This window comes from Streptomyces sp. NPDC050145, assembly GCF_044460245.1.
GTDB lineage: Bacteria > Actinomycetota > Actinomycetes > Streptomycetales > Streptomycetaceae > Streptomyces.
Genome location: NZ_JBITJS010000013.1, coordinates 167132 through 276037, shown reverse-complemented (window position 1 = coordinate 276037; position 108906 = coordinate 167132). Strand labels below are relative to the sequence as shown.

Annotated in this window: 127 protein-coding genes and 2 pseudogenes (2 of these 129 only partly in view); 95 read left to right on the top strand and 34 right to left on the bottom strand. The window is 71.3% G+C overall.

Features of this window, described 5'->3' with window-relative positions; genetic code table 11:
- The 6 genes from ACIBTU_RS26625 to ACIBTU_RS26600 form a co-directional block, all read left to right on the top strand.
- Window positions 1-485 carry the 3' end of an acetoin utilization protein AcuC gene (locus tag ACIBTU_RS26625; protein WP_399128971.1) on the top strand. It extends 691 nt beyond the left edge of the window, so the window shows 485 of its 1176 coding nt (coding positions 692-1176); the start codon falls outside the window, past its left edge; its stop codon occupies window positions 483-485.
- A gap of 108 nt (window positions 486-593) precedes the next feature.
- Entirely contained in the window at window positions 594-1409 is an 816-nt protein-coding gene (locus ACIBTU_RS26620; RefSeq protein WP_399128969.1) for a phosphatase, read from the top strand.
- A gap of 130 nt (window positions 1410-1539) precedes the next feature.
- Window positions 1540-1752, top strand: coding sequence for a helix-turn-helix domain-containing protein (locus tag ACIBTU_RS26615; protein WP_188338324.1), 213 nt, complete (start codon window positions 1540-1542; stop codon window positions 1750-1752).
- Between the two features lie 182 nt (window positions 1753-1934).
- Window positions 1935-2033, top strand: coding sequence for a 30S ribosomal protein bS22 (locus ACIBTU_RS26610; protein WP_003948845.1), 99 nt, complete (start codon window positions 1935-1937; stop codon window positions 2031-2033).
- A 212-nt stretch (window positions 2034-2245) separates the two neighbouring features.
- Window positions 2246-3313: an NAD-dependent epimerase/dehydratase family protein gene (locus tag ACIBTU_RS26605; protein ID WP_399128968.1), complete on the top strand. Its 1068-nt coding sequence runs from the start codon at window positions 2246-2248 to the stop codon at window positions 3311-3313.
- A gap of 14 nt (window positions 3314-3327) precedes the next feature.
- The gene (locus ACIBTU_RS26600; RefSeq protein ID WP_399128967.1) at window positions 3328-4362 is read left to right on the top strand and encodes a lysophospholipid acyltransferase family protein; all 1035 of its coding nucleotides are present in this window, start codon (window positions 3328-3330) and stop codon (window positions 4360-4362) included.
- Between the two features lie 291 nt (window positions 4363-4653).
- Here the strand turns inward: ACIBTU_RS26600 and ACIBTU_RS26595 are convergent, their stop codons facing one another.
- From ACIBTU_RS26595 to ACIBTU_RS26585, 3 genes are all read right to left on the bottom strand, one after another.
- Entirely contained in the window at window positions 4654-5874 is a 1221-nt protein-coding gene (locus ACIBTU_RS26595) for a DUF5667 domain-containing protein (protein WP_399128966.1), read from the bottom strand.
- Between the two features lie 280 nt (window positions 5875-6154).
- Window positions 6155-6958, bottom strand: a complete 804-nt coding sequence (locus tag ACIBTU_RS26590) for an ECF subfamily RNA polymerase sigma factor, BldN family (protein ID WP_188338328.1) — start codon at window positions 6956-6958, stop codon at window positions 6155-6157.
- 308 nt (window positions 6959-7266) lie between these two features.
- Window positions 7267-8202, bottom strand: coding sequence for an HAD family hydrolase (locus ACIBTU_RS26585; RefSeq protein WP_399128965.1), 936 nt, complete (start codon window positions 8200-8202; stop codon window positions 7267-7269).
- A gap of 116 nt (window positions 8203-8318) precedes the next feature.
- Here ACIBTU_RS26585 and ACIBTU_RS26580 point away from each other — a divergent pair, with 116 nt between their 5' ends.
- From ACIBTU_RS26580 to ACIBTU_RS26550, 7 genes are all read left to right on the top strand, one after another.
- Window positions 8319-8597 (top strand): glutaredoxin family protein, encoded by a 279-nt coding sequence (locus tag ACIBTU_RS26580; protein ID WP_188338330.1) that lies wholly within the window; start codon window positions 8319-8321, stop codon window positions 8595-8597.
- Between the two features lie 343 nt (window positions 8598-8940).
- Window positions 8941-9759, top strand: a complete 819-nt coding sequence (locus ACIBTU_RS26575) for a redox-sensing transcriptional repressor Rex (RefSeq protein ID WP_399128964.1) — start codon at window positions 8941-8943, stop codon at window positions 9757-9759.
- Entirely contained in the window at window positions 9756-11426 is a 1671-nt protein-coding gene (locus ACIBTU_RS26570; RefSeq protein WP_399128963.1) for a glutamyl-tRNA reductase, read from the top strand. Before ACIBTU_RS26575 ends, ACIBTU_RS26570 begins: the two co-directional genes overlap by 4 nt.
- Window positions 11423-12385, top strand: coding sequence for a hydroxymethylbilane synthase (hemC, locus tag ACIBTU_RS26565; RefSeq protein ID WP_399128961.1), 963 nt, complete (start codon window positions 11423-11425; stop codon window positions 12383-12385). Before ACIBTU_RS26570 ends, hemC begins: the two co-directional genes overlap by 4 nt.
- Window positions 12382-14061: a uroporphyrinogen-III synthase gene (locus tag ACIBTU_RS26560; protein ID WP_399128960.1), complete on the top strand. Its 1680-nt coding sequence runs from the start codon at window positions 12382-12384 to the stop codon at window positions 14059-14061. The genes hemC and ACIBTU_RS26560 overlap by 4 nt, the downstream gene beginning before the upstream one ends.
- Window positions 14062-14155: 94 nt before the next feature.
- Window positions 14156-15148, top strand: coding sequence for a porphobilinogen synthase (gene hemB / locus ACIBTU_RS26555; RefSeq protein ID WP_399128959.1), 993 nt, complete (start codon window positions 14156-14158; stop codon window positions 15146-15148).
- A gap of 41 nt (window positions 15149-15189) precedes the next feature.
- Window positions 15190-16371 carry a winged helix DNA-binding domain-containing protein gene (locus ACIBTU_RS26550; protein ID WP_399128958.1) on the top strand — a complete coding sequence of 394 codons (1182 nt, stop codon included), beginning with the start codon at window positions 15190-15192 and terminating at the stop codon, window positions 16369-16371.
- 5 nt (window positions 16372-16376) lie between these two features.
- Here the strand turns inward: ACIBTU_RS26550 and ACIBTU_RS26545 are convergent, their stop codons facing one another.
- The 5 genes from ACIBTU_RS26545 to ACIBTU_RS26525 form a co-directional block, all read right to left on the bottom strand.
- The gene (locus ACIBTU_RS26545) at window positions 16377-17060 is read right to left on the bottom strand and encodes a DUF4232 domain-containing protein (protein WP_399128957.1); all 684 of its coding nucleotides are present in this window, start codon (window positions 17058-17060) and stop codon (window positions 16377-16379) included.
- 160 nt (window positions 17061-17220) lie between these two features.
- Window positions 17221-17874 (bottom strand): hypothetical protein, encoded by a 654-nt coding sequence (locus tag ACIBTU_RS26540; RefSeq protein ID WP_399128956.1) that lies wholly within the window; start codon window positions 17872-17874, stop codon window positions 17221-17223.
- Between the two features lie 58 nt (window positions 17875-17932).
- Entirely contained in the window at window positions 17933-18391 is a 459-nt protein-coding gene (locus tag ACIBTU_RS26535) for a pyridoxamine 5'-phosphate oxidase family protein (RefSeq protein WP_399128955.1), read from the bottom strand.
- Window positions 18392-18411: 20 nt separating this feature from the next.
- Window positions 18412-18627 carry a DUF397 domain-containing protein gene (locus tag ACIBTU_RS26530; protein WP_399128954.1) on the bottom strand — a complete coding sequence of 72 codons (216 nt, stop codon included), beginning with the start codon at window positions 18625-18627 and terminating at the stop codon, window positions 18412-18414.
- The gene (locus ACIBTU_RS26525) at window positions 18608-19462 is read right to left on the bottom strand and encodes a Scr1 family TA system antitoxin-like transcriptional regulator (protein ID WP_399128953.1); all 855 of its coding nucleotides are present in this window, start codon (window positions 19460-19462) and stop codon (window positions 18608-18610) included. Before ACIBTU_RS26525 ends, ACIBTU_RS26530 begins: the two co-directional genes overlap by 20 nt.
- 136 nt (window positions 19463-19598) lie before the next feature.
- Between ACIBTU_RS26525 and ACIBTU_RS26520 the strand changes: the two genes are divergently transcribed.
- Window positions 19599-20165 (top strand): ATP-binding protein, encoded by a 567-nt coding sequence (locus ACIBTU_RS26520; protein WP_399128952.1) that lies wholly within the window; start codon window positions 19599-19601, stop codon window positions 20163-20165.
- 61 nt (window positions 20166-20226) lie between these two features.
- On the opposite strand, the gene ACIBTU_RS26515 is transcribed toward ACIBTU_RS26520, so the two are convergent.
- The 3 genes from ACIBTU_RS26515 to ACIBTU_RS26505 form a co-directional block, all read right to left on the bottom strand.
- On the bottom strand, window positions 20227-20412 hold the full coding sequence (locus ACIBTU_RS26515; RefSeq protein ID WP_399128951.1) for a hypothetical protein: 186 nt from the start codon (window positions 20410-20412) through the stop codon (window positions 20227-20229).
- Window positions 20413-20561: 149 nt separating this feature from the next.
- Entirely contained in the window at window positions 20562-20741 is a 180-nt protein-coding gene (locus ACIBTU_RS26510) for a hypothetical protein (protein ID WP_399128950.1), read from the bottom strand.
- Between the two features lie 199 nt (window positions 20742-20940).
- The gene (locus ACIBTU_RS26505; RefSeq protein ID WP_399128949.1) at window positions 20941-23976 is read right to left on the bottom strand and encodes a BTAD domain-containing putative transcriptional regulator; all 3036 of its coding nucleotides are present in this window, start codon (window positions 23974-23976) and stop codon (window positions 20941-20943) included.
- 217 nt (window positions 23977-24193) lie between these two features.
- Here ACIBTU_RS26505 and ACIBTU_RS26500 point away from each other — a divergent pair, with 217 nt between their 5' ends.
- Window positions 24194-25453, top strand: coding sequence for an amidohydrolase family protein (locus ACIBTU_RS26500; protein WP_399128948.1), 1260 nt, complete (start codon window positions 24194-24196; stop codon window positions 25451-25453).
- A gap of 22 nt (window positions 25454-25475) precedes the next feature.
- Here the strand turns inward: ACIBTU_RS26500 and ACIBTU_RS26495 are convergent, their stop codons facing one another.
- Window positions 25476-27617, bottom strand: coding sequence for a PQQ-binding-like beta-propeller repeat protein (locus tag ACIBTU_RS26495; RefSeq protein ID WP_399128947.1), 2142 nt, complete (start codon window positions 27615-27617; stop codon window positions 25476-25478).
- Between the two features lie 213 nt (window positions 27618-27830).
- Between ACIBTU_RS26495 and ACIBTU_RS26490 the strand changes: the two genes are divergently transcribed.
- From ACIBTU_RS26490 to ACIBTU_RS26465, 6 genes are all read left to right on the top strand, one after another.
- The gene (locus ACIBTU_RS26490) at window positions 27831-28757 is read left to right on the top strand and encodes a TIGR03619 family F420-dependent LLM class oxidoreductase (protein WP_399128946.1); all 927 of its coding nucleotides are present in this window, start codon (window positions 27831-27833) and stop codon (window positions 28755-28757) included.
- A 32-nt stretch (window positions 28758-28789) separates the two neighbouring features.
- Window positions 28790-29575, top strand: coding sequence for an SDR family NAD(P)-dependent oxidoreductase (locus ACIBTU_RS26485; RefSeq protein WP_399128945.1), 786 nt, complete (start codon window positions 28790-28792; stop codon window positions 29573-29575).
- Between the two features lie 125 nt (window positions 29576-29700).
- On the top strand, window positions 29701-30825 hold the full coding sequence (locus ACIBTU_RS26480; protein ID WP_399128944.1) for an LLM class flavin-dependent oxidoreductase: 1125 nt from the start codon (window positions 29701-29703) through the stop codon (window positions 30823-30825).
- A 151-nt stretch (window positions 30826-30976) separates the two neighbouring features.
- A complete protein-coding gene (locus ACIBTU_RS26475; protein ID WP_399128943.1) occupies window positions 30977-32716 on the top strand; it encodes an amidohydrolase family protein in 1740 nt (579 codons plus the stop codon).
- On the top strand, window positions 32713-34185 hold the full coding sequence (locus ACIBTU_RS26470) for an aldehyde dehydrogenase family protein (RefSeq protein ID WP_399128942.1): 1473 nt from the start codon (window positions 32713-32715) through the stop codon (window positions 34183-34185). Before ACIBTU_RS26475 ends, ACIBTU_RS26470 begins: the two co-directional genes overlap by 4 nt.
- A gap of 269 nt (window positions 34186-34454) precedes the next feature.
- On the top strand, window positions 34455-36020 hold the full coding sequence (locus tag ACIBTU_RS26465; protein WP_399128941.1) for an APC family permease: 1566 nt from the start codon (window positions 34455-34457) through the stop codon (window positions 36018-36020).
- 322 nt (window positions 36021-36342) lie between these two features.
- Here ACIBTU_RS26465 and ACIBTU_RS26460 read toward each other — a convergent pair.
- Window positions 36343-37853: pseudogene (locus tag ACIBTU_RS26460) on the bottom strand (CehA/McbA family metallohydrolase).
- Between the two features lie 175 nt (window positions 37854-38028).
- Here ACIBTU_RS26460 and ACIBTU_RS26455 point away from each other — a divergent pair.
- Window positions 38029-38880, top strand: a complete 852-nt coding sequence (locus tag ACIBTU_RS26455; RefSeq protein WP_399128940.1) for an LLM class F420-dependent oxidoreductase — start codon at window positions 38029-38031, stop codon at window positions 38878-38880.
- 108 nt (window positions 38881-38988) lie between these two features.
- Window positions 38989-41577, top strand: coding sequence for a bifunctional FO biosynthesis protein CofGH (locus ACIBTU_RS26450; protein ID WP_399128939.1), 2589 nt, complete (start codon window positions 38989-38991; stop codon window positions 41575-41577).
- A gap of 42 nt (window positions 41578-41619) precedes the next feature.
- On the opposite strand, the gene ACIBTU_RS26445 is transcribed toward ACIBTU_RS26450, so the two are convergent.
- The 3 genes from ACIBTU_RS26445 to ACIBTU_RS26435 form a co-directional block, all read right to left on the bottom strand.
- A complete protein-coding gene (locus tag ACIBTU_RS26445) occupies window positions 41620-42735 on the bottom strand; it encodes an ADP-ribosylglycohydrolase family protein (RefSeq protein WP_399128938.1) in 1116 nt (371 codons plus the stop codon).
- A gap of 190 nt (window positions 42736-42925) precedes the next feature.
- Window positions 42926-44503, bottom strand: coding sequence for a sodium:solute symporter family protein (locus tag ACIBTU_RS26440; protein WP_399128937.1), 1578 nt, complete (start codon window positions 44501-44503; stop codon window positions 42926-42928).
- Between the two features lie 349 nt (window positions 44504-44852).
- Entirely contained in the window at window positions 44853-45662 is an 810-nt protein-coding gene (locus ACIBTU_RS26435; RefSeq protein ID WP_399128935.1) for an SDR family oxidoreductase, read from the bottom strand.
- Window positions 45663-45756: 94 nt separating this feature from the next.
- On the opposite strand from ACIBTU_RS26435, the gene ACIBTU_RS26430 reads away from it, so the two are divergent.
- Window positions 45757-46605, top strand: a complete 849-nt coding sequence (locus tag ACIBTU_RS26430; protein WP_399128934.1) for a hypothetical protein — start codon at window positions 45757-45759, stop codon at window positions 46603-46605.
- 120 nt (window positions 46606-46725) lie between these two features.
- On the opposite strand, the gene ACIBTU_RS26425 is transcribed toward ACIBTU_RS26430, so the two are convergent.
- The 3 genes from ACIBTU_RS26425 to ACIBTU_RS26415 form a co-directional block, all read right to left on the bottom strand.
- Window positions 46726-46926, bottom strand: coding sequence for a DUF397 domain-containing protein (locus ACIBTU_RS26425; protein WP_188338362.1), 201 nt, complete (start codon window positions 46924-46926; stop codon window positions 46726-46728).
- Window positions 46927-47162: 236 nt separating this feature from the next.
- On the bottom strand, window positions 47163-48020 hold the full coding sequence (locus tag ACIBTU_RS26420) for a helix-turn-helix domain-containing protein (protein ID WP_399128933.1): 858 nt from the start codon (window positions 48018-48020) through the stop codon (window positions 47163-47165).
- 330 nt (window positions 48021-48350) lie between these two features.
- Entirely contained in the window at window positions 48351-49088 is a 738-nt protein-coding gene (locus tag ACIBTU_RS26415; RefSeq protein ID WP_399128932.1) for a GPP34 family phosphoprotein, read from the bottom strand.
- A 204-nt stretch (window positions 49089-49292) separates the two neighbouring features.
- On the opposite strand from ACIBTU_RS26415, the gene ACIBTU_RS26410 reads away from it, so the two are divergent.
- The 3 genes from ACIBTU_RS26410 to ACIBTU_RS26400 all read left to right on the top strand — a co-directional run bounded on the left by ACIBTU_RS26410 (window position 49293) and on the right by ACIBTU_RS26400 (window position 54353).
- The gene (locus tag ACIBTU_RS26410) at window positions 49293-51881 is read left to right on the top strand and encodes a D-alanyl-D-alanine carboxypeptidase (RefSeq protein ID WP_399128931.1); all 2589 of its coding nucleotides are present in this window, start codon (window positions 49293-49295) and stop codon (window positions 51879-51881) included.
- Between the two features lie 166 nt (window positions 51882-52047).
- A complete protein-coding gene (locus tag ACIBTU_RS26405) occupies window positions 52048-53871 on the top strand; it encodes an MFS transporter (RefSeq protein WP_399128930.1) in 1824 nt (607 codons plus the stop codon).
- A 134-nt stretch (window positions 53872-54005) separates the two neighbouring features.
- Window positions 54006-54353: a DoxX family protein gene (locus tag ACIBTU_RS26400; RefSeq protein ID WP_399128929.1), complete on the top strand. Its 348-nt coding sequence runs from the start codon at window positions 54006-54008 to the stop codon at window positions 54351-54353.
- 25 nt (window positions 54354-54378) lie between these two features.
- On the opposite strand, the gene ACIBTU_RS26395 is transcribed toward ACIBTU_RS26400, so the two are convergent.
- Entirely contained in the window at window positions 54379-54966 is a 588-nt protein-coding gene (locus ACIBTU_RS26395; protein ID WP_399128928.1) for a GNAT family N-acetyltransferase, read from the bottom strand.
- Window positions 54967-55128: 162 nt separating this feature from the next.
- Here ACIBTU_RS26395 and ACIBTU_RS26390 point away from each other — a divergent pair, with 162 nt between their 5' ends.
- Genes ACIBTU_RS26390 through ACIBTU_RS26375 form a run of 4 tightly spaced genes read left to right on the top strand, consistent with a single transcriptional unit; the run spans window position 55129 to window position 57908 of the window.
- The gene (locus ACIBTU_RS26390; protein ID WP_399128927.1) at window positions 55129-56076 is read left to right on the top strand and encodes a sugar kinase; all 948 of its coding nucleotides are present in this window, start codon (window positions 55129-55131) and stop codon (window positions 56074-56076) included.
- Window positions 56077-56080: 4 nt separating this feature from the next.
- Window positions 56081-56830 (top strand): IclR family transcriptional regulator, encoded by a 750-nt coding sequence (locus tag ACIBTU_RS26385; RefSeq protein ID WP_399128926.1) that lies wholly within the window; start codon window positions 56081-56083, stop codon window positions 56828-56830.
- The gene (locus tag ACIBTU_RS26380; RefSeq protein ID WP_399128925.1) at window positions 56818-57441 is read left to right on the top strand and encodes a bifunctional 4-hydroxy-2-oxoglutarate aldolase/2-dehydro-3-deoxy-phosphogluconate aldolase; all 624 of its coding nucleotides are present in this window, start codon (window positions 56818-56820) and stop codon (window positions 57439-57441) included. The genes ACIBTU_RS26385 and ACIBTU_RS26380 overlap by 13 nt, the downstream gene beginning before the upstream one ends.
- 47 nt (window positions 57442-57488) lie before the next feature.
- Window positions 57489-57908: a hypothetical protein gene (locus tag ACIBTU_RS26375; protein WP_399128924.1), complete on the top strand. Its 420-nt coding sequence runs from the start codon at window positions 57489-57491 to the stop codon at window positions 57906-57908.
- Between the two features lie 80 nt (window positions 57909-57988).
- Here the strand turns inward: ACIBTU_RS26375 and ggt are convergent, their stop codons facing one another.
- Together ggt and ACIBTU_RS26365 are read right to left on the bottom strand one after the other, a co-directional pair.
- Window positions 57989-59824, bottom strand: a complete 1836-nt coding sequence (ggt, locus tag ACIBTU_RS26370) for a gamma-glutamyltransferase (RefSeq protein WP_399128981.1) — start codon at window positions 59822-59824, stop codon at window positions 57989-57991.
- A gap of 295 nt (window positions 59825-60119) precedes the next feature.
- Complete coding sequence (locus ACIBTU_RS26365) at window positions 60120-60563, bottom strand: cytidine deaminase (RefSeq protein WP_399128923.1); 444 nt, start codon at window positions 60561-60563, stop codon at window positions 60120-60122.
- Between the two features lie 56 nt (window positions 60564-60619).
- On the opposite strand from ACIBTU_RS26365, the gene ACIBTU_RS26360 reads away from it, so the two are divergent.
- Both ACIBTU_RS26360 and ACIBTU_RS26355 read left to right on the top strand, forming a co-directional pair.
- Complete coding sequence (locus ACIBTU_RS26360; RefSeq protein ID WP_399128922.1) at window positions 60620-61093, top strand: proline dehydrogenase; 474 nt, start codon at window positions 60620-60622, stop codon at window positions 61091-61093.
- An 87-nt stretch (window positions 61094-61180) separates the two neighbouring features.
- A complete protein-coding gene (locus ACIBTU_RS26355) occupies window positions 61181-61822 on the top strand; it encodes a hypothetical protein (RefSeq protein ID WP_399128921.1) in 642 nt (213 codons plus the stop codon).
- Here ACIBTU_RS26355 and ACIBTU_RS26350 read toward each other — a convergent pair.
- Window positions 61819-62706, bottom strand: a complete 888-nt coding sequence (locus ACIBTU_RS26350) for an NAD(P)-dependent oxidoreductase (protein ID WP_399128920.1) — start codon at window positions 62704-62706, stop codon at window positions 61819-61821. The genes ACIBTU_RS26355 and ACIBTU_RS26350 overlap by 4 nt on opposite strands.
- A 96-nt stretch (window positions 62707-62802) precedes the next feature.
- Between ACIBTU_RS26350 and ACIBTU_RS26345 the strand changes: the two genes are divergently transcribed.
- Window positions 62803-63153: a winged helix-turn-helix transcriptional regulator gene (locus ACIBTU_RS26345; protein ID WP_399128919.1), complete on the top strand. Its 351-nt coding sequence runs from the start codon at window positions 62803-62805 to the stop codon at window positions 63151-63153.
- Between the two features lie 241 nt (window positions 63154-63394).
- Window positions 63395-63931 carry a DUF4232 domain-containing protein gene (locus tag ACIBTU_RS26340; protein WP_399128918.1) on the top strand — a complete coding sequence of 179 codons (537 nt, stop codon included), beginning with the start codon at window positions 63395-63397 and terminating at the stop codon, window positions 63929-63931.
- A 75-nt stretch (window positions 63932-64006) separates the two neighbouring features.
- On the opposite strand, the gene ACIBTU_RS26335 is transcribed toward ACIBTU_RS26340, so the two are convergent.
- From ACIBTU_RS26335 to ACIBTU_RS26310, 6 genes and pseudogenes are all read right to left on the bottom strand, one after another.
- Complete coding sequence (locus tag ACIBTU_RS26335) at window positions 64007-64393, bottom strand: hypothetical protein (protein WP_399128916.1); 387 nt, start codon at window positions 64391-64393, stop codon at window positions 64007-64009.
- Between the two features lie 170 nt (window positions 64394-64563).
- A pseudogene (locus ACIBTU_RS26330) lies at window positions 64564-65233 on the bottom strand (nucleotidyl transferase AbiEii/AbiGii toxin family protein).
- On the bottom strand, window positions 65230-65577 hold the full coding sequence (locus ACIBTU_RS26325) for a transcriptional regulator (RefSeq protein WP_399128915.1): 348 nt from the start codon (window positions 65575-65577) through the stop codon (window positions 65230-65232). The pseudogene ACIBTU_RS26330 and the gene ACIBTU_RS26325 overlap by 4 nt, the downstream one beginning before the upstream one ends.
- A 266-nt stretch (window positions 65578-65843) precedes the next feature.
- A complete protein-coding gene (locus ACIBTU_RS26320) occupies window positions 65844-66104 on the bottom strand; it encodes a cold-shock protein (RefSeq protein WP_399128914.1) in 261 nt (86 codons plus the stop codon).
- 299 nt (window positions 66105-66403) lie between these two features.
- The gene (locus tag ACIBTU_RS26315) at window positions 66404-67675 is read right to left on the bottom strand and encodes a tyrosine-type recombinase/integrase (protein WP_399128913.1); all 1272 of its coding nucleotides are present in this window, start codon (window positions 67673-67675) and stop codon (window positions 66404-66406) included.
- A 493-nt stretch (window positions 67676-68168) separates the two neighbouring features.
- On the bottom strand, window positions 68169-68525 hold the full coding sequence (locus ACIBTU_RS26310) for a helix-turn-helix domain-containing protein (protein WP_399128912.1): 357 nt from the start codon (window positions 68523-68525) through the stop codon (window positions 68169-68171).
- A gap of 282 nt (window positions 68526-68807) precedes the next feature.
- On the opposite strand from ACIBTU_RS26310, the gene ACIBTU_RS26305 reads away from it, so the two are divergent.
- The 27 genes from ACIBTU_RS26305 (at window position 68808) to ACIBTU_RS26175 (ending at window position 82010) form a co-directional block, all read left to right on the top strand.
- Window positions 68808-69122 carry an XRE family transcriptional regulator gene (locus ACIBTU_RS26305; RefSeq protein WP_399128911.1) on the top strand — a complete coding sequence of 105 codons (315 nt, stop codon included), beginning with the start codon at window positions 68808-68810 and terminating at the stop codon, window positions 69120-69122.
- Complete coding sequence (locus ACIBTU_RS26300; protein WP_399128910.1) at window positions 69106-69330, top strand: hypothetical protein; 225 nt, start codon at window positions 69106-69108, stop codon at window positions 69328-69330. Before ACIBTU_RS26305 ends, ACIBTU_RS26300 begins: the two co-directional genes overlap by 17 nt.
- An 87-nt stretch (window positions 69331-69417) precedes the next feature.
- Window positions 69418-69771, top strand: coding sequence for a hypothetical protein (locus ACIBTU_RS26295; protein WP_399128909.1), 354 nt, complete (start codon window positions 69418-69420; stop codon window positions 69769-69771).
- Entirely contained in the window at window positions 69764-70123 is a 360-nt protein-coding gene (locus ACIBTU_RS26290; protein WP_399128908.1) for a hypothetical protein, read from the top strand. Before ACIBTU_RS26295 ends, ACIBTU_RS26290 begins: the two co-directional genes overlap by 8 nt.
- A gap of 121 nt (window positions 70124-70244) precedes the next feature.
- Window positions 70245-70853: a hypothetical protein gene (locus ACIBTU_RS26285; protein ID WP_399128907.1), complete on the top strand. Its 609-nt coding sequence runs from the start codon at window positions 70245-70247 to the stop codon at window positions 70851-70853.
- Window positions 70850-71122, top strand: a complete 273-nt coding sequence (locus tag ACIBTU_RS26280) for a hypothetical protein (RefSeq protein ID WP_399128906.1) — start codon at window positions 70850-70852, stop codon at window positions 71120-71122. The genes ACIBTU_RS26285 and ACIBTU_RS26280 overlap by 4 nt, the downstream gene beginning before the upstream one ends.
- Entirely contained in the window at window positions 71119-71964 is an 846-nt protein-coding gene (locus tag ACIBTU_RS26275; RefSeq protein WP_399128904.1) for a hypothetical protein, read from the top strand. The genes ACIBTU_RS26280 and ACIBTU_RS26275 overlap by 4 nt, the downstream gene beginning before the upstream one ends.
- A gap of 18 nt (window positions 71965-71982) precedes the next feature.
- Complete coding sequence (locus ACIBTU_RS26270; RefSeq protein ID WP_399128902.1) at window positions 71983-73032, top strand: hypothetical protein; 1050 nt, start codon at window positions 71983-71985, stop codon at window positions 73030-73032.
- Window positions 73029-73844 (top strand): exonuclease domain-containing protein, encoded by an 816-nt coding sequence (locus ACIBTU_RS26265; protein ID WP_399128901.1) that lies wholly within the window; start codon window positions 73029-73031, stop codon window positions 73842-73844. The genes ACIBTU_RS26270 and ACIBTU_RS26265 overlap by 4 nt, the downstream gene beginning before the upstream one ends.
- A complete protein-coding gene (locus ACIBTU_RS26260; RefSeq protein ID WP_399128899.1) occupies window positions 73841-74293 on the top strand; it encodes a phiSA1p31-related protein in 453 nt (150 codons plus the stop codon). Before ACIBTU_RS26265 ends, ACIBTU_RS26260 begins: the two co-directional genes overlap by 4 nt.
- Window positions 74290-74907 carry a crossover junction endodeoxyribonuclease RuvC gene (locus ACIBTU_RS26255; RefSeq protein WP_399128898.1) on the top strand — a complete coding sequence of 206 codons (618 nt, stop codon included), beginning with the start codon at window positions 74290-74292 and terminating at the stop codon, window positions 74905-74907. Before ACIBTU_RS26260 ends, ACIBTU_RS26255 begins: the two co-directional genes overlap by 4 nt.
- Window positions 74904-75179 carry a hypothetical protein gene (locus ACIBTU_RS26250; protein ID WP_399128897.1) on the top strand — a complete coding sequence of 92 codons (276 nt, stop codon included), beginning with the start codon at window positions 74904-74906 and terminating at the stop codon, window positions 75177-75179. The genes ACIBTU_RS26255 and ACIBTU_RS26250 overlap by 4 nt, the downstream gene beginning before the upstream one ends.
- Before the next feature lie 3 nt (window positions 75180-75182).
- Entirely contained in the window at window positions 75183-75620 is a 438-nt protein-coding gene (locus ACIBTU_RS26245) for a hypothetical protein (RefSeq protein ID WP_399128895.1), read from the top strand.
- Window positions 75617-75967 carry a hypothetical protein gene (locus tag ACIBTU_RS26240; RefSeq protein ID WP_399128894.1) on the top strand — a complete coding sequence of 117 codons (351 nt, stop codon included), beginning with the start codon at window positions 75617-75619 and terminating at the stop codon, window positions 75965-75967. Before ACIBTU_RS26245 ends, ACIBTU_RS26240 begins: the two co-directional genes overlap by 4 nt.
- Before the next feature lie 12 nt (window positions 75968-75979).
- Window positions 75980-76741, top strand: coding sequence for a hypothetical protein (locus ACIBTU_RS26235; protein ID WP_399128892.1), 762 nt, complete (start codon window positions 75980-75982; stop codon window positions 76739-76741).
- Window positions 76742-76743: 2 nt separating this feature from the next.
- Window positions 76744-77370, top strand: coding sequence for a hypothetical protein (locus tag ACIBTU_RS26230; RefSeq protein ID WP_399128891.1), 627 nt, complete (start codon window positions 76744-76746; stop codon window positions 77368-77370).
- On the top strand, window positions 77367-77576 hold the full coding sequence (locus tag ACIBTU_RS26225) for a hypothetical protein (RefSeq protein ID WP_399128890.1): 210 nt from the start codon (window positions 77367-77369) through the stop codon (window positions 77574-77576). The genes ACIBTU_RS26230 and ACIBTU_RS26225 overlap by 4 nt, the downstream gene beginning before the upstream one ends.
- Window positions 77573-78523: a hypothetical protein gene (locus ACIBTU_RS26220; protein WP_399128889.1), complete on the top strand. Its 951-nt coding sequence runs from the start codon at window positions 77573-77575 to the stop codon at window positions 78521-78523. Before ACIBTU_RS26225 ends, ACIBTU_RS26220 begins: the two co-directional genes overlap by 4 nt.
- Window positions 78520-78705, top strand: a complete 186-nt coding sequence (locus ACIBTU_RS26215; protein WP_399128888.1) for a hypothetical protein — start codon at window positions 78520-78522, stop codon at window positions 78703-78705. The genes ACIBTU_RS26220 and ACIBTU_RS26215 overlap by 4 nt, the downstream gene beginning before the upstream one ends.
- A complete protein-coding gene (locus ACIBTU_RS26210; RefSeq protein WP_399128887.1) occupies window positions 78702-78899 on the top strand; it encodes a hypothetical protein in 198 nt (65 codons plus the stop codon). The genes ACIBTU_RS26215 and ACIBTU_RS26210 overlap by 4 nt, the downstream gene beginning before the upstream one ends.
- Window positions 78900-78909: 10 nt before the next feature.
- Complete coding sequence (locus ACIBTU_RS26205; protein WP_399128886.1) at window positions 78910-79287, top strand: hypothetical protein; 378 nt, start codon at window positions 78910-78912, stop codon at window positions 79285-79287.
- Window positions 79284-80165 carry a hypothetical protein gene (locus tag ACIBTU_RS26200; RefSeq protein WP_399128885.1) on the top strand — a complete coding sequence of 294 codons (882 nt, stop codon included), beginning with the start codon at window positions 79284-79286 and terminating at the stop codon, window positions 80163-80165. Before ACIBTU_RS26205 ends, ACIBTU_RS26200 begins: the two co-directional genes overlap by 4 nt.
- On the top strand, window positions 80162-80497 hold the full coding sequence (locus ACIBTU_RS26195; RefSeq protein ID WP_399128884.1) for a hypothetical protein: 336 nt from the start codon (window positions 80162-80164) through the stop codon (window positions 80495-80497). Before ACIBTU_RS26200 ends, ACIBTU_RS26195 begins: the two co-directional genes overlap by 4 nt.
- Window positions 80494-80781, top strand: coding sequence for a hypothetical protein (locus ACIBTU_RS26190; protein WP_399128883.1), 288 nt, complete (start codon window positions 80494-80496; stop codon window positions 80779-80781). Before ACIBTU_RS26195 ends, ACIBTU_RS26190 begins: the two co-directional genes overlap by 4 nt.
- Window positions 80781-80903, top strand: coding sequence for a hypothetical protein (locus tag ACIBTU_RS26185; RefSeq protein WP_399128882.1), 123 nt, complete (start codon window positions 80781-80783; stop codon window positions 80901-80903). The genes ACIBTU_RS26190 and ACIBTU_RS26185 overlap by 1 nt, the downstream gene beginning before the upstream one ends.
- Window positions 80904-80913: 10 nt before the next feature.
- Window positions 80914-81060, top strand: a complete 147-nt coding sequence (locus tag ACIBTU_RS26180) for a hypothetical protein (protein WP_399128880.1) — start codon at window positions 80914-80916, stop codon at window positions 81058-81060.
- A 104-nt stretch (window positions 81061-81164) separates the two neighbouring features.
- On the top strand, window positions 81165-82010 hold the full coding sequence (locus tag ACIBTU_RS26175; protein WP_399128879.1) for a hypothetical protein: 846 nt from the start codon (window positions 81165-81167) through the stop codon (window positions 82008-82010).
- 66 nt (window positions 82011-82076) lie between these two features.
- Here ACIBTU_RS26175 and ACIBTU_RS26170 read toward each other — a convergent pair whose 3' ends face one another.
- Window positions 82077-82568 carry a GIY-YIG nuclease family protein gene (locus ACIBTU_RS26170; protein WP_399128878.1) on the bottom strand — a complete coding sequence of 164 codons (492 nt, stop codon included), beginning with the start codon at window positions 82566-82568 and terminating at the stop codon, window positions 82077-82079.
- Window positions 82568-82783 (bottom strand): hypothetical protein, encoded by a 216-nt coding sequence (locus tag ACIBTU_RS26165; protein ID WP_399128877.1) that lies wholly within the window; start codon window positions 82781-82783, stop codon window positions 82568-82570. Before ACIBTU_RS26165 ends, ACIBTU_RS26170 begins: the two co-directional genes overlap by 1 nt.
- A gap of 138 nt (window positions 82784-82921) precedes the next feature.
- Here ACIBTU_RS26165 and ACIBTU_RS26160 point away from each other — a divergent pair, with 138 nt between their 5' ends.
- The 9 genes from ACIBTU_RS26160 (at window position 82922) to ACIBTU_RS26120 (ending at window position 87732) form a co-directional block, all read left to right on the top strand.
- Window positions 82922-83656, top strand: coding sequence for a hypothetical protein (locus ACIBTU_RS26160; RefSeq protein ID WP_399128876.1), 735 nt, complete (start codon window positions 82922-82924; stop codon window positions 83654-83656).
- 89 nt (window positions 83657-83745) lie between these two features.
- Entirely contained in the window at window positions 83746-85026 is a 1281-nt protein-coding gene (locus tag ACIBTU_RS26155; protein ID WP_399128874.1) for a DUF2637 domain-containing protein, read from the top strand.
- Between the two features lie 16 nt (window positions 85027-85042).
- Window positions 85043-85213 carry a hypothetical protein gene (locus tag ACIBTU_RS26150; RefSeq protein ID WP_399128873.1) on the top strand — a complete coding sequence of 57 codons (171 nt, stop codon included), beginning with the start codon at window positions 85043-85045 and terminating at the stop codon, window positions 85211-85213.
- 7 nt (window positions 85214-85220) lie between these two features.
- Window positions 85221-85793, top strand: a complete 573-nt coding sequence (locus tag ACIBTU_RS26145; protein ID WP_399128872.1) for a hypothetical protein — start codon at window positions 85221-85223, stop codon at window positions 85791-85793.
- A complete protein-coding gene (locus ACIBTU_RS26140; protein ID WP_399128871.1) occupies window positions 85790-86296 on the top strand; it encodes a hypothetical protein in 507 nt (168 codons plus the stop codon). Before ACIBTU_RS26145 ends, ACIBTU_RS26140 begins: the two co-directional genes overlap by 4 nt.
- Entirely contained in the window at window positions 86293-86997 is a 705-nt protein-coding gene (locus ACIBTU_RS26135) for a hypothetical protein (protein ID WP_399128870.1), read from the top strand. Before ACIBTU_RS26140 ends, ACIBTU_RS26135 begins: the two co-directional genes overlap by 4 nt.
- A 35-nt stretch (window positions 86998-87032) precedes the next feature.
- Complete coding sequence (locus ACIBTU_RS26130; RefSeq protein WP_399128869.1) at window positions 87033-87221, top strand: hypothetical protein; 189 nt, start codon at window positions 87033-87035, stop codon at window positions 87219-87221.
- 23 nt (window positions 87222-87244) lie between these two features.
- Entirely contained in the window at window positions 87245-87490 is a 246-nt protein-coding gene (locus ACIBTU_RS26125) for a hypothetical protein (protein ID WP_399128868.1), read from the top strand.
- Window positions 87491-87582: 92 nt separating this feature from the next.
- Complete coding sequence (locus tag ACIBTU_RS26120; protein WP_399128867.1) at window positions 87583-87732, top strand: hypothetical protein; 150 nt, start codon at window positions 87583-87585, stop codon at window positions 87730-87732.
- Window positions 87733-88071: 339 nt separating this feature from the next.
- On the opposite strand, the gene ACIBTU_RS26115 is transcribed toward ACIBTU_RS26120, so the two are convergent.
- From ACIBTU_RS26115 to ACIBTU_RS26105, 3 genes are read right to left on the bottom strand one after another with little or no spacing between them, the layout of a single operon-like run.
- On the bottom strand, window positions 88072-88290 hold the full coding sequence (locus ACIBTU_RS26115; protein WP_399128866.1) for a hypothetical protein: 219 nt from the start codon (window positions 88288-88290) through the stop codon (window positions 88072-88074).
- A complete protein-coding gene (locus ACIBTU_RS26110; RefSeq protein ID WP_399128865.1) occupies window positions 88283-88528 on the bottom strand; it encodes a hypothetical protein in 246 nt (81 codons plus the stop codon). The genes ACIBTU_RS26115 and ACIBTU_RS26110 overlap by 8 nt, the downstream gene beginning before the upstream one ends.
- A complete protein-coding gene (locus tag ACIBTU_RS26105) occupies window positions 88525-88761 on the bottom strand; it encodes an ArsR family transcriptional regulator (protein ID WP_399128864.1) in 237 nt (78 codons plus the stop codon). Before ACIBTU_RS26105 ends, ACIBTU_RS26110 begins: the two co-directional genes overlap by 4 nt.
- Before the next feature lie 757 nt (window positions 88762-89518).
- On the opposite strand from ACIBTU_RS26105, the gene ACIBTU_RS26100 reads away from it, so the two are divergent.
- From ACIBTU_RS26100 to ACIBTU_RS25985, 24 genes are all read left to right on the top strand, one after another.
- The gene (locus ACIBTU_RS26100) at window positions 89519-89779 is read left to right on the top strand and encodes a hypothetical protein (protein WP_399128863.1); all 261 of its coding nucleotides are present in this window, start codon (window positions 89519-89521) and stop codon (window positions 89777-89779) included.
- On the top strand, window positions 89776-89961 hold the full coding sequence (locus ACIBTU_RS26095) for a hypothetical protein (protein ID WP_399128861.1): 186 nt from the start codon (window positions 89776-89778) through the stop codon (window positions 89959-89961). Before ACIBTU_RS26100 ends, ACIBTU_RS26095 begins: the two co-directional genes overlap by 4 nt.
- Before the next feature lie 755 nt (window positions 89962-90716).
- Window positions 90717-91307, top strand: a complete 591-nt coding sequence (locus ACIBTU_RS26090; protein WP_399128860.1) for a DNA primase — start codon at window positions 90717-90719, stop codon at window positions 91305-91307.
- 94 nt (window positions 91308-91401) lie between these two features.
- On the top strand, window positions 91402-91794 hold the full coding sequence (locus ACIBTU_RS26085; RefSeq protein WP_399128859.1) for a helix-turn-helix domain-containing protein: 393 nt from the start codon (window positions 91402-91404) through the stop codon (window positions 91792-91794).
- A complete protein-coding gene (locus tag ACIBTU_RS26080; protein WP_399128857.1) occupies window positions 91794-92282 on the top strand; it encodes a hypothetical protein in 489 nt (162 codons plus the stop codon). Before ACIBTU_RS26085 ends, ACIBTU_RS26080 begins: the two co-directional genes overlap by 1 nt.
- Window positions 92283-92291: 9 nt before the next feature.
- The gene (locus ACIBTU_RS26075) at window positions 92292-93968 is read left to right on the top strand and encodes a terminase (RefSeq protein ID WP_399128856.1); all 1677 of its coding nucleotides are present in this window, start codon (window positions 92292-92294) and stop codon (window positions 93966-93968) included.
- 23 nt (window positions 93969-93991) lie between these two features.
- The gene (locus tag ACIBTU_RS26070; protein ID WP_399128855.1) at window positions 93992-95419 is read left to right on the top strand and encodes a phage portal protein; all 1428 of its coding nucleotides are present in this window, start codon (window positions 93992-93994) and stop codon (window positions 95417-95419) included.
- The gene (locus ACIBTU_RS26065; RefSeq protein ID WP_399128854.1) at window positions 95412-96215 is read left to right on the top strand and encodes a hypothetical protein; all 804 of its coding nucleotides are present in this window, start codon (window positions 95412-95414) and stop codon (window positions 96213-96215) included. The genes ACIBTU_RS26070 and ACIBTU_RS26065 overlap by 8 nt, the downstream gene beginning before the upstream one ends.
- Before the next feature lie 60 nt (window positions 96216-96275).
- Window positions 96276-97022 carry a hypothetical protein gene (locus ACIBTU_RS26060; protein WP_399128853.1) on the top strand — a complete coding sequence of 249 codons (747 nt, stop codon included), beginning with the start codon at window positions 96276-96278 and terminating at the stop codon, window positions 97020-97022.
- Between the two features lie 20 nt (window positions 97023-97042).
- On the top strand, window positions 97043-97432 hold the full coding sequence (locus ACIBTU_RS26055) for a head decoration protein (RefSeq protein ID WP_399128852.1): 390 nt from the start codon (window positions 97043-97045) through the stop codon (window positions 97430-97432).
- A 14-nt stretch (window positions 97433-97446) separates the two neighbouring features.
- On the top strand, window positions 97447-98526 hold the full coding sequence (locus tag ACIBTU_RS26050) for a major capsid protein (protein ID WP_399128851.1): 1080 nt from the start codon (window positions 97447-97449) through the stop codon (window positions 98524-98526).
- Window positions 98523-98864, top strand: a complete 342-nt coding sequence (locus tag ACIBTU_RS26045; RefSeq protein WP_399128850.1) for a hypothetical protein — start codon at window positions 98523-98525, stop codon at window positions 98862-98864. The genes ACIBTU_RS26050 and ACIBTU_RS26045 overlap by 4 nt, the downstream gene beginning before the upstream one ends.
- Before the next feature lie 5 nt (window positions 98865-98869).
- Window positions 98870-99301 (top strand): hypothetical protein, encoded by a 432-nt coding sequence (locus ACIBTU_RS26040; protein ID WP_399128849.1) that lies wholly within the window; start codon window positions 98870-98872, stop codon window positions 99299-99301.
- A complete protein-coding gene (locus ACIBTU_RS26035) occupies window positions 99298-99651 on the top strand; it encodes a hypothetical protein (RefSeq protein WP_399128848.1) in 354 nt (117 codons plus the stop codon). Before ACIBTU_RS26040 ends, ACIBTU_RS26035 begins: the two co-directional genes overlap by 4 nt.
- A gap of 2 nt (window positions 99652-99653) precedes the next feature.
- Window positions 99654-99899, top strand: a complete 246-nt coding sequence (locus ACIBTU_RS26030) for a hypothetical protein (protein WP_399128847.1) — start codon at window positions 99654-99656, stop codon at window positions 99897-99899.
- A complete protein-coding gene (locus tag ACIBTU_RS26025; protein ID WP_399128846.1) occupies window positions 99892-100296 on the top strand; it encodes a hypothetical protein in 405 nt (134 codons plus the stop codon). The genes ACIBTU_RS26030 and ACIBTU_RS26025 overlap by 8 nt, the downstream gene beginning before the upstream one ends.
- Window positions 100296-100874, top strand: coding sequence for a hypothetical protein (locus tag ACIBTU_RS26020; protein WP_399128845.1), 579 nt, complete (start codon window positions 100296-100298; stop codon window positions 100872-100874). The genes ACIBTU_RS26025 and ACIBTU_RS26020 overlap by 1 nt, the downstream gene beginning before the upstream one ends.
- A 102-nt stretch (window positions 100875-100976) precedes the next feature.
- The gene (locus tag ACIBTU_RS26015; protein ID WP_399128844.1) at window positions 100977-101237 is read left to right on the top strand and encodes a hypothetical protein; all 261 of its coding nucleotides are present in this window, start codon (window positions 100977-100979) and stop codon (window positions 101235-101237) included.
- An 8-nt stretch (window positions 101238-101245) separates the two neighbouring features.
- Window positions 101246-101614, top strand: a complete 369-nt coding sequence (locus ACIBTU_RS26010) for a hypothetical protein (protein WP_399128843.1) — start codon at window positions 101246-101248, stop codon at window positions 101612-101614.
- Window positions 101615-101618: 4 nt separating this feature from the next.
- Entirely contained in the window at window positions 101619-104885 is a 3267-nt protein-coding gene (locus ACIBTU_RS26005) for a phage tail tape measure protein (RefSeq protein WP_399128842.1), read from the top strand.
- Window positions 104885-105088 (top strand): hypothetical protein, encoded by a 204-nt coding sequence (locus ACIBTU_RS26000; protein ID WP_399128841.1) that lies wholly within the window; start codon window positions 104885-104887, stop codon window positions 105086-105088. The genes ACIBTU_RS26005 and ACIBTU_RS26000 overlap by 1 nt, the downstream gene beginning before the upstream one ends.
- Window positions 105089-105090: 2 nt before the next feature.
- Window positions 105091-107370, top strand: a complete 2280-nt coding sequence (locus tag ACIBTU_RS25995) for a hypothetical protein (protein ID WP_399128839.1) — start codon at window positions 105091-105093, stop codon at window positions 107368-107370.
- A gap of 4 nt (window positions 107371-107374) precedes the next feature.
- On the top strand, window positions 107375-108490 hold the full coding sequence (locus tag ACIBTU_RS25990) for a DUF5047 domain-containing protein (RefSeq protein WP_399128838.1): 1116 nt from the start codon (window positions 107375-107377) through the stop codon (window positions 108488-108490).
- Window positions 108487-108906 carry the 5' portion of a hypothetical protein gene (locus tag ACIBTU_RS25985; protein ID WP_399128837.1) on the top strand. The gene runs 87 nt beyond the window's last position, so 420 of the gene's 507 nt are visible here — the first part of the coding sequence; its start codon is at window positions 108487-108489; its stop codon lies off the right edge, out of view. The genes ACIBTU_RS25990 and ACIBTU_RS25985 overlap by 4 nt, the downstream gene beginning before the upstream one ends.

Sequence of the window (108906 nt, the reverse complement as noted above, 5' to 3'; positions counted from 1 at the left end):
GGGTGCGGGCCTTCCATGCCGTGGTGCCGGAGCTGCTCGCCCAGTTCCGGCCGCAGGTGCTGGTGACGCAGCACGGGGCGGACACGCACTTCGAGGATCCGCTGGCGCATCTGGCGGTGTCGCTGGACGCGCAGCGGGCCGTGCAGGTGGCCTGTCACGAGCTGGCGCACGAGCACGCGGACGGGCGGTGGGTCGCGCTGGGCGGCGGCGGATACGCGGTGGTGGACGTGGTGCCGCGGTCGTGGACGCATCTGGTGGGGATCGCGGCGGGGCGGGAGATCGCGCCGGAGACGGTGATCCCGGACGGGTGGCGGCAGGACGCGTACGCGCGGACCCGGCAACTGGCGCCGCAGCGGATGACGGACGGGCGGTGGCCGGTCTCGTACCGGGAGTGGGAGGCCGGGTACGACCCGGCGGACCGGCTCGACCAGGCGATCCTGGCGACGCGGAAGGCGGCCTTCCCGCTGCGGGGTCTGCTGCCGTAGTGCGCGCCCCGGCGTGCGCCGGGCCGATTACTCCGACTGTTACTCCGACTGTGCGGTGTTCGGGCGTTCCCGGGGCGGCCGGGGGCCCGATGGACCAGCATTTCTGGGGTGTTGAGCACCGGCGCCCTGCGTGCGCATCTGTTGGCGGCGCGGCTCGCCGGGCCCGTGGCGACCTCGCGCGAGGTGAGTCTGCGCAGCTATCGGCTGTTCGCGGCGCGGGATCCGCGCGTGCTGCTCGGGCTGGATCCCGAGTGGGCGTGGGGGCCGCAGGAGCTGCTGGCGCTGATGGCGGACCGGTGCGGGGTGTCGGCGGACCCGGGGCAGGTGTCGGGGTGCGACGTCATCGACCCGGAGCGGACACTGCTGGCGCTCGACGCGTTCGCGGACCGGCTGGGGCGGGCGGCCGAGGCGCGCGTTCCGGTGTTGTTCGGTACGGGGCATCCGCACCGTTTGCTCGGTTTCTACGCCGCGCTTGCGGACGCCCTGTCGGCGGCCGGATGTCCTGTTCTCACCCCGGCGCAGGGGCGCAGTGTCGACATAACGACCCGGTTCGGTCTACGCACGTACAACCTGGACTACGTACGGGGCGTCGCGCTGGTGCGCGAACCCGGCGCGCGGCCGCCGGGTGGTGAGACCGGCGCGCACACGCATTCGCCGCTCCCGGTTCGGACGGTGCTCGGGGCGCTCGCCGAGGCCGGGGCGCCGCTGCCCGGGCTGGTGGTCGGGGATCACGGATGGGTCTGCGGCGCAGGTCAGTTGGGGTTCGACGCGATCGGGCTCGCGGACACGGACGATCCGGCGCTGTTCGTGGGGGAGGCGGAGGGGCAGGTCTCCGTCGTCGTTCCGCTTGATGACGGCGTGCGGTCCGTCTACTACCGCCCACTCACGCGCTATGTACTCAATCGAGCGTGTCTGTCACAGTAGGCCGCCTGATCGCTGCTCCTCTTCCCCACTCGCATCACCCGCCCCTACATTGGGGAGTGAGCACGCAACGACGTTGAGTCACCGGAAGGGGAAGCCGGTGGCCGTCGAGTGCGGAAGGTTCAGGTGTGTCATGGCTGCTGGTGAGAGTAGGCCTCTGAACGAGGTGCAGTTTTTGACCGTGGCGGAAGTGGCCGCGGTCATGCGAGTGTCCAAGATGACCGTGTACCGGCTGGTGCACAGTGGTCATCTGCCCGCGATCCGCGTGGGGCGGAGCTTCCGCGTCCCGGAGCAAGCGGTTCACGAGTACCTCCGCGAGTCCTATGTGGGGGTGGAAACGGCCTGACGGGTGCGCTCCGGGAGGGCCGCGGGCGATCCCCCGGTGGACCCGGAGACCCCTCGATTTCAAGCTCGGCGCTCGGGCGGGGTAGGCTAGCCCCTCGTAGGTCGTGTGGGCCCCAATTAGCCCCGCACCGAGTGATTGTCCCTGCAGTGCAGGGGTTGTCCGAGAAGTGAGCGAGGGTAATCGTGGGCTCTGTTATCAAGAAGCGGCGCAAGCGGATGGCGAAGAAGAAGCACCGCAAGCTGCTGAAGCGCACCCGCGTGCAGCGTCGTAACAAGAAGTAAGCGACTGCTGCGACAAGCGCGCTCTGTGGCCCTTTCACCGATCGGTGGAAGGGCCACAGCGCGTTTCGGGGGGGCTTCCGTCGTCCGCCGGACTGTGGATGTGGTCACTTCCTGCATCGCCAGGTCATCACAGCGCAACATCGAAGCGCTAACGTGACCTGCGGGCCATGGCCGTGGGGCGCGGCGGGCCGGACGGAAGGTAGGCGCTGATCTTGGGCAAGGTCGTGCTCGTGACCGGGGTGGCCCGGCAGCTGGGTGGCCGCTTCGTACGGCGGATCCAGCGGGACCCCGAGGTGGACCGGGTGATCGGGGTGGACGCCGTGCCGCCCGCGCATCATCTGGGCGGGGCCGACTTCCTGCAGGCCGACATCCGCCAGCCCGCGATCGCCCGGGTGCTCGCCGAGCACTCCGTGGACACGGTCGTGCATCTGGACGTGACGGGGACGGCGCTGGTCGCCGGCGGCCGCGGCGCGGTCAAGGAGACCAACGTCATCGGGACGATGCAGCTCCTCGGCGCCTGCCAGAAGGCGCCCAGCGTGCGGCGGCTCGTGGTGAAGTCCAGTACGAACGTGTACGGGTCCGCGCCGCGCGACCCGGCCGTGTTCACCGAGACGACGCCGCCCAAGTCGCTGCCCAGCGGCGGCTTCGCGAAGGACGCGGTGGAGGTCGAGGGGTATGTGCGCGGGTTCGCCCGGCGCCGGCCCGACGTCGCCGTGTGCGTGCTGCGCTTCGCCAACATCCTGGGGCCGACGGCCGATTCGCCGCTCGCCGAGTATCTGTCGCTGCCCGTCATGCCCACCGTGTTCGGCTACGACCCGCGGCTGCAGTTCGTGCACGAGGACGACGTGATCGAGGTGCTGCGGATCGCCTCGCACGAGCCGGCCCGCGGCACGCTCAACAGCGGGACGTTCAATGTCGCCGGGGACGGGGTGCTGCTCCTCTCCCAGTGCTCGCGGCGACTGGGGCGGCCGACCGTGCCGGTGCTGCTGCCGGCGGTGAACTGGGTGGGCGGTGCGCTGCGCACGCTCGGGGTCACGGACTTCTCGCCGGAGCAGATCCGGCTCCTGACACACGGTCGGGTCGTGTCCACGGCGCAGATGCGCGAGACACTGGGCTACAGGCCGAAGTACACGACCGCGGAGACGTTCGAGGACTTCGTCCGCAGCCGGGGTCCCGGGCTGCTGCCGCCGCGGGCCCTGGCCGGGGCCGTGGACAGGATCGCGGCGCTGCCCCTGCTCGGCGGCACGCCAGGTCACCCCCCGACGCAGAGCGCCAACTGAGGAGCGCAGGAACGATGGCGGACGCCAAGGTCATTCCGTTCGACGACGACCGGTCGCGAGGGTCGGCAGCGCGCCGCAGGGGGCCGGGCGGCGGCCGGCGCCGGGGCGAGCCCGCGGCGGTGGCCGAGGTGCAGCCGCTGCCGGTGCCCGAGCCGGCGCGGCCCGAGCCGGAGCCGGACGACGGGCCCGAGCCCGCGCGCACGCCCCGCAGCGGTCTGGAGCGGCGGATCGCGGGCGGCCTGTCCTTCCTGCGCCGCCGGATCACCGGGGACTACGAGGTCGACGAGTTCGGCTACGACCAGGAGCTCACCGACCAGGTCCTGATGTCGCTGCTGCGCCCGGTCGCGGAGAAGTACTTCCGCGTCGAGGTGAAGGGCGTGGAGAACATCCCGAAGGAGGGCGGCGCGCTGATCGTCGCGAACCATTCGGGGACGCTGCCGCTGGACGGCCTGATGATGCAGGTCGCCGTGCACGACCACCATCCGGCCCACCGTCATCTGCGGCTGCTCGCGGCGGACCTGGTGTTCATGCTGCCGGTGGTCAACGAGCTGGCCCGCAAGGCCGGGCACACGCTGGCCTGCGCCGAGGACGCGCAGCGGCTCCTGGAGTCCGGCGAGCTGGTCGGCGTCATGCCCGAGGGCTTCAAGGGGATCGGCAAGCCGTTCAGCGAGCGGTACAAGCTGCAGCGCTTCGGCCGGGGCGGCTTCGTCTCGACGGCCCTGCGCGCGGGCACCCCGATCGTGCCGTGCTCGATCGTCGGGGCGGAGGAGATCTACCCGATGATCGGCAACGCGAAGACACTCGCGCGGGTCCTTGGTTTCCCCTACTTCCCGATCACGCCGACGTTCCCGTGGCTCGGTCCGCTGGGGGCGGTGCCGCTGCCGACGAAGTGGACGATCCAGTTCGGCGAGCCGATCCCGACGGACGGCTATCCGCCGGAGGCGGCCGAGGACCCGATGCTGATGTTCAACCTGACCGACCAGGTCCGCGAACAGATCCAGCACACGCTCTACAAGCTGCTGGTGCAGCGGCGGTCGGTGTTTTTCTGAGCGGTGCGGGTGGCCGGTGGCAGGAGGTTGGCCTGAGGCCGGGTCGGCGGACGGAGTCCGACGCAGGCGACCGAAGCCCGCGGAGCGGTGCGAGGGCGGCAATGTAGAGGGGACGCTGGCCCGGGTCCTTGGTTTCCCCTACTTCCCCATCACGCCGACGTTCCCGTGGCTCGGTCCGCTGGGGGCACACCCTCTACAAGTTGCTGGTGCAGCGGCGGTCGGTGTTTTTCTGAGTGCGGGCATGAGGAAGGGCCCGGGGCACTACCCCGGGCCCTTTCTCTCTCACGGGTGCTAGTTCGCGTCCTCGCCCTCGATGCCCAGGCCGGGCAGGATGCCGGGCAGGAGCGGGGGGAGGGTGACGTCCGGCTGGGCCGGGGTCGTGCTGCCGGAGCCGGAGTGGCCGTCGGTCGGGGACGTGGACGGCTTGTCCTGCGGCGGGTCGAGAAGACCGCCCGCGGCGCCGCCGAGCAGACCGTCGTCCTCCTTGCCCGTGCCCGAACTGGACGGCTTCGGCCGCGTCGACGAACCGGCGCTGTGCTCCGGGCTCGACGAACCGGACGGCGTCGACCGCTCCGTGCCCGAGGCGCCCGGCGCCGTGGCACCGTCCCGCGCCGGGTCCGAGGAGCCGCCCCGGTCCGGGGTCCGCGGCAGCAGCGACCGCAGCGGACCGACCTCTTCGTCTATGGCGGCGAAGACCGAGCTCACCTCGTCCCGCACGTCGCCCAGCTGGACCGGGAGCTTGTCGCTCAGGGCGGTCCAGGTCTTGCGGTGCGACTCGGTGAACGCGGACAGGGCCTGGATCGGGCCGAGCGACCCGTCCCGCTTGTACGCGTCGCTGAGCAGCCGGTGGCCCTCGGAGGCGTCGTAGCGCATGCCGGACAGGGCGCGGCGGACCTCGCCGACCGACTCGTGGTCGAGCTGTCCGGTGCGGCCGCCGCGGTCCATCAGGCGGCGCGCCTCGCTGAGCCGGACCGACGCCTGGTCCAGGTAGATCTGCCCGCGGTCGGAGTCGCTGTCGGCCATGCCGAGCTTGACGTCCTCCATGCCGCGCTTCAGCCCGTAGAGCGAGTCACCGGGCAGCGCGTCGGAGCTGGCCGCGGCCACCCCGCTGAACGCGCCCGCCGCCACGCCGACCGTGAGGCCGCCCGCGGCGATGCCCTTCGACAGGCGGGAGCGGGGACGGAGCTTGCCGAGCGGGGTCGCCCGGTGGGCGCCCTTGTTCCTGCGCTGCTCGGGTACGGCCGGATTCGCGCCCTCCTTGAACATGGCCTCCATGGCTGCCACGAGCTGGGCCCGCTGCACCACCTTGACCTCGGGGTCGAGCTCCGGCCTGGGCAGGTCGCCCAGACCTTCGGCCAGGGACAGCAGCCTGTCCTGTCCGGTCTCGGCCTGGTCGCTGTGCTGAGCCGCCGGCTCCTCCGGCTGCCGCGCCGCCGGGTCCTGGTCGGACTGCTCCTCCAGGGCCTGGGCGAAGGCGTTCGCCCGCCGGTGTGCCGATACGTTCGCGATCACTGGCGGCACCTCCTCTCGTCATGACGGTCGACTCCCATGTCGACTCCCCAGGGGGTCCTGAGGGTTGCACGGCCGCGCCGACGTGCACCCGATCGAGTGAGTGCGGCCGGTCCGGACGTGACCACAGGGAGCCTGCATCCCGCACAACGAGCGGCGCGGCACTTGGGTTACGCGCGAAAGATGATCCGACCGCGATCCCATCCGGCTTTCACGGAAGGTGAGTTGAGGGTCGCCTTCCGTGACGGCCGGTGGGGTGGTCCGGAGTGATCCGGCGGGTGAATCAGCGCGCGTCGTCGGGGAGGAGGCGGGCCAGCGTGCGGACGGCCCGGTACTGGAGGGTCTTGATCGCGCCCTCGTTCTTGCCCATCACGCGCGCCGTCTCGGCGACGGACAGGCCCTGCAGGAAGCGCAGCGTGACGCACTCCTGCTGCTGCGGGTTGAGCCGGCGCACGGCGTCGAGCAGGGCCGCGTTGGAGAGTGACTCCAGGACGGAGTCCTCGGGGCTGCGCTCCACCTCGTTGGCGTCGAGCATCTCGCCGGTGGTGACCTCGAGGCGGAAGCGGCTGGACTTGAAGTGGTCGGCGACCAGGTTCCGCGCGATCGTCACGAGCCAGGCGCCGAAGTCACGGCCCTGCCAGGTGAAGGTGCCGATGCGGCGCAGGGCGCGCAGGAAGGTCTCGCTGGTCAGGTCCTCGGCCGTCGCCTTTCCGCCGACGCGGTAGTAGATGTAGCGGTAGACGGTGTCGCTGTACTGGTCGTACAGCCGGCCGAAGGCATCGGCCTCACCGGCCTGTGCGCGCTCGACCAGATCCATCATGCGGGCGCTGTCGCTGTCCGCGGCGGGCCGGCGGGCGGTGGACGTACCCGAGGCGCCGGCGGCTCCGGAGCGCGCTCGTCTGCCGGCCGTGGCCGCTCCGGTGTTGGCCAGGGCGAAGCACGGACCGGTGGGACCGGTCGCTGCGGGGGCGGCGACGGCAAGGGCGGGGACGGCGTACGCGGTGGGGACGAAGCCGCGCAAGCGGTCCACGACCGTTGCGCGCAGCGTAGCCAGGCCCGAGGCGTCAACCCCGACGTGTGGGTACACGGGACTCCCAGAGGCAGAGCTTCCATCACGTGCAGTGCCGGTCTGTTCACCCGTCGTGCTGACGTGTGGGTACCGGATTGCGTCTGAGGAGAATAACGCTTCGTGCAGGGAGCGCTACACCCAGTTGCTCAAATCACCGGTTCCGTCACTTCTGAAGCTGTTCGGAGGTGGTTCAAGTACCGGAGAGTGATCGGTTGTTGATCGAATGAGGTCAGATTCCGGCTGTGCCGGTGACGCGTTGTGCTCGAGTGGTATCAACGGGACTGCCGCGCCGCCGGGGCGGGTAAGCCCACCCGAATCGGCGGGAGTCAGCGGCGGCGGCGGTGCAGGGCGATCGCCGCGGCGGTGCCGCCCGCGAGGGCGCCGACGCCGGCCGCGGCCGGGATGCCGACCTTGGCCGCCTTGCGGCCCGTGCGGTAGTCGCGCAGCCGCCACTCCCGCTCCCGGGCGTACTTGCGCAGTTTGGCGTCGGGGTTGATCGCGTACGGGTGCCCGACGAGCGAGAGCATCGGGATGTCGTTGTGCGAGTCGCTGTACGCGGCGCAGCGGCCGAGGTCCAGGGCCTCGGCGGAGGCGAGCGCGCGGACGGCCTCGGCCTTCGCGGGGCCGTGCAGCGGTTCGCCGACGAGCTTGCCCGTGTAGACGCCGCCGATGGACTCGGCGACGGTGCCGAGGGCGCCGGTCAGGCCGAGGCGGCGGGCGATCACCGTGGCGATCTCCACCGGGGCGGCGGTGACCAGCCAGACCTTCTGGCCCGCGTCGAGGTGGGCCTGGGCGAGGGCGCGGGTGCCGGGCCAGATCCGCTCGGCCATGTACTCGTCGTAGATCTCCTCGCCGATGGACATCAGCTCGGAGACGCGGTGGCCCTTCACGATGGACAGGGCGCTGTCGCGGGCGTCCTGCATGTGCTCGGGGTCCTCGACCCCGGCGAGCCGGAACCAGGCCTGCTGCCAGGCGAACCGGGTCAGCTCGCGGCGCTGGAAGAACTTCCGCTTGTACAGGCCGCGGCCGAAGTGGAAGATCGCGGCGCCCTGCATCACCGTGTTGTCCAGGTCGAAGAAGGCGGCGGCCTTGTCGTCGCCGACGACCGGGAACTCCGGTTCCTGCGCGGGCTGTTCCAGCGCCTGCTGTTCCTCCAGCTCCTGGGAGGACTTGCGGGCGGCCTCGGCAGAGGCCTCGCCGGCCAGCACGCTCCGCGCGGTGGCGGAGCGCCTACGGGGTGTGAGCCATCCAAGAGCGGCCATGCGGCGAGCATAGCCAGTTCGTTCGGTGGTTCCGGAGTCGAGGGGATTTCGGGAAGCTGTCGTTCTGTGAAATCCGTGCGTCCTGCGTGACGTGCGCCGGGGTGACAATGGCCGGTATGAGTCCCGTCTTTCGCAGAAGAGAGAAGAAGGACCCGAGCGAGCGGGTCGTCACGCTGATCGGGAAGCCCGGCTGTCATCTGTGTGATGACGCACAGGTGGTCATCGAGAAGGTGTGCGCCGAGGTCGGAGCATCCTGGGAGAAGAAGGACATCACCGAGGACGAGGAGTTGTACCGCAAGTACTGGGAGCAGATCCCGGTCGTGCTCGTCGACGGGGCGCAGCACGACTTCTGGCGCGTGCAGGAGGAACGGCTGCGGCGTGCGCTCACCTCGTAGCACACCGCGTACGGAGTGAGGGCGTGGCCCCCGCCCGGTCGTGCAGATCACTGACCGACCAGTCCAACTCGCCCCGAAAGTCGCTTAGGATCGGGGGCGGTTTTGGTCTCGGGGGCGTGGATCGTAAGGAAGGTGTGCGGTTTTGCCCCCGACAGGTGTGCAACGAAGCAGCTCGCGCGCCGGTTCCCGTTACGGGTGCGAAGGGTGCGTGACCCCGGTCACGTTGGCCGGGCAAATCGGACACCATCTTTGTGCACGCGTTCACAAAGACATAGCCTGCATTCGACGGGGCGGTCACGGAAGTTTCAGCCGCCCGCAGCCCCGCTCTACCCGCAGGAGCACCGTGGCAACTGGCCGAACTCACCGACCGGCGACCCGCAGCCGAGGGATTCCCGAGGCCACCGTCGCCCGGCTTCCGCTGTACCTCCGCGCCCTCACCGCTCTGTCGGAGCGTTCGGTGCCCACGGTCTCCTCCGAGGAGCTCGCGGCCGCGGCGGGGGTCAACTCCGCGAAGCTGCGCAAGGACTTCTCCTACCTCGGCTCCTACGGCACCCGCGGTGTCGGCTACGACGTCGAGTACCTCGTCTACCAGATCTCGCGCGAGCTGGGCCTGACCCAGGACTGGCCGATCGTCATGGTCGGTATCGGTAACCTCGGCGCGGCTCTGGCCAATTACGGCGGCTTCGCCTCGCGCGGGTTCCGCGTCGCGGCGCTCATCGACGCCGACCCGGCGATGACCGGCAAGTCCGTCGCGGGCATGGCCGTGCGGCACGCGGACGACCTCGAGAAGATCGTCGACGAGAACGGTGTGTCGATCGGTGTCATCGCGACCCCGGCCGGCGCCGCGCAGCAGGTCTGCGACCGGCTGGTCGCCGCCGGTGTCACCTCCATCCTGAACTTCGCGCCGACCGTGCTGTCCGTCCCGGACGGCGTCGACGTGCGCAAGGTCGATCTCTCCATCGAGCTGCAGATCCTCGCCTTCCACGAGCAGCGCAAGGCCGGGGACGCCGCGGACGAGGCCGAGGTGCCGCCCGCCGCGGGCGGTGTCGGCGTCGAGGGCCCGGCCGCCAAGGTCACCAAGGCCGCCTCCTCCGGCGCCGCCGACCGCGGCACCGACCGCAAGGGACCCGACGGGGACGTCCCCGCCGTGATGCCGGCATGAGTCTCCTCGTCGTCGGGCTGAGCCACCGCAGCGCCCCGGTCAGCGTCCTGGAGCGCGCGTCGCTGAACGCGGACGCCCAGGCCAAGCTGCTGCAGGACACCCTCGCGGCCGAGCCGGCCACCGAGGCCGGTGTGCTCGCGACCTGCAACCGCATCGAGCTGTACGCGGACGTCGACAAGTTCCACGCCGGTGTCGCCGAGCTGTCGACCCTGCTCGCGCAGCACAGCGGTGTGGGCCTGGACGAGCTCACCCCTTATCTCTACGTGCACTACGAGGACCGGGCGGTGCACCACCTGTTCTCGGTGGCGTGCGGCCTCGACTCGATGGTCGTCGGCGAGGGCCAGATCCTCGGCCAGATCAAGGACACCCTGGCCCGCGCCCAGGACCTGCACTCCGCGGGCAAGCTCCTCAACGACCTGTTCCAGCAGGCGCTGCGCGTCGGCAAGCGCGCCCACTCGGAGACCGGCATCGACCGGGCCGGGCAGTCCCTGGTCACCTTCGGCCTGGAGCAGCTCGCGCTCGGGCAGCCGGTCGAGGCCTGGGCGAAGGGCAAGCGGGCGCTGGTGATCGGCGCCGGTTCGATGTCCTCGCTCGCCGCGGCCACGCTCGCGCGGGCCGGTGTTGCCGAGGTCGTCGTCGCCAACCGCACCCTGGAGCGGGCCGAGCGGCTCGCCGAGATCCTCACCGAGGGCGGCACCGCCGCGCGGGCCGTCGCGATGGACGCGGTGGCGGACGAGCTGACACGTGCCGACGTCGCCATCTCCTGCACCGGCGCGACCGGCCTCGTCCTCACCGCGGACGCGGTGCGGGCCGCCGTCGCGGGCCGTACCCCGACCGCGGGCGCCGACGTGCCGGCCCCGGCCGTGCCCGCCGCGGGCCGGACCGCCGCCGACAACTGCCCCGTGGACACGGTGCGCGCCGGATTCGCGGGCGAGGGCGGGTTCTCCGTCGAGGGCGAAGCCGCCGTCGCCGGATTCGACGCGGCCGCCCTGGAGCAGCACGGCGCCTGGGTGGACAACGCCCCGGGCGAGCGGGTCAGCCCCGCCCCGCAGCCCTCCGAGGCCGAGGCCATCGCGGCGCTCGCCGCCGTGGGCCGGGTGCCGGAGATGCGCCGCGAGCGCACGCCCGAGCCGTCGGCCCGTCCGGTCGCGCTCGCGCTGCTCGACCTGGCGATGCCGCGCGACATCGACGCGGCCGCGCACCGGATCGACGGGGTGCGCCTCGTCGACATCGAGTCGCTCGCCGAGGCGTCCGCGGACGCTCCGATGGCCGCCGACGTGGACCAGGTGCGGGCCCTCGTGTCCGACGAGGTCACCGCGTTCGGTGCCGCGCTGCGGGCCGCGCACATCACGCCGACCGTCGTCGCGCTGCGCACGATGGCCGCGGACGTCGTGACGAACGAGATCGCGCGCCTCGACGGCCGGCTGCCCGGCCTGGACGAGAAGCAGCGTGCGGAGATCACCCAGACCGTGAAGCGCGTGGTGGACAAGCTGCTGCACGCGCCGACCGTACGGGTCAAGCAGCTGGCGGCCGAGCCCGGCGGTGCCGGGTACGCGGACGCGCTGCGGACCCTGTTCGACCTGGACCCGGAGACGGTCGCCGCCGTCTCCCGGGCCACCCCCCGAGACCGTGAAGACGCGGTAGGCAAGAATCGAGGCCCGGCATGACCGCCGAGAGAGCACTGAGGCTGGGGACGCGCCGCAGCAAGCTGGCCATGGCCCAGTCCGGGCATGTCGCCGACGCGGTGCGCCAGGTGACCGGCCGTGAGGTCGAGCTCGTGGAGATCACCACGTACGGCGACACCTCCCGGGAGCACCTGGCGCAGATCGGTGGCACCGGTGTCTTCGTGACCGCGCTGCGCGACGCGCTGACGCGGGGCGAGGTGGACTTCGCGGTGCACTCGCTCAAGGACCTGCCGACCGCGCAGCCCGAGGACCTGACGCTGGCCGCCGTGCCGGTGCGCGAGGACCCGCGGGACGTGCTGATCGCGCGCGACGGACTGAAGTTCACCGAGCTGCCCGACGGCGCTCGCGTGGGCACGGGTTCGCCGCGCCGCATGGCCCAGCTCAACGCGTACGCGAGGAGCCACGGGATGCGGATCGAGACCGTACCGATCCGCGGGAACATCGACACCCGGATCGGGTTCGTCGAGAACGGCGAGCTGGATGCCGTGGTTCTCGCGGCGGCCGGGCTCAGCCGGATCGGCCGGACGGAGGAAGTGACCGACTTCCTGTCCACCGACATCGTTCTGCCCGCCCCCGGTCAGGGGGCCCTGGCAGTCGAGTGCGCCGCCACGAACGGTGCGCTCGCCGCCGCGCTCGCCGAGCTCGACGACCCGTTCACCCGGTTCGCCGTGACCGCCGAGCGTTCCCTGCTCGCCGCCCTGGAGGCCGGCTGCAGCGCACCCGTGGGTGCCCTCGCCGACCTTCTGGCCGACGGGCAGATCGTCAAGGAAATGCGCCTGCGCGGCGTCGTCGGCACCACCGACGGCTCCGAGCTGGTGCAGCTGTCCACCACCGGTCCCGTACCCACGTCGCAGGACGAGGCGCTGGCGCTCGGGCGGGAACTTTCCGCCGAGATGCTGGCCAAGGGCGCGGCCGGTCTGATGGGGGAGCGAGCACTTTGAGCCCCACCACCGCTCAATCGACCGCCTGTACACCGGGGCACGTCACCTTCCTGGGTGCCGGACCCGGTGACCCGGGACTGCTGACCCTCAGGGCCGTGGAGGCCCTGACCCGAGCGGATGTGCTGATCGCCGAGCCCGAAGTGCTCGACGTCGTCCGCGCGCATGCCGGGGCGGGCGTCACCGTGCTCGACGCCGAGGGCGCACCCGGGCAGCCCGGCACCGCTGACGCGTCGTCAACTGTCGTCGCGGTCCCGGCTCCGAGGGACTGGGCCAATCTTGTCATGGAGGCCGCGCGGGGCGGCAAGCGGGTCGTCCGTGCGGTGTCCGGTGACCCCGGGCTCGACACGTACGCGGCCGAGGAGATGCTCGCCTGCGCCTCCGCCGGTATCGGCTTCGAGGTCGTGCCGGGTGTCGCGGCGGCCGTCGGCGTGCCCGCGTACGCCGGTGTCCCGCTGCGGGACGCGCAGGGTGCCGACGTGCGTTTCGTGGACGCCCGTACGGCCACCGAGCGGTGCTGGACCGAGGTCGGCGCGTCCGACGGCACGGTCGTCGTGTCGACGACGCTCGACGCGGTCGCGGCGGCCGCCGGTGAGCTGGTGGCGGCGGGCCGCAAGCCCGACACCCCGCTGTCGGTGACGGTGGCCGGTACGACGACGCGTCAGAAGACGTGGACGGCGACGCTCGGCACCATCGCGCAGACGTTCAAGCAGGCCAAGGTGCTGCCCTCGCCCGAGGGGAACCGGCCGGTGATAGCCGTGGTCGGTGAGCGCAGTGCCGCCGCCCAGCGTGACCAGCTGTCCTGGTTCGAGTCGAAGCCGCTGTTCGGCTGGCGGGTGCTCGTGCCGAGGACGAAGGAGCAGGCCGCTTCGCTCTCCGACCAGCTCAGCTCGTACGGGGCGGTGCCGCACGAGGTGCCGACGATCGCCGTCGAGCCGCCGCGCACGCCGCAGCAGATGGAGCGCGCGGTCAAGGGTCTGGTGACCGGCCGCTACGAGTGGATCGCCTTCACGTCGGTCAACGCGGTCAAGGCCGTGCGCGAGAAGTTCGAGGAGTACGGGCTCGACGCGCGGGCCTTCGCCGGGATCAAGGTCGCGGCGGTCGGCGAGCAGACGGCGAACGCGCTGATCGCGTTCGGTGTGAAGCCGGATCTGGTGCCGAGCGGTGAGCAGTCGGCCGCCGGTCTGCTGGAGGACTGGCCGCCCTACGACCCGGTCTTCGACCCGATCGACCGTGTCTTCCTGCCGCGCGCCGACATCGCCACGGAGACGCTGGTCGCCGGGCTGATCGAGCTGGGCTGGGAGGTCGACGACGTCACGGCGTACCGCACCGTGCGCGCGTCGCCGCCGCCGGCGGAGACCCGTGAGGCGATCAAGGGCGGTGGCTTCGACGCCGTGCTGTTCACGTCGTCCTCGACGGTCCGCAACCTGGTCGGTATCGCGGGCAAGCCGCACAACGTGACGGTGATCGCCTGTATCGGTCCGGCCACGGCGAAGACCGCCGAGGAGCACGGTCTGCGGGTCGACGTCATGGCTCCGGAGCCGTCCGTGCACAAGCTGGCCGAGGCCCTGGCGGACTTCGGGGCGCGTCGTCGGGACGCGGCCGTGGAGGCCGGGGATCCGGTGACGCGGCCGAGCGAGCGGCGGCCCGGTGCTCGTCGTCGGCGGGCCGCGCCGTAGCGCGGAACGCTGTGTTGTAGTGGGGGCCCTTCAGCGCCGTGGTCCGGCGCTGGGGGGCCGCCGTGTTCGTGTGGGTGTTCGTGAGGAGATTTCGGTGACGAAGTACGGGTCTTTTCCTGGAGCGCGGCCCCGGCGGTTGCGGACGACGCCGGTCATGCGGCGGATGGTCGCCGAGACGCGGCTGCATCCGGCCGATCTGATCCTGCCCGCGTTCGTGCGCGAGGGGATCGACGCCCCGGTCGAGATCGGGTCCATGCCCGGCGTGTACCAGCACACCCGTGACTCCCTGAAGAAGGCGGCGGCCGAGGCCGTCGAGGCGGGCGTCTCCGGGATCATGCTGTTCGGTGTGCCGCTGGACGAGAAGAAGGACGGCGCCGGCACGGACGGCACCGACCCGGACGGGATTCTCCAGGTGGCGCTGCGGGACGTGCGGGCCGAGGTCGGCGACGACCTGCTCGTCATGTCGGACCTGTGCCTCGACGAGTTCACCGACCACGGCCACTGCGGCGTCCTCGACGAGCACGGCCGGGTCGACAACGACGCCACTCTGGAGCGGTACGCGGAGATGGCGCAGGTCCAGGCCGACGCGGGCGCCCATGTGGTGGGCCCGAGCGGCATGATGGACGGCCAGATCGGCGTCGTCCGTGACGCCCTCGACCAGATCGGCCGCGACGACGTCGCGATCCTCGCCTACACGGCGAAGTACTCCTCCGCCTTCTACGGTCCCTTCCGCGAGGCCGTCGGGTCCTCGCTCCGGGGCGACCGCAAGACGTACCAGCAGGACCCGGCGAACGCGCGGGAGTCGCTGCGGGAGCTGGCGCTCGACCTCGAGGAGGGCGCCGACATGGTCATGGTCAAGCCGGCCGGACCGTACCTCGACATCCTGGCCAAGGTCGCCGAGGCCTCGGACGTGCCGGTCGCCGCGTACCAGATCAGCGGTGAGTACGCGATGATCGAGGCGGCGGCGCAGCGCGGCTGGATCGAGCGGGACCGGGCGATCATGGAGTCGCTGACCGGCATCAAGCGGGCCGGGGCGAGCATGATTCTCACGTACTGGGCGACCGAGGTGGCTCAGCAGTTGGGCTGATCCCGGGCAGGTTCTACGGGTCCGCGCGGCAGAATCGTGGCATGACGACGATCTCCGCGCGCGCCCTCAACCGGTCGACACTGGCACGGCAGTTGCTCCTGGAGCGCGCTGAGGTGTCGGCCGAGGACGCGGTACGGCGGGTTGTCGCGCTTCAGGCGCAGCAGCCCGCTTCGCCGTACGTGGCCCTGTGGAACAGGGTGGCGGGCTTCGAGGCGTCGGCGCTGGACGCTCTGTTCGCCGACTACCGGGTCGTGAAGTCCACGATGATGCGGATCACGCTGCACGCGGTGCACGTCGAGGACTATCCGGCGCTGCGGGCGGCCGTGGAGCCGACGGTGCGTGGGGCGCGGCTGCGGGACCGGCGGTTCCGGGACTCGGGGCTGACGGAGGCGGACGCGGCGCGGCTGCTGCCGGAGCTGCTGGCCCGTGCCGAACGACCGTGCGCCGGGCCCGAGTTGAAGGACTGGCTGGTGGGGGCGGCGGGGATCGAGGAGCCGGTCGCTCTGCCCGCCTGGCGGATGCTGCGCCAGTACGCGCCGCTGTGGCACGCGCCGGTGGCCGATGCTCCGTGGGCGTATGTGGGCAATGGCGGTCAGGAGTTCGTGGCGGCGGGGGCGGACAGCCGGCCCGCCCTTGAGGGGGACGAGGCCGCGGCGGCGGGTATGCGGGCGCTGGTCCTGCGGTACCTGGAGGGGTTCGGTCCGGCGACGGTGTCGGACGTGGCGCAGTTCGGGCTCGTGCAGAAGGGGCGGGTGCGGGCAGCCCTTCGTGAACTAGAGGATTCTGTACGGGAGTTGAAGGGCGAGGGAGAGGTTCTGTACGACGTGCCGGGCGGGGGCGTGCCGGACGAGGATGTGGCGGCGCCCGTGCGATTGCTGCCGATGTGGGACAGCGTGCTGCTCGCCTACGCGGACCGGGGGCGGGTGATCCCGGCCGAGTACCGCAAGCACGTGACCCGGGTGAACGGGGATGTGCTGCCGACCGTGCTGGTCGACGGGTACGTGGCCGGGGTCTGGCGGGTCGCCGAGGGCGGGGCCGGGATCGAGGTGGGGGCGTTCCGGGAGCTGCCCGGGGCGGTGTGGGAGGAGCTGGAGGTCGAGGCGCGGGGGTTGTTCGCGTTTCTCGCAGGGCGGGACGTGTCCGCGTATCGGCGTTACGACCACTGGTGGGTCAAGGGGCTGCCGGTGGCGCAGACAAGGGTCCTGGCGGGCTCGGCGGGCTGAGAGGGTTACTGCTTGCCGGTGCCGACGGGTTCGACCATGACGCCCTGCTCGGGGTGGGAGCCGTCGGTGACCGGGAGGCTGAGGGCGAACGCGAGCGTCTTGGAGTGCGTCTCGTTCGGGGGCGTGATCACGAGCCGGGTGACCTTCACGCCGGAGCCGCCGCTGTCGTTGCGCGGGGTGTGGAGGGTGAAGCGGGTGGCTTCGCCGTTCTGGAGGACGACGGAGGGGGCGGCGTTCTCGGTGCGGTTCGCGCTGATCGTGTCGCCGTCGGCGGTCTTCAGGTCGACCCCGGCGAAGCCCTTGAGGTTGCAGGCGTCGCTGGTGTTCTTGAGGCTGACCAGGACGTCGCCCTCGCCCATGCCGTGGGTGGCGGAGATGGTGAGGTTGGCGGTCTTGCAGGGGCCGGTGTTGATCTGGCCGCCACCGCTGCCCTTGTCATCGCCGGTGCCGCCCGTGGTGTTGCCGGTGCCCCCACCGGCGGTGCTGTCCGGTGCCGGGGAGGAGGCCTCCGTGCCGGGGGAGGAGGGCGCGGGCGAGGACGCGGACGAGGAGGATGCGGTGGGGTCGGTCGAGGCGGCGGCATCGTTGTCACCGTCGTTGCCCGACTGGCAGGCGGTGAGGGAGAGGCCGGCGGCCAGGGCGACGGCGGCGAGGGTCAGCGTCTTGGCGTGCTTCGACTGGGTGCGCATCGGAACGTCCTCGGGTGTGTGGGGGAGGCGGTGGCGTGCGGTCGTGGTGTCGTGCGGTCGTCTGTCGTGCTGTTCAGGAGGACCGGGGTGGGGGTGGGTTCCGTTCCGGCTGGGACGTGTCCCTGACAGGGCTGTTACACACGGTTCGTTCGGCGCCGGGTCAGGCGAACAGGTCGTCCGGCGGTCCGGGCGGGGCTCCCAGCGCCAGTTTCGTCCGGCACGACAGCACTGCCGTGGTGGCCCATACCCGTACGGCGGCCGGATCACCGGCGTGTTCGGCCAGGTGCCGGGCCGTCCGCTGGACGTCTTCGATCCAGTCGGTGAAGGGGTCCTCGGACAGGACCGCGGCGAACCTGGTGCGGGCGGAGGGGGCGTCGCCGGTCAGGGCGGCGGCCACCCCGGCGTTGAAGTTCTCCCAGAGGGAGGCGGTACGGGGTGGGCGGGCCAGGAGCCGACGGGTCGCGGACTGGATGTCGGCGAACTGTTCTCTGAGTCCGGTGACCTGCGCCTCGGCGGTACGGGCCAGCTCCGCGGCGACCGGGGTGAACTGGATCGCGTCGCGGTAAGGCTCTGTCCGGGCCTGCTGCGGGAAGTCGAACGTCACGTGCCCGACGTCCTGCCAGAGCCACATCACGCCGACGGTCAGCCCGCTGCCCTGGCTCCACTGCGGTGACGGGAACTCGACCGCGCCCAGCCACCACCCGTGGTCGTCGAGCCAGATACGCGACCGGCCCCGCTGCCTCAGTCCGAGGGGGCGGAGCCGGGACCGCGCGGCGGTGGCGACGAGTCGTGACGCGGGAGAGACGGCTGCCATGTTCGGCATTCTCCCCGGTGGCTTGGCTTGGCTTTGCCTGGTCTTGCCGTGGGGCCGCCTAACCGTTGATGTCGAGCGCCGTGCCGTACAGGCGGTCCACCTTCAGGCGGATCACCAGGCGGCGCTCGGCCACCTGCTGCTCCAGCCACGCGGTCTCGTCCTCCGGCTTCGCACCGCCAGGGATCATGCCGAGCAGCTCCCGGCCGACCTCGTCACCCGCGACGGTCGTGGCCTCCGTCGCCTCCGCCTCGCCCTCGGCGACCGCGAACGACCACACGTCGCCGCCCTGCACGTGCAGTGCCGTGCGGGGGTTGTTCCGCAGGTGCTTGACCTTGATGCGGTCCGCTGTCGTCGAGAACCGGGCCACGCGGGTCTCCGGGTCCCAGCTGTACAGCATCGTGGTCAGGTGGGGGTGGCCACTGCGCTTGACGGTGGCGAGCGTGCCGAACTGCTGCTTGCCGAGCAGTTCGGACAGGGCTTCGTCGGAGAGGGGGCGGGGCGCGGGTCCTTGGGTCATGCCAGCGCCAACGTTCTTGGCTACGCGGTAATTTCCGCGAGGAAGGCGGACCAGGCCCCAGGGGTGATCAGGAGGGTGGGGGCGGGGTCCGTTTCCGTGCCGGTCAGCTTGGTGTCGCGTACGGGGACGGTGCCGGGGAGGTTGGTGGCGACCTCTACGCAGTCGCCGCCGTCCCCGTTGCTGTAGCTGCTCTTGCGCCACTCGGCCCGGCTCAAGTCAGTCTCGTAGCTTGCCATTTCGGTAGTCCTCAGCCGCTTCCTCGATCAGGGCGAGGGACGCCTCCGGTGACAGCGCGGCGGCCCTGAGCCGATCGTAAGCCTTGCGGTACTGCTTCACGAGGGCCGGATCGTCGATGGTGTCGCCGCTGTACGAGGACTCTGTGTAGACCAGCGGTGGTGCATCGCTGAAGGTCATGACCTTGGCGGGGGCGAGCATCAGGGGATGCGGCCCGGCGTTCCACGGAACGATCTGTGGAGTGATGCGGTGTCGGCGGGCGAGCTGGGCGATGTGGTCGAGCTGGGCGGCCATGTCGGGGGCGGGGAGGACCGGGAGTCGGAGCAGGGACTCGTGGAGGATCGCCCAGTACTCCGGGGTGGAGTGGTCCCGGTCGAAGAGCGCGGCGCGGGCGAGCCGGGCGTTCACCTTCGTCTCCGAGGTCTGCTGCGGTTCCAGGGGGTGCGCCGAGCGGACGATCGCGTAGGCGTAGGCCTGGGTCTGGAGGAGGCCGGGAAGCACGTGCGGGGTCCACTCCTCGATGGACTCGGCGTGCTGCTCCGCCTCCAGGACCTTCTCGAAGTAGGCGGCGTGGCCCGCGCGTCGGGCCCGGCGGACCTCGTCGCAGCGGCGCGCGAAGAAGCCGTCCGTCTTGAGGACACGGTCGATGTGCTCGGCCAGGTCGCCGGGCATGCGGCGCTCGCCGCGCTCGATCTCGCTGAGGTGGCTCTGGCCGTAGAAGCTGCCCTCCACGAGCTGGTTGAGGGTGAGTCCGGCGGCTTCGCGCTGCCAGCGCAGTTCCTTGCCGTAGAAGCTCGGGATGCTCTCCGAGCCGTCGATGTCCTTGCGTCGTGCCATGTCCGCACCGCCCGTTCCACAACGTCCCCGCCGGGTTCCACGGTTCGCGTCCGGGAACCGAAAACCCTTCTACGGTAGGCGAGTTCGCGACACTCTGTGTGGCGTTCGTCACGGAACGCACTGAAAGGGACGGCGGATGTCTGGACACAGCGGTTACGAGATGGAGGACTGCGTGGAGGCGCTGCGCGGGGCGCTTGCCTCGCACGGGATCACCCTTCCCTCGCTTCGGGTCGATCTGCCGGCCTTCGCCGGGGACTACGCGCCGCCCATGGGTCTCGTCGCGCTCGGGAACTGCAACACGGGGACCGCGCGGCGGCTCGTCGATGCGCTGGGTGGGCGCGGCGTGTGGTGGGAGGTCGAGCTGGCGGCTCGGGGGGAGACCGTGCGGGCGGTTCGACGGGAGGTGGGGGCGCGGTACGGGCGCGAGGCCGAGCTGTGTGTCGCCGAGTTGCTCAACAACGTCGTACGGCATGTGGGGGAGGGCGTCGCGGCGCGGGTGAGGGTTCGGGCGGGTGGGGCGGCGCGGCGGGTGCGGGTGGAGGTGATTGATCCGGCGGTGGGGGCGTTGCCGGTGCTCGTCGTGGCGCGGGGGGACGACGAGTCGGGGCGGGGGCTCGCGCTGGTCGACGCGGTGGCCCTGGCCTGGGGGATCGAGGTGCGGGGGGAGGGGAAGGCGGTGTGGTTCGAGGTGGGGGTGGTGTGAGTACGCAAGGAGGGGCCGGGCTTGGTGTCCGGCCCCTCCTGGGGTGCGCTTGCTGTGTGGGTCAGCCTGCGTGGCTGTCCAGCGGGGCGATGGGGGAGTGGTTGTCGCCCATCGGGGCGACGGGCGTGTGGTTGTCGCCCATCGGGGAGATACCCGCGTGGTTGTCGGCCATTGCCGGGGTGGCCGCGCCGGCCGCTACGCCCGCGATCATCGCGGCGGTGACGAGGAACTTCTTGGTGCGCGTCATTCCAACTCCCTGGAGAAGAATCGGGCTTCGCTCTGCAAGCGGTGTCAGTCACTGGGAGGGGACGGCCGGATCGGTCCCGGACACGCCTCGGCCGCGGTGGCTCCCCCTCCGGGCCACCGCGGCCGATCCCCGTGCGAGGAAAGCGTGTGTCAGACCTCTTCGCCGGTCGCGTGGTTGTCGAGCGGCTTCACCGTCGTGTCGGTGGCGTGGTTGTCCAGCGGCTTGAAGGTCTCACCCGTGGCGTGGTTGTCCAGGGTGGTTATCTCCTCGCCGGTGGCGTGGTTGTCGAGCGGCTTGACCTCGGTGACGGTCTTCTTCGTTTCGCTCATCGCGTTCAAACTCCTGTGGTCTGTGGACGAGACCCGCCCGGCGACTCCCCCGTGGGTCGCCGGGCGGGATATCAGGGCTGCTCACCCTAGTGGCGCGATTTCACCACTGACCCGTCTGCCCCCCGACGCGACGGATCGACATGTATGAGAGTGCCGGGCCGCGATAAACGAACGATGAACGCGCCCGCAGTGGGCGGGCCTAGGCCGCGCTCGGAGTGAGCAGCGCTCGCACGGACTCAGCCTCGGGGGACCCCAACTCCACGTAGATGGAGAGGGCTTCCTGCCAGCACGCCTGTGCGCGGCCTGGCTGGTTCACGCGGGCGAGCGCCTTGCCGAGTACGGAGAGCACGTTACCTCGCCGCCATTCGCCGCCGATGCCACGCAGGACGGCGAGTGCCTGCTCGGCGAGCGCGGCAGCACGTGCCGGCTTGTGGGCAGCCAGGTCGGCCTCGGCCAGCCGGAAGAGGGTCATGCCCTCCCAGAGGCGCTGGCGGCTGTCACGGAAGACATCGAGCGCTTCCGAGAGCCGTTCTGTGGCGTCCTTCACCCGGCCTTGGCCGGTGAGAGCGAGCCCCAGGGCGTAGCGCCCGTTGGCGCCCCGCAGTGTGTGCCCCAACTCGTCGTAGATGGCGATCCCTTGCTCGGCCAACTCGACCGCGCTGCCGACGTTGCCCATGGCGAGCCGGATGCGCGACAGGTTGCACAGGGCGCTGGCTTCGCCCGCCAGGTTGCGGTCGGCCCGGAAGTCCTCGATGGCCTGTTGCAGGTAGGCCTCCCCGTCCACGTTCCGGCCCTGGTACAGCGCGATGATGCCGCGGTCGTTCGCGGACCAGCAGCGGGGAGCGTGGTCCCCGACGAGCTGTGCGAGATCCATGGCCCGGCTGGCCTTCTCGTCGGCCTCTGCGAAGCGACCCGCGACGAGATGGACATTGGTGAGAGTGGTCAGGGCGCGGCTCTGGACGAGGGCGTCATCGTCCTGTTCCGCTGCGGTGAGCAGGGACTGCGCGGCCATCTCGTACTGCTTCGAGTTGGCGCCGGACTCGACCAGGTCCTTTGCGGCCCAGAGCAGATCAACGGCCCGGCGCCGGTTCGGGCCCTCTGCGCATTGCTGGACACAGGCGAGCAGGGTGATGGCTTCGGCGTAGAGCCAGTCCTGAGCCGCATGCCGGTCACTGAAACGCAGCCCAGCCCTGCTGGTCGGCTCCAGGTGATCCACCAAACGGTCCCCGGGACGCTCGATCGCGTACACCCCCGCCGCCGTCGCCAGATAGAAGTCCAGGAGACGCGACATCGCCGCCTCCCTTTCCTCCGGCGGGAGTTCGTCGCGCTCGGCGCACGCACGCGCGTAGAGGCGGACCAGGTCGTGGTAGCGGTAGCGGCCAGGCGCCGCGGACTCCAGGAGGGACGTGTCCACCAGGGACTCCAGGACATCTTCGGTGTCGTCCTGGTCCAGGTTCAGGGCCGCTGCCGCCGCCGCGAGCGAGATGTCCGGGCCGTCGGCGAGGCCGAGGAGGCGGAAGGCTCGGGCCTGGGCGGGCTCCAGCTGGCCGTAGCCGAGTTCGAACGTGGCCTTGACCGCGAGGTCGCCGGCCTGGAGTTCGTCCAGGCGGCGGCGCTCGTCCGCGAGCTTCGCCGCGAGCACCGAGACCGTCCAGGTGCGGCGGGCCGCCAGGCGGGAGGCCGCGATGCGGATGGCGAGGGGGAGGAAGCCGCAGGCCGCGACGACGTCGAGGGCCGCCTCGCGCTCGGAGGCGACGCGCTCCTCGCCGACGATGCGCGTGAAGAGGAGCAGCGCCTCGTCGGGGGACATCACGTCCAGGTCGACGAGATGGGCGCCGGCCAGGTCGACCATGCGGACCCGGCCCGTGATCAGGGCGGCGCAGCCTTCCGTGCCGGGGAGCAGAGGACGTACCTGTGCGGCGTCGCGGGCGTTGTCCAGCAGGACCAGGACGCGGCGGCCGTCCAGCGTCGAGCGGTAGAGGGCCGCGCGTTCCTCCAGGGAGTCCGGGATCGCCGAGTCCGCCGTGCCGAGGGCGCGCAGGAACGAGCCGAGGACCGTCTCCGGCTCGGCCGCGCGGGCACCGGCGCCCTGAAGGTCCACGTAGAGCTGGCCGTCGGGGAACGCGGCGCGCGAGGCGTGGGCCACGTGCACGGCGAGGGTCGTCTTGCCCACGCCGCCGATGCCCGCGACGGCCGAGACCGCCATGACGGAGCCCGCGCCCGTCTCGGAGTGGGCGGAGGACAGGACCTCGCTGAGTTCGTCGACGAAGGAGGCGCGGCCGGTGAAGTCGGGGACCGTCGCCGGGAGCTGGGCCGGGCGGACCGGGGTCGCCGCCGGTTCCGCCGCGGGGGCGGAGGGCTCGGCGAGGGACGGGTCCGCGTTGAGGATGCGCTGCTGGAGTTCGGCCAGGCCGGGGCGGGGGTCCACGCCGAGTTCGTCGGCGAGGAGGCGGCGCGTGTCCGCGTAGACCGCGAGGGCCTCGGCCTGCCGTCCGGAGCGGTACAGGGCGAGCATGAGGAGTTCGCGGAGGCGTTCGCGAAGCGGGTGGGCGGCCGTGAGGGCCGTCAGCTCCGAGACCGCCTCGGCGTGGCAGCCCTGTTCGAGGTCCATGTCGAGGCGTGCTTCGAGGAGTTGGAGGCGCCACTCCTCGAGGCGGGTGCGCTGGGTCTCGGCGTAGGGGCCGGGGACATTCGCGAGCGGCTCGCCGTCCCACAGGCCCAGGGCCTTGCTGAGCAGGGCGCGGGCCTGGCAGAGGTCGCCCGCGTGCCGGGCCTTCTCCGCGTCGGTCCACAGGGACTCGGCGGCGGTGAGGTCGAGCGCGTCGCCGCTGAGGGAGCGGATCGCGTAGCCGCCGGACTCGCTGACCAGGACGCCGGGGTCGAGGATCTTGCGCAGCCGGGAGGCGTACGTACGGAGGGCGGCGAGGGCCTGCTGCGGGGACTCGTCGCCCCAGACGGCGTCGATGAGTTCACCGGCGGTCGCGGTGCGGCCCTCGCGGAGCAGGAGCGCGGCGAGGAGCGCGCGCTGCTGCGGGGAGCCGGTGGCGAGCGGGTCGGCGCCGCGCCAGGCGCGTACGGGTCCGAGCACGCTGAAGCGCAGCGGCTCCGGAACGTCCGAAGCGTCCGGAGCGCCGGGTCCGGGCTCAGGCTCGAGCGAACCCTCCGGCTCCGGCCACGAGGTGTCACCGGGTGTGCCGGACCGTCGCTGCTCCGGTACCCGCGGTACACCGTCCATCGTCGCCGACCCCCTGCCGCCGCACCAGCCCCGTTACATCTGCCGTTCGTGCCGTCCAGTCGGCGCGCCGTGTCGGCGGCGTCGCGGACGACCCCGCCAGTTTGCCTTGTTCATGACCGATACGTCAGCCGTGGGCGGCAGTCACCACAGACATCTCACGCATGTGCGCCCCGAATCGATAGCTGACGGATCGTCAGATCGGCGCTACCGTGAGCCCATGGAGACCTCGGAGAGCGCAATCGCCCAGAACGACCGGATGCCCACCGACTTCCCGCTCATCATCTCCGTCGACGACCACACGGTGGAACCGCCGACCGTCTGGTCCGACCGGCTTCCGAAGAAGTACGCCGACGTCGGACCCCGTATCGTCCGCGCCCCGCTCAAGGAGATGACCTTCCTGGGCGGCAAGTTCGCGCCGGTCATGGGCGCGCCCGGGGACGACGGGCCGATCGGTGACTGGTGGGTCTACGAGGACCTGCACCGGCCGCTCACCCGGCTCGACACGGCCGTCGGCTACGACCGCGACGAGATCAAGCTCGAGGTCATCACCTACGAGCAGATGCGGCCGGGGTCGTTCAGCGTGCCCGAGCGGCTCGCGGACATGGACGTCAACCACGTGCAGTCCGCCCTGTGTTTCCCGACCTTCCCGCGCTTCTGCGGGCAGACGTTCACGGAGGCCTCGGACCGGGAGCTCGGGCTGCTCGGGGTGCGGGCGTACAACGACTGGATGGTCGAGGAGTGGTGCGGGCCCGACGCCCGCGGGCGGCTCATCCCGCTCACCCTCGTACCGCTGTGGGACGCGGAACTGGCGGCGGCCGAGGTGCGGCGCAATGCCGCCCGCGGGGTGCGGGCCGTCGCGTTCTCCGAGATTCCGCCGCACCTGGGGCTGCCGTCGATCCACGGCGACGAGTGGGATCCGTTCCTCGCCGCGTGCGACGAGACCGGGACCGTCATCGCCATGCACATCGGGTCCAGCAGCAGGATGCCCTCCACGTCGGCGGACGCGCCGCCGGCCGTCGGCTCCACCATCACCTTCGCCAACTGCTGCTTCTCGATGGTCGACTGGCTGATGAGCGGCAAGTTCGAGCGCTTCCCGAACCTCAGGATCATGTACGCCGAGGGGCAGATCGGGTGGATCCCGTACATCCTCGAGCGGGCCGACGTGGTGTGGGAGGAGAACCGCGGGTGGGGCGGGGTCGCGGACAAGGTCCGCAAGCGGCCCAGCGAGTACTTCGCCGAGCATGTCTTCGGGTGCTTCTTCGACGACGCGTTCGGCTTGAAGAACCTCGACGCGATCGGCCTTGAGAACGTGCTCTACGAGACGGACTACCCGCACTCCGACTCGACCTGGCCGAAGTCGAAGGAGGTCGGGGAGGCGCAGATGGGGCATCTGGAGGCGGATGTCGTGGAGCGGATCGTGCGGGGTAATGCGATTGATCTGTTGGGGCTGAGTCCGGAGGGGCTTTGGGTGCCGTAGGGGTTCGTGCCGTTGCGGGCCCCTACTTCGGCAATCGGGTCGGGCTCTGCGCGTCGAAGGCGTGGAGGCGGGCGCCGGCCGTGGCGACCAGGACGACGCGGCCGGCCGTCCATACACGCGGTGCCTCCGGCTCCTCGCCGGTGGCACCGTCCGACGTCAGCCGGTCCGTGCTCCACAGGGTGGAGCCGGTGCGCCGGTCGACGGCCACGGTGCGGCCGGACCCGGTGGCGGTGAGCAGGACGTCGCCCACGACCTCGGGTGCGCTGAGGTCGTCCTGGTTCAGCGATGTGCTCCACAGGCGCCGCCCGTCGGCGACCGCGTGGGCGCTCGCCCGGCCGGTGGGCCGGATCGCGTACAGGGTCCCGTTGGTGACGGTGACCTGGGTGCGGACCGGCAGCGTCAGGTCGAGGCCGTCTGCCGTGGCACCGGAGGCGGTCACGCGGTAGTAGCGCAGGGGGCCGTCGTCGGCGGTCGGTTCGCTGAGCACGACGGACGAGCCGTCCGACGCCACCGGAACGAGGCTGCCCTTGGCCCTCGCCTTCCGGTACAGCGTCCGGGCGGCGCCCTTGCCGGTGAGCGCGTACACCGCGGCGTGGCCGTCCACGGCGACGCAGGAGACGAACAGCCGCCCGTCGACCGTGTGCGGGGCGCATTCGTGGCCGCCGCGCGGCAGGCCGGTGGGCCGGAAGGTCCAGCGCCGCTCGCCCGTGCGCAGGTCCCGGGCCTCGAACGGGGCGGAGGGGGTGGTGCGGGTGAGCACCAGGTCGTCGGTGACGGCGACGCTGTCCTGCTCGGTGTCCTGGCGAGCGGTCCACAGGGTGCGGCCCGTCGTGCGAGAGACGCCGAGCAGCTTGCCACCGGAGAGGATGCCGGACCTGCTGTAGGCGAGGCGCCCTTCGACGACGACGTCGCCCCCGGTGCCGAGCAGCGAGAAGCCGGTCTTCTCGTCGTTGCTGCCGTGCCGCCAGGCGACGGAGCCGTCCTTGATCCGGATGCGCGTGACGGCCATGCCCTCGGCCGCGCACATCAGGGAGTCCCCGGCCTTGTCGCACCAGGGGGTGCTGCCGCTGACCTGCCAGTCCGCCGGGAGGACCCCGGTCCGCCAGGGCCCCTGCCAGCCCGCGGGGAGTGTGCCGCCGAGGGCGGCGGCCGGGGCCGGGGTGTCGCGGGACTCGTACGCCGCCCAGACGCCGCCGCCCGCCAGTACGACGGCGGCCGTGGCGAGTGCCACGCCGGTCCTGATTCTGCGGCGCCGGCGTCGCGTGGGGTCGGCGAGGCGTGGCTGGTCGAAGGTGGTGCGGACGTAACCGGCCCGGCGCCCGTGGGCGCTCCCGGAGTCGTCGTCCGGGACCTCGTCCTCGTCGGGCAGCGCGCGCAGCCCCGAGAGCAGATGGCGCAGGCCGGGCCGGTCCTGCGGCCGCTTCGCGAAGCAGGGGGCGATCACCTTCCGCAGCACGGCGGGTACGTCGGTCAGGTCCGGCTCTTCGTGCACCACCTGGTACGCCGTCATGAACGGGCTCTCGGCGGTGAACGGCCCGCGCTCGGTGGTCGCGTACACCAGGACCGAGGCCAGGGAGAAGAGGTCGGAGGCCGGGCCGACGTCCTTGGGCGAGCTGAACTGCTCCGGAGACATGAAGGGCGGCGTACCCATGACCTGGCCGGTCGCGGTCAGCGTCTGGTTGCCCGCGGCCCGCGAGATGCCGAAGTCGATGACCCGGGGGCCGTCCGGCGACAGCATGATGTTGGCGGGCTTGAGGTCGCGGTGCACGACACCGGCGCGATGGATGTCGCGCAGCGCCTCGCCCAATCCGACGGCCAGCCTGCGCAGTTCGGCGCCCCGCAGCGGTCCGTACCGGAAGATCCGCCGGTCCAGGGTCTCGCCCGTGACGAACGAGGTCGCCATCCAGGGGCGCGCCGCTTCCGGATCAGCGTCCACGACCGCGGCCGTGTACGCGCCGCTCACCCGGCGTGCGGCGGCGACCTCCTGGCGGAAGCGGGTGCGGAACTCGTCGTCCAGGGACAGCTGTTGGTGGACGACCTTCAGGGCGACCTGCCGGCCGGTCGTGGACTGCGCCTCGTACACGACGCCCATGCCGCCCGACCCGAGCCGGTCGAGCAGGACGTAGTCCCCGATGACGCGCGGATCCCCGGCTGCCAGTGGCACAGCCCTGCACCCTCCCCCGAATGTGCGTGCGGTTCACGGAAGGGTAGGTCGTCCCGCGCGGGCGCGTCGAGGCGGGACCTGGTGCACCACCCTTGTCTGACGGGTCGTCAGGTATCAGGATGGGACGCCTCAACCGTCATTGACGACCCGTCAGGTGTCGCCGGAGGTGACGCCGGGCGGGGCTGGACACGCCACAGACAGGGAGATCCGGGCATGGCGCGGCTCGCGTACGGCATTCAGCTCCCGATCCAGTCCCAGAGCACCATGTACGCCGAATCGTGGGAGGCGGCGGCGGGGGTGGACGAACTCGTGTCCATCGCCCGTGCCGCCGAGCGCGGAGGGTTCGACTACGTCGCGTGCTGCGATCACGTCGCCATCCCGCATCGGCTCGCCGACGCGATGTCGACCACCTGGTACGACCCCGTCGCGACCCTCGCCTATCTGGCCGCCGCCACCGAACGGGTGCGGCTGCTCAGTCACGTGGCCATCGTGGGGCTGCGGCATCCGCTTGTCTCCGCGAAGCAGTACGCCACCCTCGACCATCTCAGCGGCGGGCGGCTCGTGCTGGGGGTCGGGGCCGGGCATGTGCAGGAGGAGTTCGAGGCGCTCGGGGTGGACTTCGCGCGGCGCGGGGCCGTGCTCGACGAGAGTGTGGACGCGCTGAAGGCGGCGCTGGGGCCCGAGGAGTTCCCGGAGTACAAGGGGGAGCTGTTCGCGTTCGAGGGGCTCGGGCAGCGGCCGCGGCCCGCGCAGCGCCGGGTGCCGGTCTGGGTCGGGGGGTCCTCCGCGCCGGCCGTGCGGCGGGCCGCGCTCAAGGGGGACGGCTGGCTGCCGCAGGGCGACCCGCGCGACCGGCTGCCCGAGAAGATCGCCACGCTGCGCCGGCTGCGCGCGGAGGCCGGGATCGAGGCCCCGCTGACCGTCGGCGCCATCGCCGAACCCCTCTACGTGGGCGAGCCCACGTGGGCCGTCGGGCGGCGCACCCTGTCCGGCGCCCCGGACGCGCTCGCCGAGTCGCTGCGCGCGTACGCCGCGATGGGCGTCGACCAGATCCAGGTCCGCTTCCGCAGCCGCGGCAGCGCCGAGCTCGTCGACCAGATCGCGGCGTTCGCCGCCGAGGTCGCCCCGCACCTCGACTGATCCACCAGGACCCCGAGCGAAGGAGATCGACCATGGGAAAGCTTGACGGGCGCGTCGTGCTCATCACCGGCGCGGCCCGCGGACAGGGCGAGAAGGAGGCCCGGCTGTTCGCGGCCGAGGGGGCGAAGGTCGTGATCGCCGACGTGCTCGACGACCAGGGCGAGGCCGTCGCCAAGGACATCGGGAGCGGCGCGGTCCACGTCCATCTCGACGTCAGCAAGGAGGAGGAGTGGCAGGCCGCCGTGGAGGCCGCCACCGGTGCCTTCGGCAAGATCGACGGGCTGGTCAACAACGCCGGCATCCTGCGCTTCAACGAGCTGACGTCCACGCCACTGGACGAGTTCCAGCAGATCGTGAACGTGAACCAGGTGGGCGCCTTTCTGGGGATCAAGACCGTCGCGCCGGTCATCGAGGCCGCGGGCGGCGGGACCATCGTCAACACCGCCTCCTACACGGGCGTGACGGGCATGGCGTACGTCGGCGCGTACACCGCCACCAAGCACGCCATCGTGGGGCTCACGCGGGTGGCCGCGCTGGAGCTGGCCGCGAAGAAGATCCGGGTCAACGCCGTGTGCCCCGGCGCGATCGACACCGCGATGAGCAATCCGTCGCAGCTCGACCCCACCGCGAACACGGAGGAGGCCGCCGAGGCGCTCGACGAGCTGTACCGCAAGCTCGTGCCGCTCGGCCGGGTCGGCAAGCCCGAGGAGGTCGCGCGGCTCGCGCTCTTCCTCACCGCCGAGGAGGACTCGGCGTACATCACCGGGCAGCCGTTCGTGATCGACGGCGGCTGGCTGGCCGGGGTCAGCGTCCTGTGAGGACGAGGAGCAGGCGACCACCGAGCTGACGTTGCGTCAGGTATTGACGGTCACCTGCTCCGGTGGAACAGTCGTGACATCCAATCTGACGGTTCGTCAGAAACTGACGAGGACGGTGAACCTCCTTGGAATTCGGGCTCTTTGTACAGGGATACGTGGGCAAGCAGGCGCTGACAGACCCGACCGCCGAGCACCGCGCGCTCATGAACGAGACCGAGTACGTCATCCAGGCGGACAAGTCCGGCTTCAAGTACGCCTGGGCGTCCGAGCACCACTTCCTGGAGGAGTACTCGCACCTCTCGGCGAACGACGTGTTCCTCGGGTACCTGGCGCACGCGACCGAGCGCATCCACCTCGGGTCCGGCATCTTCAACCCGCTGGCCCAGGTCAACCACCCGGTGAAGGTCGCCGAGAAGGTGGCCATGATGGACCACCTCAGCGAGGGGCGGTTCGAGTTCGGCAGCGGGCGCGGGGCCGGCTCGCACGAGATCCTCGGCTTCTTCCCCGGTGTGACGGACATGAACTACACCAAGGAGATCTGGGAAGAGACCATCGCCGAGTTCCCGAAGATGTGGCTCCAGGACGAGTACGTCGGGTTCCAGGGCAAGCACTGGTCGCTCCCGCCGCGCAAGATCTTCCCCAAGCCGCACGGGAAGTCGCACCCGGGCATGTGGTACGCCGCCGGGTCCCCGGCCTCGTACGCGATGGCGGCCAAGAAGGGCCTCGGCGTCCTCGGCTTCAGCGTGCAGAAGGTCTCCGACATGGAGTGGGTCCTGGAGCAGTACAAGACCGCCATCCAGGAGGCCGAGCCGATCGGTGACTTCGTCAACGACAACGTCATGGTGACCTCGACCGCGATCTGCGCCGAGACCCACGACAAGGCCGTCGACATCGCCGTCAACGGCGGGCTCAACTACCTGCAGTCGCTGGTCTTCCGCTACCACGACACCTTCCCGCGGCCCGAGGGCATCCCCGAGTGGCCGGAGGTGCTCCCCGAGTACAACCGGGAGATCATCGAACTCCTCATCGCCGAGGAGCTCATGATCTGCGGCGACCCCGACGAGGTGCTCCAGCAGTGCAAGCGCTGGGAGCAGGCGGGCGCCGACCAGCTGTCCTTCGGGCTGCCCATCGGGATCTCGCACGAGGACACGCTGAACTCGATCAAGCTGATCGGGGAGCACGTCATTCCGAAGATCGACACGGATCCGGTCCACCGGACGACGCGGTTCCGGAATCAGGCCGGGGCCTGATCCGCTGAGCTGCCCCGGCTCTCCTCCTCCCGGACAGGAGAGCCGGGGCGCTGTACATCCAGCCCCTCCGGCGATTGAGGAGCGGGGTCCGGGGCGGAGCCCCGTGACAGGGGGACGTCGTCCAGAACCGATCACATCTGGGAGCACAGGCATGCTCGATCACCTCATCAAGGGCGCCACCGTCGTCGACGGGACCGGCGCTCCCGCCTACGTCGCCGACGTCGGCGTCCGTGACGGACGGATCGCCGTCATCGCCGAGCCGGGCCAGGTCGCCGAAGAGGCCAGGCGCAGCGAGGACGCCTCGGGGCTCGTGCTCGCGCCCGGATTCGTCGACCCGCACACCCACTACGACGCCCAGCTGTTCTGGGACCCGTACGCCACGCCCTCCCTCAACCACGGGGTGACCACGGTCGCGGGCGGCAACTGCGGGTTCACGCTCGCCCCGCTCAACCCCGCGCGGCCCGAGGACGCCGACTACACGCGGCGCATGATGTCCAAGGTCGAGGGCATGTCCCTGGTCGCCCTGGAGGAGGGCGCCCCGTGGACCTGGAACTCGTTCGGGGAGTACCTCGACGCGCTCGACGGACGGATCGCCGTCAACGCCGGCTTCATGGTCGGGCACTGTGCGCTGCGCCGCTACGTGATGGGCGCCGACGCGGTCGGCGGACAGCCCAGCGAGCAGCAGATGGAGCAGATGCTGGAGCTGTTCCACCAGGCCATGGACGCCGGGGCCTGGGGGCTCTCCACCACGCAGTCGTCCACGCACTCGGACGGCGACGGCGCGCCCGTCGCCTCGCGGCACGCGCTGCCCGCCGAACTGATCGCGCTCAGCCGGGCCGTCGGCGAGCACGAGGGGACACAGCTGGAGGCGATCGTCGCCGGGTGCCTCGACCAGTTCGACGACGACGAGATCGATCTCTTCGTCGAGATGAGCGCGGCGGCCGGACGACCGCTCAACTGGAACGTCCTCACCATCGACGCCGCCGTGCCGGAGCGCGTCCCGCGCCAGCTCGTGCCGAGCGAGCGGGCCCGGAAGGCGGGCGGCCGGATCGTCGCCCTCACCATGCCGATCCTCACGCCGATGAACATGTCGCTCGGCACCTTCTGCGCACTGAACCTCATACCCGGCTGGGGCGAGATCCTCGGCCTCCCGGTCGACGAGCGGATCGACAGGCTGCGTGACCCGGACGTGCGCGCCGAGATGCTGCGCCGCGCCGACAGCAAGGAGGCCGGCGTCTTCCGGCGGCTCGCGCACTTCGGGCGGTACGTCATCGGGGACACGTACTCGGAGGCCAACGAGGGCCTGACCGGGCGGGTCGTGAAGGACATCGCCGCCGAGCGCGGCCAGGAGCCCTTCGAGTGCCTCGTCGAGATCTGCGCGGCCGACCGGCTCCGTACGGTCCTGTGGCCCATGCCCACCGACAACGACCCGGACTCCTGGACACTGCGCGCCGAGACCTGGCAGCACGAGGACGTCATGCTGGGCGGCTCCGACGCCGGCGCCCACCTGGACCGCATGTGCGGCGCCCCGTACACGACCCGCTTCCTCGGGGACTGTCTGCGCGGGCGCAAGCTCGTCGGACTGGAACAGGCCGTGAAGATGCTGACCGACGACCCGGCCCAGCTGTTCGGGCTGCGCGAGCGCGGCCGGATCCAGGAGGGCTGGCACGCCGACCTCGTCCTCTTCGACCCGGAGGCGATCGACGCAGGCAAGGCCACCCTGGTGCACGACCTGCCCGGCGACAGCCCCCGCCTGGACTCCAAGGCCCTCGGCATCAACGCCGTGTGGGTCAACGGTGTCGAGGCCATACGTGACGACGTGGTGAGCGGCGCCGTGCCCGGCAAGGTGCTGCGCTCCGGACAGGACACACGGACGGTGAGCACCAAGTGACGTACACAGAAGGCAGGTTGTTCGTCGGCGGCGAGTGGGTCGAGCCGGGCGGCGGGCACTACGACGTGATCGACCCGGCGAGCGAGCAGGTCGTCGGGCCCGCGCCCGAGGCGTCGAAGGAGCAGGTGCGGGACGCGGCGCGGGCCGCCGCGGACGCGTTCGGGCCGTGGTCGCGGACCCGGCCAGAGGAGCGCGCCGCGATCCTCGACCGCGCCGCCGACCTCATGCAGCGCGACTTCGCCGCGAACGCCGTGCTGGCCCAGGCCGAGAGCGGGGCCACCTCCGCGACCGCGCGGGGCATGCAGGTCGCGGTGGGCGTGGCCCGGTTCCGGCGCTACGCCAAGGGGGCCCTGGAGCCGGTCGAGCAGGGGCTGCCGCCGCAGATCAACGAGGCCGGGCCGATGGGGAAGGCGGGCGTCGTGGGGGCGCTCGCCCTGCGCCGGCCGGTCGGCGTCGTCACCTGCATCACCTCGTACAACAACCCGTGGGCCAACCCGGCGGGCAAGGTCGCGCCCGCGCTCGCCATGGGCAACACGGTCGTCGTGAAGCCGGCCCCGCAGGACCCGCTGTCCGTGTTCCGGATGGCGGCCGCCCTGGAGGAGGCCGGGGTGCCGCCGGGCGTCGTCAACGTCGTCAGCGGGTCCGCCGCCGAGGTCGGACAGGCCGCGGTCGAGGCGCCCGAGGTCGACATGGTCAGCTTCACCGGCTCCACGGCCGTCGGGCAGGCCATCGGCGAGGTGTGCGGGCGGTCCATGAAGCGGCAGCTGATGGAGCTGGGCGGCAAGGGCGCGGCGATCGTCTTCGGCGACGCGGACCTCGACGCGGCCGTCGCCGGGATCGGCACCACGTACGCCTTCTACAGCGGGCAGATCTGCACGGCCCCGACCCGGGCGCTCGTGCACCGGTCGGTGTACGACGCGTTCGTGGAGAAGCTGCGCGGCTACATCGGCTTCATGAAGGTCGGGGACCCGCGGGTGAAGGGCACGGTCGTCGGGCCCGTCATCTCCGCCGCGCACCGCGACCGCGTCGAGTCGTACGTGGAGCTCGGCCGCAAGGAGGGCGCCACGGTCGTCGCGGGCGGCGAGCGGCCGGACGGTGACGGTCTCGGCACCGGGTTCTACGTCGCGCCGACGCTGCTCGCGGACTGCACCAACGACATGCGGGTCGTCCGCGAGGAGATCTTCGGGCCCGTCGTCGCGGTCGTGCCGTTCGACGGGGACGAGGACGAGGCGGTGGCGCTCGCGGACGACAGCGACTACGGGCTCATCGACTACGTGTGGTCCGGCGACGTCGCGAAGGCGTTCCGGGTCGCGCGGCGGCTGCGGGCCGGCGGGGTCGGCGTGAACACGATCGCCCGGAACATGGAGGCGCCCTTCGGCGGCTTCAAGAAGAGCGGGGTCGGGCGGGACGTCGGCTCCTACGCGCTGCACGCGTACAGCGAGCTCCAGTCGATCGTGTGGCCCGGGTGACGCCGTCCCGCCGGGGCGATGAGTGACGGAGCCGGTGGGTTCCGTGAAGTGATGTAGTTCGCACGGAAATTTTCTGAACGGGCAAAACGGACCCGGCTGCGATTCCCGAACTCGGGCGCGCGGCCGGGTTCGCCTTTGATCCGATGGTGGCCCCGGGGTCATGGTTATGCGACTGAATGCATTAGGCTGCGCGAGCCATTGATTCCCATGAAGGTCAACTGGGGGTAAACGGCTCAAACGTGGAAATCGCAGGATTTAACGTCCTGTTCATGACTCAGTTGGACGCAGGGCCCTCGACGTCGCGGGCCGCAGACACCCCCGCGGCCGCGGCCGCCGCCGGTGGGGGCAAGGGCCTCGGCGGGAACTCCGTAGGACTCCTCGGCAGCGCCGTGATCGGCGTCTCCACCGTCGCGCCCGTCTACTGCCTCACCTCGACGCTCGGCTCCACCGCCGGAGAGGTCGGGCTCCAGATGCCCGCCGTCTTCCTCGCGGGCTTCCTGCCGATGCTGCTCGTCGCCTTCGCGTACCGCGAGCTCAACAAGGTCATGCCGGACTGCGGCACCTCCTTCACCTGGACCGTGAAGGCGTTCGGGCCGCGCGTCGGCTGGATGTGCGGCTGGGGCCTCGTCATCGCGACGATCATCGTCCTGTCGAACCTCGCCGGCGTCGCCACCTCGTACTTCTGGCTCCTCGCCGGCGAGATCACGAACAACGACTCCATCGCCGCGCTCGACGGCAACAAAGCCGTCCACATCGTCACGTGCCTCACGCTCATCGCCGCCGCGACCGCGATCAGCTACCGCGGCATGACCGCCACCAAGGGTGTCCAGTACACGCTGGTCGGCCTGCAGCTCGTCGTCCTCGCCGTCTTCGTCGTCATGGCGATCTCGAAGGCCGGCTCCGCCGACTTTCCCACCTCGGCGGACTTCTCCTGGTCCTGGATGAACCCGTTCGCCGTGCAGTCCTTCGGCGCGTTCACCGCCGGGCTCTCCCTGTCGATCTTCATGTACTGGGGCTGGGACACCTGTCTCACCGCCAACGAGGAGACCATCGGCAGCGAGAAGACGCCCGGGCGGGCCGCGCTCATCGCGATGGTCGTCCTCGTCGGCTCCTACCTCGCCACCGGCATCGCCGCCCAGATGATCGTCGGCTCCGGCGGCAAGGGGCTCGGGCTCGCCAACCCCGACACCTCCGACAACGTCTTCGCCGCGCTCGCCGGGCCCGTCATGGGGCCCGCCCTCGGCATCCTGCTCTTCCTCGCCGTGCTCGCCTCGGCGGCCGCCAGCCTCCAGACCACGTTCATCCCCGTCGCGCGCACGGTCCTCGCCATGTCCACGTACGAGGCGCTGCCCGCCTCCTACGCCCGGGTCCACCCGCGCTTCAAGACGCCCGGCCGCGCCACCGTCACGGCCGGCGCCGCCACCGCCGTCTTCTACACCGTCATGACGCTGGTCTCCGAGCACGTGCTCGTCGACACGATCTACGCGCTCGGGCTCATGATCTGCTTCTACTACGCCCTGACGGCGTTCGCCTGCGCCTGGTACTTCCGCCGCGAGCTCACCGGGTCCTTCCGCGACCTCGCCTTCAAGGGCCTGTTCCCGCTCCTCGGCGGGGTCCTTCTGACGGCCGTCTTCGTCAAAACCCTCGTCGACATGTGGAACCCCGCGTACGGCAGCGGCTCCTCGGTCCTCGGCGTCGGCTCCGTCTTCGTGATCGGCGTCGGACTGCTGCTCGTCGGCGTCGTCATCATGCTGGTCATGGGCCGCCGGAGCCCGGCGTTCTTCCGCGGCGAGGTCCTGAACCGGGAGACGCCGGTGCTGGTGGTCTCGGAGTAGCCGTCTCCGGCTCCCTGGGGCACGCGGAGCGTGTCTTCAGGGGCGCGGGGAACTGCGCGAGCAACCACGACGGTGGCGCACCCGGCGACGATCCTCGGCCCCTACGGCGGTGACGTCGTAGCTGGGGCCCCGACGAGTCGCGCGCCCCGCGGCCACGCGCCGTAGCGGCCGCGGCTCGTTCCCGACTGCCGCGCCGTCGTGGCTGATCGCGCAGTTCCCCGCGCCCCTGAGAGCGCACTTCGTGCGCCCCAGGGGCGTCGGTCGCGCTCCGCGGCGGAGTCGCTGAACGGCACAGTCCCGCGCCCCTGAGAGCAGGGGAGCGTCACGTTCCCAGGAACACCGGGTTCGTGAAGGCTGCCAGGGGGCCCGGGAGGCCGGGGACAGTGGCGGGGTGGCGGAGTTCGGCTCGGACGTAGGCCGCGTAGGACGGGGTCGTGTGCCAGGTCGCCGAGCCCTCGCCGGAGGCGGGCAGGGGGGCCGAGGTGAAAAGGGTGCCCTCGTCCGTGACCAGGTGGAGGGTGCAGCCGGGGGCGCCCTTCGCCTCCAGGGTCACCGTGACGGGGGTGTCCGCCGGGACCCGGAGGCGTTCGCCGATGCCCGCCGACTCGCCCTTGCCGCCCGTCGCCGTGAAGGTGAGGGACACGTCCTTCGACTCGGCCACGTAGGCGCGGCCCGCGCGCAGGCCCTCCTGGATCGCCGTGCGGGTCAGGTCGTCGGCCAGGACCACCGTCTGGGGGCCGCCGATCCGGTCGGGGTCGCGGTGGGCGTCGCTGTTGCCCATCGCGGGCAGCCAGCGCGCGGAGCCCCGGCGGGCGTAGGAGACCAGGGTGTTGTCCCAGTCGGCCAGGGAGACCTCGTCGTCGGGGGTGTAGGGGCCGTTCCAGACCTCGACCGCGTCCGCGTCGTTCAGGCCGAACTTCCAGGCGCAGCCGATGCAGGTCGCGTGCGGGTGCGCGGGTACGACGAGGCCGCCCGCGCGGCGGATCTGGTCCGCGTAGTGGCCGAAGCGGTTGTCGCGGGCCCGGTAGCGCCAGTCGACGAAGGTGCCGGGATCGGTGCCGAGGGCGACGACGTGACCGTTGCGGGTCGTGATCTCCTCGCCGAGCATCACCAGCAGGTCGTCGCCCGCCACGTCCGCCCAGTGCGCGTGGGAGGTGTGCGTGTTGTGGTCGGAGGTGTTGATGAAGTCCAGGCCCGCCGCGCGGGCGAGCGCGCCGATCTCCGCCGGGGTGCGCCGCCCGTCCGAGTGCCAGGAGTGGAGGTGGCAGTCGCCCCGGTACCAGGCGCGGCCCCGCCCGCGCGCCCGCTCCGGCGGGTACGTGGGGCGCGGGGTGCGGCCCTGCTCGCCGTGGGTCAGGGTCACCGTCACCGCGTAGGGCAGGCCCTCGGGAGCGACCGTGTACGGGCCGAGCGCGATGTGCCAGGTGCCCGCGCGGACCGGCCCCGGGACGTAGCCGGGCGTCGCGTCGTCGGCCCGTACGAAGAACTCGGTGCGGGCCCCGCCCGACCAGCCGCGGAAGCCCTCGCCGCCCAGCGCCGTGCCGCGCTCGTCGAAGAGACCGATGTCCAGGGCGTTGTTCTGCGTGCCGGCCGGGACCGTCGCCTTCGTGTACGTGTAGGCGACGCGGATCTCGCTGGTCCGGGCGGCACCTCCACCGGCAGGTAGACGAAGTCCGGGGCGCCCGGCGGCAGCGTGCCCGTGAGCGTCTGCGTGCTCTGCGAGCCCTCGGCGGCGCTGGCGAAGCTCATGGTGCCGAGGGTAAGGGCGGTGGCGGCCCCGGTCACGAGCAACGCCCGTCTGCCCGGTCCGTGGCGGCTGTCGTCGGTGCACATAGGGCGGCTCCCCAAAGGGTCGACAGTGGGTCGGCGGTGCGCTGAGCGTGAGTCGGCGGTGACGGGTGCGACCCTGGCATTGAGCCGTGAACTTCCCGGCAAGGAAAGGTAATTGCCGGACAAGTCCCGGCGACGGCTGCTGGACTCCGCGTGGGCCCGGCGTTAGGAATGCCGCATGCGGATCTCGACCACGATCTTTCTGACCGACGAGACCATCACGCCCGTGCGTCTCGCCCGCGAGCTCGAACAGCGTGGCTTCGCCGGGCTCTACGTGCCCGAGCACACCCATATCCCGGTCGAGCGCACGAGCCCGTACCCGGGTGGCGGCGACCGCGAGCTGCCCCGCGAGTACACCCGCACCTTCGACCCGTTCGTCGCCCTCGCCCAGGCCGCCGCCGTCACCGAACGGATCACGCTCGGCACCGGCATCACGCTCGTCGCCCAGCATGACCCGATCGACCTCGCCAAGCAGGCCGCCACCCTCGACCATCTCAGCGGCGGCCGCCTCACCCTCGGCGTCGGCTTCGGCTGGAACAAGGAGGAGGCCGCCGACCACGGTGTGGAGTGGGCGACGCGGCGCGAACTGGTCCGGGACCGGATGGGCCTGATGCGGGCCCTGTGGGCCGAGGAACCGACCGCGTACACCGGGGAGTTCACGGGCGCCGTACGCGCCAGCCACACCCACCCCAAGCCCGTGCGGGGCGGCGCCCCCCGCACCCTGGTCGGCGGCGCGGCCGGCCCCAAGCTCTACGAGCACATCTGCGCGTACGGGGACGGCTGGATGCCGCTCGGGGGCGGCGGCCTGAGCCGGACGCTGCCCGAACTGCGGGCCCGCTGGCAGGACGCGGGCCGCGACCCGGCGGCCCTCCAGATCGTGCCGTACGCGGTCCTGCCCAACCCGGGCAAGCTCGCGCACTACGCGGAACAGGGCGTCGAGGAGGTCGTGCTGCAACTGCCGCCCGGCGACGAGGCGACCGTGCTGCGCAGGCTCGACGCCTACCAGGAGTACGTGCGGCCTCCCGCCTAGACAGTCCGGTCCCTGAAGCGGTCCGGCCCCTGAACTGCTCCGGGCTCTCAAGCACTCCTGCCTCGACGCACTATCGAACACTCACCTACTCGCTCGTATGCTCGGCCCATGAGTGATCAGTCTTCGCCGAGCGTGCCCACCGCCAACGCCATGCGCCGCGCGCTGAGAAGGGCCAGGGACGGTGTCGCGCTGGACGTGACGGAGGCCGCCGTGCTGCTCCAGGCGCGCGGCACGGACCTCGACGACCTGACGGCGTCCGCCGCCCGGGTGCGCGACGCGGGGCTCGAAGCGGCCGGCCGGCCCGGCGTCATCACGTACTCGAAGAGCGTGTTCATCCCGCTGACGCGGCTGTGCCGGGACAAGTGCCACTACTGCACGTTCGTCACCGTCCCCGGCAAGCTGCGCCGGGACGGGCACGGGATGTTCATGTCCCCGGACGAGGTCCTCGACGTCGCGCGCAAGGGCGCCGCACTCGGCTGCAAGGAAGCCCTGATCACCCTCGGCGACAAGCCGGAGGACCGCTGGCCCGAGGCGCGCGAGTGGCTTGACGCGCACGGCTACGACGACACCATCGCGTACGTCCGCGCGATATCCATCCGGATCCTGGAGGAGACGGGCCTGCTCCCGCACCTCAACCCCGGGGTCATGTCCTGGACCGACTTCCAGCGGCTCAAGCCCGTCGCGCCGAGCATGGGCATGATGCTGGAGACCACCGCCGAGCGGCTCTGGTCCGAGCCCGGCATGCCGCACTACGGCTCCCCGGACAAGGAACCGGCCGTGCGGCTGCGGGTTCTCGAGGACGCGGGGCGTTCGTCGGTGCCGTTCACGTCCGGGCTGCTCATCGGGATCGGGGAGACGTACGAGGAGCGCGCCGAGTCGCTGTTCGCGCTGCGCCGCGTCGCCCGCTCGTACCACGGCGTCCAGGAACTGATCATCCAGAACTTCCGCGCCAAGCCGGACACGGCGATGCGCGGCATGCCGGACGCCGAACTCGACGACCTGGTCGCCACGGTGGCCGTCGCCCGCCACATCATGGGCCCGTCCGGCAACCTCCAGGCCCCGCCGAACCTCGTCGACGGCGAGTACACGCGCCTCATCGCGGCCGGCATCGACGACTGGGGCGGCGTCTCCCCGGTGACCATCGACCACGTGAACCCCGAGAAGCCGTGGCCGCGCCTGGAGGAACTCGCCGCGCAGTCCCGGGAGGCCGGCTTCGAGCTGCGCGAACGGCTGTGTGTGTACCCGGAGTTCGTGACGCGCGGCGAACCGTGGCTGGACCCGCGCCTGCTGCCGCACGTCCGGGCGCTCGCCGACCCGGAGACGGGGCTCGCCGTCGCGGACGCGCCCGTCGTGGGCCGGCCCTGGCAGGAGCCGGACGAGGGGTACGTCGCGTCGAGCGGCCGCACCGACCTGCACCGCACCATCGACACCGAGGGCCGCACCTCCGACCGCCGGGACGACTTCGACGAGGTGTACGGGGACTGGGAGGCGCTGCGCGAGCAGGCGGCGCCCGGCATGGTCCCGTCCCGCATCGACGCCGACGTGCGCGCCGCCCTGAAGCAGGCCGCCGACGACCCGACCCGGCTCACCGACGACGAGGCGCTCGCGCTGCTGCACGCGGACGGGCCCGCGCTCGACGCCCTGTGCCAGGTCGCCGACGACATCCGCAAGTCGGTCGTCGGCGACGACGTCACGTACATCGTCACGCGGAACATCAACTTCACGAACGTCTGCTACACCGGCTGCCGCTTCTGCGCCTTCGCCCAGCGCCGCACCGACGCCGACGCGTACACGCTCTCCCTCGACCAGGTCGCCGACCGGGCCCAGCAGGCGTGGGACGTGGGCGCGGTCGAGGTCTGCATGCAGGGCGGCATCCACCCGGACCTGCCCGGCACCGCGTACTTCGACATCGCGAAGGCCGTGAAGGAACGCGTGCCCGGCATGCACGTGCACGCGTTCTCGCCGATGGAGGTCGTCAACGGCGCGACCCGCACGGGCCTTTCGATCCGCGAGTGGCTGACCGCCGCCAAGGAAGCGGGCCTGGACTCGATCCCCGGCACCGCCGCCGAGATCCTCGACGACGAGGTCCGCTGGGTCCTCACCAAGGGCAAGCTGCCGACCGCCACCTGGATCGAGGTCATCAAGACGGCGCACGAGCTGGGCATCCGGTCCAGCTCCACGATGATGTACGGGCATGTGGACCAGCCCCGCCACTGGCTCGGGCACCTGCGGACCCTGGCCTCCGTCCAACAGGAGACGGGCGGCTTCACGGAGTTCGTGACGCTGCCTTTCATCCACACGAACGCGCCGGTCTACCTGGCCGGTATCGCGCGCCCCGGCCCGACCTCCCGCGACAACCGCGCGGTCACCGCCATGGCCCGTGTCCTGCTGCACCCGCACATCCCCAACATCCAGACCAGCTGGGTCAAGCTCGGCACCGAGGGCGCCGCCGAGATGCTCCGCTCCGGGGCGAACGACCTGGGCGGGACGCTGATGGAGGAGACCATCTCGCGGATGGCCGGGTCCTCGTACGGCTCGTACAAGTCGGTCGAGGACCTCGTCGCGGTCGCCGAGGCGGCGGGCCGTCCGGCGAAGCCGCGCACGACGCTGTACGGGGAGGTCCCGGAGGAGCGGGTGCGGGCGGCCGCCGCGTCGGACGGGCATCTGCCGCAGCTGCTGCCGGTGTTGGAGGACTGACCCCTTTCAGGACCAGGACCAGGACCAGGACCAGGGCAGGGCTCAGGCGCGCGGGTAGCGGGCCAGCCAGCCGGGGGAGGAGCCCGAGGGCCCGTGCAGGGCGGGCCCCTGGGTCATCTCCATGGAGAAGTCGTCGGCCAGCTCCAGGATCGTGGGCCGGCCCTCCAGCTCGATGATCCAGGCCGGCGGCAGCGCCGTCTCACCGTGCAGCGCCCCGAGCAGGGCCCCGCACACGGCGCCGACCTGCGCGGACGGGCCCCCGTGGTGCACGGCGAGCCGCAGCCCGTGCCGGACGTCCTCGCCGACGAGCGCGCAGTAGACGGCGGCCCCGAGGACCCCCGCCGCGTTGCCGTCGTCGACCAGCTCCATGACGCGCGCCCCGGTCGGCAGGCCCTGCCGGACGGCGCCGAGCGCGTGCTGGAGCGCGTCCGTGACCTGCTGGTGCCCGGGCCGGGCCGCGAGCAGGGCGAGGGCCCGCTGCACCGCCGAGTCGAGCGAGTCGCCGCGCGCCACGGCGTGCACGATCACGGCGTGCGCGCCCGCCGCGAGGTACGCCTCGGGCGCGCCGTGCGTGTGGACGGCGCACTCGACGGCGAGCTGGATGACGAGCTGCGGCTCCCAGCCCACGAGCAGGCCGAACGGCGCGGAGCGGGCCACCGCCTCGGGTCCGGCGTCCTCCGGGTTCTTGGGCCGGTCCAGGGTGCCCATGACGTCGTTGCCGAGCCCGAGCAGCAGGGACTGGGCGGCGCCGCGACGGGAGTACAGCCACTCCTCGCGGGCCAGCCAGCCGTCCTCCTTGCGGCGCTCGTCGGGGCCCCAGTCGCGCTGGGTGGCGGCCCAGCGCAGATAGGCCTTGTGCACGTCGGTGGGCGGGTGCCAGGCGCCGGCGTCGCGCCGCACCTGGGCGCGGATCAGCCCGTCGACGGTGAACAGGGACAACTGGGTGGCGGCCGTGACCGCGCCGATGCGCCCGTACGCGGGCACGAGCTGGGTGCCGACCGTGTCGCCCGGCGCGGTGTCGCCGCCGGACGTCTCGTCGAGCGGCGCGCCGAGGGTGTCGCCGAGTGCCCCGCCGAGCAGGGTGCCCCGCACCCTGCTGCGGAAGTCCTGCTGTTCGGCGCGGCCCCACACGGCCGCGGCGGTGGGCGGTGCGCCCATCGGCCCTCCCCTCGACCTCGGCCACGGATGTCAGCACTGTAATCGACCGGGTGCGACGGCCCCCGTTCGCTTGCGTGACAGTTGCGTGCGGATGTGGCCGGGCCCGTCCCTGTCCCCGGGCGCCCTTGCGGGGGTTCGGCGGCATGTGCGCCCTTTGCGAAGGTGTACGAGGATGGCGCGTTCCGTGCGGTCACCCGCGCGGGGCGCCGTCCGTCGCTCCGGCCGCGTCCGTCTGGGCCGGGATCGTGGCGGCGCCCGCCGTGCCGGGGCCGTCGTCGTCGGTGTTGATGCGTTCGATGATCGCGTCGCGCTCGGGGGTGTCCTCCGGCTTCACGTAGCCGATGACGACGTAGAGGACGAGCGAGACGGCCAGCGGGATCGAGACCTGGTACTCGAGCGGGACGCCGCCCTCGACGCTCCAGTTGATCGGGTAGTTGACCAGCCAGAAGGCGAGCAGGCCGAGGCCCCAGCTGGTGAGGGCGGCGGTCGGGCCGGAGCGGCGGAAGGTACGGAGCAGGCCCAGCATCATCGGGATGGCGATGGGGCCCATCAGTCCGGCCACCCACTTGATGACGACGGTGATGATGTCCTTGAACGTGGGGGAGTTGACCTGGGTGGCGACGGCCATGGACAGGCCGAGGAAGACGACTGTCGTGACGCGCGCCGCGATCAGGCCCTTCCGGGAGTTCCAGGCGCGGGCCTTCGCGGAGAGCGCCGGGGCCACGTCGCGGGTGAAGACGGCGGCGATGGCGTTGGCGTCGGAGGAGCACATGGCCATGGTGTGTGAGAAGAAGCCGACGATGACCAGGCCGAGCAGGCCGTGCGGCAGCAGCTGCTCGGTCATCAGGGCGTAGGCGTCGGAGCCGTCGGGCTTCTGGGAGTGCACCAGGAGCGGCGACATCCACATGGGGAAGAAGAGGACCACGGGCCAGACCAGCCACAGCGCGGCGGACAGGCGCGCGGAGCGGGCGGCTTCCTTGGGGGAGGCCGTCGCCATGTAGCGCTGCGCCTGGTTGAGCATGCCGCCGTTGTACTCGAAGAGCTTGATGAAGAGGAACGCGAGCAGGAAGACGGCGCTGTACTGGCCGACCAGCGGTTTGCCGTGCCCGGCGAGCGCGGGCTCGTCCCAGACGCCGAAGAAGCCGCCGTGCGGGCCGAGTTTCGCGACGACCGCGACGAACATGGCGATTCCGGCGAGCAGTTGGATGACGAACTGGCCGAGTTCGGTGAGCGCGTCCGCCCACAGGCCGCCGATCGTGCAGTAGACGGCGGTGATGACACCGGTGATCAGGATGCCCTGGTTGAGGGAGGCGCCGGTGAAGACGGACAGGAGCGTGGCGATGGCCGCCCACTTCGCGCCCACGTCGACGATCTTCAGAAGCATGCCGGACCAGGCCAGCGCCTGCTGGGTGGGCAGGTTGTAGCGGTTTTTGAGGTACTCGAGCGGCGAGGCGACGTGCAGGCGCGAGCGCAGCCGGTTGATGCGGGGCGCGAACAGGCGGGAGCCGATGGCGATGCCGATCGCGATGGGGAAGGACCAGGTGACGAAGGACGTCACGCCGTACGTGTACGCGATGCCGGCGTAGCCGGTGAACATGACGGCGCTGTAGCCCGACATGTGGTGCGAGATGCCGGACAGCCACCAGGGCATCTTTCCGCCGGCCGTGAAGAAGTCCGAGACGTCGTCCACGCGTTTGTGGGACCAGACGCCGATCGCGACCATCACGCCGAAGTAGCCGATGAGTACGGCCCAGTCGAGACTGTTCATGTCCCCCTCCAGGGGTCCGCCTTGTGAACGTGTCGAACGTGTCGGCTCTTCGTCAGTGCGCCCGTGGTGCGTCCGTTCCAGCGGTGTCCCCCTTGCGGGAGTGGGGACGTGGGGGATTGAACCGCCCGTGACGGGGGCCGGTCAAGGCTTCTGGCGGTCATGGATGTGAACGAGGATCAGCAAAGCGAACGATTTTGCGTTTTCGTGACCTCGCGAGGCGTTGTCCCGTCCGTGACGTGGGCCACACCATGAGCGGGCACTTCGTCAGTGAGCCGTGTGCGGGAACGCGAACGACCGCACGGGATGCGGGTCCCGTGCGGTCGCGGAATAACGGAAGGCGGGGCGGTCGTCAGCGCATGAGTTCGCCCGCGTTCACCAGGAGTTGCTGGCCGGTGATGGCGCGGGACCGGTCGGACGCGAGGAACGCCGCCGCGTCCGCCACGTCGCCGTCCGTGGCGAGATCCGGCAGCGCCATCCTCTCGGTGAGCCGGCCGAGCACCTCCTCCTCCGGCACGCCCTCGGTCTGCGCCGTGAACTGGACGAAGGCCTGCACCGGCGGGCCCCACATCCAGCCCGGCAGCACCGTGTTCACCCGGATCCTGTACGGGCCCAGCTCCCGGGCCAGCGAGTACATCGCGCTCGTCAGCGCCCCCTTGGACGCCGCGTACGCCGCCTGCCGCACCTGGGTCGGGGCGGCCACCGAGGACTGCGTGCCGATGATGACCACCGAGCCGCCGTTCTCCTTCAGCGCGGGCAGGCAGGCCCGGGTCATGCGCAGGGTGCCGATCAGGTTCACGTCGACGACCTCGCGCCAGGTCTCGAAGTCGGCGTCCTCCAGACCCCCGAAGTGACTGTCCCAGGCGGCGACATGGACCACCGCGTCCACCCCGCCGAACCGCTCGCGCGCCAGCGCCACCAGCGCCTCGCACTGCCCCTCGTCACCGATGTCCGTCGACCGGTACGCGGTCCTCGTGCCCTCGGGGTCGAGCTCGGCCGCCGCCTTGGCGAGGTTGGCCTCCGTGCGCGCGCCGAGCACCGCGTTGCCGCCGTCGCGCAGCACCGCCGCCGCGACCTGGTGGCCGAGCCCGGCCCCGACCCCGGACACGATCACGGTCTTCCCCGCGAGCGTTCCGCCCGGTCCGCTGGATCCCGTCGTCATCGGTTGCCTCCCGACTCTGGCGCTATATCTGACGGAGCGTCAGAGTAGGGGCGTCGGACGCAGGACGGAACCCTCACGGCAAAAGGGGAACGGCATGAGCGAGGGCGTGGACACCCACAGCGAGACCTATGCGGAACTGGCGGCCGTCGGCCCGTACGGGGTGCGCCCGGGGCACGCGCTGATCACCATGGTCGAGCCGCACCCGGGGCACGAGTACGCGTACAACCGCTGGTACGAGGACGACCACTACTACGCCGGCGCGATGGCCATGCCGTGGATGTACTCCGGCCGCCGCTGGGTCGCCACCCGCGAACTCCAGCAGCTGCGCTACCCGGAGAAGTCGGCGGTCGCCGAACCGGTCACCGCGGGCTGCTACATCTCCACGTACTGGATCACCGAGGGCCGCTACGCCGACCACATGAAGTGGACCGTCGGCATCAACAAGCGGCTCAACCGCGACGGCCGCGTCTACCAGGACCGCACCCACGTCTTCACCGCCTTCCAGGACCACGAGGCGACCGTCTACCGGGACGGCGCCGCGGGCCCCCGCGACTTCCACGCCCTCGACCACCCGTACGCGGGCCTCGTCGTGGAGGTCATCGACGTCGAGAGCCCCGAGCGGCGCGCCGAACTCGTCGAGTGGCTGCGCTCCAGGCACCTGCCGCGGGCCGTGGCCGGGTCACCGGCCGCGATGGTCACGCTCTTCCGGCCCACCCCGCTCCCGGGCGACCGCATGACCTACGTGAAGCAGGTCGAGGGCGTCGACACCCGGCTGACCCTGCTCTGGTTCCTGGAGAAGGACCCGCGTGAGTGCTGGGAGCAGCACTTCGCGGGGCTCGGCGAGGAGGTGGCGCAGGCGGGGCTCGGGGCGCGGGTCGAGCTCATGGCGCCGTTCGTGCCGACGGTGCCGGGCACGGACCGGTACGTGGACCAGCTGCGCTGACACGCGCCGCGGGGTGCCAGGTCCAGGGAACGGCAAAGCCCCCTCGGCCAGGACGGCGGGCCAGTCGAGAGGGCTTCAACAGTGGTGCATATATGAGGGTCGTGCCGTTGCACCTCCGGGTCAGAACGACCCCGTGCTCACCTGGTGCACGAACGCGTTCCAGGTCTCGGGCGCGAAACCGATCATGGGACCTTCGGTGACCTTCGAGTCCCGCACCGCGATCGCGTGCACCACGGGCGACTTGACCTCGACACACGCGCCGTTCCCCGTGGAATACGAGGACTTGATCCAGGATTCCGCGGCGCCCTGCTGGATTGCCATGTTTTGCTCCGGTTCAGACGGTTCAGACAGTGGTCGAATTGCATCCCCGCCTGGAGGTCCAGAGCGGTTCTCGCCAAGGAAGTTGTCCTGATGGCGTGATCGACGCTACTCGCCAACTGACCCGCATGAAGTGGCCGTTCACCCGACCGGATGGCATATTCCATGAGGGACTTCCATTTCTCCGAGGCGAAGGTGTACCGTGCGGCGCCTTTGCCCCGGAGTCTTGGAAGAACCGGCTATCGCGCGTACTCCTTCGCGATGTCGGAGATGAACTGTCGCGATTGATCAACATTCAGTGCCTGTGCCCGGAGATGCTCGTACATGACGCTGTATTTCTGCACGTCATTGGCCTTCTCCAGATAAAGATCACTGGTGACGCCCTCGATGTAGACGACGCTGGAATCCGCGGCGTCCGGGAACTCCAGAATCGCGTACTGGCCGTTCAGACCGGGGTGCGCCCCCATGTCGAACGGAATCACCTGCACGGTGACGTGCGGCAGCTGCGACTGCTCGACCAGGTGCTCCAACTGCTCGCGCATGACGTTCTTGCCGCCCACGGTGCGGCGCAGCGCGGCCTCGTCGAGGACCGTCCACAGGCGCAGCGGGTTCTCCGGGGCCTGGATGCGCTCCTGGCGGCGCATCCGCACCTGGACGCGCTTCTCGATGTCCTGGGAAACCGTTTCTGGAAGCGCGCCGTTGATGAGCGACTCCGCGTAGCCGCGGGTCTGCAGCAGGCCCGGCACGACCTGCGGGTCGTAGATGCGCAGGCTCGCCGCGTCCGTCTCCAGGCCGATGTAGACCGAGTACGGGATGTCGCCGAAGGAGTGCCACCAGCCCTGCTGGCGCGAGTCCTTGGCCATCTGCATCAGCGAGTCCACGATCCGGTGGTCCTCGACCTCGTAGACCCCGCACAGGTCGCGGACGTCACGCTGGCTGATGCTGCGCCGCCCGTTCTCCAGGCGGCTGATCTTCGACTGCGACACCAGCAGGCGCTCGGCGACCTCTTCGGCGGTCATGCCCTTGAGCTCGCGGAGCCGGCGCAGCTCCTGGCCCAGTCGGCGTCGCCTTACGGTGGGATTGACGTTGGACGCCACGGGACGTGCACCTCCGGCTGCGTGCATTTCGTTGTTCCGCATACTTTGCGTATCTGCTGCTCAGCAGATTGCCACTTCGGTCCGTCCCGGCGCTGGGGAATGACGGATATGCGGTGGACAGGCGTGCGGTACGCGGTGCGAACGCGAACGCGCGGGGCGATGAGCCGGGCCGTCGTCCGGACGGCCGGTCCATCACCCCGCGCGGTGCAGCGGCTCCCGAACCGGTCCTGGGGACTGAGGTGCGGCGCTGGTGCGGATGTGTCCTGCGTCGGTGCTGCGGTGCCTGTACTGCGGTTCTCGTGCTGCGGTGCCTGTGGTGCGGGCGGCCGCCTAGTGGGCCACGGCGCGTGCCATGGCCCCGTGGTGCGGCTGCATCGGAACACCCCTGGCCGGCTCCGGTGCGCCCCGGCCCGCCGCGGTGGCGGGCGAACGGCGTGGCTGCGCGGCCACCCCGTTCTGGACGTCCATCACGGCGTGCGCCACGAGACCGCCCATCGGGTCGTGCCTGATCAGGTCCCGCAGCCGGGAGCGGGACGATCGTCCCTCGTTGCCCGGGTACAGGTGCTTGCCGAGACCGACCGCGTGGGCCAGTGCGGCGAGCGCCGCGGTCCGTGGGTCCGGCGGTACGCCGGTACGGATCGCCGAGTCCAGCCGGGTCCTGATCTCCCGGCTGATGGCCGTGTCCGTCGCCTGGTAGCGAGTCGTCGGCAGCACTCCGCACATCTGGCCGGCCACGGCATGCACCATGCCGCACCGCTCCAGATGCGAGAGATACGTCTGGCGCAGCCCGAGGCGGGGCCCGCCGATCCAGTGGACCGCCCGCACCGGAGCGCCACGCCTTCGCAGCAACTCCAACGCGCAGTCCAGTGTCGGATCTCCAGTCGGCCGTGGCACCACCACGGCGATACGATCCCCGTCTGGGGCTATCCGTCCGGCCAGCGCCAGCTCTACTAGCTGTGCACCGGCCAGACCGAGGTCGAGCGACTGCGGCTGCGCTGTGGTACCCGTGGTCGGGTCCAGAGCGAGCAACAGAAGCTCCTCCGGAATCGTTCTGCGGCTCTTGCCCATCCATGCCTCCCCGCGTGGATGAATGACAGGGTGACCCCTCTCACATTGGTCTGTCGAGAGCACGTGGGGAGTTTGGGCGGGAACCAGTAGGTATGTCGTTCTCGTCTACCCCTGGGGTCAAGCCCCCAGCACAGGACACTGGTACATGGTTCGGACAGGGCTGGACTGTCCGGCGCTAAGTGGTGAGCGGTCGAGGAGGCATCGGTGGCGGGGACCCCCGACAGGTCGGAGAAGCAGGCGCCGGGCGAGGACCCGCGCCTCGCGGTGGCGCGTTCGCGGGAGAAGCCCGTGGCGCCGGCGGGCGTGGATCAGGCGACGGCGGTGTTCTCCGTCCGGGACGTGACCGAGGGCTCCGCCGGTTCCGCGGAGTCGGCGGAGCCGGTGCCGGAGCCCGAGTCGACGGAGCCGGAGTCGGAGGCGGAGGCGGCGGGTGACGCGCGGCTGCGGGCAGCCGTGGCCGCCTGGGTCTCCTCCGACACGCCCCCGGTGCCCCCGGCCCGGGAGGAACCGTCCGAGGAGGCCTCTGAGGACGCCTCTGAGGAGATCTCTGAGGACGCGCCCGAGGACGCGACCGAGGGTGCCGCCGACGACGCCCCTGCCGACGCTCCTGAGGACGCGGAGCCGAAGGCGGAGACCGAGGACCAGCCTGCCGAGCCGAAGCCGGAGCCGGAGGCGGAGGCGGACGTCGAGCCCGCCGAACCGGAGGCCGAGTCGACGGACGACGCGGACGAGGAGCCCGAGCCGGCCGACGCCGAGCCTGTCGAGCCGAAGGCGGACGCGGAGCCGAAGGACGAGGGCGAGGCCGAGGACCAGCCTGCCGAGCCGAAGGCGGACGCCGAGCCGGAAGCCAAGCCTGCCGAGCCGGAGGACAAGCCCGCCGAGCCGGAGGCTGAGCCTGCCGCGCCGAAGGCGGACGTCGAGCCGGAGGCGGACGACAAGGCCGACGCCGAGTCCGCCGAGCCGAAGGCCGACGCTGAGCCGAAGGCCAAGGCCGACGACAAGCCTGCCGTCGATCAGGCCACCGCCGTCTTCAAGGCCGTCGCCCCGCCGAAGGCCGAAGACAAGCCCGCCGAGCCGAAGGCAAAGGCCGAGGAGAAGCCCGCCGAGTCGAAGGCCGATGGCAAGCCGAAGGCGGACGGCGAGCCGAAGGCTGACGACAAGGCCGACGAGGCCGAGCCCGCCGAGCCGAAAGCCGACGCCGAGCCGAAGGCTGACGGCAAGAAGTCGAAGGCCGACGACAAGCCCGCCCTCGACCAGGCCACCGCCGTCTTCAAGGCCGTCGCCCCGCCGAAGGTGGACCAGCCGACGACCATGCTGAAGTCGCCGGCCGCGAAGAACCCCGCGCCCGCCGCGAAGGCGCCCACGGCCAAGCCTCAGCCGACCCCCGAGCACGAAGCCGAGCGCACCAGCAGGTTCGTACCGCTGAAGCGGGACGCCCCGGCGCCCGCGCCCGAGCTGGACACCCCCGAGCGCACGACCCAGCAGCCGCTTCCCCCGAAGCCCCCGCTGGACCTCCTGGCCGAGCTGACGAACACCCCGCCGCCCGCGGAGACCGGCGTCCGCACCGTCGTGCGCCGCGTCAAGATCTGGACCCCGCTGGTCATCCTGCTGATCGTCGCGTTTGCGATCGTGCAGGCCGTCCGCCCCCTCCCGGCCCCGACCCTGGCGCTCACCGCCCAGGAGACGGTGTCGTTCGAGGGCGACAAGCCCAGCGTGCCGTGGCCCACCCAGGGCCAGGCCGCGATGGACGTCAACGGCATCGGCACCTTCGGCACCTCCGGCGACCAGAAGCCCGTACCGATCGCCAGCATCGCCAAGGTCATGACGGTCTACCTGATCCTGCGCGACCACCCGGTCAAGTCGGTCGCGGACAGCCCGAAGATCCCCGTCGACGCCGCCGCGCAGAAGCACTACGAGACCGGCAAGGCGGAGAACGAGTCGGTGGTCAAGGTCACCGAGGGCCAGAAGATCTCCGAGTACGAGGCGCTGCAGGCGGTCATGCTGCCGTCCGCCAACAACATCGCGAAGCTGCTCGCCCGCTGGGACACCGGCAGCTCCTCCGAGGACGCGTTCGTCGAGAAGATGAACAAGACCGCGAAGGAGCTGGGGATGAAGAACACCACCTACACGGACCCCAGCGGCCTGGACAAGACGACCGTCTCGACCGCCGAGGACCTGGTGAAGCTGGGCCGCGCCGCGATGGAGAACCCGACGTTCCGCGAGATCGCCCGCCAGCCCAGCTACATGGACCTCAACGGCGAGAAGCAGAACAACTTCTTCGGCCTGGTCCCGACCGTCGCGATCGGCATCAAGACCGGCACGACCACCGCGGCCGGCGGCAACATCCTGTTCGCCGCGGAGAAGGAGGTCGACGGCAAGCGCCAGGTGATCATCGGCGCCGCCCTCGGCCAGTTCGGCAAGCCCGGCGTGGCCAACATCGACGAGGTCACCGGCGTGGTCCGCGGCCTCATCGAGTCCGGCCAGGAGGCGCTGACCGCCAAGAAGATCGTCAAGAAGGGCGATGTCGTCGGCCAGGTCGACGACGGCCTCGGCGGCACGACCCCGGTCGTCGCGACGAAGGACGTCTCCGCGGTCGGTTGGTCCGGCCTGACGGTCAAGCTGCGGCTGGACGCGGAGAAGGGCAAGGCGATCCCGCACACGGCGAAGGCCGGCACGGTGGTCGGCGTGCTCAGCGTCGGCGACGGCAAGAACGACGCCGTCGAGGTCCCGGTCGCCCTCCAGAGCGATCTGGCCGAACCGGGCTTCGGCGCGAAGATCAAGCGCATCGCCTAGCCCCCCGGGGCGCGGCGGAAGACGGAAGGAAGGCCGGGCGCGCGTCGTGCCCGGCCTTCTCGGCGCCCGCGCGCAGGCCGCGTGCTAGCGTCGCGAGACCGGGGCGTGGACGTTCCCTCGGTCGGCGGGATCGGTGACGACGACGGAACGTACGGGAGTGTCAGCAGTGGCCACAGCGGAGCCGACGCGCACCGACGACGATCCCGGCACGGACACGGGCAGCGTCCGAATAGGGCCTCCCGGGACACAGGACACCGGCTCCGCCGCACGCGTCTGGCTGCGCCGGGCCGAGCGGCACCCCGTGCTGGTCGCCACGGCGGCCGCCGCAGCGGTCCACCTCCTGTGGTTCTTCACGTTCGCGAACAGTGGCGGTGACCTCGCCGCGCAGGACGCCTGGGCCGAGTTCGTCGGCCGGCACCCCGACTCCGCGTACAACCTCGCCTGGTACGGCGGCATGCACCCGGTCTCGTACAGCGTGGTGTCCCCGTATCTGATGTCCGTGCTCGGTGTGCGGACGACGATGATGATCGCCGGGACGCTCTCCGCGGCGCTGCTGACGATGATCCTGATCCGGACGCGGGTCGTCGCGCGCCCGCTGTGGCCCGCGCTCGCCGGCGTCTTCGCGCTGCTGTGCAACGCGGCGTCGGGCCGCGTCACGTTCGGGCTCGGCATGGCGTTCGGCCTCGCCGCGGTCGCCGCCGTGTTCTGCTGGCCGTACCGCTGGCGCTACCGGCGCTGGGCGAAGGCCGCCGTCGCCGCGCCGCTCGCAGGGCTCGCGACGGCCTGCTCGCCGGTGGCCGGCCTGTTCGTGGGCCTCGTCGCGGTGGCCCTGTTCCTGCAGAAGCGGCGCCCCGGCGCGTACGCGCTCGGGCTCGCGCCGGCCGCCGTGGTCGGACTCTCGGCCTGGCTGTTCCCGTTCTCCGGCACCCAGCCGATGTCGTTCGGGTCGGCGCTGCTGCCGCTCGTGTACGGCGTCCTCTGCTACCTGCTGGTGCCCAAGGAATGGGTGACGGTCCGGATCACCTCCGCCGTCTACAGCCTCTCCGTGCTGCTCGTCTGGCTGATCAGCTCGCAGATCGGGTCGAACATCACGCGGCTCCCGATGCTGTTCGCCGGGGTCGCGCTGCTCGCCGCGCTGCCGTTCACCGTGCCGCGTTCGCGCAAGTGGTACGTCATCGTCGTCACGTTCGCCGGCATGAACCTGTGGGTCGGCTTCAAGTCCGTCGACGACGTCGTCCACACCACCCCGGCCGCCTCCTGGGCCCGCGAACTGGCCCCGCTGGTCAACGAGCTGCAGGAGGTCAAGGCCGAGCGCGGCCGCGTCGAGGTCGTCCCGGCCCGCTCCCACCGCGAGGCCTCCGCGCTCGCCCCGTACGTGAACCTGGCGCGCGGCTGGACCCGCCAGGCCGACATGAAGCGCAACCCGCTCTTCTACGACGACACCCTGAACGCGGCGAACTACCACGACTGGCTGGAGCGCTGGGCCGTGCACTACGTGGTGCTGCCCAAGGGCGAGCCCGACGGGGACGGCGGCGAGCGCGAGCGGGAGCTGGTGCTGCGCGGCCTGCCGTATCTGCGCCAGGTGTGGGGCGACGCGAACTGGCAGCTGTTCGCCGTCACCGACCCCACGCCGATGGCCGAGCCGAACGCGGTGGTCGACGCCGCCGAGCAGAGCGAGCTGACCATCGAGGTCACCGAGCCGGGCCGGATCCTCATCCGCGTCCTGTACTCGCCGTGGCTGTCGGTCGTCGACGAGAACGGCGACAGCCTCGGCAGGCCGCAGGAGACGGAGGCCTCGAAGCGGGCCCGCGAGCGGGACGACAGCCTGCCCAAGAAGTACGCGAACGAGCACGGCTGCCTCATGGAGGCCGAGGAGGACGCCTCCGGCGACCGCTGGACCGAGCTCCTCGCCCCCCGCGCCGGCACCTACCGCCTGGCGGCCCCGGTCAAGATCCCCCGCGGCACCCCGTGCCCGGAGGAACTCCAGTAGGCACCTCGCGCAGTCATTTCTCGCGCGCACGGCATGTGGCGGGCGTCACATGTCGTGCGCTGTCACATCCGTGCGGTGCGGCGGGTCGAGGGGGTGAGGTTCCCGCAGCGGGGGCCCGAACCGAGGAGTGCCTGATGTCCGTCGCCCATGTCGTCGTCACCGTGTTCGCCGCCGTCCTGGTCGGCTTCTCCGCCGTGTCCGTCTTCACCCGCGCCCCCTGGGTGGTCAAGCCGATCGCCGACTACGGGATCCCGGCCGCCTGGATGCCGTGGCTGGGCACCGCGAAGGCCGCCGGCGCGCTGGGCCTGCTCACCGGGCTCGTCGTCCCCGCGCTCGGCACGGCCGCCGCGATCGGTCTGATCCTGTACTTCACCGGGGCCGTCATCGCGGTGGCGCGGGCCCGCTGGTTCTCGCACCTGGCGTTCCCGCTCGTGTACGCGGCCCCGGTGGTCGCCGCGCTGGTCCTCGCCCAGGTCGCCTAGGCGCCCAGGGCCTCTCGTTCGGGCCCTAGGCCCGCGTGTCCTGGATGCGGACGTGGACGTGCATGTCGTGCCAGCCGTCGGTGTGCAGCGCGGAGCTGCGCCGGGTGCCCTCCAGTGCGTAGCCGGCCTTCTCGGCGACCCGGCAGGACGGCTCGTTGTGGGTGGAGTGCAGGAGGTCGATGCGGTGGAAGCCGGCCGCCAGGGCCCAGTCCGTCAGCGTGGTCAGGGTCTTGGGGGCGGCACCCTGGCCGCGGGCCTCGGGCAGCATCCAGTACCCGATCTCCGCGACGCCCTCCACGAGGTCCATCGCGCGCAGCGCCATCCGGCCGAGCGGGGCGCCGTCGGCGGCCCGCGCCACGATCCACTGCGCGGCGGTCTCCTCCCGCCAGCCGCGCAGGACCTCCTCGATCCACTCGAGCGCCTCGTCGCGGGAGTCCATCGTGCGGGCGTGCCAGAACTGGAGCGCCGGGTCCTGGAACGCGGCGTGGACCGCGTCCGCGTCGGACGGTTCGGCCGGGCGGAGCAGGAGGGTCCCGTCGGCGGTGGGCAGGGTCGGCTGCGGGACGGAGGAGAAGGTGCCGGGCTTGATCGTGTTCACGAGAGCTGAGGGCATGCCCGCATCATGGCGACTCCGCCGCCCCGTCGCACCCGAGATTCGCAGCGCAAGTGGTCTGACCTGCGGGAATGGCGCGTGTTGCAACATGTGCACGCCTGTTGCGCGACGCTTGTTACGGTCGGCCGGACCGGACGGAGCGCTACGAGGAAGGGGCCGCCCATGCACCCGCCCATGCACCCGCATCCACCGGAAGTGCTCTGCGTCGGCGAGACGATGGCGCAGGTGACACCCGTCGACGGCGGCGGCCTCGAACGCGGCACCACGGCCCGCCTCGCCGTCGCGGGCGCCGAGTCCACCGTCGCCCAGTACCTCGCCGACCTCGGCCACCGCACCGCGTGGCGGAGCCGGGTCGGCGACGACCCCTTCGGGCGGCGCATCCGCACGGCCGTCGCGGCGCGCGGCGTCGACGTCACCGGCGTGCGCACCGACCCCTCGGCCCCGACCGGCGTCTACTTCAAGGACCCCGCGCCCGACGGCGGCACCCGCGTCCACTACTACCGCGCGGGCTCGGCCGCCTCCCGGATGACGGCCGCCGACGCCCACGCCGTCGACTTCACGGGCGTACGGCTCCTGCACCTGACCGGCGTCACCCCGGCCCTGTCCGAGGGGTGCGCCGCGCTCGTGGCGGCGCTCATGGACCGGGCGGGCGCGGCCGGGACCCGGATCTCCTTCGACGTCAACCACCGCCCGGCGCTGTGGAGTTCACCCGAGACCGCGGCGGCGGAACTGCTCGGGCTCGCTCGCCGGGCCGATGTCGTCCTGGTCGGCCGCGACGAGGCGGAGGCCCTGTGGGACACGCCCACGGCGCGGGACATTCGCGATCACCTCTCCCCGCGCGGCGTCCTCGTGGTCAAGGACGGCGCGGTCGGCGCGACGGAACTCGTGGGCGAGGAGAGGGAGTTCGTGCCCGCACCGGTCGTGGAGGTCGTCGAGGCCGTAGGCGCGGGGGACGCGTTCGCCGCGGGCTATCTGAGCGGACTGCTCCGCGAGCTGCCCGCCCCCGCCCGCCTCGCCCTCGGCCACCGTCTGGCCGCCCGCACGCTGAGCAGCGTCGAGGACTACGTACCGGCCGCCGGTGCGCGGGCCGTCGATGCGGAAGGACAGTGACACCGTGTCGCAGACGGTCCGCAGGGCCATCGACATCCTGGAGTTCGTCGCCCGCGAACCCCGCACCCAGTCGCAGGTCGGCGAGCACCTCGGCGTGCACCGCTCCACCGCGCTGCGCCTCCTGGAGTCCCTCACCGACGGCGGTCTCGCGCGCCGGCTGCCCGACGGCCGGTACGGGATCGGCCTGCGCCTGACGGGCCTCGCGCGGCTGGCCGAGGAGCAGTTCGGGCTGACCGACGTGGCGCGCGAGCATCTGCGCGGGCTCGGCGCCCGCACCGGCCACACCGTGCACCTCGCCGCGCTGGAGGACGACCGGATCGTCTACGCCGACAAGATCGACCCGGTCGACGGCATCCGTCTCTACGCCGAGATCGGCCGCCCCGTGACCCTGCACACGGCGGGCGTCGCGAAGGCGGTCCTCGCGCACCTGCCGCCCGAACGGGCCGCCGCGATCCTCGCGGCGTCCTGCGACTTCGCCCCGCACACCGCGACGACGGTCACCGACCCGGCCGCGCACCGCGTGGTGCTCGACGCGACGCGGGCCCGGGGCTGGGCCGTCGACGACGGCGAGTACGAGGACTACGTGAACTGCCTCGCCGCGCCCGTACGGGACAGCGGTGGCGCGGTCGTCGGGGCCGTCTCCGTCACGGCACTCAAGGCGCGCGCCGACCTGACCGCACTGGAGTCCGGCGTCCTGCCGGACCTGCTGTCCACCGCCGCGACGATCTCCGAGGAGCTGGGATGGCGCCCCTGAATCCGTCGTTCGAGGAGCTGTTCGCCGGGGTGCCGGTGATGGCGATCCTGCGCGGGATGCCCGCCGACCGCACCGTCGAACTCGCCGTCCGCGCCTGGGAGCTGGGCATCGAGTGCGTCGAGGTGCCGGTGCAGGACGAGGCGGCCGGACGGGTCCTCGCCGAGGTCGTCGCGGCCGGGTCCGAGCGCGGCAAGCCGGTCGGCGCGGGCACGGTCACGTCGGCGGAGCGGCTGGCGCGGGCGGTGGCGGCGGGTGCCGCGTTCACGGTCGCGCCGGGACTCGACGCGGAGGTGGCGCGGGCCAGCGTGGCGGCCGGGCTTCCGCATCTGCCCGGGGTCGCCACGCCCACCGACGTGCAGGCCGCGCGGGCCCTCGGCCTCGACTGGCTGAAGGCGTTCCCGGCGAGCGTGCTCGGGGCCGGCTGGTTCCGGGCGATGCGGGGCCCGTTCCCGGAGGTGCCGTTCGTGGCGACGGGCGGGATCGACGCGGAGAACGCGGCCGCGTACCTGGCCGCCGGGGCGCGGGTCGTCGCGGTCGGCTCGGCCCTGGAGGACCCGGAGCAACTGCCCCGGCTCGCCGCGCTGCTGAGTCGCGTACCCAGGCCGAACTGAGTACGAGCGCGCTGTCGCGGCCCGGCGGCGCCCGCGATGCTGAGGCCATGAGCAGATCCTCTTCCTCCGCAGGCCGCCGCACGGCGCTCGTGTCCCTCGCCGTGGCCGGTTGCGCGGCGGCCGCGTGGGCCGCCTGGCTCGGCTGGGACCAGACGCGCGACGTGCACCCCGACGGCTCGGTCACGGGCCCGTACGAGGCCTGGCAGGTCGTCGGCCTGGTCCTGGCCCTGCTGGTCCCGGCCGGCTGGGCGACCCTGCGCGGGCATGCCCGGGCCGTCGTCGTCGGCACGACCGCGGGCCTGGCGGTCGCCGCCGGCTACGACTGGTCGGACGACGCCAGCGGGCTGTTCATGGTCGGCGTGACCATGCTGGTCATCGGGTCGCTGGCCGGGACGGCGCTGGTCACCGCGGTGATCAACGGAGTGACCGGCGCGGTACGGGGCTGGGGCCGGCGCCCGGCGCACTGACACCCGGCCCGGCGCACTGAAGGCCGCCGGGCCGCCGTCACTCACTCACTCACTTGCTTGCTTACGTACTCAGCCCGCGCTCACCGCTGCTCGCGCACCACCATCGCCGAGCCGCCACCGCGCCGCTCCGGCTCCGCGACCGCGGTCACCGATCCGTGCGGGCCGAACTCCAGCGCCGCGACCGCCCCGATCTCGGGCGAGGGCGTGAACGCCTCCGGGGCGAGCACGAAGTGGTGCCCCAGGGCCTCCAGGGCCGGGGCCTGGGGCGAGTCGAGGAACGCCGGCTCGGCCTCCGTCGTGGCGCGGTTGCGCTGCGAGATGCGGGGCGCGGCGACCGCCTCGGGCAGGGACATCCCGAGGTCGATGCGGTCGACCAGGGTCTGCAGCACGGTCGTGATGATGGTGGCGCCGCCCGGCGACCCCACCGCGAACTGCGGCTCACCGTCGCGCAGGACGATCGTCGGGGACATGCTGCTGCGCGGCCGCTTGCCGGGACCGGGCAGGTTCGGGTCCGGGACGCCCGGGGTCAGCGGCGCGAAGTCGAAGTCGGAGAGCTCGTTGTTGAGCAGGAACCCGCGCCCCGGCACCGTGATCGCGGAGCCGCCGGTCTGCTCGATGGTCAGGGTGTACGAGACGACGTTGCCCCAGCGGTCGGACGCGACGAGGTGCGTGGTCGACGGGCCCTCGTGCGGTTCCTGAGCGCCGGTGCCGCGGACGCAGCCCTGGCCGGAGCCGTGCGGGGCGCGCGGGTCGCCGGGGGCGAGCGGGCTGGTCAGCGCCTTGTCGGGGCGGATCAGGCAGGCACGGTCCTTGGCGAACTCCTTGGACAGCAGTCCGGCCGTCGGTACGTCGGAGAACGCCGGGTCGCCCACCCACCGGTTGCGGTCCGCGAACGCGATGCGGCTCGCCTCCAGGTAGTGGTGCAGCGCCTGGGTGCGGCCGCCGGCGGACAGGTCGTAGTTCTCGAGGATGTTCAGGGCCTCCCCGACGGTGGTGCCGCCGGACGACGAAGGCGCCATGGAGTACACGTCGGAGCCGCGGTACGTGGTGTGCGTCGGGGTGCGCGGGATCGCCCGGTAGTCCGCGAGGTCCGAGAGCTCCATGGACCCGGGCCGCACGTGGCGCGTCGAGCCCTCGGCGACCGGCGGATGCTGCACCGTCCGCACCACGTCCCGCCCGACGGCCCCGCCGTTCATGGCGCCGGCGCCCTCGTGGGCGAGCTGCCGGTAGGTGCGCGCCAGATCGGGGTTCCGGAAACGCGAGCCGACGACGGGCAACTCGCCGCCCGGCAGGAAGAGTTCGGCGGTAGAGCTGAAGTCCCGGAACCGCTTCTCGTTCATCGCGGTCTGCGCGCGGAACTCGTCGTTGACCACGAACCCCTGCTCGGCGATCCGGGTCGCGGGCCGCAGCGCCTGCCGCAGGGGGACGGTGCCCCAGTCGTCCAGCGCCTTCTGCCAGGTCGCCGGGGTGCCCGGAACACCCACGGACAGACCGGAGTTGACGACCTCGTCGAACGGCAGCGGCTTCCCGGTCGCCGGGTCCCGGAACGCGTCCGGCCGCATCCGCGCCGGCCCCGTCTCCCGCCCGTCGATCGTCTTCACGGTCCGGCTCGCGGCGTCGTAGTACACGAAGTACCCGCCGCCGCCGATGCCCGCCGAGTACGGCTCGACGACCCCGAGCGCGGCAGCGGTGGCGACCGCCGCGTCGACGGCGTTGCCGCCCTTGCGGAGCACGTCGAGCCCGGCCTGCGAGGCGTACGGGTTCACACTGGACACCGCGCCGCCGCTGCCGGTGGCGACGGCCTGCTTGGCGGGAGGACTCGCCTCCGGCCGGCCGGTGTCGGCACTGGCGGGGGGACTCAGTACGGGGAGCAGGAGCGCGGCCGCGCAGGCGGCGGCGCCCGCGCTGTGACGCACAGCGTGACGGACAGCCATCATCGGTGAAGCCTCCGAAGATCAACGGCGAGGGAACCGCCGCCGACCCTGACAGCGTCCGGCCAGGTCAGCAACGAGGCGCGAGAAGATTTGCGTGAGATCTGAGGTTCCTGACGAGTAACCGGATCCGTACGATCCGCCCGCTCGGCTCACGCCCCCGACAGCGGCTACTCAGACCCCGCCTGCGTACCCTGCGCGCCGGGCCCGGCACACCCAGCCTCACCGGCCGCCAACACCTGCTCCCCGTACGACCCTTCAGGCGCCCGCTGGATGTCCTCTACTCGGAATGCTGCGCGTACGAAGGCCACTTGCCGTCGTTGAACTGCGCGGCCCAGTAGTGGGGATGCAGCTCGGCGAGTGTCCGGGCCTCCCATCGGGTGGGATCGTCCGGACGCGGCACGGCGACCTCCACCTCCGGCCCCCAGAGCGCGAGCCGCTCCTGACACACCCCGCAGGGCGGCAGGATCAGCACCCGCCCGTGCTCCAGATCCCGGCAGACACAGACGGAGGCGGTGACGGCCCGGTCCAGGGTGTAGGCCTGGACGAAGGCGCCGGTCTCCTGGCAGAGGGCGACGGACGCGTGCATGTTGTCGAGCCCCACGCTGGTGAGGATCCCGCCGTCGGCGACCCGTACGGCGGCGGCCCCACCGGGCTCCCCGGCGGGCCAGCGCCGGTCCATGAGCGCGAGAGCGGCGTCGACCAGTTCCTGATCAAGTCCCATGCGGCGAGTGTGTCACCAGCCGCCCAACTCGACTCCCCCGTAGGCAGAATGAGGCCATGGACGCTGGACTGGCCGCACTGCTCGGCGCCGCCGCGGGTTCGCTCGCCACCCTCGGCTCCGCGATGGTCACCGGACGCGCGGCGGCGCGCGCCCAGTTCGACCAAGGGCGCCGGCAGCACCGCAGGGAGGCGTACGCGAACTACCTCGCGGCGCTGTACGACCGCGATGTCGCCCTGGACGCGGTGCGCGAGGCACTGCGCGGCGACCGCCCCGACCCGCGGGAGGCCGAGGAGAAGCTGGAGCACTTCAGGGACCGGACGCGCGCCGTCCACCGAGCGGCCGAGTCCGTCCTCCTCGAAGGCCCGCCCTCGGTGGTGGAGGCGCTCTACCGCACGGTGCACGCGGCGGACGATCTCGCGGAGGTCGTACGACGGATGGCCCGCGACGCCCGCGCGCGGGCGACACCTCCCGAAGGGAAGCGGACACGGCACTCGCCGCCCGGCGCGAACACCTCGCCTACCAGGCGGTGAAGGGCCTGCGGGCGGCGGCAGCGGAGGTCCTGGACAGAACGAGGGTGTGACCGGCGGCTTGTCGTACCCCGTGGTTACGCTGCGGGAATGAACGCGATGTGGGATGCCCTGGCCGCGACGCCCCTGCCGGAGGTGCGGCGGCGTGCGGCCGTGATGGACGAGCTCGCCGAGGTCGCACCGGTGACGGTGGCCGGTGCGCGGAGGCTGGCCTGGAACGACGGGGGAGGCCAGTCCGCGGTCTGGTACTTCGCGGAGGACGGCCGCGTCCTGCTGCTGACCTTCGACCACGAGACGGACCTGAACCTGTACGCCGAGGAGGACTACGCCCTTCAGGAGTCCCTCTACGAGGGCGTACCCGAGGACCTCGTCGCCCTGGTCCGCGACCAGCCCGAGAACTACGAGTCGCTGAACCTGACGGACTCCGCGACGGGCCGGAGCATCCACTACGCGGGCGGCGTCTTCTGGTACGACGGCACGCGCTGGCACGTGTCCGACGGCCTGGCGAAGTACGGCGAGGGCGAGGGCCTGGACCTGTGGACCGAGTCCGGCTTCGACTACTGCCTGGACGGCTACCTCTTCGGCCAGCACTTCACCCCGGAGACCGTCGTGGCGAACCGGGACGAGGACGGGCAGTACGAGGACGAGAAGGAGAAGGAAGCGGCCCTGCGCGAGCTGCGCGAGGTCTTCGCCCGGCACGGTCAGGCCCTCGGGCCGACGGTCCGGCCCTAGCGGCGGGCCAGGACCTCCGCGATCCGGGAGAACCCGTCCGTGCCGTGGCCCAGTGCCACCGTGCGGCGGGCCAGCCCCTCGGCGGCGCGCATCACACCGGTGTCGATGCCGTGGGACTCGGCGGCGTGCACGACGTGGGTCATCGTCGACACCGCGGAGGTCAGCGGATTGCCCTCGCCGGAGTAGGAACCGTTCTCGATGTCGTCGGCCGTCTGCTGGAAGATCGCCGGGAGGATCGCACCGATCCCCTGTGCGAACGGGGCCAGTTCACGGGGCGAGACGCCTTCCGCCCGCGCCAGGGCCAGCGCGTGCACGTAGCCGGTCATCGAGGTCCAGAAGATGTCGAGCAGCGCGATGTCGTAGGCCGCGGCGCGTCCGACGTCCTCGCCGAGGTGGGTGTGGCTGCCGCCCAGGGCGTCGAGCACCTGCCGGTGCTCGCCGTACAGCTCCTGACCACCGCTGAAGAGCAGCACCGCCTGCCGCGTACCGATCGTGGGCGTCGGCGTCATGACGGCGCCGTCGAGATAGCGGATGCCGTGCTCGTCGGCCCAGCGCCCGGTGTCCCTGGCCCGGTCCGGGGTGTCGGCGGTCAGGTTCACCAGGGTGCGGCCCTTGAGCGCGGCGGTGACGGTGTCCTGGCGCAGCACCGCGTCCGTGGCGTCGTAGTTCACCAGGCACACCACGGTCTGCGGACTCGCCGCGACCGCCTCCGCGGCGCTCGCGGCTCCGATCGCCCCGCGCTCGACGAGCTCGCGGTCCCGGCCCGGGGTGCGGTTCCACACAGTGATGGGCACTCCGGCGGCCACGAACGCGCCGGCCAGCGCACGGCCCATCGGGCCCAGCCCGATCACCGTGACGGCGGTGGACACGAGGGAAGAAGACATGACGGAACTCCCTTGTACGTAGGGTGAGAAGACGAAGGTGAGAAAGACGAAGGCGGGAAAGACAGGCCGCGCCGACGGGTGGGAAGGAGCGGGGAGATGACACGCGTGCGGGTCGACGATCCCGATGTCTGCGGGGTGGCCGTGGCGGTCGCCGCCATCGACGGCAAGTGGAAGACGCTGCTGCTGTGGCTGCTCGAGGCCGGCCCGCACCGCCCCGGTGAGCTGCGCCGCAAGGTCCCGCGGATCAGCGAGAAGGTGCTGACCCAGACCCTGCGCGAGATGGAGTCGGACGGGCTCGTCCACCGCGAGGTGTACGACGTGGTGCCCCCGAAGACCGTCTACTCGCTCACCGAGTCCGGCCTCGAACTCTCACAGGCACTGGCCCCCCTGTCCGACTGGGGCCACCGCCGCCTGGACCGACTCACCGCCGACCGCCCCGCGCCCTGACCCCTGACCCCTGATCCCTGACCTCTGATCCCGGAACCCGGTCCTCCTCCCCGCCTCTCCCCGCTCTGGTTCCCGGCCGAGATCAGGCTCTCCCGGCGCGGCGGAGGCGACAAGTACCCACAAAAAGGTGGGTGTCGTTTGATGTCGATTTGCGCAACCGCCGGACCCGGGGGAACCGTCTAAGAAGGTGACCCCTCAGCCGTCGGGGTCGGTCACTTCGAGTGATGGAGGCGTACATGCCATGTTCCGCTCCTCATCTCCCTCGTCCCGCCTCCCCTCCCGCGTCACGGCCGTCACACTGACCGCTGTCCTCGCCGGACTGGGAGCCGCCGGAACCGCGTCGAGCAGCCCGCCGGCCGCAGCCGCGGCCCCGACCTCGGGCAGCCCGCGGACCTGCGCACTGAGCGATCTCTACCTCTCCATGGGGCGCAAGGAAGGCGCGGCGGGCTCGCTCTACTGGACCGTCCGGTTCACGAACACCAGCACCACCAGCTGCTCCCTGCGCGGCTACCCGGGCGTCAGCGCCCTCGACACGGCCCACCGCCAGATCGGCCCGGCCGCCCACCACACCGGCGAGCACTACTCCACGGTCAGGCTCGCCCCCGCCCACTCCGCCTCCGCGGTGATCCGGACGACGAACGGCCCCCTGGGCGGCCCCTGCCTGCCCACCGGCACCTACCTGAGGATCTACCCCCCGGGCTCCTACCACGCGACCCTCGTCCCGGCCCACTGGACCATCTGCTCCCACCTCTTCGACGTCAGCCCGATCAAGGCGTAGGCGGCACGGCACAGGCCGCTTCCTCCGGCAGGCAGGAACTTCCGGACCGGCGGAGGCTCCGGCAGGCAGACTCCCTCACTCCTCGCCCGGCGGAATGAGTCGGTCGGCGCTCTCGGCGTCGTCCACATGTCCGTGCGCGTCGACAGTGATCGGAGTGGCTCGCCCCTGGGAAGTGACGAGCCATGCGAGTACCTGCTCGGTCAACGGACCGTTGTCCGGTCCCTCGTCCTTCCAGTAGGCGCGCCAGCCGCTTCCCGGTATGGCGGCGACCACTTGGTCGGCTCGCTCCAAGTGGGAGAAGTCCGGGTAGTCCGTCACGGGCCGGCGGGTTCCTCGCTGAGGATCGACGACCAGGGCAATGCCGGTCGCCGCGTCCCACGCGTCCACGTCCACGGTCCGGCCGATCATCGTCTCAGTACCGGTGAAGAGCGCGAGCCAACCCGTCGCGTTGAAGTAGTGCATGGCGCCATCGTTCCGGGCAGCGGCCCGATCGCCCACTGCTTTCGGTGGAACGTGAGCTTGGGAATCACCGGCGCCCGGCTTGGCCACTCGCTGTCTGACCTGCGACGGATGAGGCACGACCAGCTCCCTCGGAGATGCGGCGCTGCCTCCGCGTGTCCGATGCCCGGTGATCAGTCGTCGGGTGGGCTTTCCGCTTCCTGGAGTCTCTCGGCGATGTCATCGGCCCACTCCTGAGCCCACCCGCGCAGCTCGATGGTCTGCTGGTCATCGAGGCCGTAGGCCGCGAATTCGGTGTCATCGATCCAGTCCGAGCCGGCGAGCCGCGCCTGAAGGTCGGAGAGGTCGAAGCTGTCACGGGCGTGGCGCCGGCCGAGCTCTTCGAGCTCGGTGTGACTCCAGCGATCCGTTGCCGCTCGGACATCGATCAAGTCACGTGCCAAGCCCCGGTCTGCCAGCGCGCGAACCTTCGTGCCGACCACGTCCTCCAGGGAAAGCACCAAGCCGTGCGGAGTCTGCACAGGCGGACGCCAGAGTGCTTCCTTGAGGACATCGACCTCGCACCTCGCCGGTGGAGGTGTCGGTCACGATCAGCCGCGCGGACAGCGGGTCGGTTTCCAACGCTCGTACCTGCCAGCCGCGTTGTTCCAGACCGGCGCGCACGGAGGCGGCGATCTTCTCCATCGGCTCCGGGTTCTCGGTGGCAACGTCGAGGTCCTTGCTGAGCCGGTCGACCAGTCCGTGTGCCTGGACGGCGTAGCCACCCGTGAGCACGAGCGGGTAGGCCTCACCCACGGTGAGGACGTCCGCGAGGAGCCGCCGGTGCAGTTCCGTGAGATTCACGCAGCAGCCTGGACGTCGGGCGTCAGTTCGCCGAAGGCGTCCTCCCAGACATCGCGGATGTCCCGGCTGATCAGCGTGCGCAGGACGGGCCACATGGCGACGAGCAGTTCCCGGTTCAGGTAGTGGACCAGGCCATCGTGCTGCCCTTCGGCCAGCACGATCCGATAGCAGCCCATCCGCAATCGGGGCTGGTCGAGGTCGAACCGAGTCAGGCCGGACCACGCGAGGTGCAGCGGAAGGTCGACGTGGCCGTGGGTGGGGCCGCCGAGCTCTGAGAGCTTGGCGGGGAGCCGCCTGGCAAATCTGGTGCGGCGAAGCTCGGGGACGCTGGGCGTGGCTGCCATGCCTTGATTATTCCGCAGGAGAGCGAGGCGATCCCGTGTTTCCGGCACAGGTAACACCCGACTCAGAGCTTTTGCCCGCCTGACCTGCGAGGGAGCGGTTTGGTGCCCCCCCGTCGATGGTTCGATCACCGCCGCTCCCCGCTGTTGCCGGCCCAGCCCACCTGGCGGGTCCGGCACGGTCGACCACCGGGGTCCGATGGGGACTGCTCATGATGCCGATCGTGCGTCAACGCGTGCGACCACCCCGTGAGCCGCCTCTTACCAGGTCAGACGGGCCTCGGGGTGATGCTGACCGCGCGGTAGTCGTATCCGTCCTGCTTGAAGCCGGGTGCTTCCCAGGTGAGGTCGACCTGTTGCCCGGGTGACAGCGTGCGAAAGCCGGGTGCCTGGATGTCGGCGTAGTGGCCGAAGCACCCTCCGGGAGTCTGGGGTGAGTCGAGCACACCCCATCCCTCCTCGTCGTACCACTCCCGCACCGTCGCGGTCACGACTGCGAGGGTCTTACGGGTCCCCCTGCGGCGACTCATCTGCCTCTCCCTTTCGTCCGGCCCACAAGATCACAAAAGGCCTGACCGATTGTCAGGAGTGAACGTCAAAGGCCACCTACCAAGATCGGTAGGTGGCCTTTTCGGTTGTGCCCCCGGCAGGATTCGAACCTGCGACACCCGCTTTAGGAGAAAACGTAGATCGTTTTCCTGTCTCGCCGAGGTTCGCCGAGACTCGCCGAGTGTCCCTGACAAGGGCTCTGACGTGCACTTTCGTGTTTCACCGAGTCTCGCCGAGGCTCGTCGAGGGGGGATTGTGGACTCTATGTGGACTCTCAAGATCAACCGGCCCTGAGCATTCGAACACCGGCCGTCTCAGGCGCCATGACCGCCCGCACCCTCGCCGCGACGTCCTCGGGCGAGTGCTGGTAGATCCACGTCACCTTCGAGCCGCGATCGTGCCCCATGACGGTCTGAGTGTCCTTCTCGTCGATCCCGAGTTCCTTGAGCCACGTCGCGAACACGTGCCGCAGATCGTGCACCCGCGGCCACCACTCCGTACGGCCCGTCTCCGGGTTCGTCACCTCCCGCGCAAGGCCGGCCGCCTGAATGGCGGGCACCCACGTGCGACGGAAGTTGTGCCGCGTGAGTACACCGCCCTGCGGGCCGCGGAACACGAGCTCCTTGGGGGCGAGCTTGTACGGGTCGTCGCCGATCGGCGTCACGGTCTCCGCGGGTCGCCACCGCTTCACCATCGTGCGGACGGCGTCGGCCGCGGCCGGGGTGAGCGGAACCGTCCGGAACCCGGCCACCGACTTCGGCGCAGCCTTCCGGAACAGCTTCCCGTTGTCCTCACTGAGCACCTCTTTCACCTTGAAGTGCTGAGCTTCGAGATCGACGTGCTCCCACCGCAGCCCGGTCGCCTCACCCCACCGCAACCCCGTCTCCTCGAGGAAGACCACGATGGGTTGGTAGTACATCGGGATGTGCCGACGGATGAGCGCGCACTGTTCCTTGGTCGGCGGCCGCAGCTCGTCGGCGTGCTTCTTCGGCGCCGCCTCGAGGTCGACCTCGGCGGCCGGGTTGAACGGGATGCGCTTCCCGTCCTTGACCGCGCCGCGGAGCATCATGTTCAAGAGCTCCAGACACTTCTTCTTCGTGTGGTAGCCCTTGACCTCGTTCGTGAGCCAGTTCTGCAACTCCATGTGTTCGAGGTCGCACAGCCTCCATGCGCCCCACTTCGGCTTGATGTGCACGGTCCAGTTGGAGACCTTGCGGTTCGTCGTGGTCACCGCGCGCTTCGGCTGGCTCGGCCACCACTTGTCCCACCAGTCCGCGAGCGTGATCTCGCCGCGCACGGGGTCGTTGTACGTCCGGCGCCGGACGCGAGTGCGGACGTCGTCGAGGAAGTCGTCGGCCTCGCCCTTCTTCGCGAAGTTCTTCGCCTTCTGCTTCCCGGCCGGGTCGCGGTACCGGGCCTGCCACGAGCCGATGCAGTCGCGCCGGCGCTTGCGCTCCCCGTGCTGCTCGGCCGGGAACTCCTCGAGGCACAGGGCGCACCCGCAGGACTTCGAGCGGAGCTGACGGGGGTTGTTGGATGCTCTACGAGGCATGGCGGTGCCTCACTTCTGTCGAGTCGGTATTTGGCCTCGTCGAGGCCGGAGTGATCGGCGTCAAGGGATCACCTCAGAGTGTCGTCGCTGCTGCGGTACGCGGGGGAGCAGTGCTATCGGCTCCCCGCACCAGCAGCGTGCACCGTGACGGCCCTGTGCGATGTGGAGTTCGGCCAGAACGGCGCGAACGGCACAGAGCACGTAGGGGTCGTGCAGCTCGCTCGGGATGGTGATCAGGCCCCTTGCCGCGTCGTACGGCTCGTCGAGCTCAAGGCGCGGCGCGTACTGGACACGGATACACATGGGCTCCCCCGAAGGCATGGCTGACTACTGGTCCGCTCGAGGGGGAGGACTCGGGCACGCGCTCGAAGCTACCGCGTATCCGTGGAATATGCAGCCACTCTAGGCAACTTCTGTGCCGGTAGCCTCACCGTGAGTGATTGGCTCCACTTAGCGGAGACTCTCGAACCGCCGTCGGGGTTGTACGGGGCCGCTAGGAAGAGTGCTTGTTGCTGTCCGCGAGCGCGGTCGCCTGAATCTCGAGCATCCGCTGTTGATCCTCGGTGAGCTGGTCGAAGACGTCGAGCAGACGTTGCTTCGCGTCGGGCGATAGGGGCGCCGGCGCTTTGCGGCCGGCGGCTGCGGTGAGCCGCTGTACCGAGTACTTCGGGAACGCTGAGGACAGTTGGCGGATCGCGTCATCCCGCGGGGTCCGCTTGCCCGCGAGCCAGGTACTCACGGTGGACGGGGAACCGTTGATCGCGCGCGCGACGTCCGAGCCGTTGACCTTGTAGGCGGTCATCAGCTCGGCGAGTACCTGCGCGAATGTCTCGGTGTCCGTGTCGTTCACGGGCATAAGAGTGCCGCCCACCTTCTACTTTTCGCAAGCGAAAGTAGAAGCCCGGCGGAGCTTTGGCGTGTTCTTTAGGGGCGCACGCAGCCTCCCCGCTGTGCGCTCCCCGATGTGCATATGCCACGACTGTAGAACAAGTTTTCGAGTACCGCAGGTTACCCCGCAGTCACCCGGCGAGTCTCGGCCGTTCTCGTTGACAAGGCTGTGACTGTGACTGTAGAAACGTCACATCGCTTCGGTTCGGAGCGACTCACAGCCATCACCCGGCACGAGGTCCACATGCCCAAGCTGCACCGCAAGAGCGACGGCCAGCCACTACGGGACGCCATGCAGGCCGCCGGCCTGTCCATCACTGGACTTGCCGACGCGACCCGCCGGGCCGACCCGAAAGGCAAGGGAGTGAGTAGCTCCACCGTCGGCCGCCTCGTAGGGCGCGGGAAAACCTCCCGCGATTCCTGCGACTGGCGGACGGCGTGGGTCATCGCCGAAGCGCTGCACGAAAGGACCCCCGCGCCGCTGCAAGACCTGTTCGCCATGCCCTCACATTTGACTGTGACAGTAGAAAGGTCAAGTCGCGATGCCGAAGAAGGTTGACCGAGTCACCACGCTGCCCGCCGGCCTTGTGCCGCTGCTGACGCAGCGCGAGATCGAGACGTACTACGGCGTCTCCGACTGGCAGATCCGCCAGTGGATCGAGGCCGGCATGCCCGAGGAGCCGTTCGCGGGCCGCGGCCGCCGCTTCTCCCTCGCGAAGTGCGAGGCGTGGCACGCCGCGCAGATCGAGCTCGCCGCCACCGCCTAGACGAAGACGGGGCCGCTTCGGGCTGGACCCCGAACACGACCCCTCGGCCAACCCCTCACCCACCAATCCGAAAGTGAGGCGATCGCCGTGATCGCACAGACTACCCGCGCACCGCGCAGCGACTACGAGCTGACGAGCGACAACAGGCACGCCGTCGAGACGACGCTCTCGTACCTCGCGCTCCCCGCCCCGACGCTCGTCGCCCGCCCCGACGCCGTACACATCACCGTCAACGACGTCGACGACCTCAGCGCGTGGATGTTCCACCTCGGCGGCGAGATCCACCGCGGCCCGAGCGCCGACGGCGCGTCGCTGTGGACGCTGAGCACCACCACCCCGGCCCGCGCGAACGGCTCGACCGTCGCGATCCTCGTGCACGCCGCCGTCGTCGACGGCGACGCCGTCCTCGTCGACGTCCGCCGGGCGGTGGCCAATGCCTAAGCGCACCGCGGCCGTTGACGGCCCCTTCCGCGTCTACGTCGAGCCGATCCCTACCGGCGTGACCCTCGACGTCGAGCACTTTGTCGAGCACGTCGTGCAGCACGTCCTCGAGGCGCTGCTCGGCGACGAGTACGGCGACCGGTTCGACGAGGTCGCCGAGGGGCGGCCGGCCGACCCGCACGAGGTGACCGAGCCGCAGTTCGAGGCGCTCGTCGCCGACCTGACCGCGGTGGTCGGCACGAAGTTGCCGGTGTACGGCTGGCAGGTGTTGCGGCTCGCGAACCGGCTGCTCGCGCACACCCCGTCGCCGTCGATCCCGCGGCAGCACGTCGAGGGCGGTGCGGCCGCATGAGCGAGCGCCACAACCCCCGCACGTGCCCGCAGTGTTGCGAGCTGCGCCACCCGTCCATGAGCCGCGTGCGCAAGGCCGTACAGGCTGCGATGCCGCGCCCGCGCAAGGGCGGTGCGGCCGCATGAAGAACACCTATCGCGACGAGTGGCGAGTGATCGTCACCATCACGCCCCGCCGCCCGGCCGACCTCGGGCTCGCCGGCGTCGACGAGCTCGCCGAGTTCGTCGCCGTCTCCGGCCCGATCGAGGTCGTCGTGCTGCCCCGCCGCCTCGGCTCCCTCGGGTTCGCGTCCGTGAGCGACCGGCTCGCGAGCGGCGATGTCGAGGGCGACTACCAGCGCCGCTGCGTCGAGCTGCTCGCCGAGCTGCTGCGCATGCCGCACGTGATCGAGGGCCGCGTCGCCTGCACCGAGACTCACACGTGCTCGCACTGCGGGCTCGGGTGGGAGGAACTGACCGCCGACGAGGCGGCCGACCCCGAGTCGCGGCTCGACGAGCACAGTGTCGAGGGCGAGCCGGTGTGCTGCGAGCAGTCGGTCGCCGAGTTCCGGACCGAGCGGGGCGTTCCCGCCGAGGTGCCCGGCCCGGCGACGTCGATCCGTACCGAGGCGACCCTCGTCGGTTGGCGGGTGCGGTGGCAGCAGAACGGCCGCCGCCGAACCAAGTCGCTGCCGACGAAGCGCGACGCTGACCTGTTCGCGAGCTCGCTCGCCGAGGGCGGTGCGGCATGACTCGACTCGACGACGCCCGCACCGCCGCCCGCGAGTACCTGAAGCTCATGATCGGCGACGCGTGGCCCGAGTGGCGCACGTGCTACAGCACCGACGGCACCGAGATGCCGTCCGGGATCGCCCCGGTGTGCCCCGACGAGGGCCACGAAGAGGACGACGGCACGGTCTACAACTGCTGTCCCGAGCCGGTCCTCGAGGTCGAGACGTACCCGCTCGCCGAGTACCTCGTCGCGCTGCTCAACTCCGACCGGCCGGGCGGTGCCGAGTGACCGACCCGAAGCACGCCGTCGCCACCGAGCGGGGTCGCTACTACCGCGACCCCGCCGGGGGCCCGGACCTGATCAGCGTCACGAACGCGCTCGGCTCGATCCACAAACCGGCGCTCGTGCCGTGGGCGGCCGGCATGACGGCCGATGCCGTCATCGCCGACCCGATCGCGACCGCCCACCGGGCACGCACCGAGCCGACCGAGCTGCGGAAGGAACTCATCGCGGTCTCACGGCAGTACAGCGAGCGGGCGAAGAACCTCGGGACGCGGGTGCACGTGCGGGCCGTGTCGCTCGTGCTGAACACCCCGCACCCGCACGACGAGGAAGTCGAGCCGTTCGCCGTGCAGTTGGCGGCATGGTTCCGCCTGTGGCGCGTCGACTTCGGCCGCGACGTCGAGGCAGTCGAGACGACCGTGATGCACCGCAAGGCGGGATACGCGGGCACGGGCGATCTGTGGATCTGGCTGCCGACCGGCCGGTTCCGACGGCGGCAGTTGTGGCTCGTCGACTACAAGACGAGCGGGAAGAAGCCGGACGGCACCGTGAAGCCGGACGACACCGTCTACGACGAGCAGCCCTTGCAGCTCGCCGCACTGCGGCACGCGCCCGAGTGGCTGCTGCCGGACGACACGAGCGAGCCCGCGCCGCGGGTGCACCGTACGGCGCTGCTCAACCTGCGGCCGCGATCGCACCGGTTCATCGAAGTTCCCTCCGGCCGTGCGGAGTTCCGCGGATTCCTCGGCGCGATGCGTGCCCGTCAGTACCTCAACGAAGTGCCCTCGGAGTACCCCACGGTCGTTCCGCCGTGGGCGCCGGGCGCAGACCAGCGAAAGGCAGCGTGACCCATGGGATCGCGCATCATGACCATGAAGCGACAGGGCGCCGAGCTCGGTCGCATCCGCACCGGTTACAGCGTGCCCAGCAACGGCAAGCGGCCGCGCCCGGTCCGCTCCGAGACGTTCGTGCTCTCGTCGCACTCGCGGGACTACATCGCACGGGCCGCCGAACTGTACGGCGGCGAGCCCGAGGCATGGACCCCGCAGGGCCAGAAGATCGCTCAGCACCGGGTCATTACGCAGGCCCGCGAGCTGCGCGCGATCCTGCCGCCCGGCGACCCGCTGTCGCAGGCAAACGAGCTGTGGACCGGCGGCGGCTGTGCGCGGCGGTGCGACGGGATCACCGAGGAATTCACCCGTCGCCCGTGCCTGTGTCTCGCCGAGCACGGTGAGGCGTGGCACGAGCAGCCGGCCGGGTCGGTGTGCAAGCCGACGTCGCGTATCAACGTGATGTTGGCCGACTTGCCCGACTTCGGCGTCTGGCGGCTGGAGACGCACAGCTACTACGCCGCCGACGCCATGGCGGGCGGGATCGACGCTGTGCTCGCGGCGACCGACGGCAAGTCGCCGATGCCGCTGCGGGTGTGGATCGAGCAGCGGTCGGTCGTGCGTCGCGGGAAGACGAAGAACTTCCCGGTCGTCATGGTCGTGCCCGCCATTCCGTCGCTGCGCCAAGCCCTGTCGGGCCCGCTGTCCATGGCGGCCGCGCTCGACCCGAGCACCCTCGACCGCCCGGCGATCGCGGCGGCCCCGGTCGAGCGGCCCGACTACCTTGCCGACGCCCGCGGCTGCTCGACGGCCGACGAGGTGCGGCAGGTGTGGCGACGGGCGAACGAGGCGGGGCACGTTGCCCGCGACGGGTCCGACGAGCTGTCGCGCGATCTCATGCAGATCGCTGCGGACATCGAGAAGGGGATCGACCCGCGGACCGGTGTTGTCGAGGACGACGACCAGGACGACGAGGCCGTGCCGGACGACGACGGGGTGTACGACGCCGAGGTCGTCGACGAGGGCAACGCAGAGCCGCCCACCGCGTGGCCGGCCGTCGCGCAGCCCGGCGGGGGTGCGGCATGACCGCATGGCACCTCGGGCGCCTGTGCGCGTTCGACCTCGAGACGACCGGCACGGACGTCGAGGCTGACCGCATCGTGACCGCCGCGGCGTACGGGCTCGGCGGCGGCGAGCCGGTCGAACCGCGCGACTGGATGCTCGACCCCGGCGTCGAGATCCCCGCCGAGGCAACGGCCGTGCACGGCATCACGACGGACGAGGCCCGCACCAAGGGTGAGCCCGCGCCGGGCGGCGTCGACCACATCGCCGACGTGCTCGCCGAGTACGTGCGCGCCGGGGTCGCCGTCGTCGGGCACAACACGCCGTACGACTTCACGCTGCTCGACCGCGAGTGCCGCCGCTACGAGGTGCCGACGCTGCTCGACCGGCTCGGCGAGACGCCGCTGCACGTGATCGACACGCGGGTGCTCGATCAGCACGCCGACCCGTACCGCAAGCGTCCGTCGAAAGACCAGGGCGCCCGGCAGCTCGTCACGCTCGCGCAGGTCTACGAACTGCCGTGGGACGACGACGGCGCCCACGGTGCCGCGTACGACGCGGTGCTCGCTGCCCGGGTGGCGTACCGGATCGGGACGCTCGCGCACATGCCGCGCGACGACTGGCCCGAGCGCATCCGCACGGTTCGCCGGCCGCGCTACGGCGACTTCGCCGGGCTGTCGCTCGCCGAGCTGCACGCCCGGCAGATCGAGCTCGCCGCCGACCAGGCCGCGGGGCTCGAAGCCCACTTCCGCAAGACCGACCCCGAGGCGCGCGTCGACCGCGCGTGGCCGCTGCGCCCGTGGGCCGAGACCGATACCGAGGGGAATGCAGCATGAGTAAGGGGATCAGGCTCGTCGACCTCGACGAGCAGCACGTCGTCGTGATGCTCAGCACCGACGGCAAGGTCGAGGTGCTCGGCGACATGTGCACCGTCGGCGCGGCCGCGCTGCTCATGAGCGTCGCCCGGCAGCTCGTCGCCGAGCACGGTGTCGGCTCGTGCCGCCGCGAGCCGGAGCCGCAGCACGAGCGGCCGGCCGAGCCGCTGCACGCTCACGCGGGCAGCCTCGACCGCGAGGCGCGGGTGTGGACGGACGGCACCGGGCACGCGTGGGATCTCGCGCTTGCGTGGCGGGATGCGACCGACCAGTCGTGGCGGTGGCACGGCAGCGTCGACCGTCAGGGCGCGCCGATCATGCGCAGCGCCGACGGGTCGGTGTCCGAGCCGCTCGACGTCGTGCGCGCGGTGTACGGCCCGCTCGCCCCGGAGTTCGGGGGCGTGGCATGAGCGCGGGACTAATCGCGCCGGGCGCGGTGTCGCCGCTCGCCGACGTCGTCTCGGCCCCGGCCGGGGTCCGGGTGATCGGCCTTGATCTGTCGATCACGTCGACCGGCGTCGCGCTGCCGGACGGGACGACGTACCGGGTCAAGACCCGGGCGTCGGACGGTGACCGCCGTCTCCTGCACGTTCGTGAGGCGATCGCCGAGGATCTCGCCGAGCACCGGCCGCACCTCGCCGTGATCGAGGATCTTCCGACCAAGATGCACGCGGCCGCCCTGAAGATCATCGGGAAGCTGCACGGCGTCGTCGTCGGCGCGCTGCTCGACGCCGACGTGCCGTACGCGTACGTGCCCCCGGCCACGCTCAAACAGTTCGCGTGCGACAAGGGCAACGCCGACAAAGGGCAGTTGGCCGCGGCCGCCTATCTCGCGGCTGGCGCCGAGTTCGCCGACGACAAGGGCGGCGACCAGTGCGACGCGTGGTGGCTGCGCGCGGCCGGTCACGAGGCGTACGGCGCCCCGTTGTTCACCCTGCCGCGGGCGCAGCGCGACCGGCTGTCGGTCGTCGCGTGGCCGGACATGACGCCGCAGCGCGTCGCGCTCGGGATGCGGCAGCCGTGACCGGCCTCGGCCCGACGATCTGCGGCCCGTACCCGGGCTACGGGCTGCGGGTGCGCCTCGATCACGCGAAAGCGAAGTCCCTCGCGACCGCCGACTTCGCGTGCTCGTGCGGTCGGCCGGCCGAGGACGCGCTCGGTTACGAGGCCGTCGAGTCGCTCGTGATCCGGGCCGAGCGCCACATGCGGGACGAGTGCCCGAACCCCCACGTACGTAAGGCGGCCGCGCTGCGCAGCGCTCGCCGGATTCAGCAAGCCAGCAAGAAGAGGAAGTGACCCATGCCGAAGATCGACAAGAACGCGGACGTCGAGGTGAAGGTCGACAGCGGTTCGGCGTTCCTGCACGCCGCGCTCAGTGCCGAGCAGCGACGGGGGCTGTTCGAGCGGCCCGGCACGAGCGTCTTCGCGATCGTCCAACTCCGGAGTACCTCGTACACCGGGCACGCCGAGGGCGAAGAGAAGGACCCGCAGGTAAAGCTCAGGGTCACGCTCGCCGAGGTCGCACAGGACGAGCGGCAGGCACAGCTCGTCGCCGAGGTCATGCGGGCGATGATGCGCCGCCGAAAGATGGATCAGACCTTGGACGAGCTCGGTCCCGGCACCGTCGACGCCGAAAACGCCGTCGCCGAGGCGCTCGCCGCGCACCCGACCGAGGTCGAGTATCAGGCGCACCTCGACAGCAAGCGGGCCGGCAGCCGGGTCGAGCAGTACGGATGAGCCGCTACTCGCGCAGCAGCAACGGCGCCCGCCGCACGCGATGCCGGTGCGGCCGAACAGTTCTGCGGCAGCTCGTCGGACAGCGGGCGGCACTCGATGTGACCGCCGACGCCGATGAGTTGACCGCGGCCGCGGCCGCCGCGCTGCGCGAGCCGAACCGTCTCGACTGGTGCCTGCGCAAGCGGGCCGACGGGCCCGACCTGTTGTGGTCCAGCCCCTCTCACCGGGCCAACTGCCCGCACCCGCACGTGATCGACCACCAGTGCACCGCCCCCGCGGCCGGCCCGCCGCGCACCCGCACCGCCCGCACGTCCTCGGTCGCCGAGGGCCAACTCGCCCTCGTCTAAGGAGTCCACCCGATGCCCTGGTTCGTCATCGACGACAGCGCCCACACGCACCCGAAGATCGTGGCGACGCCGAACGCCGCGCTCGGGCTGTGGATGCGCTGCGGGTCGTACGCGGCGCAGCACCTGACCGACGGCGTCGTGCCCGCGGCCGTCGTGAAGATGTACGGCTCGAAGACGCAGGCCGCGAAGTTGGTCGCGGTCGGGCTGTGGCACGAGCACGGGCACACCTGCCCGCACGAGCGGTGCGCGCAGCCCGCCCCGGGCGACTACGCCATGCACGACTACCTCGAATACAACGACACGCGGGCGCAGGTACAGGGCCGTAAGCGCGCCGCCGCGGAGAAGAAGCGGCGGCAGCGCGCGGGCGGCGCCGGGGGCGACGGCGGACCGGGTGGCGGGCCGAGGCAGCCCCGGCTCAACGAGCCGCCGGCCGCAGGTCCGCGGCGGGCCCCGGCGGGGCCGATCCCGGCCGACTGGCAGCCCGGCGAGGCCGACGTGCGCGCGGCGCAGCTCGCCCGCGCCGACGCCGGACGCGAGCAGCTCACCGCGCAGCAACTCGGCGCAGTGACCCGCAAGTTCGTGCAGCGGCAGCTCGACGACCGGGCGTGCGCCGTGGCGTGGGGCGGCCGGTGGCAGCAGTGGGCCGAGAACGAGCGCACCGAGCCGCCGGGGGCGGGCGGGGTCGTCCTGCCGTTCGGCGCCGCTCAGCAGACCAAGGGACAGCAGCAGCGCGCCGGGCTGGCGGAGCTGCTCGGACAGACCGGGGAGGTCTGACGATGGACACGAACGACGTGATCAGGCTGCTCGGCGAGATCAGCCTCGTCGACGACCGGGTCGTGAAGACCGACAAGATCGAGCAGCGCGCGCAGGTCCACATGTGGGCGTCGGCGCTGATCGACGTTCCGTACGAGTTCGCGGGCGAGGCGGTCGGCCGGCACTACGCCGAGTCGGCGTGGCCGGTCATGCCGAAGGACATCACGGCGCGGTGGCGCGACACGATCCGGGACCGGATGCGCCGTCAGGTGGGCACGTTCGAGCCCGCCCATCACCCCGAGATCGACCCCGACGACCCGCACGGAAACGCGTTCGTCGCCGCGTTGCGTGCCGGGAACCGGGCAGTGATGACCGGGGCGGACGCCCCGCGCGAGCTGCCCGAACTCGTCGGCCGGGTCGGTCGGACCGTCGACGTCGCCCCGGCGAACGAGGGGTACCTCGCTGCGAAAGCCGCCCGGTACCCGAAGCGCGAGCGCCCGGCCGGGCCGCCCGAGCTCGCGGTGCACTGCCCCGCGTGCGGGTCGGCCGCGAACCGGCCGTGTCAGACGACGATGCGTGGCCGGCCGATGACCGGCACGCACCCCTCGCGCCGCGATGTGTATGAGGCGCAGCGGGGGGCCGTCGCGTGAGCCCGCACGTGCCGCCGATCGCGGACGCGTGCGCCGCGGTGATCGCGGCCGCGTTCTACGAGGCGCTCGTCGAGTACCCCCATGCCGATCCGGCCGTTCTGGCCCGTCATGCCAGCCAGCGCGCGGTGCGCGATCTGGAAGCGCAGGGCTGGCACATCCCCGCCGCAGCACAGCTTGCGGCCGTCTCCGAAGGAGTCTCCCGATGACCAACGACCGCACGCAGGCTGACCTCGGCCCGCTGTTCTTCGGCGGCCGGATCGTGCGTGCCGACGAACTGCTCGCGCCGCCGCGCCGGTTCGTGCTGCGCCGCCGCGTGGACGTGTCCGGTGTCAGTGGGACTGGTGACGTCGCCGACGGTGTGCTGTGGGCGGACGGCACGGCGTCGATCCGGTGGCGCGGCGAGCACCCGAGCGTCGTGTTCTGGGACCGGGGCCGTGTCTCGGTCGAGGCGATCCACGGTCACCAGGGCGCGACCGAGATCGTGTGGCTCGACCAGGACGACGAGCAGCCGGCCGACCCCGTCCTCGAGGAAGCGATCGCCCGGGCGCTGTCCGGCGCGGACACGTATCGGCAGCTCGAGGAGGGTGACGCCGAGCGGTTCGCCGAGGCGGTCGCGGCCGCGCTGCCCGGGTTCGCGGACCGGTCCGCCGTGCTGCGCGCGGCCGCCGACGTCCTCGACACGCTGCCCGAGGATGCGACGGTGTTCGACGCGGCAGAGCACCGGTACAAGGGTGGTGCGGCTGCCGAGCGGCTGCGCTCCATGGCGGCCGAAGCGGAGTCGGCCGACCGACCGGCCCCGTCGTTCGCCGGTCGCCCGGGCAACGGGCAGAGCGCCCGCGCCGACTTGCTCAACGCGTTCGCATCGTGGGGGTTCACGACCCGCTACGGGTCCCGCGAGGCCGCCGACCACATCCTCAGCAAGCACCGGAGCGAAGCCCTGGCCGAGGCCGCCGACTGGTTCGAGCGTGACTGCCCGGACTCGGGCGGCCCGATGAACCTCTGCATGTGCCACGCCTCCGAGCCGCTGCGCGCTTGGGCCGACGAGGCGCAGCAGCACGAGCCCGAGCCGCGCCGCATCCCGATTCCCGGCATCCCCGAGTGCGCCGCCGGGTGCCCGTGCCGCCGCGACACCGTCGAGGGGCAGCAGCCGTGATCATCCGTGACTTCGCCGACGCGTTCGGCGCGATCCTCTGGCGCTCGACCCTCGTCGTCGGCGCATCCGTCGCCGGGGCCGCCGCCCTGGTCGTGCTCGCCGTCGTACTCATCGCCGCCGCCGTCACCGGCAACGTGCCGCGCATTGGCCGGCGCCGCGAGCAGCCCGGGGAGCTGGGATGAGCATCTTCGGCCCCGACGACCTGGACGAGGACGACCTCGAAGCGCTCAGTGACCTCACCGAGGAAGACCTCGACGACCTGTACGACGACGACCTCGAGCTCGAGAACCCGCTCGACGGATACGCCCGCCCCGCAACGCGCGCCCCTCGGCTCGTCGACCCGTACCGCGAAGTCGTCGACCTGCGCCCCCTCTGACACGCCCGCCATGAACACCAGCGAGGACCACATGACCATCACCACACCCGAGCAGACCGACGCACGCGTCGAAGCGGTCTGCCGTGCCGCCCTCGACGAGATCCGCATGTGGCGCCACAAGCAGCCGCACAACGCCGCGCCGCAGTTCGCCGAGCTCGACAAGATCCTCGACCGGGCCGCCGTCGGCCGGATCGAGGCGCACCTCGGCGTCGACCTCCGCGAACCCCGCTCGCTGCCCGAGGCCGTCGCGGCGCATCACGCCCTGATCGAGCAGCGGCACCGCATCATCACCGACGCGCATCACGCATGGGACCTTGCCGAGGCGAACGCGATCCGGGCGATCGACCGGTTCCTGCCCGCGGCCAGCCGCAAGGGCGGTGCCGCGTGAAGAAGCACCCCAAGCACGACGCGGTCGCGCGGCTGCTGCGCGAAGGGCTGAGTAACACCGAGATCGGGCGCCGACTGCACGCCGACAAGCACGTCGTCGGCCGAATCCGGAGCGAGCTCGGGCTGCCGAGCATCGTGCAGCGCGTTCCGTCCCTCGAGGAGAAGTGGGCGGCGAACACTCGGGTCGTCGACGGCGGTCATGTCGAGTGGACCGGTTCCCGGGGCACGTGCAGCGGAACGCCCGTGATGAAGTACCGAGGCAAGTCGTGTGCGCCGGCTGGGGTCGCGTTCCGAATGCGGACCGGCCGCGACCCGCAGGGCTACGTCACGGCGACGTGCGAGCGGAAGCACTGCGTCGCACCGGATCACGTGCAGGACGAGGTCGAGCGGGCCGCAGCCCGGATCGCGCTGCGGCCGGGGCCGCCGCCGAGCGGCAAGTGCCGGTGGGGACACTCGTGGGCCCAGTACGTGCGGTATGAGCCGGACGGCACCGCGTACTGCGACCGCTGCAAGTACCTGTCGAAGTACCCCGACCAGGACGACCGCGCCGACCGGCTGCCGACGAGCGGCCGTATGCGCTCGGGCGCCACGGTGGGCGAGCTGCTGCGCCGCTATGCACAGCCTGTGGACGACGGGCACGTCGTGTGGACGGGCACGCTGTCGAACGGCACCCCGACCATGTGGGTGCAGCGCTCGGCCGTCTCGGTGGCGCGGGCTGTGTTCGAGGAGCACAACGGCCGCACGCCCGAGGGGTTGGTGCTGCGGGCGTGCGACGTGCTGCTGTGCGTCGCGGGCCCGTGCATGCACGACCGTCCCATGCGCGAGCTCGCCCGTCGTACCGACGCGCTGTACGCCGCGATCTTCGGGGCCGCAGCATGACCGGGCTCGTCGCCCTGGTCGCCGCGGCCGGCGTGTTCGCCGCCGGGTATGCGGCCGCCCACGTGCGGCCCCTGCACCGCGCCGACAACTGGGCATGGGAACAGCTCTACCAGCGGGCCGAAGACCTGCGCGTCGGGCCCGCCCCGCGCCGCCTCGGCTGGTACGCCGCGCAAGTCGTGTTCGCCGTCGAGATCGCCGCGATTTTCACCGTGCATCCGCGCCGCACCGCGCATCGGTGGCGCCACCGCAACGACCCGCCGCCGACCCGCAGCACGGCCGTCCGGATCACCCCTACCCGCCCCGCCGACACCGAACAGGAGCACCCCGCATGAACGAGCAGCAGATACCCGAACTGCCCGAGGACGACGTCGAGTACACCGTCGAGGCGCACCTGAACGCCGACTCGCGCGGCAAGGTCCGGGTGTGGGTGCCCATGGCGTTCCATCTGGACACGCCGGCCGCCGCCCACACCGCGCGCGAGCAGATCGCGGCCGAACTGCCCGGCGTCGACTGCCGGGTGCTGCGGTGGACGTCGACCGCGACAGTCGTCGACGACGCCGAGCTCGCCGCCGCGGTGCCCGCCACGGTGCGGCCGCTCGCCGAAAAGGCTGCCTGATGACCGAGGCCGTCGTCGTCCTGGTCGCGCTCGTCGCCGGGCACGCCGCATGCGTGCCGCTCGGCCGGTGGGCGTGCCACCGCGACCCCGGCCCCCTCCGCCCCCGCACCCCCGCTGAATAGGAGTCCGCCCATGAACGGCCCCGCCGACCCGCTCACGTCCCTTGCCGAGGCTGCGGTCGCCCTCCACGAGCTGTACGAGTCGCTCCGCGCCGCCGGATTCACCGAGGAACAGGCCCTCGACCTCGTCAAGTCAGCCATGCGAGGCCCGCAGCCCTGACCCGGAAACGACGGTGGGGCGCCCCCATGCCGGCCAGCAATCCGGGGCGCCCCATACGCGGTGTGATCACGATACGCCCCGCCGCACCACCAGGAGCGCACACCATGCAGCACACCGCCCGCCCCGCCCGCATCACCGCCGACGACCTCCGCGTCGTCCTCACCCACTGGGACGACCTGCGCGCCCTCGTCGACACCGCCCGCCCTCGCACCGGGGCCGAGTACCTGCGCGCCCTCGAAGCGCACGACGTCGCCGAGGCCGCCCTCGACCGCGCCGCGTCGGCCCCGGCCGAGCGCGAGCAGCTCGTGCTCGCCGAGCAGCCCGCCCCGCTGCGCCTGCACGTCGTCGATGCGTGCCGCGCCGTCGAGGTCGCCCTCTGCTCGATCGCCGACGAGATCGCCGCCGAAGTACAGCGCTCCCCGATCGCCCCGCCGCGCCGCGCGATCGCAGGAGACGAGGCAGCCCTCGACCTCGAGCTGCTCGCCATGCGCGACGCCGCCGACGAGCGGCGGTGGCGCTACACCCTCGGCGAGCGCACCGCCCCGCGGGCCGCCGCATGGCTGCTCGCCCGACTGCACGACGAGGCCGGCCCGTTCCTGCCGCTCGACGAGGCGCAACGCCACCGCATCGCCCGTATCGCCCGTGAGGCGGCGCGGCGCATCGAGCGGACTGTCGGCATCGAGCAGCGGCGCGCGTACCCGATGACCGACCGGCCGTGCCCCTGGTGCGGCGCCGCACTCACGATGCACCGAGGCGGCCGTGATGCGGACACCGTGACCTGTGAGAACGGGTACGACTGTGGCGCCCCGGTACCGGTCGTCGACGGGCGCCGCACGTGGGTGGCGCCGCACGAGCTCGTCGCCCTCGAGCGGGATCTCGCCGCGGCCGAGCAGCGGCGCCGGCGGGCCGAGGCCCGGCGCCGGCAGCGGGCCGCGGCCCGTGTCGCATAGGCACACAAAAGCCGCTGTCGCGCCCGTAGTCGGGTGCGGCAGCGGCTCGCCCGCGCGGTCGGGCGGCTACTTCGCGGCGTGGGCCCGGAGGATCTCGGCGGCCGCGTCCGGGCCGCCGGCCCTCTCGACGAGCTCGCCGATCTCGACCGGCACGAGGGCAGCCTGCCGCGCTCGCGCTCGGCCGCGGCCCACGAGCCAGACAAGGCACCCGTCGGCGACGCGACGTGCGACGCTCGACAAGTTGCCCTTGACTTCGGAAACGAGCAGTTCGGAACTACCGAGGGCCCGCGGCCCGGGCGCGATGGGAGAGGCGGCAACGTTGTGCCGAGGTAGCTCGGCGCGGATCGCCTCGACCTCGGCAACTTCCGCGCGGTCCCGGTCGTCGTGCCACTCCAACACGCGCCGCTGAACGTCGCCCCACCATGACTTCGTTGCGGCGTGCGACCCCCAGCGCGCGACGGGATCGTGCGTGATCCCGACGTACAGCAGCGCGCCAGCGGAGTCGTACAGGCGGTAGAGAGCGGTGCGCTCGGCCGACAGGTGCGGGTGTGATCGCACTACGCCCCGTCCTTGTCCGCCTCGGTGCGTCGCCAGTACGCCGCGTCGGGCCGTTCCGGCAGTTCCGCACCGGGGCGCCGGATGTACCAGTCGATGAACGCGCGAACCACTGATGCGCGCTCGCTGTCCTGTGCCTTCACCGCGAGCTCGAAGTCGTACCACTCGTTCCCGATGCGGATCTGACGGGGCGGGGTCTTCGGCTGGTTCGGCGACATGACCTGACTGTATTCGGGTGTAGCTACCTGCGTCATCTTCTGCCCTTCCCGAGCGAACCACTTGCGAGGTGTAGCTACACCAGTCTAAGGTGTAGCTACACCTCGGGCAACGGTTCGACGGAACGGAAGGGACTTGAGATGACGACGACGCTGGTCAACATCGACGGCCGGATCTGGGCAAGCACGCACAGCGGGTTCGTCTTCCACGCGTTCCGTCTCAACGAGGACGGCAACCCCGTCGCGCTGTGCCGGAAGAACGTCATTCCGCGCAGTGGCACGACCCGTCACGACTGGTGGTCGACGGCTGAGTTCGCAGACAGCACCATCAACGGCCGCTGCGAGCGCTGCGTCGTCAAGCTGGACGCGCACACCGCCGCCGCGCCGGCCACCCCCGCGGCCGCCGACGACGAGCCCCTGCCGCAGCCCGTACAGGACGCCGCCCCCGGCGAGTTCGTCGTGCTGCCCGAGACCGACAACCCCGGCACCACGATCGTGTGGCGAGACGGCGACCACGCGGGCGTCATCAACGACGAGGGCCCGGCCATGACGCGCGGCCGCTACGCCGCATGGTCGCCGCGCGCGGCGCGCCGCGACGGCGTCGCCGGGTTCTTCGCCTCGGTCGATGAGGCGGCCGCCGCGATCAAGTCCCTGTGGAACCCGCCGCGTCCCACGGGTCGCAACGGGGCCACTCCGACTTGCCGAGAACGTGCCCACCGTCCGACGTGGCGGGTCGTCGTCCGCAACGCGAACTACTCGGCGTTCAACGGCGGCCGCCGCACTCCATCGCCGTACTCGCAACTGCGGTGCGGCGCGTGCGGCGCCTCGTGGCGCAGCAAGGCCGCGTACGTCGAGACGACGCCCGACGCGGCCTGACACAAAGCTGCCCCGGCCGGTGATTGCAGCACCGGCCGGGGCGTAGGACCCAACCCCCTCACCCCGCGAAGAGTGACAAGGAAGAGACCGTGGAAAAGCGTAGCCGGACAGCACCGGCCCCACCGCCGATCAGCGCAAATCCCATTGCCCGGCCCACGTGGCGCGACCGGCTCGGCTGGCGCATCGGGATCGGCATCATCGCCCCCGCCGCGGCCGGCATGGTCGCGTGGTCCCTGTACGTCGTCGCGCACGACATGTACGGCGTCCCCTGGTTCCTCGCTGCGGTCGTCGCCGCGTGCTTCGACGGCATCGCGATTGCCTGCCTGCACCTTGCGGCCGAGGCCGTGCGCGAGGGGCGCAGCGCGCTCGGGCCGCGGCTCGTGACGCTGCTGCAAGCCGGTATCTCCATGTACTTGAACTACCTGCACGCGCAGCACATCGACGGCGGTATCGGGGCGACGCTGATGTTCGCGGCCCCGACCGCCGGCCTGTTGCTGCTGCTCGACCAGTCGTGGGCGGCGACTCGCGCCCGGCACCGGATCGCCCGCGGTGAACACGCGATGCGGTGGCCGGTGTTCGGGTGGCTCGGGTGGCTGCTCGCGGGTGAGCAGGCGTGGGAGCAGACCAAGGCGCGCGCGGTCGCGCACGTCACCGGGGACCAGGACGGCGACGAGCCCGCGGTCGAGGCGCCCGTCGAGGCTGCGCCGGCCACCGTCCGGCCCGCGGGCGATCTGCTCGCGTCCGAGCTCGTCGCCATGACGCCGATCAAGGCGATCCAGATCATGCACTCGGCGCGGCCCGAGCTCACACCGTCCGAACTCGCGGACGTGCTGCGGCAGTACGGCCAGGACGTGACCGAGCTCGACGTCGCAATCGTCCTCGGCCGCGTGCCCCGGCCGTCGTTCACGGTGTCGCGGGATGATGCGCAGCCGCATCACGGGGCGCCGCAGCCGCAGCAGCTCGTCATTACGGTGCAGCAGCCCGAGGCGATCGCCGCGGCGCCGCCCGCGACGCCGGTACGGCCCGAGCCGGAACCCGAGCAGCCGGGCGACGAGCAGCTCGTCGACGAGCCGGACGCCGAACCCGAGCCGCACGTCGACCTCACCAAGCCGCCGGCCGGGCGCACCGTCGACGACGTCCTCGTCGGCGCCGCCTCGGCGGCCGATGCGGTGCGGCGCCTCCGCGATGCGCTGCCCGACCTCACCTCGACGCAGATCGCCGAGCAGCTCAACCGCCGCGGGTACGAGCGCGTGACCGACGGATACGTGCGCACGGTCAACTCGCGCGACCGCAAGACGACGCCGAAGCCTGCCGCCGTGCCCGAGCCGCCCGCGCGGCCCCGGCCGGGCGACTCCGGGTTCTACCTCTAACCGCCGGGGGTCCGTCGTGCTCGCCGTGTTCGCCCTCGTGTTCTTCGCCTCGTGCACCGCGGGCGCGTTCGTCGGGCTCGTGCGCCAAGCTCCCCGCCACGCCCCCGGGCTGTACGCCGGGCCGGCCGCCGGGACCACCGCCGTCATCTTCACGCTTCTCGCGCTCGCCGCGAGCCTGTACCGCTGAGGAATCCATGCCTGACGAGATCACCCCGAGCGCGGTCTACCCCGCCGGGACGCCGATCCCGACCGCGCCGCCCCTGCCCGCGGCCCCGGCCGGCTCGACCAACCTTCCGCCGTGGCGCACCGCGCGCGCCGCACCGCCGCCCCCGCCGCCCCCTGCGGCGCCGCACCCCATGCCGTTCGCCGCACCGGACCCGGGCCCGCTCGAGCACCGCGTGCGCGTCGAGGTCGTGTTCCCCGAACCCGAGCCCGAGCCGGGCCACTGGTCGCGGCTGTGGTCGTGGCTGACGTCGAGGGTCAAGCCGTGGCAGGCGCTGCTCGCGGTCGGCGCGGCCGTGATCCCGATCCCGTGGACCGGGTACAGCGTGGCGACGACATGGGCGTCGACCGTCTACGCGGCCCGCGACATGTCCGTCGGCGTCGCGTACGCGCTCGCCCTCGTCCCGTTCGCGCTCGCCGCCGTGCGCGTCTCTCGGCGGCCCGGCGTGCTGCCGCTGTTCGTCCTGGTCGTGACGCTCGTCGGGCTGCTCGGCGCGTTCCAGTGGTACGACGCGATCGCCGCACTCACGGGGGTGCCCCGATGACCGGCCTCACCCTCGGCGGCGTCGCCGTCGCCCTGATCATCCTGTGGCTGAACTTCCGCAAGTGGTGGAAAGGCAGCCGGAACCTGCAAGACCTGCTGCACTACGGCGCCGGCGCGGGACTCGGCTCGCTGTCGACGATCTGCATCGGCGGCGCCCTCGGATGGGGCGCCTCGGGCGTCGCCGGGCTGCTGTCATCGGCCGGCAGCACGGGCGTCTCGAAGGTCACCGGCACGAGCGGCGCCGGAGTCATGCCGACTGGCCGTATGGGCGTGCTCACGCCCGAGGGCGCGGTCGTAACCTGCGTGATCCTCGCGGGCGTGATCGCCCTGTACAAGTCGTCGGGCAAGCTCGAAAAGCGGCGCATCATCGGCGGGTTCGTGACGTTCGCGATTCTCGGGTTCCTGCCCGGCGTCGCCGCCATGCTGTCGTTCTGGCCCGACGTCGTGAACGCGGCGGGCGACACGATCCGCGGCATCGCCGAACGAGGCGGGGATGCGCTGTGAGGCGCCTCGTTGCCCGGGCCGCGCTCGTGTGGGCCGCCCGTACCCCGGCCGCCGACCGGCTCACCCGCGGCAGCTCCCGCGCGTGGCAGCAGCGCGCCGACGCCCTCACAGGGTGGGTCGCCGCCGGCCGCCGCGACGACCTCACCGGCTGGCGCGCGTCCCTCGGCCCGATCTTCCGTGTCGCCGTCCTCGGCGCGCTCGCGTACGTGCTGTGGGCGCTCGTGCGGGCGTGGCCGTGGCTGATGTGGGCGCTCACCGGGTGGTGGCTGCACGCCGCGTGGAAGGCCGGCCGCGCCCCCGCCGGGGCGCCCGTCGAGACCCCCGCCGAGACGCCCGAGGACGAGCACCGCACGGTGTTCGTGCGGTGGCTCGACGAGGTCACCCGCGGCCGCAACGGAATCCACCTCGGGGAGCTGCACAAGCTGCTCGCCAAACGGCCCGCACTGGCCCACCTGAAGAGGGCCGACGTAACCCCCCTGCTGCGCCGCTACGAGGTGCCCGTCGAGCGCACCCTGCGGGTGGACGGAATCGCGGGCCGTTCGGGGGTGTCCCGGGCCGCCGTCGAGCGGCTGCTCGCCGACCTTTCCGGGCTGCTCTCCCCGAGCGGAGAGCAGCCCGACTCTACGGGCACGGAGACCGGTCCTGACCTGCGGGAATCTCCGGACTCTCCGGCCCCTCTCCGCCACTCTCCGGCCGCGTAGAGCGGCCACCCAGCCACAACACGGAAGGGGCCCCCATGCCCAAGTACACGTACCAGTCGGCGCCCGGTCTGCCGATCCGCACGACCAACTACCGCGGCACCGCGCAGGACTTCGCCGACGCACTCGCCGAGGACTGCCCCGGCGATCACGGCGTCGAGCCCGACGTGCGCGTGTGGCACGGGACCGGGCCCGTCACCGAGCCGCCCGCCGCGACCGCCCCCTGACCCACCCAACAACCGGAGGAACCGTGACCCTGTACGGCTACTTGATCCACCGCACCGACGAGGACACCGACGACGACCGCCGGACCATGAGCCGCGGCACCCGGACGAGCGACCAGTCGCCGGCCGAGCTCGCCGACGAGCTGCTCGCCACCAACCGAGCCCAGCACAGCTACTACACCGGCCCGCGCCGCTGCTGGGTGTGGGAGCTCACCGACGGGACGTTCCTGCCGCGCACCGCGCCCGAGGACGCCGTCGCGTACGACGGCTGACACCCCAATGACCCCCGGAGCGGCCGACACAGCTTGCCGGCATCGCGGCCGCCCCGGGTTCGCCCAACCCATCAAGAGAAGGACGACCCATCATGGCACTGCGCAAGTCCATCCCCATGTCAGAGCTGCGCGACAACATGAGCAACGACGACCGGGACAAGCACGCGACGACCTACCAGTCGAGCCGCGGCGGTCACTACCCCGCGCCCGACAAGCCGGTGCCCGGCACCCCGAAGAAGTAGCACGCCGCACCGACCCACCGCGCCCCGTTCGGCACCATGCCGGACGGGGCGCACTCGTACCCGGACTGCTCTACTGGCGGCCGCTCTTGCCACGGTTCGGCGGGTCAACGAGCGTGCCGCCCTCGTCGAAGTAGACCCGGAACCCGTAGCAGCCCTCGTTATGGCACTCGTACCGGCCCTCAAGCTCTCCCGAGTCGGCCCAAAGGGCTTGCCCACAATCGGGACACGGCCGGCCCGAGCCACCGCCGACGCTGCCCAGCAACTTGCCCAACAAGCCCATGACTGCCCCCTACACACCGCCCGCGCGGCGGTCGTCGTCCCTGCCGGGCATTCTGCCCCCTAGGCCGCGTCGGCGTCCGGCTGCGGGTGGCGCACGATGCGCTTCAACAGCGTCTCGACCTCGAGCCGCGACGCCTCGACGTCCTCACGCGCCGCGTACTCCGTGACCCCCTGGTGCACGGCGAGCGCCGTCTCGACCGTCAAGGCTCCGGCCTGAATCTCCGTCCAGGCGGCACGCTCAAGCTCGATCAGATCAGCGGGAAGGTCGATATCAGCCACGGCCGGATAGTACGTCCACCCCGCCCCCGTCCGACGCCGGCCACTCCCGCAGCGGCCACTCGCGGCCGCCGTGCCACTCGCCGAGCCGCACCCGCGCATCGGCCCGCCCGCGGTGATCCTCGACGTACCCGGCCCACTTCCCCTCGGCGACGTCGCCGTCGTCCCACCATCCGTCGAGGACCCGCCGGCCGCCACAGTCGAGCGCGACGTGAAACCGGCCCGGCACGGGCTCGGTCACAGCTCGCCGCCGCAGTGCGGGCAGCTCCGGTACTGGCGGTGCCCTCGGGTCGGCAGATCGATCCCACGCTCGCGCATGAGCCGCAGGTGCAGGCTGATCGTCGACGGCGTGACGCCGACGCGGTCGGCGAGCTGCCGCACGGTCGGCTCGTCGCCCTGGTCGGCGACGAAGTTGCGGTAGGCGGTCTCGATGCCTTCCTGCCGGATCGCGGCGGGGAGAAGCGTTCGGGTCATGGCGGGCGCCCCCATGTGCTCATGTCGGGTGGTACCCCAATGGGAGCACGTGTTCGATTTCCGGAGCAATGCGACACGGTGCGACAGGGGGTCGCTCGTGTCGCACTCGGGCCGCACTCAGTAAAGAATGAGCAAAGGATTTCAGGCCGTCGGGCAGCCTCGACGGGCCCATTTCCCGCTCACGCTCCGTGACGCACGTACCGGTCGGCGAGCAGCCGGAACAAGATCGGCGAACTTTCCGCGCAACTTCGCTTCAAGATCGCGACGTTCCCGATCGATCCTTTGCGAGTAAAGGATGTTCCGAAAAAATCTAACGCCGCAGGTCAACGAGCCGTGTCCCCGGGGGACTCCCTCGGGACTCGCGCGCGCGTGTTCCCCTCCCCTCCCTTACCTCTAGTGGTGGCTGTAGAGAGAGCTACTACCGGTAGTGGCGGGCGCGCGACGCGCTCTCTCTCCACCACCACCCGGCCTTGACATTCGACAGTCACGTGTCGCACCTTGGAGCCGCAGACAACCGCTGCCCACACAGCGAACTGCCCGCCGGAGAGCACACAGCCCGGCCCCCTCACCCCCACCGCAACACCGCCGGCCACGCCCCCAGCAACGGCCGGCACCGCCGCCGCCCCTCCGTCCCCCGTCGAGGGGCGGCGGCCCCCACACTCCGCGCAGGACGGAACCACCAACGACACACACGAGTCGGGTTTGCTGCTGCTGCCCGTCCTGCGCGGACCAACCACCCAGACGAGAGGCGACCCCCTTGCGCGTACGCCTCACCGACGGACACCGCGAGATCGAGATCAGAGCCGAGGGCGCACCCGCCGACCCCGCACTGCTGCGGCAGATGGAACGCACCGCACGCCGCCTGTACTCCACACTCGCCACCCAACCGGCCACCAGCCGCAGCCCGTTCGGGTTCGGCCGGCACCTCGACCTCGACGGCGTCGCCCTCGGCACACAAGCCGAGCTCGCCGACCAGGACGACGACCCCGGCCTCGACGACGAGGACACCGACCCATGACCGCCGAGATCGTCCTACCCGTACACCTACGCATCGGCGACAGCGAGTGCCGCCTCGGCACGGTCACCCTCGAGGCGCAGCAGCCCATCGGCCACGACGTCGCCGAGTTCCTCCGGGCCGCAGCCGACGCGTACGAACGGGCCACCCTCGACCAGGACGACCGACCAGACCCCCACCCCTGATCGGACACCCCCCGGCCCACACGACACCCCACCCCCACGGCCAGCACCCCACCCCCCAGACCCACCCCACCCCGGGCCCACGCCACCCACACGCCCCGACATCGGGGCAGGCGCAGCCCGACACCACCAACCCCGAGGCGGTGGCCAACATGAGCGGACAGTGGGCAGACAGCAACCGACGCTCCGAGCTACCGCCCAACTGGCCAGCCATCCGAGCCGACGTCCTCGACCGCGACGGCAACCGCTGCCGATATCACGAGAACGGCACGCTCTGCGGCCGATGGGCAACCGACGTCGACCACATCAAGCCGGGCAACGACCACTCAATGTCGAACCTCCAAGCCCTGTGCCGCGACCACCACGCGATCAAGAGCTCGCGCGAGGGCAACACCGCACGATGGGCAGTACGACGACAGAGGCCGGCCGAACGGCATCCCGGTCTCATCTGAACCCGACCCGAAGAGCACGAGCCGCAAATTTCAGTGCCACCCCTGGGGGGTGACTCCCCTCCCCGGCCCCCTTTCCGGCCCGGGAGGTGCTGCGGCTCGACCTCCGTACGGGTCTGCCCAAAACGGCCACGCTGGCGGGCGTGGTTGGCGCGCTGGGCGGCGCGCAGCGGGGCGGCAGGCTGATTCGATGGCGCGCGGTTGAGGGGCCGCGGATCGCCTCTCAGCCTGTCGCCCTCACTTCTTCAGTTCGGTAACAGCGCAGGTCAGACCCGCTATTGCCGTTACATGCCCCGGTATCATGGGGGTATGAACACCCGACGCTGCGAGCGCACCGGCTGCCCCGAACGGCTCGGTGCCCGGCACGCGCACAACGCCCGGTTCTGCTCGACCCGGTGCCGTGTCGCCGCGCACCGCGCGCGCCGGACGGTCCCGGCCGAGCTCACGAGCCGGCCGCGGTGGGTGCGCCGCACCGCGGCGAAGGTGCCGGTCACGGTCGGGGGCTCGGTCGCGAGCAGCACCGACTCGTCGACGTGGTCGACGTACCGGGCCGCGGCTCGTTCGTCGGCCGGCGGCGGGCTCGGGTTCGTCCTCGACGGCGACGGCGTCGTCTGCCTCGACCTCGACCATGCCCTCGACGACCAGGGCGCCCCATTGCCGTGGGCGCAGCGGCTGCTCGACGCGGCGGCCGGCTCGTGGGTCGAGGTCAGCGTGTCCGGGCGCGGGCTCCACATCTGGGGGTACGGCGAGCTGCCGCGCGGCCGCCGGATCGCGGTCGACGGCGGCGGCTCGGTCGAGCTGTACGGCGACGGCCGGTACATCGCGGTCACGGGACGGACGTTCGGCGGCACGCCGCGGCGGCTCGGGGATCTGTCCGGCGTGATCGCTGCTCTGTTGTAGGCCGTCCCGACACGGGAGCGGCAACGTTCCCGACACGGGAGGTAGGAAGATGGGCGGCCGTAGGCCGATTGAGCAGGGCCCGACGCTGGTGACGGTGGCCGAGAACCTAGTTCGGCTGCGTAAGGCGCGCGGGTTCACGGTGCGTGGGCTGGGCGAAGCACTGACGAAGACGGGCCGCAGCGTGCCCGATGCCTCTGCCATTTCATCGATCGAGAACGGGAAGCGGCGGGTAGACGTTGACGATCTGGTCGCGCTTGCCGCTGCGCTCGGTGTCTCCCCGTTGGCGCTGTTGCTGCCCTCGGCGCTCAGCCCCGATGACATGGTCGAGGTGACCGGGGTCGGCGCGGTGCGCGCTGCCGATGTGTGGGCGTGGGCTGCCGGTAGGGCGCCGCTCGACCAGGGGCAGACCGGCCGGGCCGCGTACGAGGCTGCGATGACGTTCAAGCTGTATGGCCAGCCGCATTGGCTGAACGGGGGCGACTTCTGATGGCAGGCATGGGGCCGGCGCCGAAGGACCCGAGCCGTCGGGCACGGCGCAACAAGGACCCGATTCCGCAGACCACCATCCGGTGGGAACGTGCAGAGGCGCCCGAGCTGCCCGAGTTCCGGATCGAGCGCGACGGCGAGCTCGTCGAGTTCGTGTGGCCCGAGCGCACTCGCGAATGGTGGCAGACCTGGGTCGATTCGCCGTTGTCAGATCACTTCATGGCGGTCGACTGGGAGTTCCACCTCGGTACTGCCCTTGTCCACGCGAGGCACTGGCAGGGCGACCGGTACGCCGCGGCCGAGTTGCGTCTCCGCGAGGCGCAGCTCGGCGCGACGTTGGAGTCGAGGGCGCGGCTGCGAATCGTGACGGCTGAGGCGGACAACGCCGACGAGGGCCGCGGCGCGTCCGGCGCCCCGTCGGCTAAGGAGCGATACGGCCAACTGCGGTCGCTGCCCGGCGGGCAGGCTGGCGCGGGCAAGAGCACGTAAGGGGGCGTCATGCCGTGGCGCGGCCCCGAGTACGAGGGCGAGCTGCCCACCCTCGGGTGGCAGGTGCTCGACTGGATGTCCGCGTTCCTGGCGGCGCCGGACCGGGCCGAGTATGAGCCGTACGTTCCGACGGCCGAGCAAGCCGAGTTCGTGCTGCGGTACTACGAGCTCAACCCGATCACGGGCAAGCGAATGATCCGGCGCGGCGTCATCAGCCGGCCGCGCGGGTGGGGCAAGTCCCCGTTCGTGTCCGCGATCGCGCTCGCCGAGGCGTGCGGCCCGGTCGTCCCGGACGGGTGGGACGCGGACGGCGAGCCGGTCGGCATGGGTTGGGACCGGGTCCGTACGCCGCTCGTGCAGCTCGCCGCGGCGACGGAGAAACAGACCGAGAACTCGTGGATGCCGTTGCTCGAAATGGCGCGCTCGGGGCCGGTGCTCGACGAGTACGGGCTCGAACCGCTCGACACGGTCGTCTACATGCGGCGCGGGAAGATCGAGCCGATCACCGCGAGCGCCGTGTCGGCGAAGGGCGCGAAAGCGTGCTTCGCGTCGCTCGACCAAACCGAGGATTGGCTGCCCGCGAACGGCGGCCGCAAGCTCGCGAAGACCATGCGGTTCAACGCGGGCAAGATCGGCGGGTCGTTGATCGAGACACCGAACGCGTTCACGCCGGGCGAGGAATCCGTCGCCGAGCAGTCCGCGGCCGACTGGAAAGCGATCAAGGAAGGCCGGTCGCGCGGAACGGGTCTGCTGTACGACCATCGTGAGGCGCCGGCCGACACCGACATGACCGACGAGCACTCGCTCGTCGACGGGCTGCGGGTCGCGTACGGCGACAGCTCTGATCATCCCGACGGGTGCGTGCTGCACGACCCGCCGTGCGCGCCCGGGTGGTCGCCGATCGAGCGGCTCGCCGCGGATTTCTGGGACACCTCGAACGACCCGCAAGAGCTGCGGGCCGACTACCTGAATCAGATCACGCACGCCGCCGACTCGTGGCTGTCAGAGCCCGAGGTGCGTGCGGCGTCCGACCTCGGCAAGGTCGTCGAGCCGGGCGAGCGGATCGTGCTCGGGTTCGACGGCTCGCGGAAGAGGAACCGCAAGGTCACCGATGCGACGGCCTTGATCGGATGCAGGCTCAGCGACGGGCACGTGTTCCCCATCGGTGTGTGGGAGCAGCCCGACCGGATGCCGGTCGGCCCGGACGGCAAGCCGACCGAGTGGCAGGTGCCGGTCGTCGAGGTGCTCGCCACGGTTCACGAAGCTTTCGACCGGTACGACGTCGTCGGCATGTACGCCGACCCCGCGAAGTGGGAATCGCACGTTGCCGATTGGGAGGCTGCCTACGGGCGGCGGCTCAAGGTCCAGTCGACCAGGGCGCACCCCATCGAGTGGTGGATGACCGGCGGCCGGTCGGTGCTGATCGTCCGGGCCCTCGAGAAGTTTCATACGGCCCTCGTCGAGGGCGAGTTGACGCACGACGGGTCGTCGACCCTCGTCCGTCATCTGCTCAACGCCCGGCGCCGCAAGACGCGTTCGGGAATCCAGATCACCAAGGAACACCCCGACAGCGCCCGCAAGATCGACGCGGCGGTCGCCGCCGTACTGGCATGGCAGTGCCGCCTCGACGCGATCGCCGCCGGCGTCGGCGCCGAGGAACCCGAGATGTGGGGCGGCACATTCTGACGAGCCCGGGAAGGGGCGACGACGTGCTCGACGACGAGGTCGACTCTCCCGACTGGTGGCTGCTGCGCCTCGGGCGGAAGCTGCGCAAGCGCGCGGGCGTGCTCGACGAGTGGTGGCGGTACTACCGCGGGCGGCCGGATCTGCCGCAGCTCCCGAAGAACGCCGAGCAGGCGTTCGTCGAGTTCCAGCGCAAGAGCCGCACCAACTTTTGCGGGATGATCGCGAACGCGTCGGTACACCGGCTCAACGCGCTCGGTGTGACCGGGCCGGACGGGAACCCGGACTCGGCGGCGGCGCGGTGGTGGCAGGCGAACCGGCTCGACTCGCGGCAAAAGCTCGTGTGGCGGGTCGCTATGACGCAGAGCGTCGGTTACATGCTTGTCGGCCCGCACCCGACCCGGGTCGAGGAGAACGGCCGGCCGTCGCCGCTGATCACGACGGAGCACCCGCGCGAGTGCATCGTCGAGTACGACCCGGAGACGGGCGAGCCGTACGTCGGGCTCAAGGCGTGGCACGACGACGTCGACGGGTACGGGCATGCCCGCGTCTACTTCGACGACCGGTCGTTCCCGTACCGGACGACGGAGCGCACGAGCGGGCGTCTGCCGTGGGGGCCCGACTCGTGGGTGTACGTCGGCGACAGCGACGACGGCGAGCCGCACGACCTCGACCGTATGCCGCTGGTCGAGTTCGCGCGCATGCCGGATCTCGGGGAGGACCCCGAGCCGGAGTTCGCGGGCGTGCTCGACATTCAGGACCGCGTCAACATGGGCGTGCTCAACCGCATGGCGGCGTCGCGGTACTCCGGGTTCCGTCAGAAGTGGATCAAGGGTCACAAGTTCGCGAAGCGCGTCGACCCGGCGACCGGGCTGACGGTTGTGGAGCAGCCGTTCACGCCCGGCCCCAACACGGTGTGGGCGTCCGAGGGTGAGCAGGCGCAGTTCGGGCAGCTCGACGCGACCGACCTGCGGCCGTTCCTCGACGAGCACGCGGCCGACGTCCGCGACATGCTGATCGTGTCGCAGACCCCCGCGTACTACTACGCGGGCGACCTGATCAACATCAGCGCGGACACCGTCGCCGCCCTCGACCTCATGCACGTCGCGAAGTGCCGCGAACACATCGCGAGTTTCGGCGAGTCCCTCGAGGACGTGATGAGCCTCGCGGCGGCACAGGCCGGGATGCCCGAGGACTACACCGAGGCCACCGTGCGGTGGGCCGACCCGCAATATCTGTCCCCGGCGGTCAAGGCCGACGCGGCGACCAAGCTGTCGAGCATCGGCTACCCGCTCGCGGTCATCGCCGAGGACATGGGCGAGACCCCGCAGCGGGTGCAGCGCATCACGTCCGCGGCGGCCGCCGACAAGCTGCTTGCCGCGTCGCTGCTGCCGGCCCCCACGGCGCCGACGGCCGGCAACCTCCCCGACGAGCCGGGCACGGCCGATGGGTGAGGCGTTGCAGAACGCGCTCGGCGACCGGTACGACGCGCTGTCGACGTCGCTCCGGTCGCGGGTGGTGCAGTTCGTCCTCGACGCGTTCGACTCGCTCGGCTCGTACCGAGACGCCGACGCCGCGCTGTTCGTCGAGCGCGTGCTGCCGACCGTCCTCGCGGCACAGGCGCAGATGGGCCAGATCACCGACGCGTATCTCGCGGCGATGATCGCGGACATGGCCGGCACCTCGGCCACGGCGACCGGCGTCGTCCTCGACGAAGCGCTGCGCGGTGTGCCGCCCGACGAGGTGTACCGGCGGCCGTTCGTGTCCACGTGGACAGCATTGAGCGACGGCAAGCCGTTCCCACAGGCGCTCGCCGAGGGCCGCACGCGGCTGCTCAGCATCACCGAGACCGACATGCAGCTCGCCCGCACGCACGCCGCGCAGCAGTCCATGCAGCGCAGCGGGGCGCAGTTCTTCCGGCGCCGGTTGAACGGCCCGGGGAACTGCGCGTTGTGCACCATCGCGAGCACGCAGCGGTACCGGGTCGAGCGGCTCATGCCGATTCACCCGGGGTGCGACTGCAAGGTCGAGCCGCTGGTCGGTGACCGCGATCCGGGGCCGGTGCTCGACGAGGGGCTGCTGAAACAGGCGCACGCCGCCGTCGCGAAGACCGTCGGAAAGTCCGACGCCGGCGGCCGCGCGCCGGATTACCGAGAGGTGATCATCACGCGCGAGCACGGCGAGTACGGACCTCTCCTAGCCGTCCGCCGCCATGAGTACACGGGGCCGAGCGACGTTCCGTCGCCGTGACCCCGCGCGCCGGCACGGCGCACCACACCACCCCCTTGACCCGACACGGGAGACACCACCATGCGCACGCGCACTCTGCCTCGCCATGCCCGGACTGGGCAGCTCGCCCTCGGCTGGCGTAAGCCGCGGACGGGCGAGAACCCCGACGAGCTGTACCCGGTGTGGCCGATCCTCGGCGGCGCCGAGGACGGCGACGGCGGAGACGGCGACCAGGACGAGGGTGACCAGGACGACGACGCCGACGGCGGGAGCACCGACAAGGGCTCGGCCGGCGACGACGGCAAGGACTGGAAGGCCGAGGCGGCCAAGTGGCGGGAGCTCGCGCGGAAGCACGAGACCCGTGCGAAGGAGAACGCGAGCGCGGCGAAGGAACGCGACCGACTGCGCCGCGAGGGGCTGCCCGAGCAAGAGCGCAAGATCGAGGAAGCCGTCGCGAAGGCGCTCGCGGAGGAACGCACGAAGGGCGGCGTCAAGCTCGCCCGGCAGGCGTTCCTCGCTGCGGCGAAGGGCGCGATTCCGAACGCGGCCGAGGTCGCCGACGACGTGAACCTGTCGCGGTTCGTCAAGGAAGACGGCGAAGTCGACGAGGACGGGCTCGCCGAGCTTGTGAAGCGGCTCGCCCCGAAGTCCGGCACGGACGAGAACGACGAGGACGACGACCGCGAGAGCGGGCGCGACACGCGCCGGCGCCGCGGACGCGGATTCGACCAGGGCGCCCGCCGCAGCGGCAAGGGTTCGGCCGGTGGCCTGGCTGCCGGGTTCGAGCTCTATGACCGGCTGAACGGCAAGAGCGCCAACAAGAGCTGACCACACGAAGGAAACGGATCATGATCCTTGCTCAGGTAACCGAGCAGTTCGGGTCTGACGATCAGTCGTGGCTCGGGTCCGCGCACGGCACGGACTCGACCGAGACGATCGCACTCGACACAAGCCTGTTTGTGCAGGCGACCCACTACCCCGACGGGTACTTCAAGTCGGGAATCCCGCTCGGCCGGATCACGGCGGGCGGCAAGTACGGCCCGTACGACGGCGCCGCGACCGACGGCCGCGAGACCCTCGTCGGTTTCCTGTTCGCTGCGGTCAAGGCCCCGGCCGACAACACCCTCGACCCCGCGGCCGCGCTGCTCACGCACGGCAAGGTTCGCGAGTCGCGGCTGCCCGTTCCCGTCGACGCCGCCGGTAAGGCGGACGTCGCCGGCTCGATCCGGTTCGTCTGAGAGGACTGATCATCATGGCTTGGACTCTCGACACCGAGTTCATCGATCCGACCGAGCTGACCGGCCTTATCCGGCGCGCGCTCGCCGATCTTCAGGTGAATCAGTTCACGCTGTCGCGGTGGCTGCCGAACGTCGAGGTCGACGACATCGCGTACGAGTTCGTGCGCGGTGGCGGCGGGCTCGCCGAGACCGCGTCGTACCGCTCGTGGGACGCCGAATCGAAGGTGGGCCGCCGCGAGGGGCTCGCGAAGGTGATGGGGGAGCTGCCCCCGATCGCCGAGAAGATCCCGCTGAACGAGTACGACAAGCTCAGGATGCGGAAGCTGAACACGTCCGACGACAGGGTGCTGGAGCTGTTCAACCGCGATGCGAAGCGCATCGCCCGGAACATCGGCGCCCGGTTCGAGCTCGTGCGCGGGCAGGCGCTCGTCAACGCGCAGGCGCCCATCCCGGAACTTCAGCAGACCGTCGACTTCGGCCGGTCGCCCGAGCACTCGGTCGTCGCCGCGGTGCTGTGGTCCGATCACGCGAACGCGACGCCGATCGACGACCTCGAGGCGTGGGTGCAGACCTACGTCGACACCAACGGCGCGATGCCGGCGGTCATCCTGATGCCGCGACAGGTGCTCCAGAACCTGCGCCAGTGCGCGCAGGTGCAGCGGCTCGCGTTCCCGCTCGCGCCGGCGGGGCAGACGCCGCTCGTCTCGGCCGACCAGGTCTCGGCCGTGCTCGGGTCGATGGGGCTCCCCCCGATCGAGCTGTACGACGCGCAGGTGCGAACCGAGGTGTTCGCGGCCGACGGCACGTCGACGACGCAGACGTCGCGGATCACACCGGGCAACGCAATCGTGCTGCTCCCCGAAGCGGGGTCGTCCTCGGCCGCGTCGGCGACCGATCTCGGTGCGACGCTGCTCGGTACGACCGCGGAGTCGCTCGAAGACGACTACTCGCTCGCCCCGGGCGAGCAGCCGGGCATCGTGGCTGCGGCGTGGAAGTCGCGTGACCCGATCCGGCTGTGGACGCACGCTGCTGCGGTTGGTCTGCCGATCCTGTTCACGCCGAACCTGACGTTCAAGGCGCAGGTGCTCGCGTGAGCGGGCGGCGCCTGATCGCGTACGTGCACGTCGCCGGGGTCGTATACGGCCCCGGCGACGTTGTGCCGGACGAGGTCGCTCGCCGGATCGGCGCCCATGCGTGGGCGCCGGACGGCGGCGACCAGGACGGCGGCGGCGAGCAGCAGCTCGGCGACCAGGGCGACGGCGGCCCGGCGCCGGCCCCGAGCGAGGCGCCGCCCCGCTCGGGCCGTGGCTCGGGCGTCGAGGCGTGGCGCGCGTTCGCCGAGCAGCACGACGTCGAGGTGCCCGCCGAGGCCACCCGCGACGACGTGATCGCCGCGTGTGAGGCGGCCGGAGTCATCGAGCCGGAGGTGTAGCAGCCATGAGCACGCCGACGCCGACGCCGTCGTTCGCGACGGTCGAGGACTACGAGGCCCGCGCCGGCGTCACGCTCGTCGAGCCGCAGCGCTCGCAGGTCGAGGCGTACCTCGACGACGCGTCGGCGCTCATGCGGCGGCACATCCCGGCCGGGTTCACGCCGGACCCGGCGACGACGAGGGCGATCGCGGTCGCTGTCGTGCGCCGGGTCATGGCGAACCCCGGCGGGTACCGGCAACGCACGATCGGCCAGTACTCCGAGACGCTCGGGGAAGCCGGCGGGCTCTACCTCACCGAGGACGAGATCGCCGCGCTACAGCCCGACGACAGCACCGACCCCGACTCCGATGCCGCGTACACGCTCGGCATGCGCGACGAGGGACTGCCCGGCTGGCAGCCCGACCCGTGCGACTGGCGGCCGAGGGGGCGGCTGTGATCGGGGCCGATCTGCTGCCGCACCTCGTCGAGGTCGAGCACCCCGGCAGCACGACGGACCGGTACGGCAACGTCGTCGACGACTGGTCGACGTCGACCCGAATGCCGGTGCGGGCGTGGGTGCAGCAGTCGACCGGCTCGGAGGACACCGACCAGCGGAACGCGCAGATCGGCGAGTGGCTGCTGATCTGCAACCCCGTCGGCGTCCCGGGCGGCCCGCTCACCGTGCACGGCGCCGACCGCGTGCACTGGGGCACCGCCGTGTTCGAGGTCATCGGACCGGCGGGCCCCGCGTACACCCCGAACGAGCTGCACCACTACGAGATCCGGCTGCGAGTCGTCATGGGGTGATCATGCGGGTTCGCATCAACTACGAGTTCATCAACGGTCTCGTGCACGACGCGCAGGTCGCGCAGGTGGTCCAAGACGTCGCACGCGACGTCGACGCCGCATGCGCGTCCGACTCGCGGGTCGACTGGACGGACGGCCTCGGCCGGTTCCGTGCCGCGGTGATCGCCGGGTACGAGCCGGGCGCGACGGCCGAGTCGACGCGGCGCGCGCTGCTGCAAGCCCTGTCGGCGGGCGGCGGCAATGGGTAGGCCGGCCGTTGTCTTCCCCGACGCGGTGCTCCTCGTCGTCGACTATCTGCGGGCCGTGATGCCCGGCGTCGAGGTCGGCACCCGCGTACCGGCCGACCGCGACGAGACGTACCCCGAGTTCATCCGCGTCGAGCGGCTCGGCGGCGCCCGCAACAGCCTCGTCACGGACCGGCCGCGCGTCGACGTGCACTGCTGGGCGGGCAGCGAGGAAGCCGCGGAGACGCTCACCGCGCGGGCCCGCGCCCACGTCCACGCCATGGCCGGCCGCCGCGGCGACACGACGGTCTACAACGTCCGCGAAGTCACCGGCCCGCAGTGGCTCCCCGACAGCACGAGCGGCCAGCCGCGCTACGCGTTCGCCGTCGAGTTCTCAACCAGAGGAAAGGAACAGCCCTGATGGCTGGAAACGTGAATGCGCCCCGGATCTGGGAGGGCGCCGACCTGTGGGTCGCCCCGCAGGGGGCCCCGATCCCTGTGTTCACCGCCGATATGGCCGACCCGTGGAAGCCGGTAGGTCTGCTGTCCGAGGACGGCGCCTCTGAGGCGCGTGACGAGGACAGCAACGACTTCTATGCGTGGGGCGGCAAGCTCGTCCGTACGAAGCGCTCGAAGCACAAGCGGACCATCACCGTCACCGCGCTCGAGGACAACCTCGTCGTGTTCGGGCTCATCAACGGCGACGGCTCGACGTTCACCACCGACACCGCGACGGGCGTGAACACGCGCCGGGTCAAGATCCCGCGGTCCGAGAAGATGTCGTTCGTCCTCGAGCTGTTCGACGGCGACGTGAAGCGTCGCCGTCACATCCCGATCGGTGAGGTCACCGAGGTCGGTGAGGTCGCGCTCAGCGAGTCCGAGATGACCGCGTACGAGCTGACGATCACGATCTACCCGGGCGACGACGACACGCTGTACATCGACGAGGACAACGACGACACGAACGTCGGTGTCGCCCCTGTCGAGCCCGCGCCGTAGCGCGCGCACGGCACAACGACCGGACGGGTCGGGCCCTGGGTGGGGGCCCGGCCCGTCCGCTGTTCCCCACCCGCACCGCCCATGCACGAGGGAGTACTGCCCATGTCCGAGATCACGAAGAAGAACGACGCGACCGGCAAGCCGACGACGATCGAGTTCAACGGCGACACGTACGAGGTTCCGCCGGCCGACGAGTGGGACATCGACATCGTTGAGGCGATCGACGAGCAGCGCATCACGCATGCGCTGCGGGCGCTGCTCGGCGACGAGCAGTGGGCGAAGTTCCGGAAGACGAACCGCAAGGTTCCGGCGCTCGGCGAGTTCCTCACCGCCGCAGGCAAGGCCGTCAACGCGGGAAACTAATCGGCCTCTTGCCGCTGCTCCGCGAGCACGGAGACGCGGTCGAGGCCGATCTCGCGTACCGCGGATTCGACCTACTCGACCTGTGGCGCGGCACGTTGAGCCCGCGCAAGGTCGACATCCTCATTCGCGGACTGCCGCCCGACAGTGCGACGCGGCAGTCGCTCAACGACGGCCTGCCGCTGTGGCGGCAGACCGATTTCATCCTCGCCGACCTCGTCGACGCGACCGCCTACGAGACGTGGGTGATCGCGAACAAGGATCTCGAGAGGCACAACCGCAAGCCGATGCCCGAGCCGTATCCGCGGCCGGGCCTCGAAGTGAAGAAGAAGATCACGGCTGCGGATCTCGCGGCTTTCCGTGCACGCACCAGGAGGTGACCGGATGGCCGCGCCCGAGGTCGCCGTCGCGTACGTATCGATCGTCCCCGAGATCGAAGGGTTCGCCCGGCAGCTACGGCAGCAGATTGTCGCGCCGTCGGCCGACGCCGGCGAAGAGGCCGGCCGCTCCATGTCCGGCAAGCTCAAGGCCGGAATGGCGGCGGCGGGGCTCGCGGCGGGCGCTCTGCTCGCCAAGGGCGTCATGGACGCGATCGATCAGGCCAACGTCACGGCCCGGCTCGGCGCGCAGCTCGGGTCGACGGGCAAGGACGCGGACCGGTACGGCAAGGTCGCCGGCAAGCTCTACAGCCAAGGAGTCTCCGGCTCGTTCCAGGAGGCGGCCGACGCGATCAAGGCGGTCGTGCAGAACGGGCTCGCGCCGCCCGGGGCGACGAACAAGCAGCTCCAGAGCATCGCCACGAAGGCGGCCGACGTCGCGAACGTCTTCGACCAGGACCTCGGCGGCGTCACCCGGGCTGTGTCGCAGATGCTCCGCACGGGCATGGCGAAGAACGCGACCGAGGCGTTCGACATCATCACCAAGGGCATGCAGAACGGGGCGAACAAAGCCGACGATCTGCTCGACACGTTCAACGAATACTCGACGCAATTCAGGAAGCTCGGGCTCGACGGAAAGAGCGCGCTCGGCCTGATCTCGCAGATGGTCAAGGCCGGTGCCCGCGACAGCGACCTCGGCGCCGACGCGCTCAAGGAATTCTCGATCCGCGCCGTCGACATGTCGAAGACGTCGCAGGACGCGTACAAGGCGCTCGGCCTGGACGCCGAGAAGATGTCGGCGCAGATCGCCAAGGGCGGTGACTCCGCGAGCAGCGGACTCACGCAGGTGATCGAGCGTCTCAAGGCCATGAAGGACCCGGTCGCCCGTGAGGCGGCGGCCGTCGGCCTGTTCGGGACCCAAGCCGAGGATCTCGGTAAGGCGTTGTTCGCGATGGACCCGAGCAAGGCCGTGTCGTCGCTCGGCCAGGTGGGCGGGGCCGCGGGCAAGATGGGCAAGCAGCTCCGCAGCGGCCCGTCGCACGAGATCGAGGTGTTCGTGCGGACCCTGCAACAGGGGTTCGTCGACGTCCTCGGGCGGTACGTGATCCCCGGCATCCGCGGGTTCATGGGCGCGGTGGCGACCGTCGGCGGCGTGATCGGCGACGTCGTCGGATGGTTCGACCGGTGGAGCCCGATCCTGGCCCCGGTCGCGATCGGGATCGCCGGGATCACGCTCGCGCTGCAAGCACAGGCGATCGCGACGGGGCTCACGATCGCGGTAATGAACGCGTACGCCATCGGCGTGCGCGCGATCAGCTTGGTTACCCGCGTGTGGGCCGGTGCGCAAGCACTGCTGAACGCGGTCATGGCGCTCAACCCGATCGCCCTGGTCGTGATCGCCCTGGTCGCGCTCGGCGCCGGACTCGTCCTCGCCTACCAGAAGTCGGAGACGTTCCGGCAGATCGTGCAGGCGGCATGGGCGGGGATTCAGGCGGCCGCGCTGTACGCGTGGAACGTCGTCCTGAAGCCGGTTTTTCAGGCGCTCGCCGCGATCGTCCAGTGGATCTACGGGAATGTGATCAAGCCCGTGTTCGGGCTGATCGTCGGCGTGTTCAAGTTCTGGTGGTCGGCGGTCAAGTTCTACTTCGGCGTGGTCGCCGCGCTGTTCCGGTCGCTGGCGAAGGTCGCGCAGTGGCTGTACGGGACGATCATCAAGCCGATCTTCGGCCTGATCGTCGGGGTGTTCAAGCTGTGGTGGGGCGGCGTCAAGACGTACTTCGGGTACGTGAAGGCCGCGTTCCGCGCGATCGCCGACGTCGCGAAGTGGCTGTGGTCGAACGCGATCCGGCCAGTCTTCAACTGGATCTCGGACAAGGCGAAATGGCTGTGGAGCCACGGCGTCAAGCCGAGCTTCGACGCCGTGAAACGCGGCGTGCGCGCGGTCGCCGACGCCTTCAAGACGGCGAAGGATGCGATCCGCACCGCCTGGTCGAAGCTCGAGTCGATCGCCCGCAAGCCGGTCGCGTTCATCGTGAACACGGTGTATGGCAAGGGCATCCGGCCCGTGTGGAACAAGGTGGCCGGAGCGTTCGGCGCGCCCACGCTGCCCGCGATGAAGTTCGCGGCCGGCGGCATCCTGCCCGGCTACACACCGGGCCGCGACCCGCACAAGTTCTACTCGCCGACCGGCGGCCGACTCGAGCTGTCCGGCGGCGAAGCGATCATGCGCCCGGAGGTCACGCGGGCGCTCGGCGTGGGCACCGTGAACGCGCTGAATGCGGCGGCCCGCTCCGGCGGTGTGCACGCGGTGCGCTCGGCGCTCGGCGGCGGGCAGGCGTTCGCCAAGGGCGGCGTCGTGCAGCGGTTCGCGTCGGGCGGTGTCTTCGGGTGGGTCGGCAAGGCTGCGTCCGGGGCGTGGGACAAGGTGAAGAAGGGCGCCTCTTGGCTGAAGGACGGCATCAAGGCATCGGCGCTCGCCGGTCTCGACAAGATCGTGAAACCGCTGATCAACAAGATCAGTGGCGACGCCGGGCTGTACTCGGATCTCGTCAAGGCCGTGCCGACGCGCATGGTCAAGGCGATCTTGGGGTTCAGTGAGAAGGCTGACAAGAAGTCCGAGGCGCTCGGTATCGGCGGCAAGGGCACGAAGTCGGCGCTTCGCTGGGCGCGCACGCAGAACGGCAAGCGCTACCAGTGGGGCGGCAACGGGAACCCGTCGTGGGACTGTTCGGGGTTCATGTCGGCGATCGAGTCCGTCATCCGCGGGCAGCGCCCGCACCGCAGGTGGGCGACCGGCTCGTTCGCCGGAGCGACCGCGGCTCCCGGGTGGGTGCGCAGCATGAAGGCCCCGTTCATGATCGGCATCACGAATGCGGGCGTGGGCCACACCGCCGGAACGATCAACGGCGTCAACGTGGAGAGCAGGGGCGGGGACGGCGTGATCGTCGGCCCGCGCGCCCGCTCGTACAAGTCGTCGTTGTTCACCGACTGGTACGGGTTCGCCCCGTCGAAGAAGTACGACAGCGGCGGTTGGCTGCAGCCCGGCGCGACCATGGCGGTCAACAAGACCGGGCGGCCCGAGCCGATCCTGACCTCGTCGCAGTGGGCGAACGTGTCCACGCTCGCGAGCGCGGCCGGGTCCGGGCTGCAAGCGGGGGATCGGCTCGTCCTGGTCACCGACGGCGGCTCGTTCGAGGCGTACGTCGACAAGCGCGCCGATGAGCGCATCGAGTCCGGGCTCGTCGGCCCGGCGGCCCGCGGAAGGCGGCTGTGATGACCAGTCCTGTCAGCAATGACGGCGTGACGATCCCGAACGTCGAGACGGTCGTGAACCCGGACGGCTCGACGACGGTCATCGGCTACCCGTCGAGCGGCACGAGCCCGGGCGCGGCCGGCGACGACGGCTCGGGCCTCGGGATCGGTATCGGGATCGGGCTCGGCGACGGTGGCGGCGACGGTAGCGGGGAGGGGGTCTAGGAGTGTCGTTCCGTACCCCCAACCTGCTGCCCGTCAACGCGTCGACGTTCGAGGACGGTACGCACTCGTGGGTGACCACGGGCGGGAACACGACGCTCGCGGTCGTCACGGGCGCGTTCCTGTCGGGAACCCGGTCGCTGCGCGCCACGGCGACGGCGGCCGGGGCCGTGCAGCTCATCAGTCCCCGATGGGCGGTCACGGCCGGTGTCGAGCACATCGGCCGTATCCCGATCCGGCTCAACACGGCCACGGCCGGGAAGACGGCGACGGCCCGGATCACGTGGTTCGACGCGCCGTCGGGCGGCAACTCCCTGGGGGCGACCGACTACTCGCTGAACCTGTCCAATCAGACCGGCTGGCAGACGTCCAACTACACCTACTCGACCGGGATCGCCCCGGCCGGCGCCATGTCGGCAACGCTGAAACTCACCGTCGCGGGCATGGCCGCGGGCGAGCAGATCAACATCGACGACGTCTATGCGTGCGTGGCCCCGAACCGCGCCGGGAACCTCGTCGACCTGAACGTCGGCGGGTTCGAGTGCGACCTGTCCGGCTGGACGATCAGCGGGGCGACCGCCGCCGTCCGGTACAACGCCATCTTGGCGGCCGGCACCGGCTACTCGTGCATGCTCGCCACCGCGGCGGCCGCGGGCGCCGAGATGGCGTTCGGGTTCGCCGCCCCGGTCCCCGTGACCGCGGGGACGCAGTACGTCGCGTACGCGGCCGTACAGGCTGCCGGAGCGGCCGTCATGCAGACCCGCTATCAACTGTCCTGGTACGACGCTGCGGGAACGCTGCTCAGCAGCGACGAGCGGGTCGTCACGGTCAACAGCACCGTGCAGCGGCTCGCCCTCGTCGCCACCGCGCCGGCGGCCGCGGCGTCGTGCCGCGTGTGGCTGCGGCCCACCGCGACGGCGGCGGGTCATCAGTTCGCGATCGACGACGTCTCGGTGTGCGTCGCCCCGAACCGCACGGGCAACCTGCTGACGTACAACGAGTACTCGTTCGAGGACACGCTGCCCGGGTGGACGATCGCCGGGGACACCGCGGCGGCGGCCCGCGCGTACCTGACGAGCAACATCACGGACGGGTTCTATGCGCTGTCGTACACCCCGACCGCCCGCAGCATCCATACCCTGTCGCAGAACCGGCTCGTGCCCGTCGTGGCGGGCCGCACGTACGCGGTCGGCGCGACCGTGTTCGGCCGCAACCGCAGCGGGCAGCCGACCGAGTACTCGGTGCGGGTCCTGGTCGACTGGTACGACGCCGCCGGGAACCTGTTCCAGGCCGACAACCCCGACGGGTTCTATCCCCGCGCGGTCGAGGACGGCGAGATTCACGGATCGTCGGCGACGGAGACACGCACGTGCCCCGAGGGCGCGGCGAACGCGCGGGTGATCGTGCAGATCGATCACACGACGTCGCTGTGCGACGCGTACTTTGTCGACAACGTGTACTTGGCCGAGGCGAACGCCGAGTACACGCTGCTCACCGACAACGCGACCGGCGCGATCGTCCTCACGATCAACTCGTCTCCGTCCTGGGGGACCGGCGGCACGATCACGATTCAGCGCGTCCACCAGGACGGCAGCATGCACTACGTGCGCGGGTACGGCGTCGAGTACAACCGGGCCCCGTACGCCGGGTCGCCGATCGTCGTCGAGGACTACGAGGCGCCGCTCGGTGAAACGGTCTGGTACCGGGTCGAGTGGTTCAACGCCGAGGGCGTGGCCGGATACCGGCAGTACACGCAGTCGATCCCCACGCCGACGCTGCCCGACGGCGATTACGTGTGGTTCAAGAGCCCGGGACTGCCCGCGCTGAACACCACCGTGATGATGGAGACGCCTCCGACGTGGGCCCGCGCGGCGCGCACCGCCCGGTACGACATCGTCGGCCGGAAGAACCCGATTCAGCGGACCGCGGTACGCGCCGGCCGAACGGCGTCGATCAGCGTGCTCGTGTGGGACCCGGCCGCACACGAACTGTTCGACTCGCTGCTCGACAGCGGACTGCCGGCGCTCATCCAAGCCATGCCCGGGTACGGGCTCGACGGGAACCTGTACGTCTCCGTCGGCAACGTCGAGGCGGCGCCGCTGGTCCCCGACGCCCGCGAGGACGGGTGGCGGTGGACGCTTGAGATCGCCGAGATCGACCGGCCCGCGGGCGGCATGCAGGGCTCGGCTGGCCTCACGTGGCAGGACATCAACGACGGCTACGACACGTGGGACGACGTCTTTGCCGCGCACGAGTCGTGGGCGACCGTCCTGACCAAGGGGTGAGTGCATGCTGTCTGTGAGCGGCCGGTGGGCGCCCACCCTGGCGACCGATCACGGCGTCTCGGTGTCCGTGTCCGCCCTGTACAACGGGTCAGTTGTCGCCGACGACCTCGACTTCGTCGACGGGGCCGTGCAAGTCGACCGCGGCAGCGACACGCGGCGCACGCTGTCGCTCACCATCGACGACCCGAAGCTGTTCCCCGACAGCGAGACCGCACGGTTTGGGGTGTACGGGCAAGAGCTGTACGTCGAGGCGGGGCTGGCCTACCTCGACGGCACGACTGAGACTGTGCCGCTCGGGTTCTTCGTCATCAAGTCCGTGTCGGGCAACATCCACACCGGGCCCCTGACGATTCAGGCCGACGGCCGTGAACTGCTGTGCAAGCGGGCCGTGTTCGAGACCGCGCAGTCGACGGCCGGGCATGCGAACGCGGCCGCGTTCATTCGCACGCACCTCGAGGACGTCGTTCCTGCCGCCGGGTTCGTCGACGACTCGTCGTCGGGCACGACCGCGCTCGCCTCGAAGACGTGGGAGCGCGACACCGAGGTCTGGTCGGCCCTGGTCGACGTTGCGACGTCGGTTGGCGCGGAACTGTACTGCGACGCGAACGGCACGTTCCGGCTCGTCGACGTCCCCGAAATCGGCTCGGCCGTCCCGGTGTGGACGGTCGCGGCCGGAGAGGGCGGCGTCATGGTCTCGGCGGACATGGCCGTGACCGGCGACGGCGTGTACAACCGCGTCGTGGTCGCCGGAGAGAACAGCTCGGACGACGCGCCGCCGGTCATCGCGGAAGCATCGATCACCGACCCTGATGACCCGCTCAGGTACGGGGGCCCGTTCGGCAGGGTCACCAAGACGTACTCGTCGTCGCTGATCACCTCGATCGGGGCAGCGCAGGGCGCCGCGAACGCGCTGCTACGCCAGTACCGGGCCGCGAACCGCACCGTGTCCCTGTCGGCCGTACCGAACCCCGCGCTCGACGCCGGGGACTGCATCCGCGTCGACTACGGCGACGCGGCCCCGCCCGAGCTGCATCTCGTGCAGTCGTTCACCGTGCCACTGGACGTCGGAGGCGGCGACTTCACCATCGCCACCATGTCCGGAAAGGACGACCAGACGTGACGAGCGTCGACCGGCTGATCGAGGCCGTACTGCAACAGGTCCGCGGCTCTGGGATGCTCGAGGCCGGCGCGATGATGGGCGTCGTCACCGCCGTCGGCAGCGACGGCACGGCGACCGTGTCCCGCGGTTCCGACATTTTCCCGCGGGTGCGGCTGCTCGCCGGGGACGTCCCGGCGGTCGGCGACCGGGTCGAGCTGCTGCGCACGGCCGGGGGGTGGGTGTGCCTCGGCGCGCTGCGCCGCAACTCGGCGCCGCGGGTGCAGTCGGGCACCTCGTCGACTCCGGGCGGCACGGCGAATGCGTGGTCGACGGTGAACGTCACCTTTCCCACGCCGTTCCCGACGACACCGACGGTCGTTGCGACGCCGCGGTTCTCCACCACCACCGCAACGACGTACATGCTCGCGGTCGTCTAC

Coding starts and splice junctions, on each gene's coding strand:
- ACIBTU_RS26345 (WP_399128919.1), top strand. CDS start 62,803: ATGACACGCGTGCGGGTCGACGATCCCGATGTCTGCGGGGTGGCCGTG.
- ACIBTU_RS26600 (WP_399128967.1), top strand. CDS start 3,328: ATGGCGGACGCCAAGGTCATTCCGTTCGACGACGACCGGTCGCGAGGG.
- ACIBTU_RS26360 (WP_399128922.1), top strand. CDS start 60,620: ATGGACGCTGGACTGGCCGCACTGCTCGGCGCCGCCGCGGGTTCGCTC.
- ACIBTU_RS26130 (WP_399128869.1), top strand. CDS start 87,033: ATGCCCAAGTACACGTACCAGTCGGCGCCCGGTCTGCCGATCCGCACG.
- ACIBTU_RS26455 (WP_399128940.1), top strand. CDS start 38,029: ATGCGGATCTCGACCACGATCTTTCTGACCGACGAGACCATCACGCCC.
- ACIBTU_RS26290 (WP_399128908.1), top strand. CDS start 69,764: ATGCCTAAGCGCACCGCGGCCGTTGACGGCCCCTTCCGCGTCTACGTC.
- ACIBTU_RS26105 (WP_399128864.1), bottom strand. CDS start 88,761: ATGACCCGAACGCTTCTCCCCGCCGCGATCCGGCAGGAAGGCATCGAG.
- ACIBTU_RS26580 (WP_188338330.1), top strand. CDS start 8,319: ATGAGTCCCGTCTTTCGCAGAAGAGAGAAGAAGGACCCGAGCGAGCGG.
- ACIBTU_RS26490 (WP_399128946.1), top strand. CDS start 27,831: ATGGCGCGGCTCGCGTACGGCATTCAGCTCCCGATCCAGTCCCAGAGC.
- ACIBTU_RS26030 (WP_399128847.1), top strand. CDS start 99,654: ATGCGGGTTCGCATCAACTACGAGTTCATCAACGGTCTCGTGCACGAC.
- ACIBTU_RS26445 (WP_399128938.1), bottom strand. CDS start 42,735: ATGGGCGCACCGCCCACCGCCGCGGCCGTGTGGGGCCGCGCCGAACAG.
- ACIBTU_RS26540 (WP_399128956.1), bottom strand. CDS start 17,874: ATGGCAGCCGTCTCTCCCGCGTCACGACTCGTCGCCACCGCCGCGCGG.
- ACIBTU_RS26525 (WP_399128953.1), bottom strand. CDS start 19,462: ATGGCACGACGCAAGGACATCGACGGCTCGGAGAGCATCCCGAGCTTC.
- ACIBTU_RS26000 (WP_399128841.1), top strand. CDS start 104,885: ATGACCAGTCCTGTCAGCAATGACGGCGTGACGATCCCGAACGTCGAG.
- ACIBTU_RS26095 (WP_399128861.1), top strand. CDS start 89,776: ATGACCGCCGAGATCGTCCTACCCGTACACCTACGCATCGGCGACAGC.
- ACIBTU_RS26305 (WP_399128911.1), top strand. CDS start 68,808: ATGCCCAAGCTGCACCGCAAGAGCGACGGCCAGCCACTACGGGACGCC.
- ACIBTU_RS26355 (WP_399128921.1), top strand. CDS start 61,181: ATGAACGCGATGTGGGATGCCCTGGCCGCGACGCCCCTGCCGGAGGTG.
- ACIBTU_RS26585 (WP_399128965.1), bottom strand. CDS start 8,202: ATGGCCGCTCTTGGATGGCTCACACCCCGTAGGCGCTCCGCCACCGCG.
- ACIBTU_RS26270 (WP_399128902.1), top strand. CDS start 71,983: ATGACCATGAAGCGACAGGGCGCCGAGCTCGGTCGCATCCGCACCGGT.
- ACIBTU_RS26065 (WP_399128854.1), top strand. CDS start 95,412: ATGGGTGAGGCGTTGCAGAACGCGCTCGGCGACCGGTACGACGCGCTG.
- ACIBTU_RS26615 (WP_188338324.1), top strand. CDS start 1,540: ATGGCTGCTGGTGAGAGTAGGCCTCTGAACGAGGTGCAGTTTTTGACC.
- ACIBTU_RS26510 (WP_399128950.1), bottom strand. CDS start 20,741: ATGAGCGAAACGAAGAAGACCGTCACCGAGGTCAAGCCGCTCGACAAC.
- ACIBTU_RS26475 (WP_399128943.1), top strand. CDS start 30,977: ATGCTCGATCACCTCATCAAGGGCGCCACCGTCGTCGACGGGACCGGC.
- ACIBTU_RS26390 (WP_399128927.1), top strand. CDS start 55,129: ATGCACCCGCCCATGCACCCGCATCCACCGGAAGTGCTCTGCGTCGGC.
- ACIBTU_RS26380 (WP_399128925.1), top strand. CDS start 56,818: ATGGCGCCCCTGAATCCGTCGTTCGAGGAGCTGTTCGCCGGGGTGCCG.
- ACIBTU_RS26175 (WP_399128879.1), top strand. CDS start 81,165: ATGCAGCACACCGCCCGCCCCGCCCGCATCACCGCCGACGACCTCCGC.
- ACIBTU_RS26395 (WP_399128928.1), bottom strand. CDS start 54,966: ATGCCCTCAGCTCTCGTGAACACGATCAAGCCCGGCACCTTCTCCTCC.
- ACIBTU_RS26075 (WP_399128856.1), top strand. CDS start 92,292: ATGCCGTGGCGCGGCCCCGAGTACGAGGGCGAGCTGCCCACCCTCGGG.
- ACIBTU_RS26505 (WP_399128949.1), bottom strand. CDS start 23,976: ATGGACGGTGTACCGCGGGTACCGGAGCAGCGACGGTCCGGCACACCC.
- ACIBTU_RS26325 (WP_399128915.1), bottom strand. CDS start 65,577: ATGGCAGCCACGCCCAGCGTCCCCGAGCTTCGCCGCACCAGATTTGCC.
- ACIBTU_RS26255 (WP_399128898.1), top strand. CDS start 74,290: ATGAGCGCGGGACTAATCGCGCCGGGCGCGGTGTCGCCGCTCGCCGAC.
- ACIBTU_RS26530 (WP_399128954.1), bottom strand. CDS start 18,627: ATGGCAAGCTACGAGACTGACTTGAGCCGGGCCGAGTGGCGCAAGAGC.
- ACIBTU_RS26060 (WP_399128853.1), top strand. CDS start 96,276: ATGCGCACGCGCACTCTGCCTCGCCATGCCCGGACTGGGCAGCTCGCC.
- ACIBTU_RS26025 (WP_399128846.1), top strand. CDS start 99,892: ATGGGTAGGCCGGCCGTTGTCTTCCCCGACGCGGTGCTCCTCGTCGTC.
- ACIBTU_RS26180 (WP_399128880.1), top strand. CDS start 80,914: ATGAACGGCCCCGCCGACCCGCTCACGTCCCTTGCCGAGGCTGCGGTC.
- ACIBTU_RS26570 (WP_399128963.1), top strand. CDS start 9,756: ATGAGTCTCCTCGTCGTCGGGCTGAGCCACCGCAGCGCCCCGGTCAGC.
- ACIBTU_RS26340 (WP_399128918.1), top strand. CDS start 63,395: ATGTTCCGCTCCTCATCTCCCTCGTCCCGCCTCCCCTCCCGCGTCACG.
- ACIBTU_RS26450 (WP_399128939.1), top strand. CDS start 38,989: ATGAGTGATCAGTCTTCGCCGAGCGTGCCCACCGCCAACGCCATGCGC.
- ACIBTU_RS26140 (WP_399128871.1), top strand. CDS start 85,790: ATGACCGGCCTCACCCTCGGCGGCGTCGCCGTCGCCCTGATCATCCTG.
- ACIBTU_RS26465 (WP_399128941.1), top strand. CDS start 34,455: ATGACTCAGTTGGACGCAGGGCCCTCGACGTCGCGGGCCGCAGACACC.
- ACIBTU_RS26160 (WP_399128876.1), top strand. CDS start 82,922: ATGACGACGACGCTGGTCAACATCGACGGCCGGATCTGGGCAAGCACG.
- ACIBTU_RS26375 (WP_399128924.1), top strand. CDS start 57,489: ATGAGCAGATCCTCTTCCTCCGCAGGCCGCCGCACGGCGCTCGTGTCC.
- ACIBTU_RS26260 (WP_399128899.1), top strand. CDS start 73,841: ATGAGTAAGGGGATCAGGCTCGTCGACCTCGACGAGCAGCACGTCGTC.
- ACIBTU_RS26515 (WP_399128951.1), bottom strand. CDS start 20,412: ATGACGCGCACCAAGAAGTTCCTCGTCACCGCCGCGATGATCGCGGGC.
- ACIBTU_RS26320 (WP_399128914.1), bottom strand. CDS start 66,104: ATGAGTCGCCGCAGGGGGACCCGTAAGACCCTCGCAGTCGTGACCGCG.
- ACIBTU_RS26440 (WP_399128937.1), bottom strand. CDS start 44,503: ATGAACAGTCTCGACTGGGCCGTACTCATCGGCTACTTCGGCGTGATG.
- ACIBTU_RS26020 (WP_399128845.1), top strand. CDS start 100,296: ATGGCTGGAAACGTGAATGCGCCCCGGATCTGGGAGGGCGCCGACCTG.
- hemC (WP_399128961.1), top strand. CDS start 11,423: ATGACCGCCGAGAGAGCACTGAGGCTGGGGACGCGCCGCAGCAAGCTG.
- ACIBTU_RS26550 (WP_399128958.1), top strand. CDS start 15,190: ATGACGACGATCTCCGCGCGCGCCCTCAACCGGTCGACACTGGCACGG.
- ACIBTU_RS26165 (WP_399128877.1), bottom strand. CDS start 82,783: ATGTCGCCGAACCAGCCGAAGACCCCGCCCCGTCAGATCCGCATCGGG.
- ACIBTU_RS26485 (WP_399128945.1), top strand. CDS start 28,790: ATGGGAAAGCTTGACGGGCGCGTCGTGCTCATCACCGGCGCGGCCCGC.
- ACIBTU_RS26235 (WP_399128892.1), top strand. CDS start 75,980: ATGCCCTGGTTCGTCATCGACGACAGCGCCCACACGCACCCGAAGATC.
- ACIBTU_RS26520 (WP_399128952.1), top strand. CDS start 19,599: ATGTCTGGACACAGCGGTTACGAGATGGAGGACTGCGTGGAGGCGCTG.
- ACIBTU_RS26185 (WP_399128882.1), top strand. CDS start 80,781: ATGACCGAGGCCGTCGTCGTCCTGGTCGCGCTCGTCGCCGGGCACGCC.
- ACIBTU_RS26205 (WP_399128886.1), top strand. CDS start 78,910: ATGAACACCAGCGAGGACCACATGACCATCACCACACCCGAGCAGACC.
- ACIBTU_RS26145 (WP_399128872.1), top strand. CDS start 85,221: ATGCCTGACGAGATCACCCCGAGCGCGGTCTACCCCGCCGGGACGCCG.
- ACIBTU_RS26240 (WP_399128894.1), top strand. CDS start 75,617: ATGAGCCGCTACTCGCGCAGCAGCAACGGCGCCCGCCGCACGCGATGC.
- ACIBTU_RS26430 (WP_399128934.1), top strand. CDS start 45,757: ATGAGCGAGGGCGTGGACACCCACAGCGAGACCTATGCGGAACTGGCG.
- ACIBTU_RS26500 (WP_399128948.1), top strand. CDS start 24,194: ATGGAGACCTCGGAGAGCGCAATCGCCCAGAACGACCGGATGCCCACC.
- ACIBTU_RS26365 (WP_399128923.1), bottom strand. CDS start 60,563: ATGGGACTTGATCAGGAACTGGTCGACGCCGCTCTCGCGCTCATGGAC.
- ACIBTU_RS26190 (WP_399128883.1), top strand. CDS start 80,494: ATGAACGAGCAGCAGATACCCGAACTGCCCGAGGACGACGTCGAGTAC.
- ACIBTU_RS26265 (WP_399128901.1), top strand. CDS start 73,029: ATGACCGCATGGCACCTCGGGCGCCTGTGCGCGTTCGACCTCGAGACG.
- ACIBTU_RS26280 (WP_399128906.1), top strand. CDS start 70,850: ATGACTCGACTCGACGACGCCCGCACCGCCGCCCGCGAGTACCTGAAG.
- ACIBTU_RS26435 (WP_399128935.1), bottom strand. CDS start 45,662: ATGACGACGGGATCCAGCGGACCGGGCGGAACGCTCGCGGGGAAGACC.
- ACIBTU_RS26300 (WP_399128910.1), top strand. CDS start 69,106: ATGCCGAAGAAGGTTGACCGAGTCACCACGCTGCCCGCCGGCCTTGTG.
- ACIBTU_RS26245 (WP_399128895.1), top strand. CDS start 75,183: ATGCCGAAGATCGACAAGAACGCGGACGTCGAGGTGAAGGTCGACAGC.
- ACIBTU_RS26400 (WP_399128929.1), top strand. CDS start 54,006: ATGTCCGTCGCCCATGTCGTCGTCACCGTGTTCGCCGCCGTCCTGGTC.
- ACIBTU_RS26415 (WP_399128932.1), bottom strand. CDS start 49,088: ATGGGCAAGAGCCGCAGAACGATTCCGGAGGAGCTTCTGTTGCTCGCT.
- ACIBTU_RS26425 (WP_188338362.1), bottom strand. CDS start 46,926: ATGGCAATCCAGCAGGGCGCCGCGGAATCCTGGATCAAGTCCTCGTAT.
- ACIBTU_RS26315 (WP_399128913.1), bottom strand. CDS start 67,675: ATGCCTCGTAGAGCATCCAACAACCCCCGTCAGCTCCGCTCGAAGTCC.
- ACIBTU_RS26120 (WP_399128867.1), top strand. CDS start 87,583: ATGGCACTGCGCAAGTCCATCCCCATGTCAGAGCTGCGCGACAACATG.
- ACIBTU_RS26335 (WP_399128916.1), bottom strand. CDS start 64,393: ATGCACTACTTCAACGCGACGGGTTGGCTCGCGCTCTTCACCGGTACT.
- ACIBTU_RS26210 (WP_399128887.1), top strand. CDS start 78,702: ATGAGCATCTTCGGCCCCGACGACCTGGACGAGGACGACCTCGAAGCG.
- ACIBTU_RS26535 (WP_399128955.1), bottom strand. CDS start 18,391: ATGACCCAAGGACCCGCGCCCCGCCCCCTCTCCGACGAAGCCCTGTCC.
- ACIBTU_RS25990 (WP_399128838.1), top strand. CDS start 107,375: ATGCTGTCTGTGAGCGGCCGGTGGGCGCCCACCCTGGCGACCGATCAC.
- ACIBTU_RS26090 (WP_399128860.1), top strand. CDS start 90,717: ATGAACACCCGACGCTGCGAGCGCACCGGCTGCCCCGAACGGCTCGGT.
- ACIBTU_RS26050 (WP_399128851.1), top strand. CDS start 97,447: ATGGCTTGGACTCTCGACACCGAGTTCATCGATCCGACCGAGCTGACC.
- ACIBTU_RS26545 (WP_399128957.1), bottom strand. CDS start 17,060: ATGCGCACCCAGTCGAAGCACGCCAAGACGCTGACCCTCGCCGCCGTC.
- ACIBTU_RS26195 (WP_399128884.1), top strand. CDS start 80,162: ATGACCGGGCTCGTCGCCCTGGTCGCCGCGGCCGGCGTGTTCGCCGCC.
- ACIBTU_RS26040 (WP_399128849.1), top strand. CDS start 98,870: ATGAGCACGCCGACGCCGACGCCGTCGTTCGCGACGGTCGAGGACTAC.
- ACIBTU_RS26005 (WP_399128842.1), top strand. CDS start 101,619: ATGGCCGCGCCCGAGGTCGCCGTCGCGTACGTATCGATCGTCCCCGAG.
- ACIBTU_RS26055 (WP_399128852.1), top strand. CDS start 97,043: ATGATCCTTGCTCAGGTAACCGAGCAGTTCGGGTCTGACGATCAGTCG.
- ACIBTU_RS26080 (WP_399128857.1), top strand. CDS start 91,794: ATGGCAGGCATGGGGCCGGCGCCGAAGGACCCGAGCCGTCGGGCACGG.
- ACIBTU_RS26285 (WP_399128907.1), top strand. CDS start 70,245: ATGAAGAACACCTATCGCGACGAGTGGCGAGTGATCGTCACCATCACG.
- ACIBTU_RS26230 (WP_399128891.1), top strand. CDS start 76,744: ATGGACACGAACGACGTGATCAGGCTGCTCGGCGAGATCAGCCTCGTC.
- ACIBTU_RS26015 (WP_399128844.1), top strand. CDS start 100,977: ATGTCCGAGATCACGAAGAAGAACGACGCGACCGGCAAGCCGACGACG.
- ACIBTU_RS26350 (WP_399128920.1), bottom strand. CDS start 62,706: ATGTCTTCTTCCCTCGTGTCCACCGCCGTCACGGTGATCGGGCTGGGC.
- ACIBTU_RS26220 (WP_399128889.1), top strand. CDS start 77,573: ATGACCAACGACCGCACGCAGGCTGACCTCGGCCCGCTGTTCTTCGGC.